The following is a 113125-nucleotide window of genomic DNA, read 5'->3' as shown; positions in this document are numbered from 1 at the left end:
ACCTGCACAGGCAACCGGGGCGAACTGGGCCACACCGTAGGTGGAGCCTTCGGCGCGGTGAGCAGTACCGAATGCATCCATTACAAAGACGTCACACAGGGCGGCGTATTTTTTGGCCAGCTCTTCGGTGTTCTTCTTCTCGCCTTTGTTGAAACGGCAGTTTTCCAGCACAACCAGCTCACCTGCGGCGACGTCTACGCCATCCAGGTAATCCTTGGCCAGGCGCACCGGGCAGGACAGAGCGTCTTTCAGATAGTTGACTACCGGGGCCAGGGAGAATTCTTCGTTGTATTCACCCTCGGTCGGACGACCCAGGTGGGAAGTGATCATCAGCTTGGCGCCCTTTTCCAGAGCCAGCTTGATGGTCGGCAGGGTAGCCACGATACGTGCGTCGGAGGTGACCTTGCCGTCTTTTACCGGCACGTTCAGGTCAGCACGGATCAGAACGCGTTTACCCGCCAGATCCAGGTCGGTCATCTTGATAACAGACATATTCAGTCCTCTATATATTTTCAGGTAATGTTAAAAAAACAGTAACCTTGCGCCCGGTGCAGGCTCTCAGCCTGCGGCCATCATGGCCCGGGTGGTATCCAGCATGCGGTTGGCGAAGCCCCATTCGTTATCACACCACATCAACATCTTGACGAGGTTGGCATCGCTCACCCGGGTCTGGGTACCATCAATGATGCAGGAGTGTGCATCATGATTAAAGTCTACGGAGACCAGCGGCTCTTCCGTGTAGTCCAGGATACCCTGTAATGTACCTCTGGATGCCCGTTGCAGGGCTTGATTTACGTCACTAACTGTCACTTTTTTACGAACAGTAATGCTCAGATCCATGGCGGTGACGTTGATGGTCGGCACCCGCACCGCGATCGCCTCGAACTTGCCGGCGAAGTGGGGGAGGATTCGCTCCAACCCCTTTGCCAGCTTGGTATCCACCGGAATGATGGACTGGCTGGCGGCCCGGGTTCGGCGCAAGTCGCTGTGGTAAGCGTCGATGACTTGCTGATCGTGCATGGCCGAATGAATTGTCGTAATAGTACCACAATTTATCTCGAATTCTCGATGCAATGTTTCGATGACGGGCACCACGCAGTTGGTGGTACAGGAGGCATTGGAGACGATCCGCTCCCGTCCCGTCAGCACCTGATGGTTCACCCCGTAGACTATGGTCGCATCCACATCCGCATCCGCCGGATGGGAGAAGAGCACCTTGCCCGCCCCCGCCCCAAGATGCAGTTCGGCATCGGCCCGGGAGCCGAATACCCCGGTGCAGTCCAGCACCACATCCACCCCCAGCGCCCGCCAGGGCAAGCGCGACGGATCCCGCTCGGCAAACAGGGAGATGAGATCCTCCCCCACCAGCATGCTGTTGCCGGCGAGCTGCACCGGATAGCCGAAGCGGCCGTGGCTGGTGTCGAAGCGGGTGAGGTGCACCATGGCTTCGGGGGCCGCCAGCTCGTTGATGGCGACTATCTTAAGCTGGTTATCGCGGCCGCTCTCGTAGAGGGCCCGCAACACGTTGCGACCGATGCGCCCGTATCCGTTGATGGCAATCTTGATCATGAAAAATCTGTGTCCTTACCTGCGACAAAGTGACGGGCCCCTGACTGCTTCACGACAGCAGGGCCTCCCGGAAGACGCCCCTGGCCAGCAGCGCGGCCCCGAACACACCGGCGCTGTCACCCAGGGCCGGGGCAATGATGGGGGTGGCGAAGCGGGGATTGAACAGAAATGGCAGCACAGTCTGCCGACCGACGCTGTAGAGACTCTGCACGTTGCCCACACCACCGCCGATGACGATGACGTCCGGATCCAGGATGTTGACCACGTTGGCCAGGGCCTGGCCGAACAGCAGGTGCAGCCTGTCCATGGTGAGTTTGGCCACATGATCGTGGGCCGTCGCCGCCACTATCTGGGCCAGTGACAGGTGGCGCCTGGCCTTGGCTTCATACCAAGCCTCCAGCGCCGGGCCGCTGATGAAGGTCTCGACACAGCCGCGCTTGCCGCAGTAGCACTCTGGACCGTCGGGGGAGAGCACGTTGTGGCCCCACTCACCGGCGATGCCGTGATGGCCGTTGAGGATCTGGCCGTTGATGACGATGCCGGAGCCAACCCCTGTGCCCATGATGATGCCGAACACCACTTTCGCTTCGGGATGGTGCTGGCGCACCGCCCCCAGATGGGTTTCCGCCAGGGCGAAGCAGTTGGCGTCGTTGGCGATCAGCACAGGAATGCCGAGCCGGCGCTCCAGATCTTCCTTGAACGGCTTGCCGTTGAGCTCTGTGGTGTTGCAGTTTTTCATCAGCCCGGTCTGGGGATCCCGCGCCCCCGGGGTGCCCATGCCGAGGATGGCGGGACGCTGGCCGAGCCGCTCGGCGCACTCGTCCACCAGCTTGGCGATCTGGCCTATCATGTGCTCGTAACCGCCACGGCGCTCGGTGGGGATGCGATGGCGCAGCAGCACCTCGTCACCCTCGAGCACCACGCACTCGCACTTGGTTCCACCAAGGTCGATTCCCCAGTCCCATGCACTCTTGCCCATCCTGCCTCCTGCCATGTTCAACGACGCCCTCACCCAGTCGTCAGGAGGCGTACTCGCCCATCCTGTCCTCGACCCTGTTCAGTGGTGGTGCAGTGTAACCCGAGCGGTGACCAGGATGCAGCCCCCGCGAGGCCGGGCAGCAAAACGGGGCCCGCAGGCCCCGTTCTCATTGTGCTGTCTGCCGCGCTCAGCGACCGTGGTACTGAGCCGACAGCTCGTGCACCGCGTTCACAAACACCCCGGCGTGCTCCGGATCAACATCCTGATGGATGCCGTGACCCAGGTTGAAGACGTGGCCGTTGCCGCTGCCAAAGCCCGCCAGTATGGTGGCGACCTCTTCGCGAATACGCGCAGGTGCGGCGTAGAGCATGGAAGGATCCATGTTGCCCTGCAGCGCCACCTTGTCGCCGACCCGGCGCTTGGCATCCGCTATGTCTGTGGTCCAGTCCAGCCCCAGGGCGTCGCAGCCGGTGGCGGCGATCTGCTCCAGCCACTGGCCGCCGTTCTTGGTGAACAGGGTGACCGGCACGCGGCGCCCCTCATTCTCACGGATCAGGCCATCGACGATCTTGTGCATGTACTGCAGGGAGAAGTCGCGGTAATCCCGCGGGGTCAGCACGCCGCCCCAGGTGTCGAACACCATGACCGACTGGGCACCGGCCTTGATCTGGGCATTGAGATAGGCAATCACGCTGTCCGCCAGCTTGTCCAGCAGCAGGTGCAGTGTCATGGGCTCTGCATACATCATCTGCTTGATCTTGGTGAAGGCCTTGGAGCTGCCCCCCTCCACCATGTAGGTGGCCAGGGTCCAGGGGCTGCCGGAGAAGCCGATCAGCGGCACTTCGCCCTTGAGCTCGCGGCGAATGGTGCGCACCGCGTTCATCACGTAACCCAGCTCGTCTTCCGGATCCGGGATGGGCAGCGCCTGCACGTCGGCCATGGACTTGATGGGGCGTTCGAAGCGCGGGCCTTCCCCGTGCTCGAAGTAGAGGCCCAGCCCCATGGCGTCGGGCACGGTCAGGATGTCGGAGAAGAGGATGGCGGCATCGAGGGGATAGCGGCGCAGGGGCTGCAAGGTGACTTCACAGGCCAGCTCGGCGTTGCGGCACAGGGACATGAAGTCCCCCGCGACGGCGCGGGTCGCCTTGTATTCCGGCAGGTAGCGGCCAGCCTGACGCATCATCCACACCGGGGTCATGTCCACATCCTGGCGCAGCAGGGCACGCAGGTATCGATCGTTCTTCAGCTCTTTCATCCCAGTTCCTGAGTTCATATCCAGCATAAAATGGCGGATATGATACCACTTTGTGCGAGGCTGAGGGCGGCACAAACGCGCCGCAGGGTCGCCGGAGTGCAAAGATGTGAGGGGGCGCAAACCAGGACCCCGCTTTTCAGGGCCTCGCCCTCACCGCTTCTCTGCGAGGCTCTGCTCGATCAACCGCCGCGCTATGGTGCCGTGGGGGGGCAGCCGTGGCAGTTGGTCCGCCTCGAAGAAACCGGCGGCCACCAGCTCGTCGTCCTGCACCTTGATCTCGCCGCTCTGGTAGTCGGCGGTGAAGCCCATCATCAGGCTGTGGGGGAAGGGCCAGGGCTGGCTCGCCACATAGCGCACGTTGCATACCCGGATGCCGCTCTCCTCGAACACCTCCCGCGCCACGCACTGCTCCAGGTTCTCCCCCGCCTCCACGAAGCCCGCCAGCACCGTATACATGGGATCGTCGGCCTGATAGTGACGGCGATGGGCCGCCAGCAGGATCGCCGGCCCCTTGCGCACCGCCACTATGATGCAGGGGGAGATGCGCGGATAGACGACATGACCATGCCGACACACCTGTGCCCACTCCCCGCTCTTGGGTACCATGGGGGCGCCACACTCGCCGCAGAAGCGATGGCTGCGGCGGAAGGTGGCCAGCTGCCAGGCGCGTCCGGCGAGGCGAAAGCCCTCTTCATCGCCAGCCACCATCAGCTGGCGCAGGCCCGTCATGGCCTGGGTATCGGCAGTTGTCCCCAGATCCAGCAGATAGCAAGGCTCGCCATCCCAGTCGTCGAAGCGCTCGAACGGGGCCTCTTGTAGCGGGGAGGGCAAGCAGGCGCGCGGGCCTCCTGGGATCTGCCCCTGGGCATCCAGCAGGACGAGGTGATCGCCCCCCAGCACGAACCAGCGGGCCTGTTCGGTTGATGACATATGTGAAGGCTCTTGTTGAGAAGGGTGCCCGGGGCACGGGATAATTCGGCTCATCTTACGGCCGCAGAGGCCCCCTGGCGACCCCCGACCTGGTCAAGATCCCGTCCCGGTGCGCACCCATGAAAAAAGGTCGCCGTGGCGACCTTTCTCGTTGCGACCGCCCGGGCGATCAATTCATCCAACGCTCGCTGCTCTTGCGACGACGGGGGAGCATGGGGAGCAAAATACCGAGCAGTATACCCCCCAGCACCATGGCACCACCGCGGATGAACCAATCCATCTGCATGTCGTGCTCCTGGTTGTCATAGCTCTGGGTCAGGGCGTCGTTCTGTTCCTTGAGGCTGCTCATCTCTGTGCTCTGGCTGGCGAGCTGGGCCTTCAGGCTGGCGATCTCCTTGCTCTGCTCGGTGATCTGGCCATCCTTCTCGGCGAAGCGTCGCTCGTTGTCGCCATTGAGGTTCAGCAGGCGGGCCTTGGCCTCATCCAGCTCCTTCTGAACCTGGGGCAGACGCTCGCGCAGGCTGATCTCCGCCTGCAGTTCGCTGTTCTTGATCCAGCCTTCACGACCACGGCCGTCCACCACCTGGGTGAAACCGGCGTCGTTGTTCACCGCCTTGACCTCCAGCGGTTCACCGGCCTTGACGCTGCCGAGGATCCGGTACTGGGTGCCAGGACCGTTGTGGATATAGGTAAAGATGTTGTCTGAGACATAACGGGTATCGGCCAGTACCTGTTGGGCACACAAGCAGATCAAGATCCCGAGAAGGGCGCGCATGGTCGATCGATTCTCTTCGTTGAATTAGGTTGCAGGCCGAATGTTAAGCCGCCAGCGGGTCAAAGGACAAGCAAAGAAAAACGGCGCCCCCCTGACTGAGAGGCGTCTCACGGCTTCTCCCGTTTGCCACGCGACCATTCCAGACGCCGCAGGCTACTTCTGTTGCAATGCCTTCACCTCGGCGCGCAGGGCCTTCAGCTCCTGCAGCAGTTGCGCCTGCTGCTCGCTCTGCTGGCGCCGCCACAGTGTGGTGTCGTCGTTGGTCTTGCCGGGATGCACGAACAGGCTGGCCATGAAACCGCTGAGGGCACCGAACAGACCCACACCAAACAGGATGAGCAGGCTGGCGACGAAGCGCCCCTCCTCCGTCCTGGGTACCAGATCCCCGTAGCCCACGGTAGACAGCGTCACGAGCGTCCACCAGAAGGCATCGTAAGGCGTCTGGATCAGGCTCCCTGGCTGGCCCGTCTCCAGCCAGTACATGACGCCCGAGCCCACCCCCAGCAGCAGGAAGAAGAGGAAGAGGATGCCGGACAAGGTGGTCTCGTTGCGCTCCCGGCGAAACATGACCAGCAGGTCCGGCCTGTCTCGCAGCAGCTGATAGACCCGCCACAGCTGGATCAGCCGTGCCCAGCGCAGCTGCTCCACCATGGGCAGGCTGCCCGGCAGATAGAACCAGTTGGCCTTGAAGAAGGCCATGCGATCGGGGGCCCTCACCCAGCCGTAGGCGAAGTGGGCGAGGAAGAAATAGCAGATCAGGCTGTCGACGTCATAGAAGAGTTGCAGGGTCTGCGGGCTCCACTCGCGGTGACCCCACCAGCGGGCGCAGACCAGACAAACGGAGATCACCGACAGAAACGCCATCAGCAGATCCATGGATCTCAGGCCAGAAGAGTGATGTCGCATACATTTTCCTACTTTAGGCACAGTGCGAATTAATAAAACGGAAGATAATGCCGATAGTCCTGAGGACAAAGGAAAAATGGCCATTAAGAAGGAGAAAGGTTATGCAGTTAAACTCGCTGGAGAGGCGAATGAGCAACATCCGACTGGTGCCCAAGGTGGTGCTGCTCATGGTGTTCAGCACGCTGCTCTTGCTGGCCAAGCTCTGGTTCGATGCCAGCAACCTGGAAGCCACCCTGCTCGGCGAGGGCATAGATGCCGCCAAGGCCAATGCCATCGCCGATCGCCTGCTCTGGACCGGCCTGATGGAGACGGCGCTGATGGGGATCGTCTTCGTGGTGCTGCTGCTGACCGGCTCCCGCCTCATGGTCAAGCAGGTGCATTACCTGGTGGGGCTGCTGGAGCGCTTCGCCCGCAAGGATCTCAGCCACAGCGTGCTGCTCAAGTCCCGGGACGAGTTCGGTGACATCGCCAAGGCGGTCGCCCACTCCCAGGAGAACCTCAAGGAGGTGTTCGGCACCCAGCGCGCCGCCTGCAAGGAGCTCAACGACATCGCCTCCCAGGTGACTCTGTGCATGGATGAGGCCAACGAGGCGATCAACGAAGAGTTCACCCAGATAGAACAGCTCGCCAGCGCCATGAGCCAGATGGTGGGTGCCATTCGCGAGGTGGCCAACCATGCGGAGCAAGCCTCCCACGCCACCGCCGACGCCAGCGCCCTGGCCGAGGAGGGGAGTCGCTGCGTGGCCGCCACCGTCAGCACCATAGACACCCTCTCCGGCAACATCCAGCGCTCCTCTGCCGTGGTCAACGAGGTGGAGCACGGGGTCGATCGCATCGGCTCCGTGGTGGACACCATCCGCAGCATCTCGGAGCAGACCAACCTGCTGGCCCTGAACGCCGCCATCGAGGCCGCCCGCGCGGGTGAGGCGGGACGCGGCTTCGCCGTGGTCGCCTCCGAGGTGCGCGAACTGGCGAACCGGGCCCAGGCCGCCACCGTCGAGATCCAGAAGATGATCGAGCTGCTGCAGGGCAATGCCCGCCAGGCCGTCGGCCTGATGGCCGAGAGCGTGCAGCAGGCGGACAAGGGGGTCGAACAGGTGACCCAGGCAGGCACCCAGCTCGCCACCATAGTGCAGCGGGTACAGGGGGTGGCCGACATGAACCGCCAGATCGCCGCCGCCTCCGAGCAGCAGAGCTCGGTGGCCGAAGAGATGAACGCCAACCTGGAGCAGGTCAAGCAGGTGGTGGAAGGATCCGTGGTGGTACTGCGGGAGCTGAAAGATGCCTCCGAACTGGTGGAGCACCACAGCCAGACCCTGGATACCCATATCCAGGCCTTCAAGCTGGCCTGAAGCCGTGATTTGAGTAAACTGGAGGGCCCCGCGAGGGGCCTTTTTTATTGATATCACAGCAAGGTGTCAGACACAGCCAGACCCTGGACATCCATGCTACCCAGGCCTTCAAGCTGGCCTGAGGTCGTGATTTGAGTAAACTGGAAGGCCCCGCGAGGGGCCTTTTTTCATCTCATCTCATGTCACGGCAAGGAGCCAGGATGCAGCACACCCAATCCCCACTGGAGATCAGCGACGACAAGGGACGGCTCGATGTCCCCCTCATTCACCGTTTCCTGTCCGAGGAGGCCTACTGGAGCCTAGGCATTCCCCTCTCCACGGTGCAGCGGGCCATCAATCATTCGCTCTGCTTCGGCGGCTATGTCGACGGCCAGCAGGTGGCCTTCGCCAGGGTCATCACAGACAAAGCCACCTTCGGCTATCTGTCCGATGTATTCGTGCTGCCCGCCCATCGCGGTCAGGGCCACAGCAAGGCCCTGATGGCCGCCATCCTGGCCCATCCCGCCTTGCAGGGGCTGCGCCGCCTCATGCTGGCCACCTCGGATGCCCAGGGGCTCTATGCCGGTTTTGGCTTCGCGCCGCCCCGCGCCCCTGGCAGCCTGATGGAAAAATACGACCCCGAGATCTATCAGCGCCCCTGAGCCTGCGCCGGCGGCCCATTTTCCCCGCCGGCTCATGCTTCTCTCTCCCGGGCTGTGACGCAGGCGCGGGACAATGCTAGATTGGCTGCCGGTGTTTTCATTCCCTCTGCAGACCCGTTAATCACAAGGACGGCAACCGTGGCCCAGCATTCCTCTTCTCTTCCCCCATCTCCGGCATCCCTCTCTGCTCTGTCACCCTTGCTGCAGGATCAGGCCGGGCGCCAGTGGCAGCGGCTGCTGGCGCTGGCGCCCGACTATGGCGATTTGCCCGCGCTGGAGCAGCAGACCCTGCTGACCCTGTTTGGCCTCTCGGATTTCGTCGCAGACTCCCTCATCAAGCAGCCCGAGCTGCTGGCACAGACCCTGGCCTCCGGGGATCTGGCGCTGTCCGAGCGCTGGCCTGCCTACCAGGGCGATCTGGCGGCCCTGCTCGCCGAAGTCCATGACGAGGAGGCGCTCAAGCGGGTGCTGCGCCAGTTCAGACGCAGCCGCATGCTGGTGATCGCCTGGCGCGAGCTGCTGGGTCAGGCCCAGGTCGAAGAGAGTTTCATCCATCTCACCAGGCTCGCGGACGCGCTGATCTGCGGCGCCAGGGACTGGCTCTACGCCAAACAGTGCGCCGAGCTCGGCACCCCCATGGACGGCAACGGCGACCCTCAACCCCTGCTCATCCTCGGCATGGGCAAGCTGGGTGGCGGCGAGCTGAACTTCTCCTCGGACATCGACCTCATCTTCACCTTCCCCGACAACGGCTACACGGTCGGCGGGCGGCGCGAACTCGCCAACCAGCAGTTTTTCATCAAGCTGGGCCAGCGCCTGATCAACGCCCTGCACCAGCCCACCCAGGATGGTCAGGTGTTTAGAGTCGACATGCGGCTGCGCCCCTTCGGCGAGGCGGGGCCGCTCGCCATCTCCTTCGCCGCCATGGAGGATTACTACCAGCACCATGGCCGCAACTGGGAGCGCTACGCCATGGTCAAGGCGCGGGTGCTGGGGCCCCAGTGCGAACACGCCCAGGCCCTCACCGAGCTGCTGCGCCCCTTCGTGTTTCGCCGCTACATCGACTTTGGCGTCATCGACGGCCTGCGCCAGATGAAGGCGATGATAGCCGCCGAGGTACGCCGCAAGGGGCTGGAGGGAAACATCAAGCTGGGGGCCGGCGGCATCCGCGAGGTGGAGTTCATCGCCCAGGCGTTGCAGCTCATCCGTGGCGGCCGTGAGCCCGCCCTGCGGGTGCGCCACCTGCCCGAGGCGCTGGCGGCCATAGCCCAAAGCGGCGCCCTCGATGAGGAGCGCTGCGCGCGCTTGCTCCAGGCTTATCGCTTCCTGCGCCGGGTCGAGAACATATTGCAGGAGATAGGGGATCAGCAGACCCAGACCCTGCCCACCGAGGAGCGGGATCGCCAGCGACTGATCGCTGCCACCGGCTTCGCCGACTGGGACGCCTTCATGACGCACCTCGACGAGGAGATGGCCATAGTCCATCAGGAGTTCGTCGCCGTGGTGGGGGAAGAGAAAGAGGCCCCCGCTCACCTGGAGCAGCTTTGGCTCGATCTCTGGCGCACCGAGCTCGACGCCGCCGAGCTGGAGCAACTGCTGACTGCACAAGGGGTGACCGAGCCTGCGCCGCTTTGCGCCGCCCTGCTGCGCTTCAAGGAGGAGTACAAACGCCGCCAGGTCGGGCCCCAGGGGCGCATCGCCCTGGACTGGCTGATGCCTGAGCTGCTGCGACTGGTGGTGGCGAGCCGTGAGCCCGCCCGCCTGTTCGAGCGGGTCTGCACCCTGCTGACCCGCATCTTCACCCGCAGCGCCTACCTGCAACTGCTGGCGGAGAACCCCGCCGCCCTGCGCCAGCTGGTGCGCCTGTGCGACGAGAGCAACCTGGTGAGCGAGCAGCTCGCCCGCTACCCCATCTTGCTGGACGAGCTGCTGGATCCCCAGCACCTCTACCACCCCACCCCGCTGGATCAGTACAAGCCCCAGCTGCGCCAGTTCCTGCTGCGCATCCCCGAAGAGGACGTGGAGCAGCAGATGGAGGCGCTGCGCCAGTTCAAGCAGGTACAGCTGCTGCGCATAGTCGCCGCCGACATCGCCGGCGCCCTGCCGCTGATGAAGGTGAGCGACCACCTCACCTGGCTGGCGGAGGCCATCACCGAAGAGGTGGTCAATCAGGCCTGGGCCCAGATGAGCGAGCGCTACGGGGTGCCCCCCGAGGTGGCACTGAGCGGCCAGCGCGGCTTCGCCGTGGTGGCCTACGGCAAGCTGGGCGGAATAGAGCTGGGTTACGGCTCGGATCTCGATCTCGTCTTCCTGCACGGCGGTGACCCCAACGGCTACACCGACGGGCGCAAGCCCATCGACAGCCGCCAGTTCTACCTGCGCCTGGCCCAGCGGATCCTGCACCTGTTCAGCACCCGCACTCCGTCCGGGATCCTCTACGAGATCGACATGCGGCTGCGCCCCTCCGGCGACTCCGGCCTGCTGGTCTCCTCTCTCGCCGCCTATGAGCAGTACCAGCAGCACGAGGCCTGGACCTGGGAGCATCAGGCCCTGGTGCGGGCCCGCCCCATCTATGGGGACGAGGGGGTCATCGCCGACTTTGCCCGCATCCGCCGCGCCGTGCTGGCCAAGGAGCGCGACCTCCCTACCCTGGCCCGCGAGGTGCGCGAGATGCGCCACAAGATGCGGGATCACCTGCTCAAGGCGGGCGAGGGGGAGTTCGATCTCAAGCAGTCCCCGGGCGGCATGGTGGACATAGAGTTCATCGCCCAGTACCTGGTGCTGGCCCACGCCTGTGGCGAGCCTGAGGCCCTGACCCGCTGGTCCGACAACGTGCGCATCTTCGACGAGTGCGTGATGGCGGGGGTATTGACCCTGGAGCAGGCGGAGGGGCTGAAACACGCTTATCTGGAGATCCGCAACCAGGGCCATCGCCTCAACCTCTCGGAGATCTCCCGCAAGGTGGGGGACGACCAGCTGCTGACCGAGCGGGGCCATGTGCTGGCGGTCTGGCAACAGCTGCTGGGGGAGTGAGACTCTCGCCGCATCAGCAACAAGGGGCGCCACGGCGCCCCTTGTTGTTGTCGGGAGACTGTGACCCCAGCCTAGCGTCCCCCGGCCAGATCGATAAAGGTGCCTGTGGCATAGGAGGCTTGGTCCGACAGCAGCCAGGCGATGGCGGCGGCCACCTCCACCGGCTGGCCGCCCCGTTGCAGCGGAATATTGCCCTTGATCCTGTCCACCCGACCGGGCTCACCGCCATCGGCGTGCATCTCGGTATAGATAAAGCCCGGGCGCACCCCGTTGACCCGGATCCCCTGGGCCGCCACCTCCAGGGACAAGCCTCTGGTCAGTACGTCTATGGCTCCCTTGGAGGCGGCGTAGTCCACGTACTCCCCCGCCGAGCCGAGGCGGGCGGCGGCCGAGGAGACGTTGACGATGGCGCCCCCGCTCGTCATGCGGCGTACCGCCTCCCGGCAGCAGAGGAAGTAGCCGGTCACATTGGTGGTCAGGGTCTTGTTGATGCGCTCGGCGCTCATCTCCAGCACCTTCATCTGGGGCTGCAAGATGCCTGCGTTGTTCACCAGATGGGTGATCACCCCGAGCCGCGCGTCCATCTCCTCGAACAGGCGCACCACCTCGGTCTCCACGCTGACATCCGCCTGCACCGCTATGCAGGAGACCGGATGGCGGGCCCGGATCTCGGCCACCAGCGCCTCGGCGGACGCCCTGTCATGGCGATAGTTGAGGCAGAGGTGATACCCCTGCCCCGCCAGATAGCGGGCCGTCGCCGCCCCTATCCCCCTGCTGCCACCTGTGATCAGCACCTGCTTGTTCATGGACGCTCCCTGTTCCTTGTCTCTCGTCTCTCGTCTCGACCCGGATATTACCCCATCCTCGGGGCCAACGCCTGGCCCCATAGCGCTATGTTCGGCAACAAAGAGCCCGCACTGGGCGGGCTCTTTGTTGCGATAAGACACGGGGCCGGAGTTATTTGAACAACCCCTTGAGCAGCTGATCCGCCACCCCCTTGATCTGCTCGTCGTCGGCCTTGTCCCCCAGCAATTTCTTGAGACCGCGCTCGGCCTCCTTGCGGGCCTTCTCCTCCAGCACCTTGTTGTTGCCGAGCAGTTCTTTCACGTCGAGCCGGTAGCTCGGGGCCTGCCAGTGGCCGCCGATGCGCACCGGTATGGTGACGTCCTTGAGCTCGTCCACGCTCTTGCCCCCCTGACCCTTGCTGCTCTCCACCACAGAGGTGAGGAACAGGAAGTCGAGGGTCTCAGGCACCAGGGCACTCTGGCCCTGGCCCTTCACCCGCAGGGCGGGCGCGAGCAGCTGGATGTCGTCGCTGCGAGCCACGCCATTGGCGATCTGGAAGTTGGCGGTCAGGGCGCTGAAGTCGGTCTTGCGTGCCTCCTTGACCTGATCCGCCCCCTTGCCGGTCAGGGTGGCCCGCGCCTCGCGGATCATCTCCGCCAGGTTGATGCCGTGCAGGGCGCCGTCGCTCAGCCTGAGGCTCAACTTGCCCTGCATCTGGCTGCGCAGGGCCTGCTCGGAGAGGCCTGTGCCCTGCACCTGCACCTCGAGATCCCCCTTGCCTTCCAGCCGATCGTTCTGGGCCAGGGTCTGCAACAGGGGCCGCACATCGACACCCTGCACCCGCTTGTGCACCTGATAGCGGGCGGGTTGCTGGCGGGCATCGAGCACGCCGCTCGCCGTCACCTGACCACCAGCCACCCCGGCGCTGAACTGCTTGAGGTTGAGCTGGCCACCGGCCAGGGCGAGCTGCAGATCCACGGCGCTCAGATCCAGCCCCTTCAGCCGCAGGCTGCCCAGTTGCAGCCGACCGGCCAGGTCCATTCGTTTGAGGGCGGCGAGATCGGGCTCCACCGCCGAGAGCGCCTTGGCGGCGGGGGCGGCCCCCTTGTCTCCCCCTTTCGCAGCGGCGGCGGCCTTGGCCGGGGCAGCTTGACCGAGCCAGGCGTCGAGATCGAGTTTTTCCCCCTTGAGGTCGAAGTCCACTTTGGGGACGGCCCCCAGGTGGACGGCACCGCTGCCGCTCAGCAGGGCATCATCGGCCCCCATCACCAGGTTGCTGAGGGTGATGGTCTGCTTGTCCAGCTCGGCACGGGCAAAGCCCGCGAGCTTGAGGTTCATCTGCGGACGCGGCAGGCTGTCGCCGCTCAGCCTGGCGGCCAGCACGGCGTCCGATACCTCCACCAGTTGCAGCCCCTGATCGAGCCGCGCCTTGAGGGTCCCCTCCAGGGTACCCGCCAGGGTCGGCTGGTCCGCCGCCCCCTGTGCGCCGCTCAGGCTCAGTTCGAGGCTGCTCCACAGCCCCAGCGCCAGCCGGTCGGCCTTGAGGGAGAAGGCATCGAGCCGCTGTGTCGGCTCGCTCAGGCTGCCGCCCAGGGTCAGATCCTTGAGCTCGCTGGCCTTGAGCTCCCGGGCCAGCTTGAGCTGGGCCTGCCCCTTGAGATCGAAGGCCCTCTCCCCCTGCGCCCCCTTGGCGGCCAGGGTCACCGGCACCCACTCACCCGGGGTCAGCTGACCCAGATCCAGATCCAGCCTGTCGAGACGGGAGACGGCGCCGCTGCGATCGTCCCGCACCAGGGCGCTGGCCTCGACAAGTGCCACCCCTTGCAGGCTGATCTGCCAGGGTTTTTCTTCACTGGCGGCAGGGGCGGCGGGCTGGCTCTCGCCAGCAGGGGATTGAGCGCCATCGCCCTTGTCGGCAGCAGAGGTCTTGACCAGACCGCTCAGGTTGGAGCTGCCATCGGCCCTGGTCTGGATGAAGAGATGGGCGCCACTGAGCGTCACCTTGCCAATCTCCAGCTTATGGGAGAGCAGCGGCAGCAGGGCGACAGAGGCGTCACCCTGCGCGAAGCGGAGCAGGTCAGGCTCGGCAAAGCCGGCCGGGTTGCGAAGTTGCACCTTCTCGAGGGAGAGGCCGAGACTCGGCCAGAAGCGCCAGCCGATGTCCCCTTCCATCACCAGCTCGCGGCCCGTGCTCTTGCGCACCTGCTCCGCCAGCTGGGGCTTGAACTGGTTGGGGTCAACCAGCGACACCAGGGCGGCGATGGCCACCACGGCCGCCAGCGCCAACCCCAGCAGTATGTAGATGATCTTTTTCACGACGAACTCCTCAATGCAGATCCTGTGGCTGACTATACCACCGGGGGCGCGGCGCAGGCGGTACAGGCCCCAAAACGGGCAAATGGCGAGACAGGGATGGTCGCGCCCGCCTGCCCCACCACAGAAAAGGGCCCCGCAGGGCCCTGGTCTCACTGGATAGTCGGCAGTTGCCGGTAGCCCATCTCGTACAAGGTGAAGGCATAGATGTCCGCGCTCTGCTCGATCAGCTTGGCCACAGGCGTGCCCGCCCCGTGCCCGGCATTGGTCTCGATGCGGATGAGCTGGGGATGGGGGCCGGCGTCGTCGGCCTGCAGGGTGGCGGCGAACTTGAAGGAGTGGGCCGGCACCACCCGATCGTCGTGATCCGCCGTGGTCACCAGGGTCGAGGGGTAGCTGACCCCGGGCCGGACGTTGTGCAGGGGCGAGTAGCCCTTCAGGTAGTCGAACATGGCCTCGTTGTCGGCGCTGGTGCCGTAGTCGTAGGCCCAGCCCGCCCCGGCGGTGAAGCTGTGGTAGCGCAGCATGTCGAGCACCCCCACCGCCGGCAAGGCGACCCGCACCAGATCAGGGCGCTGGGTCATCACCGCCCCCACCAGCAGGCCGCCGTTGGAGCCACCGCGGATCGCCAGCCGCTCGGTGCGGGTGTAGCCCTCGGCCTTCAGGTACTCGGCCGCGGCGATGAAGTCGTCGAACACGTTCTGTTTGTTCATCCTGGTGCCCGCCAGGTGCCAAGCCTGGCCGTACTCGCCGCCGCCCCGCAGGTTGGCCACCGCATAGACGCCCCCCAGATCCAGCCAGTTGGCCACCGATACGCTGAAGCTCGGGGTCAGGCTCACATCAAAACCGCCATAGCCGTAGAGAATGGTAGGGTTGCTGCCATCGAGCTTGAGCCCCTTGCGGTAGCTGATGATGAGCGGCACCCGGGTGCCGTCCTTGCTCCGGTAGAAGCGCTGCTCAGAGACGTAATCCGCAGGTGTGAACGGCGCCGCCGAGGCGCGATAGAGGCTGATGGCCCCGCTCTTTGGCTCGAACTTATAGAGGGTGGGCGGCTGGGCGTAATTCTCGAAGCCGAAGTAGAGGGCGGGATCATCCTGCTTGCCGCCAAAACCGCTGACGCTGCCGAGCCCCGGCAGCGCCACCTCGCGCACAAGCTTGCCCTCATGGTCGAACTGCTCGACCCGGGCGGTGGCATCCACCATGTACTCGGCGAACAGATAGCCGCTGCCGCTGTGCACCCTCAGCACCTGCTGGCGCTCGGGGATGAGGTCGCGCCAGTGCTCGGGGCCCGGGTTGTCGGCCTCCACCCTCACCAGACGGCGGTTGGGGGCGTCCCGGTTGGTCAGCAGGTAGAGCGTGCCGCCCTTGTTGTCCACCAGGCTCACGTCCGCCTCCAGATCCCCCTGCACCGTCAGCAGCGGCGCGTTCTCCTTGCCCAGATCCTTCACGTAGAGGCGGTTGCCCGAGGTGGAGTTCGCCGCCGAGATGAGCAGGAAGCGATCATCCTCGGTGACGGTTGCCCCCACGTAGCGGTGCTGCTGGGCCGGGATGGCGCCGAACACCAGGCGGTCCTCCTGCTGCGCCGTGCCGAGCCGGTGGAAGTAGAGCTTGTGCTGATCTGTCCTGGCCGACAGCTCGCTGCCATCCGGCTTGTCGTAGCTCGAGTAGAAGAAGCCCTCGTTGCCGAGCCAGCTGATGCCGCTGAATTTCACATCCTTGAGGGGGGCCTCCAGCGGCTCTTTGCTCTCCACGTCCATCAGGTGGATCTCGCGCCAGTCGCTGCCGGCCAGGGACAAGGAGTAGGCCAGGATGCGGCCGTCGCGGGAGAAGCTCAGCTGATCAAGCGCCGTGGTGCCATCGGGGCTCAAGCGGTTGGGATCGAGGAACACCTCCGCCGGCTTGCCCGGCAGCTGGCGCCACAGCACGTTCTGGTTCTGCAGGCCGTCGTTCTTGAAGAAGTAGTGGTAGCGCCCCTCGCGAAACGGCGCACCCTCCTTGGCGTAGTTCCAGGAAGAGGCCAGCTTCTCCTTGATGGCGGCGCGAAACGGAATGCGGGCGAGGTATTCCTGAGTCACAGCGTTCTGGGCCTTGACCCAGGCCTCGGTCTCGGGGCTGCGATCGTCCTCCAGCCAGCGATAGGGATCGGCCACGGCCTGGCCGAAGTAGTGATCCACCTGCTCGCTCTGGCGGGTGGCGGGGTAGTGAAGGCGCGCTTTCCCTGAAATGGCATCCTCTTTGGTTGGCTGGCCGCTGCAGCCACTCAGCAGTGACAGGGCCAGCAGGCTGACAATGGCTCGCATCGAGGCGGCTCCCTGCGGTTTGGGTGAAACGGGCAGGGTAACAAAGAGTGCCAGGTGGCCCAACCCCCCAGGGGGCCCCTCGCCTGTGCAGCCAAAGCCTGCGCCCGCTCTGTGAGCCAGCTCCCCCTGCTGGCGCACCGTCTGTGCCATCCTGACAGGGAGAGCAATGAGAGGAGAACCCCATGTGGATCGAGGCGGAGCCCGTCTACGGCGCCCTGGTATCACTGGCCATAGGGCTCATCATAGGACTGGAACGGGGCTGGCAGGTGCGCCAGCTGGGGGACAACCAGCGCATCGCCGGGATGCGGACCTATGGTCTCATCGGCCTGCTCGGCGGCGTCTGCGCCCTGCTGCTGCCGACCCTGGGATCCTGGTTGGCCCTGCTCGGCCTGCTGGCTGTGGTGGCTGGCTGCGGCCTCTCGGTCTGGCTGGCCCAGCGCTGGCAGGGGGAATTTGGCCTCACCAGTTCGGTGGCCATGGTGCTCACCTACCTGCTGGGGCTGATGTCTGTGCTGCAAAGCCCGAGCGAGGCGGTGGCCTGCGCCGTGCTGGCGGCGCTCTTGATGGGGCTCAAGGGCCAGATCCAGCAGGGCATGCTGTTTTTGAGCGAGACGGAATTTCACGCCACCCTGCGCTTCCTGCTCATCTCTCTGGTGCTGCTGCCCGTGCTCCCCGACGTCGAGATGGGCCCCCTCAACGCCTTCAACCCCTTCAAGATCTGGCTGATGGTGGTGGTGATCGCCGGCATCTCTTTCTCGGGCCACTTCGCGGTACGCCTGCTCGGCACCCGCGCCGGCCTGGTGCTCACCAGCATGCTGGCGGGGCTCGCCTCCTCCACCGCCCTCACCCTGCAGTTTGCCCGCCTCAACAAGGAGCAGCCCGGGCTGGAGCGGCTGCTGGCCACCGGCATACTGCTGGCGGGCGCCACCATGTGGTTGCGACTGCTGGTGCTGGTGCTGCTCATTCACAACGAACTGGCCATGCGTCTGGCCCTTCCCCTGCTGCTGCTGGCGGCCATCGTCTACGGCTTCGCCTTCTGGTTCTGGCGCCAGCGCGAGGAAATGACCGACAACCCGGTGCAGCCCGAAACCCGCAATCCGCTGGATCTCGCCACCGCCATCAAGTTCGGCCTGCTGCTGGCGCTGATCGGCTTCATGGCGACATTGCTGCAGAGCAAGGTGGGCAACTCCGGGGTCTATCTGCTGGCGCTGGTCTCCGGCATCACGGACGTGGACGCCATCACCCTCTCCCTCTCCCAGCTCTCCCACAAGGAGCTGGCCCTGGAGGTGGCGGCCCGGGCCATTCTGCTGGCCGGGCTGGTCAACTCCCTGGTGAAGGGGCTGCTGGCCCTGGTGATCGGCGGCCGCCGCCTGGGGCTGAGGGTCATGCTGCCCTACCTCCTCTCAGTGCTGCTGATCCTGCCCCTCCTCTGGCTGGGCTGACCTGGTCATCAGGGATCCCCTGACGCCGCCCTGCCCGTCACGTATACTGGCGCCTCTTGGCACATGAGAGGAGGCGAGCATGGCAAGCGACTGGGACAAGGTACTGGCGGGGGGCGCCCTGGACAGCCAGAGCGAGGAGATAGCGAACGACCGCATTCGCGGCCAGGCGCTGCTGGCGAGACTCAACGCCACACCTGCGGGGGATCACCAGGGGCGCCAGAGCCTGTGCGCCGAGCTGTTCGGCCACTGCCCCGACTCCTGCTGGATAAGCTCCCCCTTCATCTGCGAATTTGGCCGCAACATCCATCTGGGGGAGAAGACCTTCTTCAACTTCAACGTCACCATACTGGACGTGGGTGAGGTGCACATCGGCAGCCATGTGCTGCTGGCCCCCAACGTGCAGATCTACACCGCCACCCACAGCATGGACTATCTGGAGCGGCGCAACTGGACCGCCTACAACAAGCCGGTGCGCATCGGCGATGACTGCTGGATTGGCGGCGGCGCTATCATCTGTCCCGGCGTCACCATAGGGCCGCGCTCCATCATAGGCGCAGGCGCCGTGGTGACCCGGGACATACCGGCGGACTCACTGGCGGTGGGCAACCCGGCCCGGGTGATCCGCACCCTCAGCCCGGACGAACCCCGGGATCCGGCGCTGCTGTCATGATGGCCCTGGCCCTGCTGCCCCTGATCGGTACCGCCTGGCTCGGCATTGAGGGGGCCAACTGGTGGCCGCTGGCCCTGGTCACCACCATGAGCCTGCTCACCACGCTGGCCTACGCCCACGACAAGCGCCAGGCCATTCGCGGCGGCTGGCGCGTCCCTGAATCCCGCCTGCACCTGCTGGAGCTGCTCGGCGGCTGGCCCGGCGCCTTGGTGGCCCGCCACTGGCTGCGCCACAAGACCCAGAAGGGCAGCTACCGCCTGGTGTTCTGGTTTATCGTGCTGCTGCACCTCAGCCTGTGGGGACTCTGGGTCAGCCGGCCGCTCTGGCAGGGGATCTGAGCGGGCAGCCCCCTGGCAATGCCCGCGCGGGCATTGCCGCCAAGGGATCGCTATGAGACAACAAGGCCAGCGGGTTATCCCGCTCAGCGCAAGGAGGCACTTATGACCCTGTGGACAGGCATAGTCCTGATCGTCTTTATCAGTTTGCTGTTCGGCTATCTCGGCAAGCGCGCCCGCTACCAGCTGGGGGATGCCCGCATCACGGATCGCCTCGGCAAGCAGGATCTCGTCATCAAGCAGCTACAGGAGCGGGTCGCCAACCTGGAGGCCATCGTGTTGGAGCAGGAGAAGCTCAAGCCATTCAGGGAGCTTTGAGCCGGGCACCCAGTCTCCGTTATCCAGAGAGGAAACAATGAAAATCCGACGATTCAACATCGGGGATGAAGCCGCGTTATTTAAGGTTTTTTTATCGGCAGTGCATGAAGTTGCATCGGCAGACTACACAGCGGAGCAAATTCAGGCATGGGCACCCGAGGATATTTCCCCGACGCGGTGGGCTGACCATATCAGGACATTACGCCCCTTTGTCGCTGAAATTGATGGTGACATCGCCGGGTATGCTGACGTTCAGCCCAATGGCTATATCGACCACTTTTTCGTGTCTGGCTCTCATGCACGACAAGGGGTCGGCACCCGCTTGATGATGTGCCTTCATGAAGAGGCCAGGTTATTGGATATTGGCGAACTGACGGCTGATGTGAGCAAGACGGCGGAACCCTTCTTCGCACTGCATGGCTTTCATGTGGAGGAGAGAAGGTATCCAGTCCGCCGCAGCGTCGTGATCCCCAATGCATTGATGCGCAAGAAATTGTAGTCCAGGCAGCCAGCCCCATAGCTGGTCGCGGAATGGAAGCTATGGCGCCAGCCACCTGGCCAATGATGCTCTGAACGGACACACCATCAACAACGGCAACCCATGGGTTGCCGTTTTGCTATCTCTCCACATAGTGGAATTTATCGCTATCGCGGCGAGAGTGGTGACTGTTGCATCGCCGCTGCCAGCGCCGTCTGGCCCTTGGCCTGCAAAGCATCGACGGCCCCCAGCCGGTCCCCCTCCTCCTTGTTCTGACTCAGCTTGAACTTGCCGACCAACTGATGGATCTCGATCTCTATGCCCACCACAGCCTGCACCATGGCTTCGATATAATCTCTCGGTGCATCCGCCATCTTCCAGGGAGCGGGCTCGGCAGCCTCCTGGGTGCGAGTCAGGGTGGCCAACAGGCGGCGCACGAAGCGGGCGTCGTCCCGCACCCGGATGCGACCGTGGGCGTGCACCACGGCATAGTTCCAGGTGGGCACCTGCTGGTGGTGCGCCTGCTTGCTCGGATACCAGTTAGGGGAGATGTAGCCCTCGACGGCCCTGAAGATCACCAGCACCTCCTGCCCTTCCTTCACCTCCTGCCAGAGCGGGTTGTTGCGCGCCACATGGGCCCGCAGGATCCCATGCTCCCCCTCATCGGCATCGAACTCGAACGGCAGGTGGTTGGCATCCAGCCCCAGCTCCCCCTGGGTGACCAGGGCCCCCAGGGGATGAGCGCGCATCAGCCGATGCAAAGAGGCGGGATCTGTGGCGGCGAAATGGGGTGGCAGATACATGCAGGCTCCTTTATCCGTGGTGGTGTGTCCGTACTAAACCCGTCGAGATGCTCCCATGGGGGAAAGCATCATCTCGAGTTTGCCTGCCGGGCGCCACCGAAGAAAGCCTTGGCCGCCACCGGATAGCCGCTGTCACCCGTTCAGGGCAAAGGGCTCCCTTTGGCCAGATAGCCGATGTGATAGGCATCGGCCCCTGCCGGCATCACTTGTGGGAGCGATGGCAGGAGATCCACCTCCAGCCACTGCCAGCGGGAAAGGTCCCAGCCGCTCAGCATGGCCCCGGTGCGCAGCTCGGCCAGGCTGGAATGGGGGACAATGGGAGTGCGCCGCTCGGCCAGGCTGGAATGGGGGACAATGGGAGTGCGCCGCAAGATGGCCACCCTGGCCTGCTCGAGATCCTCCATCTGCGGGGCTGACAGCAGATGCCAGGTCTCGATATGGGGCCAGCCAAACTGCCTGGTGAGCGCCGCGAAGCCCTCGCTGACAATGAAGCTGCGCATCGCCTCGGCGCTTTGCCACACATAGAAGGGGGCATAGCGATTCTCCCGGCATGGCAGCGCGGCCTCGTCATGGCGGCCATAGAGATAGGCCTTGAACAGCAGACCGGGGAAGCCGTCGAGTCTGGCGCCATTGCTGGCGATCCGCTGCTCGATCAGCGCCATGTCGTAGTCCGCCGGCAGGGTGAATCTGTAGTGCATGGCGATCATAAGCTCACCTCCTGCCGAAACATCAGACCCCGTCCGAAGCTCCACTCCTCGCTGCCGTTCATCTGAATGACCACCATGAGGTTGTCGGGATGGATGCCCAAGTCCGCATGCAGGCGCTCGGCGAGCCGCTCATAGAGCCGCTGCTTGACCGCAGTGCTGCGGGGCTTTCCCGCCAGGATCTGGAACAGGATGAAGTCGCCGTCCCGGCGGCCGGTCTGATAGTGGGGATGATAAACAAGCGCCCTGGCCGGCAAGGCCTCCAGGATCTGGAACTTGTCCTCCGGCGGCACATCAAACACCTCCACCAGGGTCTGGTGATAGAGTGCGGAGAGCTGTTGCAGACGCGCGTCGCTCATCCCCTCGCGCACTGTGATGCGGGTCAGCGGCATGGGTTGGCCTCCTCGCGGGCGGGCAGCAGGCTCACGGCGGTGACAGCGGCGGGCAAGCCGGCGTAGAAGGCGAGATGGGTGAACAACTCCTCCAGCTGATCCCGTGTCAGGCCATTTTGCTGGGCGAACGCTATGTGCCAGGGCAGCTGTTGCACCCGGCCCAGCGACGCCAGTATGGCCAGGGTGATCAGACTGCGCTCGCGGGCTGACAGGGCGGGCCGCTGCCAGATATCGCCAAACAGCGTCTCTTCCGCTAGCTGGGACAGTCTCGGCGCTGTCAGCGCCAGGTCGTCACGATCAAGAACAGGGTGGGTCATGGCAATCTCCTTGGATGGTGAAGCCACTCTCTCCCACTGCTACAATTTATAAAATCGAAATATCAAAGACCAATAATCCCGATTATCAGGACAATTATGACGCCCCTTCCCCTGAACCTGGATCTCGATGCCCTGCGCAGCTATGTCGTCGGCATGGAGTGCGGCAACTTTGCGCTGGCGGCGCAGCGGCTGTGTCGTTCCACCTCGGCGGTCAGCGCCCAGTTGAAAAAACTCGAGCAGCAATGCGGCACGGCGCTGGTCGCTCGCAGCGGGCGCCACCTGATCCCGACAGCCCAGGGCGAGCTGCTGCTGGGGTATGGGAAACGGCTGCTGGATCTCAATGACGAGGCCATGCGCGCCCTCAAGGGGGAGTTGCTGCAAGGAGAGATCAGGCTGGGAGTACAGGAGGACTTTGGCGAGTCTTTGCTGCCGGCTGTGCTGGGGCCCTTCTGTCGCCTGCACCCTGGGCTTCGCATGACGACCCGCATCGATCGCAATGGGCCGCTGACGAAAGGGATCAGGGAGGGCAGCCTCGACATTGCCCTGACCTGGCAGCCACAAGATGAGGGGATGGATGCCAAGCTCATCGACCTGGTGCCACTGCAATGGATAGCGCACCCGGACTGGGAGCTCGCCCCTCTGCTGGCTCGGGGGGAGCCTCTGCCCCTGGTGGTCTTCGATGCCCCCTGCCTGATGCGATCACGGGCCACCCGGGCCCTCGATGAGGCCGGGATCCCCTGGCGCATCGCCTTCACCAGCCAGAGTCTGGCGGGCATCTGGGCGGCCTTGCAGGCAGGGCTCGGGCTCACGGTGCGCTCCACCCTAGGCATGCCGGCCACCCTATCCCCCTTGACCGATGTGCTGCCATCGCCGGGCACCCTGGGGATCGCCCTGCTGAGGGCGGGCAATGAACCCAATGAGGCCGAGCACCAGTTGCAGACCCTGCTCACCGATGCCGTGCATCAGGCCAGTGCCAGCAAGGGCTGAGGACCCTCGCTGACATAGCCGCAGACTAGCCCACACAATAGGGCACATAAAAAAACGGCAACCCCGAGGTTGCCGTTTTCTGCTCATGGGACCCTGGCCGCTGCCATTCAGCCAGCGCGCTTGGCCAACCACTGTTCGGCGGCGACCAGCGCCGCTTCTATCTGCTCGCGGGCGACGCCGCCCTTGGCGACCCGCTTGGCCAGGGTGGCTTCCAGCTCCAGGTTCGGGTAGACGTCCTCTCCCACGACCGGGCTGAAGCGCTGGAACTCAGACAAAGAGAGCTCCTCCAGCGGCTTCTTCACCTGGATCGCGTAGACCACAGTCTCACCGACGATATGGTGCGCCTCGCGGAAGGGGATCCCCTTGGCCACCAGATAATCCGCCAGTTCGGTGGCATTGGCATAGCCGCCCTGGGCCGCCGCCTTGGTGCGTTCGCCATTCACCTTGAGATCGATCAGCACCAGGGCCGCCATGTCGAGGCAGTCGTGCCAGGTGTCGAGGGCATCGAACAGCCCTTCCTTGTCTTCCTGCATGTCCTTGTTGTAGGCCAGCGGCAGCGCCTTCAGGCTCATCAGCATGCCCATCTGGGCGCCGACCACCCGGCCGGTCTTGCCGCGAATGAGCTCAAGGGCGTCCGGATTCTTCTTCTGGGGCATCAAGGAAGAGCCGGAGGTGACCGCATCGGAAAGCTCGACGAAGCCCGCCTCGCCGGTGTTGTAGAAGATAAGATCTTCCGCAAAACGAGAAAGGTGGGTCATGGAGAGGGACGCCACGTGCATCAGCTCCACCACGTGATCCCGATCCGAGACCGAATCCAGGCTGTTGCGGGTCGCGCCACTAAAGCCCATGTCGAGCGCCAGCGCTTCCCGATCGATGGCATACGCCGTACCCGCCAGGGCGCCGCAGCCGAGCGGGCTGGTGTCGAGGCGCTTGAGGGCATCCTGCAGACGGGAGTGATCCCGCTCCAGCATCTCCACATAGGCCAGCGCCCAGTGGGCGAAGGTGACCGGCTGGGCACGCTGCAGGTGGGTGTAACCCGGCAGCACCGCAGCCTGGTTGGCACGGGCGGAAGCGACCAGCCCCTGTTGCAGCGCCGTGATGGAGCCGAGCAGCAGCTCGCCCTGGGCCTTGCACCAGAGTTTCAAGTCGGTGGCGACCTGATCGTTGCGCGAGCGGCCGGTGTGCAGCTTCTTGCCCAGGGTGCCGACGGCATCGATGAGCTTGCCCTCGACCCAGGAGTGGATGTCTTCGGCATCCGAGCTAAGGATCTGCTGGGGATCCTGCTGCACCGAGGCGAGCAGCACCTCCATCGCCTGCTGCAACTGCGCCTGCTCGTCGGCGGTCAAGACGCCCACCTTCACCAGCGCCTTGGCCCAGGCCATGGAGCCCTGAATATCCTGCTCCGCCAGCCGGTAATCGAACCGCAGCGAATCGTTGAACTGCTTGAACCGGCTATCGGCTCCCTGACTGAAGCGTCCACCCCAAAGTGCCATACTGCTCTCCTTGAATCCGTTGTCGGTAGGCGCCTGCGCCTGCCCTACTCGCGCGGCCCCTTGGCCTGCGCGCTGAAATCTTGCCCTGTATTTTTCTGCATAACAGTGCGGTGGTGATCGATGCTGTTACCGTAACCGCCCCCTCATCCCCAACCCTTCTCCCGCAAGGGGAGAAGGGAGCAAGACGGTAATCTACGGGTAAATCGTGGTTAATCTGCCAACAAAAAATGAGCTGCCACCACACCTAACCTCGATCGGTGCCCTCTCCCTCTGGGAGAGGGCTAGGGTGAGGGCAATCCCTCATCCCCGCCCCTTCCCTCATTCTTTTTCAAGTAAGCGGGAGAAGGGCGAAAATGCTTCAGCACCATATTCACACTGCCCCTGTTATCTCACAGAAGCGGCCAGGGTGCTGCCGCTCTTGTCACAGCTCATCGGTTATCCTTCCCCCTCCTACAGACAAGGGAACCAGGTCGCCGCTTATAAGTGAGGGGGCCAAGCCCCCTCACCGGTACCAGCGGATTTAATCCTGCGGCTTAGCCGTGGGTGTGATCACCGCCGATGGCCTGATGCTGCTCCTTCATGGCGCGGATCCGGCTGGCCAGGGTGTAGAGACGGATGAAGCCTTCTGCGTGGCTCTGGTCGTACACCTCGTCGGCGCCGAAGGTGGCGAAGTCTTCGGAGTAGAGGCTGTTCGGCGACTTCTTCTGCACCGCAGTGACCTGGCCCTTGTACATCTTCAGCACCACTTCACCGTCGAGATCTTCGGCGATGGCGTTGGCGGAAGCGACAATGGCCTTGCACAGCGGGGTGAACCAGCGACCGTCATAGACCAGGTGGGAGAACTCGGCACCCAGCTTCTCGCGCCAGGCGCGGGTCGGTCTATCCAGTACCAGCTCTTCCACGGCGCGCAGCGCCGCCACCATGACGGTACCACCCGGGGTCTCGTAGCAGCCACGGGACTTCATGCCCACCATGCGGTTCTCGGTGATGTCGATGCGGCCCACGCCGTGCTTGCCGGCACGCTCGTTCAGGGTCATCAGGATCTGGTGCGGAGTCAGCGGCTGGTCGTCAACGGCCACCACTTCGCCCTGGGCCACGGTCAGCTTGACGTACTCCGGTTGGTCCGGTGCCTGCTCGGCGGAGACAGTCCACTGCCAGACAGCTTCGGACGGCTCGTTCCAGGTGCTCTCCAGCTCGCCACCCTCGGTAGAGATGTGCCAGGCGTTGGCGTCGCGGCTGTAGATCTTCTTCAGGGTCGCCTTGCAGGGGATGTCGCGGGCTTCCAGATAGGCCAGCAGATCTTCCCGGGAGCGCATGTCCCACAGACGCCAGGGGGCGATGACCTTCAGCTGGGGTGCCAGGGCGGCCACGGCGCCTTCGAAACGCACCTGATCGTTGCCCTTGCCGGTACAGCCGTGGGAGATGGCGTCTGCCCCTTCCGCCAAGGCCGCTTCCACCATCGCCTTGGCGATGATGGGACGGGCCATGGAGGTGCCCAGCAGGTAGGTGCCTTCATAGACGGCGCCTGTCTTCAGGGTCGGATAGACGTACTCTTTGACGAACTCTTCCCGCAGATCCTTGACGATGCACTTGGTGGCGCCGGAGGCGATGGCTTTTTGCTCGATCCCTTCCAGATCGTCACGCTCCTGACCGACGTCGGCGACGAAGGCGATGATCTCCGCATCGTAGTTCTCCTTCAGCCAGGGAATGATGGCCGAGGTATCCAGTCCGCCCGAGTAAGCCAGTACGATCTTGTTGATTCCGCTCATTTACTTCTCTCCGTGATGATTCGATAAGGTTGTGATTCAGGGTCGGTTGCCGGCTTATTTATGACCCAGCAGGGTCAGCAGCACGGCATTCTGGATATGCATCCGGTTTTCTGCCTCATCCATGATGAGGGAGGCTGGTCCGTCCATGACCTCCGAGGTGATCTCCAGCTCCCGGTGCGCCGGCTGGCAATGCAGCACATGCTGGATGCCGGTGCGATCGAGCAGGGCCTGGTTGATCTGATAAGGCATGAAGATATCTTTTACCTGCTCCATTGGTGTGTTGTCACCCATGGAGACCCAGGTGTCGGTATAAACCACGTCAAAGCCTTCGATGGCGCCCACGTCATCGCTGATGTTGATGTGGGCACCGGATTGCGCCGCCAGCGCCTGGGCCTGCAGGAAGAGCTGGGTATCCGGGCCATGGCCCTTGGGGCAGACCAGAGTCACATCGGTGCCGAGTGTCGCCCCCAGCAGCAGCAGGGAGTGGCTGACGTTGTTGCCATCGCCGAGGTAGGCCAGCTTCACCTTGGAGAGATCGCTGTAATGCTCGCTGATGGTCATGAAGTCCGCCAGCCCCTGACAGGGGTGGTAGAGGTTGCACAGGCTGTTCACCACGGGCACAGAGCCATGCTCCGCCAGCTCGACCAGGGTCTGGTGATCGAACACCCGCGCGACTATGGCGTCACACCAGCGGGACAGGTTGGCGGCGAAATCCTTCACCGATTCCCGCTTGCCGAGCGCGCCGTTCTGCTGATCCAGGTAGACGCTGTGACCGCCGAGCCGGGCGATGCCGATGTCGAAGGTGACCCGGGTGCGCAGGGAAGGCTTCTCGAACAGGGTGACCACGCTCTTGCCCGCCAGCGCCTGGCCGTACTTCTTGGGGTCGGCCTTGACCGATTTGCCCAGAGCTATCAGCGCCTCGATCTGGGCCTTGCTCAAGTCGCTGTCTTTCAGAAGATGTTGCATCGGATGTTCCTTTTTCCGGCCAGGGTTAGAGGGTGACTTGGGTGCCGACGGCACCGCCCGCCAGCAGCTTGAGCAGTTGATCCGGGTAGCGCCAGCTGGCGACACAGACAGGTTTGCCCAGGGTCTCTGCGGCGTGCAGCGCTGCCTTCACCTTGACCGCCATGCCGTCCGTAATAACCCCCTTCTCCATCAGGTCCAGCGCGCTCTGCTTGTCCAGCTTGGCAACCAGCTTGCCCTTGCCATCCAGGATGCCACTCACGTCCGACAGCATCACCAGATCGGCACCGAGCGCCTCGGCAATGGCGGTGGCCGCCTGATCCGCGTTGACGTTCATCAGCTGACCGTCAGCGGTGATGCCGATGGAGCTCACCACCGGCAGGAAGCCCTGCCCCAGGATGCCGGCCACCAGCGCCGGGTTGCCCGGCTGGCAGTCACCTACGGCGCCGAGATCCGGGTCGAGCTGGGTCACCTGGCAGAGGCCGCCGTCGGCGAGGCAGAGACCCACCGCAGGGATGCCGGTGGCGATGGCCTTGGCCATCATCATCTTGTTCGCCGTGCCCGCCAGGGCCCCGGCGATGAAGGGGATCTGCTCGAACGGGGTGACCCGCAGGCCGTTCTTCTTGGTGGAGGTCATCCCCAGTCCCTTGAGCAGGTCATCCACCAGGCAGCCACCACCGTGCACCAGCACCAGGGGACGGTGCTGATCGTCCAGGAAGGTTTTCAGGGTAGCGAACAGGGCGGTTAGCGCCTCGTCGTTCTCGATCAGGGCACCACCCAACTTGATTACCAGCGTCTGCTTGTCCATCTTCTCGATCCTTCCTTAAAGCGTTAAATCAGGCCGGTGGCCGGTTCAAAACCAAACTTGATATTTATGCACTGCATCGCCTGGGAGGCGGCACCCTTGAGCAGGTTGTCGATGGCGGAGACCACCACCAGCATGTTGCCCTGCTGCTGCCAGGCGAGGTCACAGTAAGGGGTATTGGCCACGCCACGGATGGAGGGCATCTGGCCGGTGAGGCGCACCAGGGGCTTGCCCTCATAGGCCTTGAGATAGGCTTGATCCACCTGGGTCTGCGTCACGCCATCCGCCAGTTGCACATAGATGGTGGCCAGTATGCCCCGCACATAGTTGCCGAGGTGGGGCTGGAACAGCACCCCCTTGCCCAGGTGGTGGCTGATCTCCGGCTGGTGTCTGTGATTGAAGGTGCCGTAGGGGCTCAGGCTCACTTCGCAGAAGCTGGTGTTGATGGCGGCCTTGCGACCAGCCCCGGAGACGCCGGAGACAGCGTTGATGATGGGCTGCCATCCCTCGGCAATCAGACCGGCCTGCTGCAGCGGCTTGAGGGCGCAGAGCGACGCGGTCGGGTAGCAGCCGGGCACCGCAATCAGCTGGGCGGCGGCAATGGCATCGGCATTCCACTCCGCCAGACCGTAGACGGCTTGTTCCAGCCACTGTTCGCTCTCATGGGTGAAGCCGTAGAAAGAGGAGTAGAACCCCTGATCCTTGACCCGGAAGGCACCGGAGAGATCGAACACCGGCAGTCCTTTGGCCAGGAACTTGGGGGCAAGCTCGGCGCTCACCTCGTGGGCGGTGGCCAGCAGCACCAGATCGGCCTGGGTCAGGATCCGGGTCATGCCGTCCTCGTCCAGCGGCAGCAGCGGCTGATCCAGCTCACCGACCCACTGGGGATGGAGGGAAGAGAAACGCTTGTGTGCGTCCTGGCTGCCGGCGGAGACATAGAGGCCGAACAGCTTGAGCTCTGGATGGTTCTGGACCAGTGCGGCCAGTTCGGCCCCCGCGTAGCCACTGGCACCGACGATAACGGTATTGAGCATGTTTGAGTATTCCAAGTCTGGGTTCGAAATTCACAGCGTGGTGCTGCGGTGCAAGGGGTCGGCTATCGCCCCTTAGATGCAACGAGTGCGGAGGGGCAATTCAGGCGGATATGCGTCGTCGGTTACAGATCAGGTGACAGAACATTAACTTTCCCTTACAACTAGAAGCCTTGTTGATGAGCGCTCGAACAGAATATTCATGCACTCACTTTGCATTTGTATTTTCTAACAGAAACACTCCGGGGACGCAAGGAGCAGCTGATGGCCAATCTGGATTTTTTTTCACTTTATAAGAATATTATTGCGATTCCCTCTGTCAGCAGCACGGATCCCCGCTGGGATCAGAGCAATGAGGCGGTGATCCGGCTGCTGGCCGACTGGTTCGGCCAGTTGGGTTTCCAGTGCGAGGTAACGGCGCTGCCCGACCTGCCGGGCAAGTTCAACCTGGTGGCGACCTATGGCCAGGGGGAAGGGGGCCTGCTGCTGGCGGGCCATACCGATACTGTGCCCTTCGACGAGGGGGGCTGGAGCAAGGATCCCTTCAAGGTGACCGAGGAGGGCAACCGCCTGTACGGGCTCGGCACCATCGACATGAAGGGCTTCTTCGCCTTCATCGTGGAGGCGCTCAAGGAGGTCGATCTCAAGACGCTCCGCAAGCCGCTGCGCATCCTGGCCACCGCAGACGAGGAGACCACAATGGCGGGCGCCCGTGCCATCGCCGCGGCCGCCGAGATCAAACCCGACTATGCGGTGATAGGTGAGCCCACCGGCCTGGTGCCCGTGGTGGCCCACAAGGGCCACATGTCGGAAGCCATTCGCATCACGGGCAAGAGCGGCCACAGCTCGGATCCCGCCAACGGGGTCAACGCCATGGAGATCATGCACAAAGCCATGGGCCAGGTGCTCAAGCTGCAGCGGGATCTCAAGGAGCGCTACGCCGACCACAGGTTCGCGGTGCCGCAACCCACCCTGAACCTCGGCTACATCCAGGGGGGCGACAGCCCGAACCGCATCTGCGGCTGCTGCGAGCTGCACATCGACATGCGCCCCACCCCGCAAGTTGGGCCGGATGAGCTGATGGGCATGCTCAAAGAAGCGCTCTCCCCCATCGAAATTCACCAGCCAGGTTGCCTGCACCTGCAGCACCTGCACGAACCCATCCCGGCCTATGCCTGCGAGGAGGGCTCAGATCTGGTACGGGAAGCCGAGAAGGCGAGCGGCCGCGCCGCCGAGTCCGTGAACTATTGCACCGAGGCCCCCTTTATCCAACAGTTGGGATGCCAGACAATAGTGATGGGCCCGGGCCATATCACCCAGGCCCATCAGCCGGACGAGTATCTGGATCTGTCGTTCGTCAAACCGACCACGGCGGTGCTGCAGCACCTGATCCGGCGTTTCTGCATCTAGCTCGACGGGAATGTAAGTAAGTTACATGACAAGCCGCCTCGGGACAGGTGAGGGAAATACATGTTCTGAATCGGCTTGTTATTTGACCTTGCGCAGACAATCTGGGTAGATTGTCCCCCTAAGATGACGGAGCATATGTTGTAATCGCACAACAATAAGTGAGGCTGCCTCTCCCCCCGGAAGGTCAAGGGGCACCAACAAAAATAAGGATGTGGAATGAACGAAAAGTACGCCGCACTACGGGCCAACGTAGGCATGTTGGGCCAACTGCTGGGTAAATCCATCAAGGATCATCAGGGTCAAGCCTTCCTCGACAAGATTGAGACCATTCGTCAACTGGCCAAGTCCTCCCGCAAGGGCAACGAGACAGACCGGGAACGCCTGCTCGAGACCCTGCGTACCCTCTCCGATGACGAGCTGCTGCCGGTGGCCCGCGCCTTCAGCCAGTTCCTCAATCTGGCCAACGTGGCGGAGCAGTTCCACACCATCTCCCGCCGCTGCGAAGAGCAGGAGTGCACGCCGGATCCCCTGGAGCAGATGTTCGCCAAGCTCAAGGCGTCCAACCTCTCCCAGGAGGCCATCATCCAGGCGGTGCGCGAGCTGGACATCGATCTGGTACTGACCGCCCACCCCACAGAGGTGACCCGTCGTACCCTGATCCACAAGCACGTCCAGCTCAACGACTGCCTGGAAGCGCTGGAGCTGTCCGATCTGCTGCCCCGCGAGCGGGACAAGATCCTCAATCGCATCGAACAGCTGGTCAATCAGGCCTGGCACACCAACGAGATCCGCGAACAGCGCCCGACCCCGGTGGACGAAGCCAAGTGGGGCTTCGCCGTGGTGGAGAACAGCCTGTGGCCGGCCATTCCCGAATTCATGCGCAATCTGGACGAGCGGCTGCAACACCACCTGGGTGTGCGCCTGCCGCTGGATGCCGCGCCGGTCAAGTTCACCTCCTGGATGGGCGGTGACCGCGATGGCAACCCCTTCGTCACCGCCAAGGTGACCGCCGAGGTGCTGGAGCTGGGCCGCTGGATGGCGGTCAACCTCTTCTACAAGGACATCAAGGAGCTCACCTCTGAGCTCTCCATGGCCGACTGTACCGAGGCCCTGCGCGCCCGGGTCGGTGACAACCCCGAGCCCTACCGCGCCCTGGTGCGCGAGCTGCGCGAAGCGCTGCGCGAGACCCAGGAGTTCCTCACCGCCAAGGTGCAGGGTCAGGCGAGCGAGAGCCGCGATCTCATCAAGACCACGGCCCAGCTGCGCGAGCCGCTGGAGCTCTGCTATCACTCCCTGCACGCCTGCGGCATGGGCAACATAGCCGACGGCATGCTGCTGGACGTGCTGCGCAAGCTGGCCTGCTTCGGCATCCATCTGGTCAAGCTGGACATCCGCCAGGACGGCGAGCGTCACGGTCAGGTCTTCTCCGAGCTGACCCGCTACCTCGGCATGGGCGACTACGCCGAGTGGAGCGAGGACGACAAGCAGGCCTTCCTGCTCAACGAACTGAACTCCCGCCGCCCGCTGATCCCCACCGACTGGGCGCCGAGCGACGAGACCCGCGAGACCATAGACACCTGCCGGGTGATCGCCGGTCACGACCCGGATGCGTTCGGCATCTACATCATCTCCATGGCCGGCGCCCCCTCGGACGTGCTGGCGGTACAGCTGTTGCTGAAGGAAGCAGGCTGCAAGTTCCGCATGCCGGTCGCACCGTTGTTCGAGACCCAGGAAGATCTGATGGCGGGCACCGCCGTGATGGATCGCCTGCTGTCGGTGGACTGGTATCGCGGCTACATCCAGGGTCGCCAGTACGTGATGATCGGCTACTCGGATTCCGCCAAGGATGCGGGCATGATGGCCGCCGGCTGGGCCCAGTACGCCGCCATGGAATCCCTGGTGGGGCTGGCTGAGGCCAACAACATCCGCCTCACCCTGTTCCATGGCCGTGGTGGCACCGTCGGTCGCGGCGGCGCCCCCGCCCATCAGGCGATCCTGTCCCAACCGCCGGGATCCCTGCGCGGTGGTCTGCGGGTCACCGAACAGGGGGAGATGATCCGCTTCAAGTTCGGTCTGCCCAAGGTCGCCATCCACAGCCTGAACCTCTACACCAGCGCCGTGCTGGAGGGGAACCTGCTACCGCCGCCCAAGCCCAAGGAGTGCTGGCGCGCCGTGATGGAGCAGCTGGCCACCGTCTCCTGCGATCACTACCGCAGCATAGTGCGCGGTCATCCTGATTTCGTGCCCTACTTCCGCGCCGCCACTCCGGAGATGGAACTCGGCAAGCTGCCCCTCGGTTCCCGTCCCGCCAAGCGCAAGCCCAACGGCGGCGTCGAGAGCCTGCGCGCCATTCCCTGGATCTTCGCCTGGACCCAGAACCGGCTGATGCTGCCAGCCTGGCTCGGTGCCCACAAGGGCCTGCAGCAGGCCATAGATGACGGCCAGAAGAGCGTGCTGGACGAGATGAGCCGCCAGTGGCCCTTCTTCCGCACCCGCCTCGAGATGCTGGAGATGGTGTTCCTCAAGGCCGACCTCTGGCTGGCGGAGTACTACGACACCCGTCTGGTGCCGCAAGAGCTGTGGGCCCTCGGCAAGCAGCTGCGTCAGGAGCTTGCCGACTCCATCCAGGTGGTGCTAGAGCTGCGCCCGCAGGGTGACCTGCTGGACGACCAGCCCTGGATCAAGGAGTCCATCAAGCTGCGCAACCCCTACACAGACCCGCTCAACGTGCTGCAGGTCGAGCTGCTTGGTCGCTCGCGCAAGAACCCTGAGACCCTGCACCCCGAGCTGGATCAGGCGCTGATGGTCACCATAGCCGGCATAGCAGCCGGCATGCGCAACACGGGTTGATGGCCGGGCTATCCAGCTTCACTTCCTGACATAAAAGGGCGCCTATATGGCGCCCTTTCTATTTTGGCTATCCAGCCCCTAGGCAATACGGTTGCGTCCCTGGCGCTTGGCCTCGTAGAGGCGCTGATCCACGCACAGCAGCCAGTCATCCATGCAGCGGTAGCCCATCTGATAGGGGGTGAGGCCCACGCTGATGGTGACGGCTATTGGCTGGTGCTGATGCAAGAAGGGGTGCAGCTCTATCTGCTGGCGGGTGCGATCCATGATGGCGCGGGCCTCCTCCTGAGTGGTGCCGCGCAGCAGCATGATGAACTCCTCCCCGCCGAACCTCGCCACCAGATCCTGGCTGCGCACCGCCTGCATCAGCAGACGGGCCAGCTCCTCGAGCACGGCATCCCCGGCAAGGTGGCCATGCTCATCGTTGATCTGCTTGAAGAAATCGATGTCGATCAGGGCCAGGCAACAGGCTTCCCCCTCGGCAGGATGGCGCTGGATGTGCTCGAGCAGCACATTGGCCTGACTGAAGAAGCTGCTGCGGTTGGGCAGCTTGGTGAGAAAGTCGTGTTCGGCGTTGAAGCGCAGCACCCGCTCCATGTGGCTGCGTTCGTCCTCCAGATTGCGGGCGTGGATCAGGGTGCCCAGGGCAGTGGTGAGCGGCTCCAGCAAGCTCACCAGGGTTTCGTCGAAGCCGCCCGGGCGGTTGGCCAGGGCTATCATGCCGATGGCTTCCCCCTTGTGGCGTATGGGGATGCCGAGAAAGCTGTCCAGATGGGGATGACCCCGGGGAGAGACGCCGCGACTCGCCGGATGACTCGGCAGATCGTTGCAGCACACCAGGGTGTTGTGAGTGACCACGTGGCCGAACAGGTTGTCGAGCTTGTTGAAGATGAGCCCCCCTCTGCTCTGGCGTTGCTGCTCGTACCAGGCGTGGGTGGCCTGATCCCAGGAGATGTTGGAGATGGAGGGGATGTAGAGGCTGGGACGCTCGTCTTCGTACTGGATGATGCCGATGAAGCCATAGGCGCTCTGGCTCACGCTCAGCAGCCGCTCGAAGACGGTGTCGCAGGCGGAGCCGAGATTGCGATCGAGCAGAAAGCTCTGGTGGGCGGCCACCACTATGTCGAACAACTGACTCTGCTGCTCGACGCGCTGCTCCGCCAGCACTTCGGGGGTGATGTCATGGGCCAGCTTGATCACCCCGAGCAGGGTCCCCGCCTCGTTGGTGATGGGCATGTAGGTGGCGTGGATCCAGACACTGCCGCCCCCGCGCATGATGCGGCGAAACGACCCAGAGCGGATCTCGCCGCTGAGCACCCCCTGCCAGAAGCTATCGTGCTCCTCCTGCTGCTCGGGGGGAAGCAGCAACAGGTGAGACTGACCTATCAGCTCCTCGGAGGCATAGCCGAGGAGGTCGCAGAACAACCCATTGACCGACACCATGCGGCCATCGAGATCGAACTCGGCTATGCCATAGGCTCGGTCCAGGGCGGTCAGCCGGGCAAGGGCGTCATAGCGCCCCAGGGTGCCCATGTCGATGAAGCTGTTTACCGGGGTATTCATGGCCAGGATTCCTTTCGATCGCCAACACCTGCTCACAGCCAGTATAGGCAGGGGGAGAGACAGCCCTAGATCATAGGTGTGAGGCGGCCGTTTCGCGAATATGGGTCACCCCCAAGATGAGCACCACCGAGGACGGCCACTTGCCATGCCCGCCGCCCGGGCGCAGACTGTCTGGCCTTGTTTCGGCCCGAGGAGACCCCATGACACCTGCCATCAACCTGCTGAAGAAGCTCAAGATCCCCCACAAGCTCTACCCCTACGAGTGCGAGGCCCACGACGATTTCGGCAAGCATGCCGCGACCCAGCTCGGCCTGCCCCAGGCTCAGGTGTTCAAGACCCTGCTGGCCCACCACGACAAGCAGGCGGTGGTCGCCATAGTCCCCTCCTCCGGCATGTGCAGCCTCAAGCAGCTCGCCAAGGCCACCGGGCTCAAGAAGGTGGAGATGATGAAACCGGCCGAGGCCGAGAAGCTGACCGGCTACAAGGTGGGGGGCATAAGCCCGCTGGCCCAGAAGAAGCTGCTGCCGACAGTGCTGGACGACTCCGCCATGGCGTTTGACGAGATACTGGTGAGCGGCGGCAAACGCGGCCTCTCGGTCGGGGTGGCGCCACAAGACATGCTGACCCTGCTGAAGTGGATCGCCGCGCCCATCGGTGAACACTAAGGGACGAGCACCATGAATAAGGCCACTCGTTAAGCAAGATCCAGCATGAGAGAGGCCCCGCAATCGGGGCCTCTCTCGTTTTGCCAGTCAGGCCCAAGGGAGCACAGGCTTATGGCGTCATCCGGCAGGCGGCGGTCAGCTCGGAGAGCCGCAGCCGCTGGCGCCCCTGTTCGTCGAAGTTGGCATCCGCCAGCCAGCGCTCGAAACAGCCCTTCAGGGCGGGCCACTCGCCGTTTATCACAGAGAACCAGGCGGTATCCCGGCTGTGCCCCTTGTCCACCCGGGCCTGGCGGAAAGTCCCCTCATAACAAAAGCCAAGGCGCAGCGCCGCCTGCCAGGAGGGCCGATTCAGGGCATTGCACTTCCACTCGTAGCGGCGATAGCCCAGGGCGAAGGCATTGGCCATCATCAGCGCCATGGCCGCCGTCGCCAGCCGCGACTGCTGCAGGGCTGGCGAAAAGTGCAGCCAGCCCACCTCCACGCTGCCCGCGGCAGGGTCGATGCGCAGGTAGCTGGCGAGCCCCAGCGCCCGGCCGCTCCCCTCATCGACAATGGCATAGAACTGGGGATCGACCCTGGCGGCGACTCCTCGCAGCCAGGCCAGCATGGCCGCCTCATCCGCGAAGGGGCCGCTGGTGAGATAGGTCCACATGGCCCCACTGTCGGCACTGAAGGCCTGCCACAGGCTGCCGCCGTGGTGCTCGGGATCGAGCGGTTCGAGACGACAGCCCCAGCCCCTCAGCACCCGATGAGGGGGAAACTCGGCGCCACGCCAGTCGGGCAGAGACTCGCCCAGGGGCTGGCCATGGTCGTTGAAGACGGGGTCAGCAGGCACAGGCGATCCCCCCTTCCAGCAACACACCGGCCTCGCTGCCGGTGGCGACGGCGAAGCCGTCCTGACGCCACCAGTGCAGACCGCCGATCAGCTCCTTGACCCTGAAGCCCAGGGCCGCCAGCTTGTAGGCCCCCTGGGTCGAGCCGTTGCAGCCGATGCCATCGCAGTAGCAGACATAGACCTTGTCCCGCGACAGCCCCTGCGTGGTCGCCGGGCTCATGATGCTATGGGGGAAGGAGATGGCACCGGGAATATGAGCCTCGGTGTAGTGCGCGGGTGAGCGGGTGTCGATGACCACTATGCTGCCCCCCTCAGCCGCCTCCCCGGCCAGCAGATCGGCGGCGAGATCCGCCGGATCGGTACGAAACTTCAACTGGGCCTCGAAGAAGGCGCTGGCCTCCAGCGGGCTCGCGACCCCGGTACTCGATACATGACTCATCCTGAACCTCCTTGTGATTAGAGCGTTATCTCTGTGGTGACGACTGTGTTGACCGAGTTGGCGATGAAGCACTCCTCGTGGGCCTGGTGGTGCAGCCGCTCCAGCGCGGCGAGGTCGGGCTGGCGCTCGCCGCCAAACCGCACCCTGGGGCGCAGGGTGACCCTGGTGATGGACTGGCGGCCCCGCTCGTTTCTCTCCATGAAGCCGACCGCCTCATCCCGGTAGCTCTCCACCAGATAACCCGCCCTGGCGACCAGCCAGAGGAAGGTCAGCATGTGACAGCTGGAGAGGGATGCGACGAAGGCCTCCTCCGGATCGACATTCTCCGCCACCGAAAAGGGCAAGGGCACCACCTGGGGGGAGGAGGAGGCGGGCACCCTGACTCCGCCGTCAAACGCCCACTCATGGGCCCGGCTGTAGCGCTGATCGACGAAGGGCTCGCTGGCCCCTCGCTGCCAGCTGATGGTGGCGCTGTATTCCGACATGCAGACTCCTTCTGTGACCAATGTGTGTTGCCAATGGGATTGCTTCACTGCCTTGTCCACCAATGTAGCGACAAAATGGCCTTGCCACGCCGACCAATTTTGCCAATATGGGCAGACCAATCTATCCGCAACGGGAAGTGCCATGACAGTACTGCCGACCCTCTTTGCCGACCAGCAACAAAACGATCTTCCCCTGCACGAACAGCTGGTGCGCACCCTGCGGGAGGCCATGTCCGGATGGGGGGGCCATCTGCCCCAGCCCAGCGGAGGCCAGTCATGACTGTCCTGCCGACCCTCTTTGCCGACCAGCAACAAAACGATCTTCCCCTGCACGAACAGCTGGTGCGCACCCTGCGGGAGGCCATGTCCGGATGGGGGGGCCACCTGCCCCCGCCCAGCGGAGGCCAATCATGACTGTCCTGCCGACCCTCTTTGCCAATCAACAACACGGCGAGCTGCCGCTCCATGAACAGCTGGTGCGCACCCTGCGGGAAGCCATACTGGCGGGCCATCTGCCGCTGCACGGCAGGCTGCCGGCCAGCCGCATGCTGGCCCGGGATCTCGGCGTCTCCCGCAGCACAGTGGAGCTGGCCTATGGCCGGCTGGAGGCGGAGGGGTATCTGGTGCGCAAGGTGGGGGCCGGCAGCTTCGTCGCCCTGGCGGCGGTGCGCCCTGCGCCTCGCCCTCCCCAGTCGGCGGCGGGGCTCTCTCGCCGTGGTCAGGAGATGGCGCAAGGGGGGGCCTGCCACGAGGTGCCCGAGGTGGGCTGCTCCTTTGCCTCCAGCCAGCCGGATCCCCGCCTCTTTCCCCAGGCACTCTGGGGTCGCCTGATGCAGCAGCAGTGGCGCCAGGGTGCCAACGACTGGATGAATTACGGGGATCCCCAGGGGTTGGGGGAGCTTCGCGCCGCCATCAGCAGCTACCTGGTGCAGTCGCGGGGCGTGGTGTGCGAGCCGGAGCAGATCCTGATCCTCACCAGCTCCCAGCAGGGCATATTGCTGGCGACCCAGCTGCTCATCGATGCCGGTGACACCGTCTGGGTGGAAGATCCGGGTTATCCCGGCGCCCGTACCGCCATGGAGAGCGCCGGCGCCCGCATCCATCCGGTGCCGGTGGACGAGGAGGGGCTCAACCCTGCCGGTGAACACCCCAGTCCCAGGCTCATCTACTGCACCCCGGCCCACCAGTACCCCCTGGGCGTGCCCATGAGCCTGCCGCGCCGCATGGCACTGCTGGCGGAGGCCGAGCGGCGCGGGGCCTGGATCCTGGAGGACGACTACGACGGGGAGTACCAGTACGATCAGCGGCCGCTCCCCGCCCTGCAGGGGCTGGATGGCCAGGGGCGCGTCCTCTATGTGGGGACCTTCAGCAAGGTGCTGTTTGGTTCCTTGCGTCTCGCCTACCTGGTCTTGCCACGCCCCCTGATGGAGGCCTTCAGCCGAGCCCGCGCCGCCGTCGATGGCCACAGCAACCAGTTGCAGCAGGCGGTCACCGCGGACTTCATCCGCGCCGGGCACTTCGCCACCCACCTGCGCCAGAGCCGCCTCGTCTACCAGAGCCGGCGGGATCTGCTGCTGGCCGAGCTGGCCGAGCACTGCCCCCAGCTCACCCCCATCCACAGCGGCGCCGGGCTGCAGTGCGCCGTGCTGCTTCCCGCCGGGGGCGAGGCCCGCTGGACCGAGGCGGCCAACGCCCGGGGGTTGGGGCTGCGCCCCCTGCACCAGTATCACCTCGCCCCTCCTACCCGGGAGGGCTGGCTGCTAGGCTTCGGCTGCCTCGACAACCAGACCCTGCGCCAGCTGTGTCGCCAGCTGGGCGCGCTGATGGAAACCGTCTGAGACCAGACCCAGAGGTCAGAGGAGCCGGGGGCCATTAGCGCTGTGTCGCCGGTGGGGCACCGAACTATAATGGGCACAATCCCGTTGTAGAACCCGGCCAAGATGTATCGACTCCTGCTCCTGCTCCTCACGCTCTCCCTCTCCTCCTCCCCGATGGCGGCCACCCGATTTACCCTGCTCAGCCCGGAAAACGAACAGGATGCCCGCATGGACTACTACCGGGAGGCGATGCGGCTGGCGCTGGAGAAGACCCGCCAGCAATATGGCGACTACGAGCTGCGTGACTCCCTCAAGATGAACAAGGCGCGGATGCGGCTCGAGGTGCAAAAACCGGGCAACAGTGCACTCTTCATCGTCGACAGCTGGCCCCAGAAGACGCCTCACCCCGAGGTCAGTCTGATCCCCTTCCCCATCGATCTCGGCATTCTCGGTTACCGGGTCTGCTTCGTCGGTGCCGACCGTGCGGATGACCTGGCCGGAGTCCGTACCCTGGCCCAGCTTCAGGCGTTCAGTCAGGGGAGTGGCAAGGGGTGGCAGGACGCCGACATCCTGCGCCACAACGGCTTCCAGGTGCAGGAGGTGGACAACTACGAGTCGCTGTTTCGCATGGTGGCCCGTGGCAGGGTCGATCTTTTCTGTCGCGGCGCCAACGAGATACTGGCGGAGTGGGAGACTCACCACCCCAGGCTGCCGACCCTCACCGTCGATCCCCATGTGGCCCTCTTCTACCCGCTGATCCACGCCTTCTACAGCCATGCCACCTACCACAAGGAGCGCGAGCGCATCCAGCTCGGCCTGCGGCTGGCCTGGCAGGACGGTTCCCTCAAGCGGCTCTGGCGCCAGCACTTCCAACCCTCCCTGGCGTTCACCCAACTGGCCTCGCGCCAGCTGTTCAGGCTGAGCAACCCCCAGCTGCCCGGCAAGGGGAGCGACTACAGCTCCTATCTCTATGATCCGGCCCGGGATGCCTTCGGCATGCCTCCCCACGACAAGGCGGACAGGGTCGGCAAGTAGCGTCTAGCCCCGCGCCCCCTGCTCGCGACACAGGGCGAGCCAGGCCTCGGCGGTGCGGGAGAGGTAGCGTTGGCTCGGCCAGATCACCCCGAGTCGCCAGCTCAATTCGGGCAGCAGGGGGCGCAGCACCAGGCCGTCCGGGGTCAGCCGCCGGCAGATGGGCTCGGGCAGGAAGGCGACCCCCATGCCGCTGCGCACCATGGCGGTGAGAAAATCCCACTGGCTGCTGCGCGCCGCCACCTGGGGCACGAAACCCGCCTGCTGGCAGGCCTGCTCCAGCCGCTCGCTCAGGGTGAAGGCCTGGGTGTAGAGCAGGAAGGGCTCCTCCTGCAGCTCCGCCAGCCGGATCTCGCTGCCCCCGCGCCAGCGCGGCAGGTCCGGCAGCACCACCTGAATGGGATAGCAGTCCAGCTCCAGGGCGCTCAGTACCCCCTCTTCCTTGGTCGGCAGCATGGTGATGGCGAGATCCAGCTCCCCCTCCAGCACCGCCTGCTCGATGCGGCGCCCGCCGTACTCCACTATGGAGAGCTCCACCTTGGGGTAGCGGCTGCGGTAGGCGCGGATGAGATCCGCATAGACGTGGCCCACCATGGGGGGGATGCCCAGCGCCAGGCGCCCGTGCTGCAGGCTCTGCAGATCCGCGAGCTCAGCCTCCAGCTGCTGCATCTGGGCCAGGATCAGCTGGCCACGGGCAAACAGCACCTGGCCGCTGTCGGTCAGGGTGAAGCTGTGCCCCTCCCGATTGAGCAGGGGCTGGCCCAACTCCTCCTCCATGCTGCGGATCATCTTGCTGATGGTGGGCTGGGTGACGAACAGCTTCTCGGAGGCGCGGGTAAAGCTCTTCTCCCGCACCAGTTCGACAAAGTAACGCAGGGCTCGGATATCCATGGGACGCTCGTCTGGGGTGATTGCCAAATAATGCCAATTTGGCATATTTTTCATAATTTAAATTCATTTTTTGCAGGTTTGGCCCCCGCTTATACTGTGACCAAGTTCACAGAAAGATGCCCATCATGAAAGCCTTCTGCCTTCGCTGGTTGCAAACCCCCTTCCAAATCGCCCTGCTGGCCGCCATCTGGCTGCTGGCCGACACAGCGGTACGCACCTTCCACCTGCCCCTGCCCGCCAACCTCACCGGCATGTTGCTGCTGCTCATCTGCATCCTGCTCGGGGTGGTCAAGGCCCAGTGGTTCAGCGCCGGGGCACGCTGGCTGTTGGCGGAGATGCTGCTGTTCTTCGTGCCCGCCGTGGTGGCCGTGGTCAACTATCAGGATCTGCTGCTGCAGGAGGGGTGGCGCATCATGGTGGTGCTGGTGACAAGCACTGTGCTGGTGCTCGGCACCACGGCCCTGGTGGTGGACAGGGTCTATCGCCTGGAGCTGAAGCTGGCCCGCCGGAGTCGCCGCCATGTCTGACACCCTGCTCGGCCTGCTCTGCTTCGCCCTCACCCTGCTGTTCTACTACGCCAGCAAGTGGCTCTATGGCAAGAAGCGCATACTGCCGCTGATGCCGCTGCTGCTGGCCCCCACCCTGCTGGTGGCGGTGGTGATGCTGTTCCACATCCCCTATCAGGACTACATGGCCGAATCCCACTGGCTGCTCTGGCTGCTGGGCCCGGCCACCGTCGCCTTCGCGGTGCCCGTCTACGAGAACCGCGCGCTGATGCGCCGCCACTGGCTCTCCCTGTCGGTGGGGGTATTTGCCTCAGTGCTCATGGCGGTGGGCAGCACTGTGCTGCTGGCGCGCTGGCTGAACCTCTCAGAGCTGCTGCAGCGCAGCATGGCCATGAGATCCATCACCACACCCTTCGCGGTGGAGGCGACCCGCTCTGTGGGTGGCAACGCCGATCTCACCGCCCTGTTCGTGGTGCTGACCGGGGTGATCGGCATGGCGGTTGGGGAGAGCGTGCTGACGGTACTCGCCATCCGCAGCCGCCTCGGCAAGGGGGCGGGTTTTGGCGCCTCGGCCCACGGGGCGGGCACGGCCCGAGCCTATCAGATGGGCAACGAGGAGGGGGTGGTCTCCAGCATGGTGATGATGATAGCCGGCATGGCCACAGTGCTGCTCGCCCCCCTGCTGGGCAAGCTGTTCTGGTAAGGCATTGTGACCACCAACGAGAAGAGGCGCCCAAGGGCGCCTCTTCTTTGTGTCATCCACCAGGCTCTTAGAGGCTGGCGCAGATCTGCCAGAGATCATACTGGATGGCGGCTGCGGTCACCTCGCGGCCAGCCCCCGGCCCCTGAATGACCAGGGGGTTGGTGCGATAGCTGTCGCTCTCGATGGCGAACACATTGTCACAGGGCAAGAGGTTTGCGAACGGATGGTGGGGCTCCAGGGTCTCCAGCCCGACCCGCGCCTTGCCGTCGTGCTCGAAGCGGGCGACGTAGCGCAGCACCTTGCCGACCCGACGTGCCCCCTCGAACGCGGTCTGGATGGGATCATCCAGATCTTTCAGCCTGTCCATGAACTGATCCGTGCTCACCTTGCGCAGGGAGACGGGCACCAGGTTCTCCAGCTCGATGTCGGCGGAGTCGAGCTCGAAGCCCGCCTCCCGCGCCAGAATGAGCAGCTTCCTGCGCACGTCCTGGCCGGAGAGATCCTCGCGAGGATCCGGCTCGGTCAGGCCGTGCTGCCAAGCCTCGTCCACCAGCTCGGAGAAGGGGCGCGTGCCGTCATACTGCTGGAACAGCCAGGAGAGGGTGCCGGAGAAGATGCCGGAGACCCCCTGGATGCGATCGCCGCTCTGGCGCAGCATCTGGATGCTGGACTGGATGGGCAGCCCGGCCCCCACTGTGGCGTTGTAGCGCCACTGCACCTGGTGATCGCGGCAGCTCTGCTTGATGCGTTGGTAGAACTCGCTGTCGGCGGCACCGGCAAACTTGTTGGCCGCTATGATGTGGATGCCGAGCTGGGCGAAGTCCGGGTAGTAGCGACTCACCGTCTCGCTGGCGGTCATGTCCAGCGCAATCAGCGCATCGAAGCCGTGCTGCTCCAGCTGACCCAGCAGCTCCGGCCAGATCAGCGGCCTGGGATTGAAGTTGTCGCGCACCTTGAGGGGATCCAGCCCCTCCTCGTCCAGCAGGCCCCCTTCCGAGCTGAACACCCCGTAGAGGGTGAGCGCCATATTGAGCTCGTGCTCGAGCCGGGCCTTCTCGCGGGCGTAGAGCGCCAGCCAGTGACCGCCGATATTGCCCTTGCCGAACACCACCAGACCGACCCGGGTCGGGCGGCTGAACAGGGCGCTGTGCAGGGCGATGAGCAGGGGCTCCAGCACCACCTGGCGCACCACGGCCACCAGACTCAGGCCGTCTCTGGCCACCTGGACGAACTCCAGGGGCTGATCCGCCAGCAGCTGATAGAAGCGGTGACACTGCTCGGCGTTGTCGGTCACGCCAGCCCCCACCAGGGCCACCAGGCTGAATCCCTCTTTCTGGATGAGACCGGTGAAGCTGCCCTGCAGCTGGAAGTCGCGCAGTATCTCGAACGCCCCTTCCGCCACTTCCAGGGTGTAGGCCAGGCGCAGCACCCGCCGATCCGGCTGACGCTGCAGGGTGAGCGGGTTGAGGCGATGACGGGCCAGATGGGCCTCGATGGCGGCCACCGTCTGCTCATAACCAGTCTGAGGCAGCACCTTGAGTTCGATGAGGGCTATCTGATCTACCGAGGAGACGATGCGCGCCCCGCCGGAGCGCGGTGCCCGGCGCAGTATGTGGGTGCAGCCCTCGTCCGGGTTGTAGCTGCAGCGCAGGGTGAGGCGCTGGCGGCTGTCGGCCACGGGTTGCAGGGTACGGGAATGGAGCACGGAGGAGCCGAGGCGGGCCAGCTCGTTGGCCTCCGCCAGACTCAGGCGCTCCAGCAGGCGCGCCTCCTTCACCCGGCGAGGATCGGCGCTGTAGACACCGGCCACGTCGCTCCAGATGGTGGTGGACTCCCCGTCCGCCAGGGCAGCCAAGAGGCTGGCGCTGTAGTCGGAGCCGTTGCGGCCGAGCAGCAGGGAGCGCCCCTCCATGTCGGCGGCGATGAAGCCGGTCACCACTATGCGGCCGGGGTGCTCCGCCAGACGCGCCTTGAGCAGCTCGCCGGAGATGGCGGCATCCACCTTGACCAGGGCGCCATCCTCGGCGCGCAGGAAGCTGCGGGCGTCGAGCCAGATGGCCTTGTCGCCACGGCTGGTGAGCAGGGCGGCCAGCAGGCGCGCCGACCACACCTCGCCAAAGGCCAGCAGGCCGTTGCGCTCGAAGCGATCAAACTGCCCTTCCAGGGTCTTGGCGATCTGCTGCATGTCGTCGGTCAGCTGCTGGCTCAAGTCGAGCAGCAACTCCCCCTCCAGCAGGCCGTCGATCAGGCTCTGCTGGTAGGCGTGCAGGGCAGTGATGGCTTCGCCTGCGGCCTCGTCACCCGCCTCGGCCAGCTCCACCAGCTGGATCAACCGGTTGGTGGTCTTGCCGGCGGCGGAGACCACCACCAGCTCTCTGCCCCCGCCCTGCTGCTCGGCCTGTTGTTCGAGAATGCTGGCGACCCGGCGATAGCAGACAGGATCCGCCAGACTGCTGCCGCCAAACTTGTGCACATGACGCCGCTTCAAGGCTCTCTCTGCCGCCACCGCACTCTCTCCTTGTTGTTGCTGTTCCATTACTTCACCTGTTCTGCCTGTTGTGCCAACTGCGCCTGTTCAAAGCCTTGAGCCAGATCGGCCACCAGGTCTTCACCGTGTTCTATGCCCACAGAGAGGCGTAGCAACTGGGCGCTGATGCCCGCCGCCTGCTGCGCCGCCGGAGTCATGGCTCTGTGGGTCATGCTGGCCGGATGGGCCACCAGACTCTCCACCCCGCCGAGGGACTCCGCCACCGAGAACAGCCGCAGCGCCGCGAGGAAGGCACGCAGCCCCGTCTCGTTGCAATCGAGTTCAAAACTTAGCATGGCGCCGAAGCCGGACTGTTGACGGCGCGCAATCTCGTGACCCGGGTGGCTTGGCAGGCTGGGGTGATAGATTTTTTTGACCAGCGGCTGCTGCTGCAGGAAGGCGAGGATCCTGTCCGTGTTCTCCTGATGGGCACGCAGGCGCGGCGCCAGGGTGCGCAGGCCACGCAGGGTGAGGTAGGAGTCGAAGGCGCCGGAGGTGAGCCCCAGACAGTTGGCCCACCACACCAGGGACTCGGCCAGTGCCTGGTCCTTGGCGATCGCGACCCCGCCCACCACGTCGGAGTGGCCGTTGATGTACTTGGTGGTGGAGTGCACCACCACGTCCGCACCCAGCGAGAGCGGCTGTTGCAGCAGCGGGGAGAGGAAGGTGTTGTCCACCACCACCTTGGCACCCACCTCATGGGAGGCGGCGGCGATGGCGGCCACGTCCACCACCCTCAGCAGGGGGTTGGAGGGGGTCTCTACCCACACCAGGGCCGGTTGCTGCGCCAGGGCCTCGGCGAGCGCGGCTTCATCCCCCTGATCGACGAACTGCACCCTGTAGTGGCCCTTGGCCGCCAGATACTCGAACAGCCGCCAGGTACCGCCGTAGCAGTCGTGGGGGGCGATCAGCAGATCCCCCGCCTTGAGCAGGGCCGTGGTCACCAGATGGACGGCTCCCATGCCGGTGCCGGTCACCACGGCGCCGGCGCCCCCTTCCAGGGCCGCCAGCGCGTCCGCCAGATTGGTGCGGGTCGGGTTGCCTGAGCGGGCATAATCGTATTGACGGGGCTCGCCAAAGTCGGCAAAGGTGTAGTTGCTGGAGAGGTAGATGGGGGGCACCACGGCACCGTGCTGTGTGTCTGTCTCAATCCCGGTGCGTACCGCCAGGGTGGCCTTATGACTCATGATGCTCTCCTTGGCGCTGTGACTGTGCAGTTGATCTGTCTCTATGTCCGATACAACGTACCGCCAGGGTGGCCTTGTGGGTCATTTCCGCTCTCCTTGAAGTGTATCTGGACGATGGCCGCTGTGCCTCTGCCACGGCTATCCTGCCATTGCTGGCCTATGGTGAACCACCTTACGCCACCTCAAAAAAGCCGTCAACACTTCTAGACGTCTAAATGGCTTTGCTGTTGGATTGCCATTGAATTCCTTAAGGGTTAAAATCCGCGCTCACGGCCAAACGAGAACAGGTGGAACATGGGTACAGAGTGGAACGGCGACTACGTCAGCCCCTATGCGGAGCACGGCAAGAAGAGCGAACAGGTCAAGAAGATTACCGTCTCGATCCCGCTCAAGGTGCTGAAGGTGTTGACCGATGAGCGCACCCGTCGCCAGGTGAACAACCTGCGTCATGCGACCAACAGCGAGCTGCTCTGTGAGGCCTTCCTGCACGCATTCACCGGTCAACCGCTGCCCTGTGACGACGATCTGCGCAAGGATCATCCGGACAGCGTCCCCGCCGAGGCGCGCGCCATCATGGAGGCGCTGGGCAAAGAGATCGAAGATTTCGACGCCGAGTAATACGGCGGCCCATGGCACATAATCCCCCCTCTTCGATGACGCGGCCCGGTGCCGCGTCATCCCTATCCGCCCCCTGCCCGTTCAGCCTGCGCCGCTACCAGAGCGACATCAGCAGCCACAGCCACGACTTCGCCCAGCTGGTGATCCCCCTGGACGGCCCCCTCGAGATCGAGGTGCAGGGCCAGGGGCGCCGCCTCGCCCCCGGCTTTGCCTGCGTCATAGCCCCGGGTGAACGTCACGACTACGCCGCCGATCCGGCGCTCTCCTTCCTGGTGCAGGAGAGCCACTGGCTACCCGCGGCGCTGGGCGAGCGCCCCTTCATCCCCCTGGACGAGCCCCAGCGCCACTATCTCGCCTTCCTACATCAGATGGTGCGCCAGGGTCGTCATGTGGTCGGCATGGAGCAGATCTGGCTCAACCTCCTGGCCCAGGGTCAGGGCATGGGCCCCGCCCTGGCTCCGCGCATGACAAGAGTGCAGCGCCACATCGAGACCCACCTCGCCGAGCCCCTTGGCAACGAGCGGCTCGCCGCTGTTGCCTGCCTCGGCCAGAGCCAGTTCAAGCACGCCTTTCGCCAGCAGTTCGGCATGAGCGCCTCCCACTACATCCGCGGGCGGCGCATGGCGCTGGCACGCACCCTGCTGGCCCACAGTGCCCTGCCCATCGGCGAAGTGGCCAGCCGCTGCGGCTATCAGGATCAGGGAGCCTTCGCCGAGCGCTTCCTGGCCGAGACGGGGTTGACCCCGTCGCGCTGGCGCCAGCAAAACGGCCCGCAGCCATAACAGTCCGGCCCCTTGCCGAAGACAGGGGCTGCCGTTTCGAGGCATGCTGGCGCCAATGCGAGGTGTGTGAAAGGAGGAGCCAAGATGCAGACCATAAGCTGGCAAGAGTTCGAGATGGTGGAGCTGAGAGTGGGCACCCTGGTGCGGGTCGAGCCCTTCCCCGAGGCGCGCAAGCCTGCCTACAAGGTGTGGGCGGATTTCGGTCCCGAGCTCGGGGTGCGCAAGAGCAGCGCCCAGATAACGGATCTCTATCAGCCGGAAGATCTGGTGGGGCGCCAAATCGTCGCCGTGGTGAACTTCCCGGCCAAGCAGATAGGCCCCATACAGTCGGAGTTTCTGCTGACCGGCTTCTACCGGGCCGATGGCGCCGTGGTGATGGCCATCCCGGAGCAGGCGGTGGAGAACGGCGCCAAGCTGGGCTGATGCCCTGGCCCCATGAAATGAGAAGAGGCGACCCCGGGGTCGCCTCTTCTTTTTCTGGCCGCAGCGCAGCTGTTACTTAAGCAGGCTGAAGACCAGGGCCGAGACAGCCAGCGACCCGGTCAGCAGGATAAAGCCGTTCACCCAGCCCTGACGGAAGCGGGCCAGCGCCTCCACCTTGTAGATCGCAATCACCGGCATGATGAAGAGGATCATGGCGATGACGGGGCCGGAGAGGGTCTCCATCAGACCCAGGATGCCGGGGTTGATGACAGCCGCCCCCCAGATGGCGAAGAACATCAGGGCGATGCCCAGCTTGTCCGACTTGGCCAGCGACAGCCCTGTGGGCTTGGCGATCAGGCTCTTGAGGCTCTCCCGGGCACCGAGGAAGTGGCCGAGGAAGGAGGAGCTGATGGCGATGAAGGCGATCAGCGGCCCCAGGGTCACTATCACAGGGTTGTCTGTGATGTTGGCGAGATAGGAGAGCACCGAGACGTTCTGGGCCTTGGCCTCGGCCAGCTGGGCCGGGGAGAGGCTCAGCACGCAGGAGAAGACGAAGAAGAGCACGAAGCCCACCAGCATGACTGTGGTGTTGCGCAGGATCAGGCCGCTCTTGGCCTCCGCCTGCTCGCCATATTCACGGCGCTGCACGTTGGCAAAGCCGGAGATGGCGGCCGCGTGGCTGAAGGCGAACACTGTCACCGGCAGCGCCAGCCAGACGGTGTTGAGGAAGCTGGTCCCCTCGAAGGCGGTCATTTGTGGCCACTGCCACTGGGGGATCAAATAGCAGGAGAGCGCCGCCAGAATGGCCGCCAACGGGTAGACCATAAAGGCAAAAGCCCGCAGCATCGCCTTCTCCCCCGCCATCATCACCGCAATCATGGCGAACACCAGCAGGCCGGAGAGCATCACCCGATTCGGGGCATCCATGCCGAGCTGGTTGATCATGAAGCTCTCCACAGTGTTGGTCAGCCCGACGCCGTAGATGAGCAGGATAGGGAAGATGGAGAGGAAGTAGAGCGCCGAGATGAGGCGACCGGCCATCTTGCCGAAATGCTCCTCCGCCACCTCGGTGAAGTCGGCGTGGGGGCGGGAGGAAGAGAGCACGAAGCGCGCCAGCCCGCGGTGGGCCAGGAAGGTCATGGGGCCGGCCAGCACGGCGACGATAACCAGGGGCCAGATGCCCCCCAGACCCAGGTTGATGGGCAGGAACAGGATGCCGGCGCCGACCGCGGTGCCAAACAGGCTGATGACCCAGTGGGTATCGTGACGACGCCAGCCGGTGCCGGCAGTGGTGGAGTGGGAACCGGATAACTCCCGGGAGACCTCTGCAGATGAACTCATTGATAAACCACTTATATATAGTATTAAAATCTAAGAATATTGTGCTCCTTTAGCATTTAATTCTCAAAAATCGGCATTGGCAGATCTCACTGGCAAAACTCGGTTCAGCCAGTGAGATTGGGCGGAATTTCCAGCCCACCTCGTTCTGATAAACCTTTAAATAGGCAATTTGACGAAATATAAAACCAAAATATCACTATTGGTCGATTTTTTATTTCGACCAATTCTAAGTTTTCAGAATTACATGAAAAGAGATGCCAGCGCTTTGGGTTTGGCTGTGATGATCCACTACAGCAATCCATTAAAGTAGCGAATACACCTGAATATGTCGTGACAAGCCAGCGGATCACACCAAGCAATCAGGCGGCCACGAGGCCGCCTGATTGGATGATTCGGCTACATTTCAACCGGCTCAGTGAGTCAGGATCTTGCCCCAGGCGAGATCCGGGTCCCCCATCACAATGAAGTCAGGGTTCTCCAACGACTCGGTTTCGTTGTAGCTGAGCGGCTGCAACGCCAGGCTGAGGATGCGCCCCCCCGCCGCCTCGACGATGCACTGGGCGGCGGCGGTGTCCCACTCGCCGGTGGGGCCGAGCCGCACATAGCAGTCTGCCGCCCCTTCCGCCACCAGGCAGGACTTGAGGGAGCTTGAGCCAAGCGGGATCAGCTCGTAGTTGATGGCCGGGTTGAGGCGGCGGGTCAGGTTCTCCAGCTTCTGGCGGCGGCTGATGGCCACCACCAGGGAGTCGGGCTGGTCGTGCTCGTGGTGCATGGCGCTGATGGGATGCACCTCGCCGTTCACCTCCTTGAAGGCGCCGTGACCGCGCACCGCCCAGTAGAGCACGTCGGCCTCGGGGGCATAGATGACCCCGAGCACGGGGACATTGTCCCGCACCAGGGCGATCAGGGTGGCGAAGTCACCGCTGCCGGCGATGAACTCGCCGGTGCCGTCCAGGGGGTCCACCAGCCAGTATTGCCGCCAGTTGGCACGCTGGCTGAAGGGCACATCGGCAGCCTCTTCGGTCAGCACGGGCACATGGGGGGTGAGCGCCGACAGCGCCTGCTTGAGGTAGGCATCGGCAGCAAGATCGGCACTGGTGACCGGGGTCGCATCCTCCTTCAGCTGACGCTCGAACTGACCGCCGTGATAGATTTCGTGAAGGATACGCCCCGCTTCGCGGGCTATCTCCTTGACCCCAGGTATCCAGGCCAACAACTCCTGCATCTTGTTATCCTCTGTTTTTATTACCTTTGCCCAGGCTTGGGCTAGCTTTCCTGCTCCGCCAGCCATTTGCTGGCCAGCAGCAGGGCACTGATGCTGCGCGACTCGGTGAAGTCGGGTCGCGCCAGCAATTCGTCGATGCGATTGAGGGGCCAGGGGATCACCTCGAGGGGCTCGGGCTCATCGCCGATCCGCTGCTCGGGGTAGAGATCCCGCGCCAGCAGTATGTCCATCCGGCTGGAAAAATAGCCGGGAGCCAGGGAGACCTGCTTGAGGGGAATGAGGTCACGGGCCCCGAAGCCCGCCTCCTCCATCAGCTCCCGGTTGCCCGCCTCGAAGGCATCTTCGCCGGGATCGATCAGCCCCTTGGGGAAGCCCAGCTCGTAGGAGTGAGTGCCTGCCGCGTATTCGCGCACCAGCAGCAGGGTGTGGGCATCGAACAGGGGCACCACCATGACGGCACCTCTGTTGCCGCCGCGCATCCGCTCGTAGACCCGCTCCTCCCCATTGCTGAATTTCAGATGCAGGGATTCCACCTTGAACAGCCGACTCTCGGCCACCAGCTCGGCCTTGATGATCTCCGGCTTGCGCTTGTCGTGGGCCATGGCCTCGACGCGGACGTGTTCGGGTTTGCACTTGTGGGGGTCACTCATCGGGGCTGACTGCTCGTTAAAAAAGAGTGCTTCAAGAGTAAACGACTCCCCGAGGGAACACCACGGGGCAAGGGCCGGAAAGGTGCCTGAAAAATCCGTTATAATGCGCCCCGTTTTCCCCACCCAGTCCGACACAAAGAGGCCCCATGCCCACCCAACTGCCCTGGCACCAGATAGACACAGTTCTGCTCGACATGGATGGCACCCTGATCGACCTTCATTTTGACAGCCACCTCTGGCAGCAGCTGGTGCCCGAGCGCTACGCCGCGCGCCTCGGCCTGCCGCTGGCCGACGCCAAGGCGCAGATCGAGGCCCACTATCAGGCCGTCAGCGGCACCCTAGACTGGTACTGCGTCGATTACTGGAGCCGGACGCTCGGGCTCGACATCAGCGCCCTCAAGCAGGAGATCCTGGAGAAGATCCAGTGGCGGCCCCATGTCATCCCCTTCCTGGCCGCCCTGCGGGCGGCGGGCAAGCAGCTGGTGCTCTTCACCAATGCCCACCCTGCCAGCCTGTCGGTGAAGGATGCGCGGCTCGGCCTCGCCGAGCATCTGGATCTTATGGTGAGCACCCATGAGCTGGGCTGGTCGAAGGAGAGCCAGCACTGCTGGCAGGCGCTGGCCGAGCGACTGGCGTTCGATCCGGCCCGCACCCTGTTTGTCGATGACAGCGAGCGGATCCTGCGCGCCGCCGCCGACTACGGCATCGGTTATCAGCTCGCCATCCAGAACCCGGACAGTCGCCAGCCGGAACAGCAGATTACCGCCTTCCCGGCGATCCGCGACTACGCCGAACTGCTGCCGCTGACCCTTTGATTCGGCATTTGGCGCAGCGCAGCGATGGGGAAACCACTGACCACCTTCCCCTGCATGTTCCGCGACTACGCCGAGTTGCTGCCGCTGACCCTTTGATCCTTAGGCAGGGCCTCCCCCCCTGCATGCCGGGCAGCTGAGGGGCCGAGACACACAATGAAAAGGGCTGCCTGGGCAGCCCTTTCTCATTGATGTCGGGCGAGCTAGTCCACCCACTCCACCAGCCGGTACTGTTTCTTGCCCCGGCGCAGCAGCAGGTAGCGCTCAAACAGCCGATCCTCTGCACTCAGCTGCTCATCCTGTTTTATCACGCCGTTGAGGCTGATGGCGCCCGCCCCTAGCAACTCGCGGGCCACCCGCTTCGAGCTTGCCAGACCGCTCTCGACCAGCAGGGTCACCAGATCTGTGGCTCCCTCGATGCGACTGCAAGGCAGGCCATCCTGGGCCAACTGGGCGAGATCGCTCTCGCCGAGGCGGGCCACGTCGCCGCAAAACAGCAGCTCGCCGATGCGCCGCGCCGCCGCCAGTGCCCCCTTGCCGTGCACCAGTTCGGTCAGCTCGTCCGCCAGCACCTGCTGAGCCTGCTTGCGTCCCTGCCGACCGGCGTCTTCCGCCTCCAGCGCGGCAATCTCGGCCAGCGGCATAAAGCTGTAGTAGCGCAGGAAGCGGTAGACATCCTCGTCTGCGGTACCGAGCCAGAACTGATGGAAGGCGTAGGGCGAGGTGAGCGCCGGATCCAGCCAGATGGCGCCCCCCTCGGTCTTGCCGAACTTGGTGCCGTCCGCCTTGGTGATGAGGGGAAGTGTCATGCCGTGAACCTGGGCCTGATGCAGCCGGCGGGTGAGATCCATGCCGCTGGTGATGTTGCCCCACTGATCGTTGCCGCCGATCTGCAGGGTGCAGCCGAGGCGCTGGTTGAGCACGGCGAAATCCTGGGATTGCAGCAGGGCATAGGAGAACTCGGTAAAGGAGATCCCCTGATCCGGGCGGGCCAGCCGCTGGCGCACCGATTCCCGCGCCAGCATGGCGTTGACCGAGAAGTGCTTGCCGATGTCCCGCAGAAAATCGAGGGCGGACATCTGCCCCATCCAGTCGGTGTTGTTGACCAGCACAGGGGCCGCCAGCCCCTCGCTCGCGGGCAGCAGTGCCTTGATCTGGGCCGACAGGCTGGCCACCCAGCCCTGCACGGTTTCGGCGCTGTTGAGGCTGCGCTCGGTCGCCTTGAAGCTGGGATCGCCAATGAGGCCGGTTGCTCCGCCTACCAGGGCCACAGGGGTGTGGCCCGCCAGCTGGAAGCGGCGCAACATCAGGAGCGGCACCAGGTGGCCTATGTGCAGGCTGCCGGCGGTGGGATCGAAGCCGCAGTAGAGGGTGCGCGCCGTGGCGAGGTGGGAGGCCAGGGCCGCCGGGTCGGACATCTGGGCCACCAGGCCACGCTCGGTCAGGTCGGTGAGCAAATGGGGGTCGATCATGGGGTCTCCAACAGCAGGGGAAAGTCGCCATACTCGCCGTTCTGGCCCGTGGCAGATATGTCCCCCAGGGGACAGTTTTACCACTCTCGTGCTAGCATCCCGCCCATATCGGGGAGCCTCTCCCCGCCACCCGGAGCCCGTCGCCATGAGCCAGCCCCTCGCCACAGATTCGCTGACCCAGAGCCTGACCGTCGTCGTCGATGCCCTGCACAGCCCGGCCTTTGCGGCGGCCCTGGTGCGCCTCATCCAGCAGCAGGTAGCGTTCGACTGCGCCCTGCTGCTCGGGGTGGGGCAGCGGCCCGTCTACCTCTACGACAACCTCAACCATCAGCGAGCCCTGCTGTTTGACAGCTACCTCACCAGCCACTTCAACCAGGATCCCTTTATGCAGGCGCTCAAGGACGGCCTCCCCGCCGGAGTCTGGACCCTGGCGCAGGTGTCAAAGGGGCGTCTGGATCCCGAATACCGCCACCACTTCTATCAGGCCACCGGCTGGCAGGAGGAGGTGGGGCTGATCCTGCCGGTACGCGGCGGTCTCACCCTGATGCTGTTTCTGGGCCGCCTCGACAAGCGCCAGAGCCTTCGCCAAGAGGAGCGCGCCAGGCTGGAAGCCTTGTTCCCCCTGGTGCATTCCCTGTGCCGCCAGCAGTGGCGGGAGGCAGTACCGCTGCTGGCCCAGAGCGCGGCGACGAGGGCCACGGATAGTACGGCGAAGAGTACGGCAAAGGATAGGGTGCTGGGAGCACCGGCAAGCCTGGACGGCGCCAGCCTCAAGGCTGCCGTGGAGCAGGCGATGACCAGCGTGGGTGGTGACAGGCTCACCCGCCGGGAGCGGCAGGTGGCGAGCCTGCTGCTGCAGGGGCTGGATACCGAGACAATCGCCGCCGAACTCGGCATCGGCAGCGGCACAGTGAAGAATCACCGCAAGCACCTCTACGGCAAGCTGCGCCTCGGCTCCCGGGCCGAGCTGTTCAGCCTCTTTCTCAACCACCTCATCACCAGGCCCCTGAGCGGCGCACCAGAGACGCCCGCCCCATAACGACCACACCCCGCCGAAGCGGGGTGTGGTCTGCCAAGAACAGCGCCCTCAGATCCGGCCCTGATAGCGCAGCGGGAAGCGGCCCTGGCCGTCGGGTTGACCGAGGAAGGGCAGCCCCTGCTTCATCTGATCCGGCAGCTCGGGCCCAGGCTTTAGGGTGCCCTGGAACAGATACTGGCGATTGGCCTGCAACTCCAGCTTGCCCTGCACCTGCACCGCCTCGGAGCTCTGCTTGAGCTCGGCCACCAGACGGGAATCGAGACAGGTCAGCTTGAGCTCGGGGTCCCCCAGCAGCAGCTTGCCCGCCGGGGTGTCGGCCTCGGCGCCGTACCAGTTGAGGTTGCCGTAGAGCTCCTCACACCAGGGCTTGCCCTGGGCGAACTGATCGACCTTGAGTTGCAGCTGACCCGCCGCCGTCAGGGGGAAGGGCAGGCGCGTGGGCACCCGCGCCAGCAGCCAGGGAGCGGGGGCGTTGAGGGTGATGTCACGACCGAAGGCGGCGCCATTCCAACCGATCACCCCCTGACCGTTGAGGCCGGCGCGGTCGCCGAAACGCACCGACACCTCGGGAGCCAGACGCAGCAGCGACCAGCCGTCGAGCTCCCAGCGCAGCTGGGTCAGGGACTCGCTGGCATATTGCAGCCGGGCAATCTGGCCGCTCCAGAGGGTACCGCTCACCCCTTCCAGCTGCACCAGGTTGGGGGGCAGCGGCAGATGGCGCACCACCAGGGTGGCGGGCAACGTCACCAGCAGGAAACCGAGATAGGCCACCAGAAACAGGGCGGCGATCAGGACTTTTTGTTTCATAGAACAGGACTCGACTGCAAGGATCCGGCCCGGGCCAAGCCAGGAGCCAACACGGAGCGCCATGCCAAAAACCGGACGGCGCTCGGTACGTTTGGTGTCATTGGGGACGGCTCAACTGCAAACGCCTGACCTTGACCAGGCCGGGCGCCAGCCCCTCCCGGGCCACCTCTATGATCTGCACCTGGACTCCATACTGATCGGAGAGGGTCGCCAGCCAGAGCAGCAGATCCTCGAACGGGACTGTGTCTATCCACACCTGCAGCTCCTGCCCCTGGGGTTGCAGCCGGGCTATCTTGATCTTCTGGTTGAAGGCAGTGCGGTTCACCACCCCGTCCAGGGTGCCGCTGGTGTCGATCTGGCGGCCTTGGCCCCCCTGCATCGCCAGCACCTCCTGCCCCTTCTCTTTCAACCAGGCGAGCGTCTGCTGCTGGTTGGCCACCTGCCGCTGCCGCTCGTCGATGCGATTGGCGACGGGCTGCCAGATGACCCAGTAGCAGAGCCCGATCAGCAGGGCGCAACCCCCCACCGCCACCAGCCGCTGTTCGCGGGGACTGATGCCACGCCACCAGCCTTGCAGTTTGTCCATCATGATGATTTCCCCTTCAGCACCAGCGCCCCTTCCACCTTGCCCTCATGACTTCGCACCTCACCCTGCTGCACCTCGAAGCGCTTGCCCGCCAGCTCGCGAAAACGCTCTATCTCGGTGAAACCGGGGGCCGTGACCTGCAACCTGAGCTCGCCCCTGGCCGCGTCGAAACGCATCACTTCGGGCTTGAGACCGGGCACCTCGGCAAACACAGGCGCCAGCTCGGTCAGCAGCAGCAGGACCCCACCCTGCGGGGCCTGCCCCAGGGACTTGAGGTGCTGGTTCATCTGGCTGCGAACGTTGACGATCCGGGTCTCCCCCGGGAAGATCCGGGTATAGACCTGCCGGATCTCGGCCTTGAGGGCCTTGTCCTGCTCCGCCAGTTGATAGAGCTGCACCCCGCGCTGGGCCAGGGCCACCAGCAGCAGTATCCCCGCCAGCACCGCCACCTTGCGCCACTGCAGCCAGTAACGGCCGTATTCGGTCTGGGGTCGATAGGGCCCCTGCAACAGGTTCGCCTGGCAAGCGATCGCCCCTTTCGCCAGCAGCAGCATGGGCAGTTCGGGATCCGCCGCCTGCCAGTTGGCGGCCGCGATGGCGGGAGCCGGGGTATGGCTATGGATGGTGACGGGTTCGGCCTGTGCCTCCAGCAGCATGGCCAGCAGCGGCTCGTCGGCGACTATCCCCTGGACAGGGCCCTGGCGGATCAGCCACTCGGCGCCGAGTTGCAGGGCAGACCACCCCTCGGCGGCGGGCGGCAGGGCCAGCACGTCCGGCAGCAGTTGCAGGGTCTTGAGCCCCGCCTGCTGCAGCCACGCCAGCCACTCCTGCATCTTCGCCTTGTCCACCGCCATCAGATCCACGTCCTGCCCCTGATGACCCAGCACCACCAGATGCAGCTCATCCACGTCGGAGGCGATCTGCTCCTCGAGCAGATAGGGCAACGCCGCCGCGGCCTGACGACTGTACTTGCCCGGCAGGCTGACCCGCCGGAAGATGAGATCGCTGCCGGGCACCAGGGTCACCACGGGGCGGCCACCGGCACGCTCCTGCAGCTCACCCAGGGCATGGGCCGAGGCCAGGGTGCCGGAGGCGATGATCTCCTGCTCCTGCGTCGACCACACCAGCCAGTGCACCGGCTGCTGCGCATTGGTCCCCAGACGGATGACCAGACTCTCGCTCACAAATAATTCTCCTGCCATGCCCGCCAGCATCCTCGTCGATGGGCGGGGCCGCAGCCGTCGGCTGCAGTCCAGATATAAGGGGCGGGACAGAGGGGGCCAGAGGCCTGCCATCTCCCTGTTATTCGGCACCGTCGTTCAGACGGCGCAGCATCACCAGCTTGTTGTCCTTGCCGCGCTGGAAGACAGTCTCCAGCCGGGCCCGCACATCACCCACCTCTGCCAGCAGACGGGCCTCGAAGAAGCTGCTCTTGATGTCCAGCGCGCCGTCCAGCCCAGTGATGCTGCCCGGTTGTATCGACAGCTCATCCGTCATCTCCTTCTTCTCCTTCCACCCCTTCTTGGGGCGGTTGGTCAGCACCCGCTTGGCGTCGTCCAGCCCTATCTTGCCCTGATAGAGCCCCACCAGCAGGGCCGCCTGCTCCGGCTTGATGGTGTTGATGTTCACCACCAGCTTGTCGTTTGGCAGGGTGCACACATAGGGGGCGAGCCGGGCGTAGAGCTCGCTGCTCACCCCGCGCACGGCCCGCAATTCGTCCGTGCCCAGCAGCCACTGGTTCGCCACCAGATAGGGGGGATTGAGCCCCTCGTAATAGGCATCCTCGGCCCCGTTACTCGAGACCAGCTGGGTATTCTTGTCGGTCCAGTCGCGGATGGCGTCGGTGAGCTGCACCGCCTCGTACTCATCCACCTCCAGCGCCTCGAGCAGCGCCCGGAACGCCTTGAATTGATAGGGTTGCGCATCGAGATCATCGCCGCTCTCACCCTCTTTCAGGGCCAGGCTCAGGCTGTTGAGGTTGAAGCAGGATTGCAGATCCCTCACCCGCCCGGACAGGGTGCCGTCGTCCACCGGGAAGACGGCATCTTGCCGTGCCCAGTTCTGGCCCAGGTTGACCACATCGGGGTCATCCTTGAAGTCCTGGTTGAGCACCTTGATCACCAGCGCCTCCGCCGACATGGCATACCACCAGGCCTGCTTGCCAGCCGTGAGGTTGCTGGTCCGGCGCAGCTCCAGCTGCAACCGGCCGCTCATGTTGCTGGCGATGATCACCATCACCGACAGAATAAGCAGCACCACCAGCAGGGCCATGCCCCCTTGCCGACCGGGGCGGGAGCGACGCCTAGCTGCCATTGTCAGCCCTCTGACCACCGGCCCCGATCAGGAACTGGCGGCGACCAAGGGTGCCGTTATCCCCCATGATGGCCGGAGAAAAATGACGCTTAATTGCCATTGTCCGCCCTCTGACCGCCGGCCCCGATCAGGAACTGGCGACGAATGGTGCCGTAATCCGCCAGATCCAGCTCCACCGCCAGCCCATAGGGCAGCAGGTCGCGCTGGGTCCACTCCTCCTTCCACATGCCCTTGTCGTAGAAATAGAGCCGCAGGGCCGTCACCCCGGTCAGCACCGGCTGAATGCGCGGGCCTGTGCCGATAGCGGGGTCCGGATAGAGGTAGCTGAGCCGCTCCAGGGTCTGCTCCTTGAGCCGCCAGCCCACCCGCTGCAAGCCGGAGCGCGGCAGCATGCCGTCCGGATTGAGCCAGCCGCCACGGATGAAGGCCATGCCCCAGTCATCGCTCTGCTGGCCGAAGCGGGAGGCCGCCAGCAGCACCTTGTTGTTCTCGCCTTCGATGCGGCCGCTGCGCGGCACCATCTGGGTGATGTCACGCTCCAGCAGGCTGAAGGCGAGCTGCAGCTCGGAGAGGCGAACCTCCTTGCGCTTGGCCACCTCGTCGCTGGTGAGCACCCCCTGCAGCACCTGATAGGCCCCCATGCTGAGGCTGGCGAAGATGGCAATGGCCACCAGCATCTCAAGCAGGGTAAAGCCGGCCTGGCGGACAGAGCGTCGGCCTGAGGTCACCGACATGGGCGATGGCCGCAGCAACCTCTCAAGCAGGGTAAAGCCACTGTGGCGGGAAAGGCGGGTGTTGCTCGGGATCATCGGCTGATATAGGTCCGCATCATGGCCACAGGGCTCTCTGCCTTGGGCGCGGTGCGCACCTCCACGTCCAGGGCCTTGAAGTTGTTGTCGCTGGTGGCGACGCCACGATAGCGCCAGTACCAGGTCTGCCCGGCCATCTCCTCGTCCCCTTCCACCCAGCTGTCTCCCGGCCACTTGCCCTCGAGCTTCTGCTGCACCAGCTGGTTCTCCACCACCCAGGTCGCCAGGGTCTTCTGCTCCAGGTAGTTGAGGCCGGAGAGGTGCTCGCTGGCGGTCTTCATCACCGCAAGGCCGGCGATGGCAAATACCGCCAGCGCCACCATGACCTCCAGCAGCGTCATGCCGCGCGCCCTGGCGGGCCCGCCCGCCGGGGCGATGCTGCGAACTCCCTCGCCGCCTGCGCTGGTGCCCGTCACTCTTCTTCCTCTTCGTCTTGCAGCAGATAGAGGCGACCGAACTCGTCCCCCTTGAGGGTGCGCAGGTAGCTCAGATCCTCGTCCTGCTGGCTCAGGGTCAGCACGAAGGGGGTGAGCTCCCCCCCCGGAAAGATGAAGATCTGGGGCGTGCGCTCCTTCTCGTCGCGGCCCTGCTCGCTCTTCTCGTCCGATTCGGTGCGCCAGCTGAACCCCTCCAGCTCGACGGCCAGAGTGATCCCCTCCGGCAGTTGCACCGGCCCCAGCAGCTTGTCGCCGGTCAGTGCCTGCCACTTGCGATCCTTGGGGTTGCGGGACATAAACTGCCAGCCGCTCTGCTCGACTCTCAATCCCAGCAACCGGCCATCCATCACCGAATACTCCTGCGCCTGTTGCAGGGTCGCCATGAGACGACGCGCCTGCTGGTCGAGCTCCCTGTCCCCCCGGGCGCCCCCCATGCTGAGGACGACGGCGGTGGCCACCAGCCCCATCAACATGGTGACCAGCAAGACCTCCAGCAGGGTGAAACCCGCCTGACGATGGCGCCTCATGGGCACAGGATCCGGTTCAGCGGGCGCTCAGACACTTATTGGAAATCCTTCAGGTTCCAGTTGCCTATGTCGTCATCCGTCCCGGCTTCGCCGTCCAGCCCCATGCTGAAGATGTCGAGCTTGCCGAACTGGCCCGGGCTCAGCAGCTGGTACTGGTTGCCCCAGGGATCCTGCGGCAGGCGCTTGATGTAGCCCCCTTCCCGGTAGCTGCGCGGCTCGGGCGACGCGGTCGGCTTGTTGACCAGGGCATCCAGCCCCTGCTCTGTGGTCGGGTAGCGGTTGTTGTCCAGCTTGTACATGTCGAGGGCGTTTTCCAGCGCCACTATGTCGGAGACGGCTTTCTGCTGATCCGCCTTCTCCTTGTTGCCCATCAGATTGGGCACCACCAGGCTGGCCAGGATCCCCAGGATCACGATGACCACCATGACTTCCAGCAGGGTGAAACCGGATTGACGACGCTTTTGCATGACTTACTCCCTAACGAAATGAGATGGCACAGGCCATCAGAGATTGACCATATTGTTGAGTTCGAGGATCGGCTGCAGGATCGACATCACGATAAAGAGCACCACCCCTGCCATGGAGACCACCAGCATGGGCTCGAACACGCCGAGGGCGATATTCACCTGGGTTTCGAACTCCCTGTCCTGGTTGTCCGCCGCCCGCTCCAGCATGCTGTCGAGCTCGCAGCTCTGCTCGCCGGAGGCGATCATGTGCAGCATCATGGGCGGGAAAATCTTGGTTTCATCCAGCGCCTTGCGCAGGCTGGTCCCCTCCCGCACCCGCTCGGTCGCCTCGCCGATGCGGTGGCGGGCAAAGTCGTTGGAGAGCACCTCCCCCGAGATCTTCATCCCCTCCAGCAGCGGCACCGCGCTGGCGTTGAGGATGCTTAAGGTGCGGGCGAAACGGGCGGTGTTGAGGCCGCGGCTGACCCGGCCGATGACCGGCAGGCGCAGCACCACCTGATGCCAGTGGCGGCGCCGTCCAGCGTCCGTGAGCCACCAGCGCCAGACCAGGCCACCGATGCCGAGCAGCACCAGGAACCAGAGGCCGTAGTGCTGCATCAACTCGCTGGTGCCGATGAGGAAACGGGTGGTGGCGGGCAGTTGCTGGCCCATGTGTTCGAACTGGGCCACCACCTTGGGCACCACTGCGGTGAGCAGTATGGAGATGACGCCCACGGCCACCAGGGTGAGGACTATGGGGTAGATCATCGCCTGCAGCAGCTTGGTGCGCATGTGCTGGCGCTGCTCCGTGTAGTCGGCGAGGCGGTTGAGCACCTTCTCCAGGTGACCGGACTTCTCACCGGCCGCCACCATGGAGCGAAACAGCTGATCGAACACATGGGGGAAGGCTCCCAGCGAATCGGCCAGCGAGTAACCTTCTACCACCTTGCTGCGCACCGTGGCCACCAGGCTGCGCAGGTGGGCCTTCTCGCACTGCTCGGCCACTGCCCGCAGCGCCTCTTCTATGGTCAACCCTGCGCCCACCAGGGTCGCCAGCTGACGGGTGATGAGGGCCAGCTCCGAGGTGGAGGCGCCACGGCGAAACAGCACGAAGCGATTGGCCTCCCGCTTCGCTTTCTCCGTGGTCTCGTTCACCTCGAGGGGGGTCAGCCCCTGCTCGCGCAGCAACTGGCGCACCTGACGGGCGGAGTCCCCCTCCATCACCCCGGACTTCTGTCTGCCTCTGGGGTCGAGGGCCTTGTATTCGAACGCAGCCATCTTAGTCTTCCCGGGTCACGCGCAGCACCTCTTCGAGGCTGGTCTGCCCCTGGAGCACCTTGTCGATGCCGTCGCGGCGTATGCTGGGGGTATGGCCCCGGATCAGGCGCTCTATGGCCAGCTCGCCGCTGGCACTGTGAATCGCCTCGCGCACCGCCTCGTCGATCACCACCAGCTCGTGGATGCCGGTCCGGCCGCGATAGCCGGTGTGGTTGCACTGCTCGCAGCCTACCGGGCGCCACATCTGCTGATCCGGCGCCAGCTCTATGCCCATGGCGATCCGCTCCTGCTCCGAGATGGGATGCGGGGCACGGCAATCCGGGCAGAGGGTGCGCACCAGCCGCTGGGCCAGCACCGCCAGCAAGGATGAGGAGAGCAGGAAGGGCTCGATGCCCATGTCCCGCATCCGGGTGATGGCACCGATGGCGGTGTTGGTGTGCAGGGTCGACATCACCAGGTGACCGGTGAGGGACGCCTGCACCGCGATCTGGGCGGTTTCGAGGTCACGAATTTCCCCCACCATCACCACGTCCGGATCCTGGCGCAGTATGGCGCGCAGGCCCCGGGCGAAGGTCATGTCGACCTTGGTGTTGACCTGGGTCTGGCCGACCCCTTCCAGGTCATATTCGATGGGATCTTCCACCGTGAGAATGTTGCGATCCCGGGAGTTGATCTCGGAGAGCGCCGCATAGAGGGTGGTGGACTTGCCCGAGCCGGTCGGGCCCGTCACCAGTATGATGCCGTGGGGCTTGCGGATGAGCTCGCTGATGATGTTGCGATTGGCCAGCGTCATGCCGAGCTGCTTGAGCTCGAGGCGCACGTTGTTCTTGTCGAGCAGACGCAGCACCACCCGCTCGCCGTAGCTGGACGGCATGGTGGAGACCCGCACGTCGACGGCGCGGCCGCCGATGCGCAGTGAGATGCGGCCATCCTGGGGCACCCGTTTCTCGGCTATGTCCATGCGGGACATGACCTTGATGCGCGACACCAGCAGGGAAGCGAGCTTGCGATGGGGGCGCAGAATCTCCCGCAGCACCCCATCGATGCGGAAGCGAATGACCAGGGCCCGTTCGAAGGTCTCGATGTGGATGTCGGACGCCTCCTCCTTGATCGCCTCGCTCAGCATGGCGTTGATGAGGCGGATGATGGGGGCGTCGTCGTCGGCGTCCAGCAGATCCTCGCTCTGGGGCAGCTCTTCGGCCAGGGCGAAGAAATCCATCTCGTTGCCGAGATCCTCCATCAGCTGGCGCGCCTCGGAGGAGTCGCGCTGATAGTGGGCCATCAAGAGCGTCTCGAACTCGTCATGACCCAGCTGCTCCACCGCGAAGGCGCAGCCCGCCACCCGGCGCACCTCCAGCAAGGTCTGCGGTGTCACCCCCTGACGACAGAGCAGCACGGGGGCGCCCTGGCGTTCGGTCAGGATCACCCCGAAGTTGCGGGCGAAGGCAAACGGCAGCTCGGGCAGTGCCGCCGGTTGCGCGACCCCGTCCAGTGAGTAGCTCGCCATCAGGGTTGACCCTGCACGAAGGGTTGCCCCTGCACCTGGGTTCTGGCCCCGGTGGCGGTGGACTGCTGCTGGGCCCTCATCAGGTCAATCTGCTTTTGCACCTCGGGGGAGAGCATCACATCCTGACCATAGGCCGGCAGCACCTGACGGGGGGGCGAGGTGGCATAGCCCTCCTCGGCCGCCAGGTTCAACTGTTCGGCCCTGAACAGGGTGTACTTGTTGCTGGAGACCCCGGAATAGACGTTGGCATCGCGCAATATGGTCGGCCGGATAAAGACCATCAGGTTGCGCTTGGCCGTGGTGTTGGAGGTGGAGCGGAACAGGTAGCCCAGCACCGGGATATCCCCCAATATTGGCACCTTGGAGATCTGCTCCTTGGTCTGCTCGTCCATCAGGCCGCCCAGCACCACTGTCTCGCCACTCTTCACCAGCACGGCGTTCTTGACGGTACGGGTATCGAAGGTGGGGCCGAGATTAGCGGTACCCGTCGCCTGGGTCTGCGCCACGCTGGAGACTTCCTGCTCTATGTTGAGCAGCACAGAATCCCCTTCGTTGATCTGGGGCGTCACCACCAGCTTGGTGCCCACCGTCTTGCGCTCTATGGTGTTGAACACCTGGTCGCTGGTGGTGGAGCTCTGGGAGCCGCTCTGCACCGGCACTTCCTGGCCGACGTTGAAGGAGGCTTCCTTGTTGTCCATGGTGACTATGCTCGGGGTCGAGAGGATGTCGTTCTTGGTGTTGGTGGAGAGCGCCGTCACCAGCATGGCCCAATCCCCCTTGTAGAAGCCCGCCGCCATGCCGCTAAAATCACCGAGCAGGTTTTCGAGCCCCTCTGTGTTGCCGTTGTCCTTGTAATCCTTGCCCGCGATGATGGCCGGCCCTATGGGCAGACCGGTATTGGTGAACTGGGTGCCGCCGCCGTTGGCATTGCCCCACTGCACCCCGAGGTTGAGGCCGTCGCCATCCTGGATCTCGACGATGATCGCCTCCACCAGCACCTGGGCGCGGCGGATGTCGAGTTTGGCGATGACCTGCTCCAGCTCGGCCATGACGTCAGGCTGGGCGGTGATCACCAGGGCATTGGTGGTCTCGTCGGCGGAGATGGCGAGCTGGCCGCCCCCTATGCTGGCGCCACCACCGGTGGCTGTGGTGGCCGCGCCGCCCTTCTTGTCGGCCGCTATGCTGGAGCTGACCCCCTTGAGCACGTCCACCAGATCCTTGGCCTTGCCATATTTGAGGTAGAAGACCCGGGTGTTGCCCTGGCTCTGCAGATCCCGGTCGAGCTGGCGCACCATCTGGATGATGCGGGCACGGGCCTGGGGTTCACCGCTGATCACCACTGAGTTGGTACGCTCGTCGGCCACCACCTTGGGGGAGAGCAGCAGGGAGGCGTTGGTCCCCTGATTGCTGCCATCCTTGTTGAGGTTGGTCACCAGTCGCACCATCTCGCCGGCGGAGGCGAACTTCAGCTTGATGACGTCCATATCCTGATCACCCGCCTTGTCGACTCGGCGCACCACCTCGACCAGACGATTCACCACGGCCGCGCGGCCTGTGATGAGCAGCACGTTGGAGGGCTCGTAATGCACCACGTTGCCGCCACCGGCGTTGTCGTTGAGCTGGCGCAGCAGGGGAGCAAGTTCCCGTACCGAGACGTTGCGCACCGGCACCACCCGGGTCACCATCTCGTCACCCACGCCGGGGTTGCTGTCATCCACCACAGGGATGGCCGAGGTCTTGGCATCCTTGGAGCGCACCACCTTGAGCACGCCGTTGTTCATGGGCACCACGGCAAAGCCATAGACGTCGAGCACGCTCAGGAAGAACTGGTAGTACTGATCCTCATTGAGCAGATCGTAACTGCGGACGTTGATCTTGCCGCGCACCGAGGGCTCTATGATGATGGTCTTGTTCAGGTTCTTGCCGACCGTGTTAATGAACTCTTCGATGTCGGCATTCTTGAAACTGGCGGAATACTCGGTGGCCCAGGCAGAGCCAGCCATCATCAAGGCTGCCGCCACAGTGGCCAGACGCCAGCCCTTCCCTTTATTTATCATTCTTGGTGCTACTCCAATTCATTATTCTGACAAGCCGACATAGACGTCGTAGAGCTGTCCTTGCCGCTCGACGGTGACGGTCATTTCCGTGGCGCCCGCCACTTGCTGCATCGCCTGCATGGCCTGTGCGTTGTCCCGCAGATCCAGACCATTGATGCTGACCGCCAGATCGTTGGCGACCAGTCCGAGTTGATTGAACACTTCAGGATTGCTGCCCGGATTGAGGCGATAGCCGACCATGCGACCATCCACCCGGACCGGAGAAATATTGAGATAATCGGTGATCTTGCCAGGATTGCTCATCAATTCGCTGCGAACGGAAGAGAGCTCGGCCCCCTGTCGCGTCACCTTGGGCAGCGGCTTGCCGTACTCTTCCCCATCCAGCATCAGGGTCTCGTCACGGCCGTCCCGGGCTATGATGACCCTGTCGGCAAACACCTGACGGATCCTGGCCTGGGTGCCGTCGATGTAATCCCCTATGCCATAGGAGTTCTGCAGGCCGTTGTGGGCGATGATGGCGATGGACTTGCTGGGTTCTGTACTGGCCAGCACCCCGTTGAGCTGGGCATTGAGCTGGGTCTTGGGGGCATCGATCAGGGCCGCCTGGGCCACCTTGTCGGCCTGCGGCTGCGGCGCCTTGCCAAACAGGGAGAGACGGCTGAGGTTGCCAAGATCGAGGCGGGCAGGTCCGGCGCCCTGGCCCGGAGTGACCGCTGGCTGCCAGGGCAGCGGCCGGGGGGATTGGGTGAGATCGAACAGACGCCAGGTGAGCACGGCGCACTGCTGGGCCAGCAACAGCAGCAGCAGCCAGAACAGAGGCTGGCTGAAACGGGAGAGTGGCACTGACTTGCAGCGAGCCAGAAGGGAGCTCAACAAGTCATCCCTGAACGGTAGCGTCATCTTTATCAAAATATTCTGGCATCCAAATCGGTTGGCTATTGTGTACGGCAATGGACCCAGAGACAACCGACCGGATGGGATGAAGCTGTGAAAATTCAGATTCCGTCACACCCCGCTTCCCCCTGTTTCTATCCCGGGCCCTGCCTCTGGTATAATCAGGCTCCCTTTTCAGCCATCCCGGAGCCGATCCATGTCGAATCCAGCACAAAGCAGCACTCAGGTCCGCCTCGACAAGTGGCTGTGGGCGGCACGCTTCTACAAGACCCGCAGCCTGGCGCGGGATCAGATCGACGGCGGCAAGGTGCACTACAACGGCCAGCGCAGCAAACCGGGCAAGGCCGTCGAGGTCGGCGCCCTCGTCCGTTTCTGGCAGGGCCAGGACGAACGGGAGGTGCGGGTGCTCGAGGTGAGCGAGCAGCGCAAGGCCGCCCCCCTGGCCCAGCTGCTCTATGAAGAGACCGAGGAAAGTCTGAAGAAGCGGGCCCAGAACAGCGAGGCGAGACGCTTCAACAGCCAGTTCGCCCCAAGCCCGGAGCGCCGCCCCGACAAGCAGGAGCGACGCCAGCTGATCAAGGTCAAGCAATACTGACTCGCCCTTGTGGCCCCTTTATGACGACAGGAGCGGGAATTAGTTCCTAACCACCTGTTTAACAATGTATTTATCTTTTCCCCCAGAAAACCCTAGGAAAGCATGATGAGTAACCAAGATCTCCTGTATCGCTATCTGTTCGAAGAGTACGAAGTCCGGGGGGAGCTGGTCCAGCTGGATAGTACCTATCGTCACATCGTCGATGCCCAGAACTACCCGGTCCAGGTACAGAAACTGCTGGGTGAACTGCTGGTCGCCACCAGCCTGCTGACCGCCACCCTCAAGTTCGAAGGCTCGATCACCGTGCAGCTGCAAGGGGACGGCCCGGTGCGTCTGGCGGTGATCAACGGCGATCACAACCAGCAACTGCGCGGCGTGGCCCGCTATGAAGGGGAGCTGCCGACCGACGACAAGCTGCAGAGCCTGGTAGGCAACGGCCAGCTGGTGATCACCATCACCCCTGAAGAGGGCGAGCGCTATCAGGGCATCATAGCCCTCGAGGCCGACACCCTGGCGACCTGCCTCGAGCAGTACTTCGCCCAGTCCGAGCAACTCGCCACCCGGCTCTGGATCCGCACCGGCCACCACCAGGGCCAGCCCCGCGCTGCCGGCATACTGCTGCAGGAGTTGCCCGCCCGGAGCGAGGATCACGGCGCCGACTTCGACCACCTGATCCAGCTCACCAGCACCATCAAGGATGAAGAGTTGTTCGGTCTGGAGGCCGAAGAGATCCTCTACCGCCTCTACCATCAAGACAAGGTACGGGTGTTCGATCCCCAGGCGATCGAGTTCCGCTGCACCTGCTCCCGCGCTCGCTGCGAAGGGGCTCTGCTGCAGATAGAGAAGGAGGAAGCGGTGGCCATGGTGCAGGAGCTCGGCAAGATCGACATGCACTGTGATTACTGCGGCGCTCACTATCAATTTGATGGAATAGACATCGAAACCCTGTTCAGCGGGGCTCCCGGTAATGATGCAAACAAGTTACACTAAATAAAGGCGGGCAAAACCCGCCTTTAACTTAAATAACAAAAAAATACCCTATTTTATAAAGTTTGATGGCGATCGCTAAAAACTACCACCTAGGTAGTAGTATGGACGCCAGATAGAACCCTACACACCTCTGAACCCAGGAGAACATAATGACTATCGTGGTAGAACCCGCCCTGGCACAACAACTGAAACTGGACCAGTACGGTATCAAAAACAGCCAGGAAATCGTTCGCAACCCCTCCTATGAGCAGCTTTTCGCAGAAGAGACCCGCCCAGACCTGGAAGGATTCGAACGTGGCGTCGTTACCGAACTCGGCGCCGTCAATGTCAACACCGGCATCTTCACCGGTCGTTCCCCGAAAGATAAATATATCGTCAAGGACGGCACCACCCAGGATACTGTGTGGTGGTCTGACCAGGGCAAGAACGATAACAAGGCAATCACCCCGGAAGTGTGGTCAGATCTGAAATCCCTGGTGACCAAACAGCTCTCCGGCAAGCGCCTGTTCGTGGTGGATGGCTACTGCGGCGCCAACCCGGACACCCGCCTGGCGGTGCGCATCATCACAGAGGTGGCCTGGCAGGCGCACTTCGTGAAGAACATGTTCATCCGCCCGAGCGAGGAAGAGCTCAAGACCTTCAAGCCGGACTTCGTGGTGATGAACGGTGCCAAGTGCACCAACCCGAACTGGAAGGAGCAGGGTCTCAACTCCGAGAACTTCGTCGCCTTCAACATGACAGAGAAGATGCAGCTCATCGGTGGCACCTGGTACGGTGGCGAGATGAAGAAGGGCATGTTCTCCATGATGAACTACTTCCTGCCCCTGCGCGGCATCGCCTCCATGCACTGCTCCGCCAACGTGGGCAAGGATGGGGACGTGGCCATCTTCTTCGGCCTCTCCGGTACCGGCAAGACTACCCTCTCCACCGATCCCAAGCGCCAGCTCATCGGTGACGACGAGCACGGCTGGGACGACCACGGCGTGTTCAACTTCGAAGGGGGCTGCTACGCCAAGACCATCAAGCTCTCCAAGGAAGCCGAGCCGGATATCTACAACGCCATCCGTCGCGACGCCCTGCTGGAGAACGTGACGGTCGCAGCCGACGGCACCATAGACTTCGATGATGGCTCCAAGACCGAGAACACCCGCGTCTCCTACCCCATCTATCACATCGAGAACATCGTCAAGCCGGTCTCCAAGGCGGGTCACGCCAACAAGGTGATCTTCCTGACCGCCGACGCCTTCGGGGTGCTGCCTCCGGTCGCCAAGCTGACCAAGGAGCAGACCAAGTACCACTTCCTGTCAGGCTTCACCGCCAAGCTGGCCGGTACCGAGCGCGGCATCACAGAGCCGACGCCGACCTTCTCCTCCTGCTTCGGCGCCGCCTTCCTCAGCCTGCACCCGACCAAGTACGGTCAGGAGCTGGTGAAGCGGATGGAAGCCTCAGGAGCCGAAGCCTATCTGGTCAACACCGGCTGGAACGGCACCGGCAAGCGCATCTCCATCAAGGACACCCGCGCCATCATAGATGCCATCCTGGATGGTTCCATCGAGCAGGCGCCGACCAAGGTGCTGCCTATCTTCAACCTGGAAGTGCCGACCGAGCTGCACGATGTGAACCCGGCCATCCTCGACCCGCGCGACACTTATGCCGACCAGGCGGAGTGGGACGCCAAGGCCCAGGATCTGGCCCAGCGCTTCATCAAGAACTTCGAGCGCTTCACCGACAACGACGAAGGCAAACGCCTGGTCGCTGCGGGCCCGCAGCTGTAAGCTGCGTCCCGTCCAGGTGACAACCCCATACCGGTCAGCCCAGCTGGCCGGTATTTTTTTGGCCAATACGCGGCATATGGATCCCGCCAAACCTTGCCTTGCAGGCGGTTGCGCGTTAGATTCAGCCAAACTTTATACAATATACAATTTTGCAACCTGCCCGTGACTCAAGCATGACCCTACCCTACAAGACCCGAACCCAGATGGTGATGGAGAACCTCCGCGGCCGGATATTGCGTGGGGAGTTTCCCGCCGGCGCCCCCTTGCGCCAGGACGCCATCGCCAAGGAGCTGGCGGTGAGCCGCATTCCGGTGCGGGAGGCGCTGATGCAGCTGGAGGCCCAGGGGCTGGTGAAGTTCGAGGCCCATCGCGGCGCCGTGGTCACCATGCTGGACGCCTCGGCCATCGAGGAGCTCTTTTATTTGCGGGCACTGCTGGAAGCCGATACCCTGTTCCACGCCGTCGACCTGATGACGGAGGAGACCTTCGCCAAGGCGCAAGCCATCCTGGCCCAGTTTGATCTGGCGCTGGAGTCCGGCACCCAGATCGAGCACTGGGCCGAGTTGAACCACAGTTTTCACGCCACCCTCTATCAGGCCGCCAATCGTCCCCAGGCACTGGATCTCATCGCCCAGATCAATCTGAGCTGCGATCGCTATGTGCGCTTCGAACTGCTGTTCGCCCAGGGCGGCGTGGACAAGGCCGAGCGCGAACACGCCCACCTGCTGGAGCTGTGCCGCGCCCGCCGCAAGCACGAGGCAGTGGTCCTGCTCAAGCAACATATCGAGGCGGCAGGCCAGTCGATCCGACAGATCCTGGCAAGCGGCCACAATCAGTGAACACTCACATCATCACAATCTGGCAATAACGACATGAATCATTTCGAGATTATTGAAACCCGCGTCGCCCAGGTCAGGGCCACTCTGGCCACGTTGGAACTGGACGCCTTCATCGTTCCCCACGACGACGAGCACCTGGGGGAGTACATTCCCGCCTATGCCGAACGTCTGGACTGGATCACGGGTTTCAACGGCTCCGCCGGCCTCGCCATCATACTGGCGCAGCGGGCGGCCCTGTTCGTCGACGGTCGTTATACGGTGCAGGCCCGCATGCAGGCACCGGCCGAGCTGTTTGAGTTTCTTCACTTGAACGAAGATCCCCACGTCCAGTGGCTGGCAGAACAACTGCCGTCCGGCGCCCGGGTCGGCTTCGATCCCCGCCTGCACAGCCTCGCCTGGTACCAGAGCGCCAAGCCAATCCTGGCCGAGCGCGGCATAGCGCTGGTTCGGGTCGATGAGAACCCCATCGATCTGCACTGGAGCGATCGCCCCGCCCCGACCAAGACTCCTGTCATCCTCTACAGCGAGGAGCTGGCGGGCCAGTCCAGCCAGGCCAAGCGCGAGCTGCTGGCGGCAGATCTGCGCAAGCGCGGGCTGGATGCCGTGCTGCTGACCCAGGCCGAGCCCATCAACTGGCTGCTCAACCTGCGTGGCCGCGACGTGGAGCGGCTGCCGGTGGTGCTGGGCTTTGCGGTGCTCTACGCCAACACCAGCATGGATTTCTTCGTCGACACCGACAAGATCGACTGCATCGCCTTCACCCGCCACGTGGGGCAGGATGTCTCCGTCTACCCCATCGACAAGCTGGGTGACGTGCTGCAGCGCATCGGCGAGGATCAGCAGAAGGTGCTGGCCGATCCCAACACTGCCAACGCCTGGACCCAGCTCACCATGGAAGAGGCGGGCGCCATCCTGGTGGCAGGGCAGGATCCGACCATGCTGCCCAAGGCGTGCAAGAACGCCGTGGAGCTGGCGGGCATGCAGCGCGCCCATCTGCGCGACGGCGTCGCCGTTACCCGCTTCCTCGCCTGGCTGGATCGCCTTATCGCCTCCGGTGACTATCAGGATATGGATGAGGGCACCCTGGCCGATCGCCTGGAAGCCTTCCGCCGCGAGCAGGATCACTACGTCGAGCCGAGCTTTGACACCATATCGGCGCTCGGCCCCAACGCCGCCATGTGCCACTACCGTCACACCAACGGCACCCCGCGTCCCTTCGGCCAGGACAGCATCTACCTGGTGGACTCCGGCGCTCAGTATCTGGACGGCACCACCGACATCACCCGTACCGTCAAGGTCGGTGAAGTCACCGACGAGCACAAGGCCATGTTCACCCGGGTGCTGCAGGGTCATATCGCCCTGGATCAGGCCCGCTTCCCCCGCGGCACCGCCGGCATCCAGCTCGACGTGCTGGCCCGCATGCCCCTGTGGCAGGCCGGTTACAACTACGACCATGGCACAGGCCACGGGGTCGGCCACTTCCTGAGCGTGCATGAAGGCCCGCAGCGCATCGCCCCCAAGGGCAGCCTGGTGGCCCTGCAACCGGGCATGGTGCTCTCCAACGAGCCGGGGTACTACCGGGAAAACGGCTTCGGCATCCGCTGCGAGAACCTGGTGGTGGTGACCGAGCTGGAGCAGGTGGGCGAGCTGGCAATGCTGGGCTTCGAACGGCTGACCTATGTGCCGTTCGATACCCGCCTCATCGATCGCAGCCTGCTGAGCCAGACCGAGTTCCGCTGGATCAACGACTACCATGCCGAGGTCTACCGCCGCCTGAGCCCGCTGCTGGACGGCGAGGATCTCGCCTGGCTGGAGCAGGCGACCCGCCTCATCTGATCGCAGACAACCGAGGTTGTCCGGTGAAACAGGGCCTGCGGGCCCTGTTTTTTTGCCTCCATAGCGGCATATCTCCCTGCCGGGCGCCGCGATCTGTTCATCTCCCCTGCCCGCCCTCCGAACCAGACCCGCTTGCATCGGCCTGACGGGACCACTACCCTGTGCCCTCTTTTGACTGCCCCCCGGCAGCCGCCATCACAGGAGCCCAGATGCAGCCGTCCCCCGTTTTGCGCATTGCCACCCACGCCGACATGCACGCCATCTGGCAGATCGACGCCGACGTCTTCGGGGAGGATGTCTACCCCGCCTTCTTCTTCCGTCAGGCCATGGATCTGTGGCCCGCCCTGCTGGTCGTGGCGGAACTGGAGGGCAGGCTGCTGGGCTATGCCCTGGGGGGCCTGGGTCAGGATCGGTCGCAGGGCTGGCTGCTCTCTCTGGCGGTGCGGCCCGAAGCCCGCGGCTTTGGCCTGGCCGAGCGCATGATGCTGCGAGTGGAGCAGGCACTGGCGGAGCTGCAGGTGGCGCGAGTCAGGCTGACCGTGGATCCGGCCAATCCGGCCCAGCGCCTCTACTTGCGCCTGGGCTACGCCCTGCTGGCCGAGGAGCCCGGCTATTTCGGCCCCGGGGAGGATCGCCTGCTGCTGGAAAAGGCCCTGACCTGACCCGTGTCGAAGGCTGACCATCGTTCAGGTCACATAATTGGTTACACTTTGCGGGTTTAATGCACAATCCGGTTGGCGTAGAGTGGAATGCATCAAACCGATTAACCCGATGCCCGCCCAGGAGGCCCATCATGTTGAAACGTATCGCTCTCGTTACCCTGCTGGCCGCCACCACCGCCATCACCGGCTGTGCCAACAGCGACGTCTACTCCGGCGATGTCTACACCAAGGATCGCGCCAAGCAGGTCCAGACCGTCAGCTACGGCACCATCATCTCCACCCGCCCGGTGAAGATCCAGGCCGATGAGAACTCCCTGATCGGCACCATAGGCGGCGCCGTGGTCGGTGGCCTGCTCGGCAGCACCATAGGGGGCGGTCGCGGCAGCGACATCGCCGCCGCCGGGGGTGCCATCGCGGGTGCCGCAGCAGGCAAGGCTGCCGGTGACAAGCTCAACCAGGTCGATGGCGTCGAGCTCGAGATCAAGAAAGAGACCGGCGAATCCATCGTCGTGGTGCAAAAGGCCAGCCCCACCTTCGTGCCCGGCGCCCGGGTCCGCATGACCCAGGGCAATGGCAGCATCAACGTGGCCGTGGTGAACTGAGCCCGTCGGGCGCTTTCCATCAGCAAACAAAAAGGTGAGCCTGGGCTCACCTTTTTTGCATTCAGTGCAAACCTGAACCCTCAAGAATCCAGGTGCAACCAGGCCGCTATGGCCAGTTGCAGGCCCACGAGATCGGCGCCGTGCAGCAGGGCCGAAAGCCGTTCTTCCTCAGCCTCTGCCAGCAAGTGCTGCTGCACCCTAAGTGCGGGCAACCAGGCAGGGGACTGCGCCAGGTTCTCGGCGGCCTCGGCCACCAGGTCACAACCCTGCAGCATCCCTTGCAGTGCCAGCGGCCGTTCCTCGTCCCCGCACTCCAGCCAGAGCTGCTCGTGATGCTGCCAGAGCTGCAGGCCGAGCGTGATGCAGGCCTTGCCATCGAGCCCGCCGACATCCGGCAAGGGTTGCGCCGCCAGCGGCTTGCCGAGCCCCGCCAGCCGATAGCCGCGCTGCGCCTTGGATTGGGCCCCCAACCTGACGCCCCCCAGCTCCGCCAGGCGCGCGGCCAGCCCGAACAGGGCGCGGGCGTCGCCTGACTTGAGCTCCAGCTCAAGCTCGTCGATCTCGGTGCGCCCCAGGACACCGACAATCTCCCCCCGATCCCAGGCCAGCTCTATCTGGGCCCCCTCGAAGGCGATGAGCCAGTGACGGCGCAGGAAGTCGGTGCTGAACTGGGCCACCAGACTGGACTGGATCTCGTCGCGCACGGCCAGACTCGGCCAGATGTCATCAGGAAAGGCGGACAGGGTCGGCAGATCCCCGCTCACCGGGGCATTGTATTCGGGTCTGGCGTGCAGCCCGCCGACCACCTGGCCACGGCATTTAATCGTCTGCTCGGAAAAATGGTCGCTGCGGCGGATCCGCAATCCCATGTCGAGCCGGCGCAAATCCAGCTTGGGCGTATCGAAATAGACATTGCCGAGCCTGACTTGCTCAGAGGAGATAATTTCAAGTGAATTCAGAGAGTTGGAGAGAGACTCTTGAATATTGCTGGTGACGAAAAACTTTATCTCGATCTCAGTTTGCATAGTCATTCCGGGCAGGCAGGCAACTTTGGGGGGCATGATCCGGGTCGCGAGGATATAATGCCAGCGATAGATAAGGATTAATTCACGGTTTTATTGATGGCACAGTTCGGTTATCCTGCGCCCCTCATAAAATCGTATCGAGTGTTTTTTCACCGACACAGGTTTGGCCATGCCAGTAAATACTATTTTGGGTCTTTTTGCCAAGTCCCCCATCAAGCCGCTGCAGAAGCATATCGTCAAGGTTCACCAGTGCTCCCAGCAATTGGTTCCCTTCTTTGATGCCGTTGCCGAAGACCGTTGGGAAGATGCCGAGAAAATCCGGCAACAGATAGCCCAGCTGGAAAAAGAAGCGGACATTCTCAAACGCGAAATTCGCCTCAAACTGCCTCGCGGTCTGTTTCTGCCGGTCGCCCGTACCGATCTGCTGGAACTGCTGACGCAACAGGACAAGATTGCCAACCGTGCCAAGGATATTTCCGGCCGCATGCTTGGCCGCAAAATGGAATTCCCCACCGAGATGCGTGCCGATTTCATGGCCTATCTCAAACGTTGTATCGATGCGACCGCCCAAGCCGAAAAAGCCATCGGAGAACTCGATGAGCTGCTCGAAACCGGCTTTAAAGGACGTGAAGTTGAAATGGTTGCCGAGATGATCCACCAGCTGGATCTTATCGAGGACGATACTGACACCATGCAGATCGGGCTGCGCCAACAGCTGCAAGCCGTTGAGCACAAGTACAATCCGATCGACGTTATGTTCCTCTACAAGATCCTCGAATGGGTAGGTGACCTGGCTGATCAGGCCGAGCGCGTTGGCGCCCGTCTGGAACTGATGCTGGCTCGTTCGTAATCGACTGACTGGGTAAACACTACTAATGGACATTATCGCAAATTACGGCACCACCCTGGTGCTCGTGGCGGCCTTGTTCGGCTTTTTGATGGCCTGGGGCATAGGTGCGAACGACGTCGCCAACGCCATGGGCACATCGGTCGGCACCAAGTCTCTGACCATACGTCAGGCGATCATCATCGCCATGATCTTCGAGTTCGCCGGTGCCTATCTGGCCGGTGGCGAAGTCACGGCGACCATCCGCAACGGCATCATAGATACCAATGCCTTCACCGATACCCCGGATCTGCTGGTGCTTGGCATGATAGCCTCCCTGCTGGCGGCCGGCCTCTGGCTGATCCTGGCCTCCTACTTCGGCTGGCCCGTCTCCACCACCCACTCCATCATCGGCGCCATCGTCGGCTTCGCCGTGGTGAGCGTCGGCCCGGAAGCGGTGCAGTGGAGCAAGTTTGGCGGCATAGTCGGCTCCTGGGTAGTCACACCGGCCATCTCGGGCATCATCGCCTACTTCATGTTCATCAGCGTGCAGAAGCTCATCTTCAACACCGATAACCCGCTGGCCAACGCCAAGCGCTATGTCCCCTTCTACATGTTCCTGACCGCGCTGGTCATCTGTCTCGTGACCATCAAGAAGGGGCTGACCCACGTAGGTCTGCACCTGAGCGACGGCGAGGGCATACTGCTCTCCATCGCCATCTCGGTAACCCTCTCCATCGGCGGCTGGTTCTACATTCGCGGTCAGCAGTACAACCCGCAGGATGACAACAAGATGCACTTCGCCAACGTGGAGAAGGTGTTCGGCATCCTGATGGTGATCACCGCCTGTGCCATGGCCTTCGCCCACGGCTCCAACGACGTGGCTAACGCCATTGGCCCGCTCTCCGCCGTGGTATCCACAGTCGAGAGTGCCGGCCAGATCACCGGCAATTCCCACATCGCCTGGTGGATACTGCCCCTTGGCGGCATAGGTATCGTCATAGGTCTGGCCACCATGGGTGAGAAGGTAATGGCCACCGTCGGCACCGGCATCACCCACCTGACCCCGAGCCGTGGCTTCGCCGCCCAGCTGGCTACCGCCGCCACAGTGGTGATCGCCTCGGGTACAGGTCTGCCCATCTCCACCACCCAGACTCTGGTCGGTGCAGTGATGGGGGTGGGTCTGGCCCGTGGCATAGCCGCCTTGAACCTGGGCGTGCTGCGCAACATAGTGGTCTCCTGGGTCATCACCCTGCCCGCCGGCGCCATCCTGGCCATCGCCATCTTCTATGTGCTGCAGGCCTGTTTCTCTTAAGCAGCCTCACAGCAAAAAGCCCGGGTCACTGACCCGGGCTTTTTTATGCCTCTGCGTTGCCTCAAACGGTCGCTGACGCTTAGCTCATCGACGCTTATTCGTCGATAAAGGTCCACTCGTCGCGCACCCGGCTGATGGCATCGAGCCGCCGCTTGGCGAGTTGCTCGCGGATCCCCTCCCCCTTGAAGCCCGCCGCTACTATCTCCTTGACCGGCACAGCCTGGGCCGCCGCCAGGGCCTGGGCCACATAGTCCGGCTGGCTGTAGACCTTCTCTTCGAAACCGGTACGACCGTGGAAGTCGGCGCGGCAGGCATCCAGCAGCTGGGCGAAGCGCTCCGGCCTGCGCCAGGCATCCGCCTTGTCGAACACCTTCAGCAGGGTCGGCGGCTTGAGATCGAAGGCGATGTGGATGTGGGTGTGCAGATCGCTCACCAGCAGGGCCAGGTCGCGGCAGTCGTTCGGCACCCTGAACCGCTCGCAGAAATCCCGGATGAGCGGCAACCCTTTCTGGCCGTGGCCGTGATGGCTTGGCCAGAACGCGGGCGGGGTCAGGCCCTTGCCAAAGTCGTGGCAGAGGGCGGCGAAGCGGACCGGCAGATCCGGGGAGCGCTGGCAGGCCTGATCCAGCACCATAAGGGTGTGGATGCCGGTGTCTATCTCAGGGTGCCACTTGGCGGGGGCCGGCACCCCGAACAGGGCGTCCAGCTCGGGGAAGAGCGCCTTGAGGGCGCCGCAGTCGCGCAATACCTCGAAGAAGACCCTGGGGGTCTGCCCCAGCAGTACCTTCTCCAGCTCCTTCCAGACCCGCTCCGGGGTCAGGTGGGCGAGCTCGCCGGCGTCGGTCATCTCCCGCATCAGGGCCAGGGTCTCGGGGGCCACCACGAAACCCTGCTCATGGAAACGGGCGGCGAAGCGCGCCACCCGCAGGATGCGCAGGGGATCCTCGGCAAAGGCCGGGGAGACGTGGCGCAGCAGCCGCGCCTCCAGATCCCGGAGGCCGCCATAGGGATCGTGCAGTTGCCCGCTCTCGTCTTCGGCGATGGCGTTGATGGTGAGATCCCGGCGCAGCAGATCTTGTTCGAGCGTCACCTCGGGGGCGGCGTGGCAGACGAAGCCGGTATAGCCCTGCCCCTGCTTGCGCTCGGTGCGCGCCAGGGCGTACTCCTGCTGGGTGCTGGGGTGGAGAAACACCGGAAAGTCGCGGCCGACCTGGGTGAACCCCAGGCTCAGCATCTGTTCCACTGTGGCACCGACCACCAGATGGTCCCTGTCCCCCTGGGGCAATCCCAACAGACGATCACGGACCGCCCCCCCAACCAGATAAATCTGCACGCGCACTCTCCCTCGATAAACCTGCCTCGATGATACCGCTTTTGGCCGTCATAGACGATGCGCCCGCAAGAGGCCCGCCCGCCAACCCGGGAGAAAGCACCGGAAGATGGCCGCTTATCGCCATAATCCGGGCGCGATCACCACCGGCATTTGAGGCACCGGCTATGATGCCCCTCTTATGGCGTCCGGGTCTTTGACATCCCTCTGGGGAGGCTTTAACCTGCCGCCCATAACAATGGAATGGATCCTTATGTACACACAGTTCTTCGGTCTGTCGGAGCCCCCGTTCTCCATCTCGCCCAACCCCAAATACCTCTATATGAGCGAACGTCACGGGGAGGCCCTCGCCCACCTCAACTACGGGTTGCAGGACGGTGGCGGCTTCGTGCTGCTGACGGGGGAAGTGGGGACGGGCAAGACCACAGTCTCCCGCTGCCTGCTCCAGCAGTTGCCCGCCGAGACCGAGATCGCCTACATCCTCAATCCTTCCCTGACTGAGCGGGATCTGCTGGCGGCCATCTGTGACGAGTTCCAGTTGCCCTATGCCCAGGAGGCCAGCCTCAAGCAGCTGTTCGATCTCATTCGCGACCACCTGCTGGCCAATCTGGCGGCGGGCAAGCGCAGCGTGGTGCTGGTGGATGAAGCCCAGCATCTGCTCCCCGGCGTGTTGGAGCAGTTACGACTGCTCACCAATCTGGAGACAGACGAGAAGAAGCTGCTGCAGGTGGTGCTCATCGGCCAGCCGGAGCTGCAACAGATGTTGCGCCAGCCCCTGCTGCGCCAGCTGGCCCAGCGCATCACGGCCCGCTATCACCTGCTGCCGCTCTCCCGCCAGGACGTGGATGCCTATGTGCGCTTCCGGCTGCAGGTGGCAGGCTGCGTCCAGCCCATCTTCACCCCCAAGGCGATCCAGACTCTGCATCGCCTCTCCGGCGGCATCCCGCGCCTCATCAACCTCATCTGCGATCGCGCCCTGATCGCCGCCTTCGCCCGCGGCAGCCACAAGATAGTGCACGGCGACATCAGCCAGTCGGCCTATGAGGTGAGCGGCATTCGCGACGAGGGCACCTGGCAATCCGGTCTGCTGGTCGCGCTGGCCGGCGCCCTGCTGGTCGCCACCGGCTGGTGGGGCTGGCAGTGGTTCGGGGTCTTCCCGACCCGCCCCCTGGTCAAGGTGGAAGTGCCGGTCAAGGTGGATGACACCCCTGAGCAGCAGGAGCAGCTGACCCGCGCCATCAATCAGGCACTGGACCCCGGTGTGGCCATGCAGAATCTCTACAGGGTGTGGGGCTACCAGACCGAGCTGGAGGAGTCGACCTGTGACGATGCCCCCCGCGCCGGGCTGCGCTGCCAGGAGGGGGAAGCCAGCCTGGCACAACTGCAGGCCCTGCAACACCCGGCCCTCATCAGCCTGACCGACGAGACCGGCGGCCTCTACTATGCCACCCTGGTGAGTCTCGGGCCGGACAAGGCCTCCTTGCTCATCGGCAATCAGAGCTGGCAGGTGGACAGGCAGTGGCTGTCCGACGCCTGGGGGGGCAGTTATACCCTGCTGTGGCGCATGCCCAAGGGCGGGGTGACCCTGATCGGCAGTAATGCCGGTGCAACCCAGGTGCAGTGGCTGGACAATGCGCTGAGCCGCGCCATGCAGCAACCGGATCGCAAGGTGAGCCGCTTCGATGCCACCCTCAAGAACAAGCTGCAGCAGTTCCAGCGCGAGCAGGGACTGACCCCGGACGGCATCGCCGGCAGCAATACCCTGCTGCGCCTGAATGCCGTGGCCGGTGAACCCATGCCGAGGCTGGAGGATGAATCCCTGCGTGCCAGCACCCCTGTCGATCTGGATGCCGTGGTGGATGACACCATGGATCCCCTGGTGGAGGAGGCCTCCTGATGTCTACCCTGCTCAAGGCCTTGCGCCGCGCCGATCAACCCCAGTTTACCCCCCACATGCCCCTCATGGGCCTGCCCGTGAGCCAGGAGGAGGAGCCTGACCGCCGCTGGATCTGGTGGCTGCTGGCGCCCCTTGCCCTGATCATGGGGGCGGCCGCCAACTATGGCTGGCACCTCTATCACCTCAAGCCCATCGAACAGCAGATCGAGGTGAAGGAGGTGGTGACGCCCCCCTTCGTGCGGGTCGAGCCCAGACCCATGATCACCCGCCCGCTGCCCCCGCCTTTGCCTGAGCCCGTGGTGCAGCCCAAAGCCGCTGCCGCGGCTCCCGCGACGGCAACCGCCGGCAACGGCACCCAAAGCCTGGCAGAGCGCATCATGATGGCCCTCAACAACACCCCCCTGGTGGAAGAGACGGCACCCCAGGCCCAGCCCCAGTCCGGCGCCATGCCGATCAGCGCCCTGGATCCTGCGCTGAAGCAGCAGGTACTTCCCCTGACCTATGGCGCCCACAACTTCTCCTCCGACCCGGCCAAACGCGCCGTGGTGCTCAACGGGCGGGAGTTGCACGAGGGCAGCGAGGTCGCCCCCGGGGTGCTGCTGGTCGCCATCGCCCAGGATTACATCATCCTGCAGGTCGGCGGTCAGCATGTCAGCCTCAAGGCGCTGCAGGACTGGCGCGGCTGAGCGAGCCACAATGGCAAGCCGGGCCTGCGGGCCTGGCCGGCATTTCAAGAGGGAGCCCGAGAGCTCCCCTTTTTAATCAAAACATGAGAACACCGTGAGCCATTCAGATAACAGCACTTTCGCCACCCGTGCGTTGTACTGGTATCAGCACAAAGACTGCTACACGTGGGTTAATTTTGTTTTAAATCAATAATATGAGAATAATGTGAGCAACTCAGATAACAGCACTTTCGCCACCCGGATCCTGGATTGGTACCAGATCCACGGCCGCAAGACCCTGCCCTGGCAGGAGGACAAGACCCCCTACCGGGTCTGGGTCTCCGAGATCATGCTGCAGCAGACCCAGGTCGCTACGGTGATCCCCTATTACGAACGCTTTATGGCCCGCTTCCCCGATGTGCTGGCGCTGGCCGACGCCCCCATCGACGAGGTGCTGCACCACTGGACCGGGCTCGGTTACTACGCCCGTGCCCGCAACCTGCACAAGGCGGCCCAGCAGATCCGCGATCTGCACGGCGGCCTGTTTCCGGAGCGGCTGGACGAGGTGATGGCCCTGCCCGGGATAGGCCGCTCCACCGCAGGTGCCGTGCTCTCCCTGTCCCTTGGGCAGCCCCACGCCATTCTGGACGGCAACGTGAAGCGAGTGCTCACCCGCTGGCTGGCGCTGCCGGGCTGGCCCGGCCAGAAACAGGTGGAGAACGATCTGTGGGAGCTGGCGACCCGCCTCACCCCGCGGCTCGGGGTGGCCCACTACAACCAGGCCATGATGGACATGGGCGCCACCGTCTGCACCCGCAGTAAGCCCGCCTGTGAACGCTGCCCGGTGCAGGCCGATTGCCAGGGGCTGTCGCAGGGCAACCCCACCGCCTACCCCAACAGCAAACCGAAGAAGAGCATTCCGGCCCGCAACGGCATCATGCTGATCATTCGCCACGGCGACCAGCTGTTGCTGGAGAAGCGGCCCCCCCAGGGGATCTGGGGCGGCCTCTACTGCTTCCCCCAAGTGGAGTCCCTGGCCGAGATCGAAGGACGCCTGCAGGGGCTGGGACTCGATGAGACCGACTACCGGGAGCTCGCTGGATTTCGCCACACTTTCAGTCACTTCCACCTCGATATTCGGCCCTTGCTGATCGAAATGGCTGCCCCGCCGCCTCCCTTGCTCATGGAAGCGGATTCCCGACTCTGGTATAACTTACGCCATCCTGCCGAGGTGGGATTGGCGGCCGCCACGGCCCGCCTGCTCGCCTACCCGGACTTACAACCACAGAGGTCAACATGAGCCGTACCGTATTTTGCCAGCGTCTGAAAAAAGAGGGTCCTGGCCTGGATTTCCAACTCTATCCCGGCGAACTCGGCAAGCGGATCTTCGACAACATCAGCAAGGAAGCCTGGACCGAATGGCAGAAGAAACAGGTGATGCTGATCAACGAGAAGAAGCTGAACATGATGAATCTCGAGCATCGCCAGCTGCTGGAAAAAGAGATGGTGAACTACCTGTTTGAAGCGGGTGAAGTGGCCATCGACGGTTACACCCCTCCCAGCCAGTAAACCGAGTCGGCGAGCAGGGCGCAGAGTGCCGAAGCCCGGCATCTGTGGCCATGGGGCTCCCGGCACTGTGCCAATGCGTTGTCCCCGTGATCCAGGTGAGTGCCCATCGACGGCTGGCCCTCTTCTGGTTCAAGGCAAATGAGTGACGGGCGGCCCCACCGCCCAGTTTGAGGATCTTATGGGTCGAATTTTTTGGCTGCTGTGCGCCCTGCTGTTTCTCTCTGCCTGCTCCTCTTCTCCCAAACCCGGGGCAGAAGACGAGGATCTGGTCAACGGCAAGGACATCCGCGGCTTCGAACACATGATCAGTGCGCTCTCCCATAACGTGAACGAGATATGGGGACGCGAGGCACTGTTTGCGGGCAAGTTTGACTACGTCAAATACACGGATCAATACAAGAGCCGGGCCCACGTCGACTTCTCCAGCGGCCACATCATGGTGGAGACTGTCTCGGGCATAGATCCCCGCGCCCACCTGCGCCGCGCCATCATAGAGACGCTGCTGACCCCGGACGATCCGGCGGAAGTGGATCTCTATTCGGATAGAGAGATCATGCCGGGTGGCGAGCCCTTCCTCTATGGCCAGGTGCTGGACACCCAGGGTCAGGCCATCCGTTCCGGCTGGCGCGCGGAGCGCTATGCCGACTACCTGCTGGCCAGCGCGATGAAGAAGCGCACCCTCGGCATTCGCACCATCTTCTTCGTCGACATCCCCATGGTGGCCAACCATGAGGACAAGCGCGGCTACAAGTACGCCAGCATCATCCGCGAGGCCTCCCGCAAATACGGGGTCGCCGAGAGCCTGATCTATGCGGTGATCAAGACAGAGAGCAGCTTCAACCCCTATGCGGTCAGCCATGCCAATGCCTATGGCCTGATGCAGGTGATCCCGGCCACCGCCGGACGGGACGTTTATGTGCGGGTCAAGGGCAAGAACGGCCAGCCGACCCGGGAGGATCTGTTCAATCCGGCCTACAACATAGACGTGGGGACTGCCTATCTGCACCTGCTGCAGACCGTCTATCTGGCGGATATCCAGGATCCCCAATCCCGTCGCTATGCGGTGATCTCCGCCTACAACGGCGGTGCGGGCGGGGTGCTCAACACCTTCTCCAGCAACCGCAAGGCAGCCCCTGACATGATTAACCGCCTCTCTCCCGAGGCTGTCTATCAGGTGCTGACCGAGCAGCACCCCAAGGCGGAGGCCCGTCGCTACCTCTACAAGGTCAATCAGGCCGAGAAGGGGTTCAAGCGTACCGTCGCCGTCCGGGCGGGCTGACGGCAGCCACAAAAACAGCAAGGGCGCTTATGTAGCGCCCTTGCTGCCTGCATGGTCTGCAAACTTACTTGGCGATGAAGCCGCCCTTGCTCTGGGGAGCGGCACCTACCTTCTCCAGGTGCTCGACCTCGACCTCTGTCTTGTTCCAGCTGTGGTCAACCTCGCCGCGGATACGGATCAGATCGTTCGGGCCCACTTCGACGCCGCGCCACACGTCCCCGTCCACTTCCACTTCCACTTCGCCGCTCTCATCGCGGAAAGTGTAGTTCTCGCCGCCAAGGTGCTTGACCAGCTTGCCTTCCAGGGTCACCCACTGATCATCTGCCACGTCTTTCAACTGCGCGACCGAGACCTTGTTCTGCTCCTGGGGACCGGTGTAGGCCGCCATGGCGAAAGAAGAGACGGACATCAGGGCCACCAGGCCGATTACCTTTGCTTTGTTCATTTTCACGCTCCTGTCATTGGGGTATGCAGGCATCTTGCCCGGGCTGGCGTGAAACAAACGTGAAGCCTCCCCCATCCAGGGGAGACCAGTGTGACCGCAATCGATTTAATGCCCATGGCTTGCTGCAAGATTGTATTCGAGTGGATACCGTGCAGCCTGGCAACAGGGGTCCCCAGCCCCTTGCCTTCGAGGAACAGCCCGCAGGCAGCGCCTGCATCCACTCCATGAGAACAGCAAGATGAACAAATGGCTTCTGTGTTTACTGGGGCTCTTCGCCCTGACGGCCCATGCCGCCGAGACGCGCCCCCCCTTCTCCCGCATAGTGATGTTCGGCGACAGCCTCTCCGACACCGGCAAGATGTACGGCAAGATGCGCGGTTATCTTCCCTCCAGCCCGCCCTACTACCAGGGCCGCTTCTCCAACGGCCCCGTCTGGCTGGAGCAGCTGACCCAGCCGTTCCCGGGGCTGAAAATAGTCAATGAAGCGGAAGGCGGTGCCACTGCCGTGGCTTACAACAAGATCTCCTGGAATCCCAAGTATCAGGTCATCAACAATCTGGACTATGAGATCACCCAATTCCTGGAGAAGGACAGCTTCAAGGAGGACGATCTGGTGATCCTCTGGGTCGGCGCCAACGACTATCTGGCCTATGGCTGGAATACCGAGCTGGACGCCAAGCGGGTGCGCGACGTCATCAGTGACTCGGCCAACCGCATGGTGCTTCATGGGGCAAAACAGATCCTGCTGTTCAACCTGCCGGATCTGGGCCAGAACCCCTCGGCTCGCAGCCAGAAGGTGGTGGAGGCGGCCAGCCATGTCTCCCGCTATCACAACGAGCTGCTGCTGAACCTGGCACGCCAGCTGGCCCCTACCGGCATGGTGAAGCTGTTCGAGATCGACAAGCAATTCGCCGAGATGCTGCGGGATCCGCAGAACTTCGGCCTGAGTGACACAGAGAACGCCTGCTACGGCGGGGGCTATGTGTGGAAGCCGTTCTCGTCCCGCAGTGCCACCACAGACAGCCAGCTTGCCCCCTTCAATGCGCAGGAGCGCCTCGCCATCGCCGGCAACCCCTTGCTGGCTCAGGCCGTTGCCAGTCCGATGACTCGCCGCAGCGCCAGCGAGCTCAACTGTGAAGGCAAGATGTTCTGGGATCAGGTCCACCCGACCACGGCCGTGCACGCCGCCCTGAGCGAGCGCGCCGCCACCTTCATCGAACGTGAGTACGAGTTCATCCCCCAGTGATGTGCAAGCAGATGCAAGAGGCCGACTTCACGTCGGCCTCTTCATTGGAGCCAGTTGTTTCCCACAGCGAACCAACAAAACTCGTATGACACTCATCACAGAATCGGGTCATGCCCCCACGGTCATCAGCCGACTCCACTATGATGCAGATGGTTATCACAATATGTTTCATATCAGTTGCTTGTGGATTTTAAAAAGCGAGCTACGTTTAAACATGTTGTGGCTAGACACAGGCCCAACCCATGAGGCGAGGCGACACAAATTCGATCTCTCCCACAGACAAATTGCAGAGGCTTCATATGAACAAAACACTGATTACCTTGCTGGTTTCAGGCTTGCTTGCGGCCAACGCTCAGGCAGCCGGACAAGACAATACCTGGTATGGCGGTGCCAAACTGGGTTGGTCCAACTTCTACGGCGTCGACGAGAGCAACAGCATCTCCACCGAAGACAAGGATGACGACGAAGTGGGGGCCGGTGTCTTCGCCGGTTACCAGATCAACCAGAACCTGGGGATCGAACTCGGTTACGACTACCTTGGCAAACTCAAATACAACGGCACCCGGAATGCAGCCGTCTTCAACGACGATGTCGAGGCGCAGCTGGCGCAGCTGACCCTGAAGCTCGGCTTCCCGGTAGCTGAAAACCTGGATCTCTATGGTCGCGTCGGCGGTGGTTACGGCTGGACCAGCAGTGACAAGCTGGACAACGACAACGACTTCACCTTCGTCGGTGCGCTTGGCGCCGAGTACGCCTTCAACCTGGACTGGGCAGCTCGTCTCGAGTACCAATACAGCACCCCTTACGGCAGTCGTGAAGACACAGGCCTGCGCATGGACAACGGCCTGCTCTCCCTGGCCGCCGTCTATCGCTTCGGCCAGGTCCCGCCGGCCATGCCGGTTGCAGCCCCGGCCCCGGCACCCGAGCCCGTGGTGGTCGACAAGCAGTTCACCCTGAGTTCGGATGTGCTGTTTGACTTCAACAAGGCCACCCTCAAGCCGGAAGCCGGCCAGGCACTGGATACCCTTTACACCCAGATTGAGGAAGCCAGACCCAAGGATGGCTCTGCCACCGTCATTGGCTATACCGACCGTCTCGGCTCCGATGCCTATAACCAGAAGCTGTCCGAGCAGCGCGCACAGACAGTCGCCGACTATCTGGTTGGCAAGGGGCTGCCTGCCGGCAAGGTCAACGTGGAAGGGCACGGCGAGAGCTCTCCTGTCACTGGCGAGAGCTGCACCAACCAGTCCAGGCGTGACCTGATCGTCTGCCTGGCCCCGGATCGCCGGGTAGAGGTCAAGGTACAAGGGGTATCGGAAGTTCAGCAATAACCCAGCGTCAGATAACAAAACGGGAGGCCCAGGCCTCCCGTTTTTCATTGTCCCGTTCAGCTGCGAGTGCGTACATCCGCCGCTATCTGATCGAGCAGTTGCTGCCAGCCCTGCCCCAGCTCGTCGACCAGGGCACCATACCCATCGGCCGGCAAGACCCGCTCCTGCTGGAAGGGCACGTCCCGCAGTACCACCCCCTCCTCCGTCAACAAGCGCCAGCGGCCGCTGAGCAGGGCGCGACCATCGTGCCGCCCCTGGAAGCGTTCAACCGAGATGGTCAGCACAGGTCCCTTGCGGGCCCCGTCCTGACGCACTACCCAGCCCGGCAACCGGCTGGAGAGGCCATTGAGGGTGAGCTGGTTCAGCTGAGCGTCGAGCGAACCCGCCCAGCGATGGTACTCGGCAAAGTGCAGCTCCTTGCCCTCCAGCTGATAGACCAGGCTCATCCGATCCAACTGGCCAGAGAGGGCGACGGGACGCAGCACCAGCTGGTGCTGGGGCTGCGCCGTGACGCCGTTCGACTGCGGGATCTCCGCATCCAGCGAGTAGTAGTGCAGTGTCGTCGGGGCAGCGCTGCATCCCGCCAGCAGGCCCAGCAAGGCCAGGGTCATCATCCGTTTTTTCATCATTTTCCTCGCTTAGGCTCAGGATCCTGGGGGAATGGATGCGGTCGAAGATCTACGAATTTGGCCTCTCGATTAAGGGTTGGCAAAGTCAGGGACATCATTATTTTCCTCGCTTGGGCTCAGGATCCTGGGGATGGGAGCGGTCGAAGATCAGCGAACTGGGCTGCTCGTTCAGTGAATGGACCAGGGGTTGCAACTCCCCCATCAGCTGATTGAGAGACTGCACCGACTGACGCAGCTCCTGGTTGGTCTGGGAGCCGGCATCATAGGCCTGCATTGTCTCCTGCAACTGCTTGAGGCTCTGGTTGAGCGACTCGGGCAACTGCTGGGTCGAACGCTGACCGGTGAACTGCTCCAGATTGGCACTCACGGCCTTGATGTGCTTGAGGGTCTTGTCCAGGGTCGCCAGGGTGGTATTCACCTGCGTCAGCGTGGTGGCCATGTCCATGTCGACGAACTTGTCGAGGATGAGGTTCACCTTGCGCTCTATCTGATCCAGCCCGGCCTGCACTGTCGGGAACACCTGATAGCCTGCCAGCTTGATGGGCTTATAGGCGGGGGCATCCGGATAGAAGTTGAGATCCACCACCTTGCCGCCGGTCAGCAGACTGGACGTCTTGAGACTGGCCCGCAATCCCTCCTTGAACTGCTTGCTGAACAGGGCACGCCACTGCTCCCGCTCCGCATTGGCGTAGCGATGGGAGAGGCGCTGCACCTCGATGCGAGCCAGCACGGGGATCTGCCGGCTCTGGAAGATCTGCACCCCCTTGTCGTCGATGAGGTAGGGGGCAGAGATGACGGTGCCGACCCGGATGCCGCGGTACTGCACCGCCGCCCCGGGGTGCAGGCCACCCACGTTGTCCTCGAACAGGAAGACGTAGTCGATGAACTGATCCAGGCTACCGGCCAGCACGCTCGCCTCGTCCTGGAACAGGGTGAAGCTGTCCATCTGCTTGACCGGCTCACCGGGTGTCCAGCCTGGCGGCAACCCCATGGTGATGCCGCCGTCAAGCAGGCTCTCCAGCGAGTCCATCTTCACCTTCATCCCCTCACTGCTCATGGAGACCTCGAAGCCCGGCGTCAGCCAGAAGCGGGAGTTGCTGCTCACCAGGATGTCGTAGGGGGCATTGATAAAGAGCTGGTACTGCATCTCGCTCTTCTCGGGCAGGAACTTGGCCTCTTCTATCTGGCCTATGGTGAAGCCCTGATAGCTGATGGGAGAGCCGACCCCCAGGGCACGCGCATCGCGGCTGCTGAGGGAGAGCCTCAGCCCCTTGGCGTCCACCGAGGCGAGCGGGGGCTTGTCCAGCATGGCGTATTCACCGCGCGCCTTGCCCTTCTTGCCCGGGGCGAGTTCGATGTAGGCCCCGGAGAGCAGGGTGCCAAGACCCGACACCCCTTCCCGTCCGACCCTGGGTTTGACCACCCAGAACTGGCTGTCCTTCTTTAGCATGCCGGCGGCGGCATTGGTCAGACGAGCCTTGAGCACCGCATGGCTGTAGTCGTCGCTGAGCTCCACCGCCTCGATGCGACCCACTTCCACCTCACGGGAGCGGATCACCGTCTTGCCCGCCACTATGCCCTCGGCGGTGGCGACCGTCAGGGTGAAGCTGGGGCCCTGTGAATACCAGTGCTGGAACAGCATCCAGGCTCCGATGAACAGCGCCAGCAGTGGCACCATCCAGATAGCGGCGGCCGAGCTCATAAAGTCAGAGCCCGGTTTCCACCTCGTCTTACGCTCACTCACGTTCGCGCTCTCCTTGTTGTAAATCCCAGATCAGGCGGGAATCGAAACTCATGGCGGCCACCATGGTGATTAAAACGACCCCGGCAAAAGCAATGGCCGCGGGGCCCGGGTAGATGGTCATCAGATTATCGAGCCGGATGAGGCCAGCCAATATGGCCACCACAAAGACGTCGATCATCGACCAACGTCCCACAAATTCGGTCATGCGATAGAGCTTGAGCTTGCCAAGGGGAGAACCGACCCGGCCACGCTGCACCATGTAGCAGAGCCACAGCAGTGCCAGTATCTTCACCAGGGGCACCACCACGCTGGCGAAGAAGATCACCGCGGCTATGGGGTAGGAGCCCATGGCCCAGAGCAACACCACACCACCCATGATGGTGGAGGGAGTGTCGTCCCCCAAAAAGACGGTGTCCATGATGGGATAAAGGTTGGCAGGGATATAGAGGATCACCGAGGTGATGAGCAGTGCCCAGGTGCGGTTCAGACCGCCTGGTTTGCGGTGATGGAGACGATCGCCGCAACGGGAACAGCTATGGGCATCGCCGTCATTGAGCGCGCCGCAGATGTGGCAACCCACCAGCCCGCACGCCAGGGCACTGGCCTCGGGATCCAGTTCCCTCACTTCGGTCGTGCCGAACAGCCGCTGCCACAGCCACATCCGGTCCAGGGACGAGATCATCTTGATCAGCAGCACCGTGTAGCCCACGAAGGCCCAGAACGAGAGCCCCATCTTGACGTCCGCCATGCCCATCAGCTTGACCAGGGAGATGAGCACCCCGATGAGGAAGACATCCACCATCAGCCAGGGTTTGATCCGGCACAGCAGTCGGCCGAGGGAGCGCAGGGCATTGCTGTGCAGATCCTTGTCGAGCCGCCACAGCACCAGCATGATGGAGCCGATATAGACCAGTGGCAGGCCGATCAGGGTCAGGCTCAGCACGGCCCCCAGAAACAGATAGCCCTGATCCACCAGGGTGGTGATGCACTGCAGGAAGGTCATCTCCTGCCCCACTCCCTTGGCCGAGAAGGACATGAAGGTGAAGGCATTGGAGAGCACGAACATGATGAGCGCCGCAAAGCCGTAGGCGATGGGCCTGCGCTCCTGCTGCGGCAGGTGTGCACTCAGGGTGTGACCGCAACGGGGACAGCTGCTCGTCTCCCCCACGGCCAGCGCGGTGGCCGGCACCAGCAGGTCACACTCTTCGCACGCGGTCGCGTCATGGGTATAGGTAATTGGGTGTTGGTGTGAAACCGGATGCAAGATAAGACCCCAGCATGAGGCCGCGAACGGCCAGAGGCGCCAATTATTGCAGCCACCGCCGCTAACCACCAGCCCTGTTCATGTACAGGGCCTTAAGGGACGCGAGATACATGGGCATAGGTGCGACCTGGAAAGGGGGTCTTGTCGCATCGATCGACTCTGCATCCAGGGAAGAGGGGCATATTTATCTGCAGATTTGCTCAAGCCCATGCACATCAGCCCCTGTTCACCGATGCTTTGGCGGCGGGGTGAGAATGACTTTGACAAGCCTGTGACCATTTAGCACAATCAAACGCCACTTTTTTTCCGCGGGACAATAATTTATGACAACTGAATCCCCAAGCTACTCCACCATCGAGCAGGCCTTCTCTCTTGGGAACGGGCAAGATTCTGCCCTCAACTGGTTGCGCAAGAACCGCAGTCAGGTCGCCATCTTCCTGGTGAGCGGCATCAAGCTGGAGGGGACCATCAGCGGCTTCGACCAGTACAGCGTGCTGTTGACCGATGCCCATGGCAATCAGCAACTGGTCTACAAGGCCAAGATCTCCACCATCGCCATGCACTCAGGTCGCCCGGCGGTCAGCATCCAGCGCGCCCGCAAGCCACGGGTCTCCATGGCCCCGCGCCCCCACGGCGGCCCGAGCCGTTATGACGACAATCAGGGCGGTAGCAGCGAGCAGTGATGCTCGCCTCCTCCTCGCTCTGAGCTCGCCGCAGCGTCAATCTGTGACGACGCGCATCCCCACTCTCATGTCATGCCTGTCCCGTATGAGAGTGGGTCTTCTCCCCCAGGCGGCCTCGATGACCAGCCCGTTTGCTCAGTAGGTCAATCCGACCGGCTTCCCTTCCTTGACCATGCATACCCGCATGCCCGCGGCCTCACCGGCCTGCGCCCCTATGCCCGTGTCCTCGAACACCAGACAGCCCTTTGGCTCGACTCCGAGTCGCTGTGCCACCAGCAGGAAGGTATCCGGGTGGGGTTTGTGCAGCTCCACATCGTCGGCGGTCACCACCACGGGGAAGTAGCGATCCAGCCCGGTATTGCGCAGCACGGCCTCGGCATTGATGCGGGGTGAACCTGTGCCTATGCCCATGGGGATGAGGCCGTGATAGCGCCTGACCAGATCCAGCATGGCCGGGAAGGGGGTCGCCTTGTGCAGGTTGGCCACGTAGTGCTCCGTCTTGCAACGCGTCACCACCAGCGGATCCAGCGCTATCTGCTGCACCTCGGCCACCAGCAAGGCTATCTTGCGACTGGGCATGCCACCCAGCTCATAAAACCAGTCGGCATCGAACTGAAAGCCAAACTCGCGGGCGGTATGCTCCCAGGCGGCCAGGTGCAGGGACATGGAGTCCACCAGGGTGCCGTCGAGGTCGAAGACCAGGCCTTGAAATCCGGAGAGGGTCATGGTGCAGGATCTGTCTGTGGAAAATGGGCCCCCATTCTAGCCAGACCCGTGGATCATCGCCACGCATCAAGGGGCGAGAAACGCTTGCGACCACATTTATGCCGAGGAAGAGGGCCGCCCCCTGATGCCGCGACAAAGGAGAGAGGGCGGGCCCGAGTCAGCGATAGGCCAGGGTACAGGCCCGCCCCTGGGACTTGGCGTGATAGAGCGCCTGATCCGCCTGCTCGGTCAGGGTCTGCCACCCCTTGTCCGAGGAGGGGATCAGATAGCTGAAGCCGATGCTGACGGTGAGCGTCGCCGCCACCCGGGAGGCCGGATGGGGGATCTGCAGGGCTTCCAGTCCCTGGTGGATCTGCTCCGCCAGTCGCTCCGCCTCCCCGGGTTGCGGGGCGCACAGCAGGATCACGAACTCCTCGCCGCCATAGCGGGCCACCAGATTGGTGCGCCGCCGCTCCGTCTCCTGCAGCAGGGCCGCGACCCGTTGCAGGCACTGATCCCCCTTGCCATGGCCGAAGTGGTCGTTGTAGGACTTGAACTCATCCACGTCTATCATCAGCACCGCCAATACCCCCTGATGGCGACGCGCCCGCTCCCACTCCCGCTCCATGGTGATGTCCCATTGACGGCGGTTGGCGATCCCGGTCAGGGGATCCTCCAGCGACAATAAGGAAAGACGCCGGTTGGCCTCCTCCAGCGCCCGGTTGGTGTCGGCCAGCTGCCGGGTCCGCTCCTGCACCCGCAGCTCCAGCTCACGGTTGAAACGCTCGAGCGCCGCCTGAGTGCGCTGGCGGATCAGCAACTGGGAGAGCACGGCGGCATACTGCTTGAAGATCTCGCTCTGATACGCCTTGAGCGGGCGACGCCAGAGCAGGTTGTCGGCGGCGATCCAGCCGATCGGGGTAGTGCCGTCCCAGAGCGACACCATGGCATTCCAGCCGCGCCCCACCTCCTGCTTCTCGTAATAGAGCGGGGTGTCTTCCAGCACCAGCACATAGTCCTTGCGGCGCAGCGCCTCCTGCACCGTGGGGTGCTCCGGAATGGGGCTGATGAAATGGCGCTCGTCGATGAGCTCACCCGCCTCGTTGGTGCCCCAGGTCCCGTGCATGGTCTTGAATTCACTGTCCGTCAGGAAGATGGCGATGCGATCGAACTGCAACTCCTGGCGTGCCAGCACCACGGCATCGTGCAGCAGGCGATCCTCGCTGTCACAGCGCGACAGCTTGACCCCCACCTGGTGCAGCGCCTGCAGCATGCTGAGGAAGGAGTCCTGCAGGGCCTGGCTGCGGACGAGGTCGGCCTGGGTATGGATCCGCTGATCCCGCTCCAAATCGACCTGACCGGCGAGCCGCCGACTCTCCAGCTCGGCGGCGAGGTAGTGCATCAGCAGTTGTATGCTCTGCTGCTGGCGCCTTGGCAGGCGATCGAGGCGGCGCCGGGTTTCCAGATAGACCACGGCCTCCAGCCCCTTGTGGCGTTTGAGCGGGAAGCAGGCACGCAGGCGCGGGGCCTCAGGCTCGACGCTCTCCCAGATGGCGCTGGACGGCGCAATGGGCTCTACCAGCAACTGGCCGAGATCGAGGGAGCGCTCTATGAAGAGGAGGGGCAGGTCGAGGGAGCTGAGCAGATCGGCGCTCAGGCAGAGCAAGCCCTGCTCGGGCCTGTAGTGATAGAGCTGGGGCGTCGGCGCCCGCAGCCACAGATAGATCTGCTCGGCCTCGGTCTTTTCTCTGACCGCGGCCAAGGTCACTTCACAGAGATGTTCAAAACTGGTGAAGTGCTCTGGATCCCATTCTTGCATGCCAATTCATCCTTGGTTGTATCCAAGCGAGTATATCGGCAAAGCCTGGCCATTAATTGACCTGGCAGTCAAAAGCGAGATCCAGAGCCCAGTTTTTACAACAGATTCAACGCCTGCATGGCGGCGCGGATCCGCTCGCGGGTGGCGTCAGACAGCGGCATCACCGGCAGACGGCACTCCTCGCTGCACAGGCCCAGCAGGGAGACCGCGTACTTGGCGCCCGCCGGGCTTGGCTCGGCGAACATGGCCTGATGCAGCGGGATCAGCTTGTCCTGCAGCTCGCGGGCAGCTTGCCACTCGCCGGCCAGGGTCAGGTTCTGGACCTCGGCCACCAGCTTGGGGGCCACGTTGGCCGTCACCGAGATGCAGCCCTGACCACCACCGATGTTGTAGGCGACGGCGGTGGCGTCTTCACCGGAGAGCCAGGCAAAGGGTTTCTTGATGAGCTGGCGTTCGGTCCAGGGGCGGGCCAGATCGCCGGTGGCGTCCTTCACGCCGGCGATGCGCGGCAGCTCGGCCAGCCGGGCCAGGGTCGCCGGCTGCACATCGACGATGGCGCGGGGCGGAATGTTGTAGACGATGATCGGCTTGGTGGTGGCGTCGTGGACCGCCTTGAAGTGGTGGAACAAGCCTTCCTGATTCGGGCGGTTGTAGTAACCGGCCACATGCAGGGTGGCATCCGCCCCCATCTGCTCGGCGAAACGGGTGTATTCAATGGCTTCGACCGGGTTGTTGGAGCCCGCACCGGCGATGACAGGGATCCGTCCCGCCACCTGCTTGACCACCAGCTCCACCACCCGGCAATGCTCGTCGTGGGTCAGGGTCGGGCTCTCCCCCGTGGTACCGACCGGCACTATGCCATGGGTCCCCTGCTCTATGTGCCACTCCACCAGGCGAGCCAGTGCGGCCTCGTCCAGCTGGCCCTGTCGAAATGGGGTGATCAGGGCAACTATCGAACCTTGAAACATGGGATTTCCTTCTCCTAAACAGATGGATTGGTCAATAAAAAGCCCCGGTACGGGGGTCGCTACCGGGGCTTGAATCGTCTCAGGGATGAGAGGTTACGCGCGCACGCCAGCAGGCCCGAATGTCAGGCTGTGTTTATGCTTTCGTTTCGATACGCATGACCGCATTGCATCATCTCTGGATAAATAAGGTGTCTGGGCATATTTCGGGAACACAGCATAAATGTCAAGGCGAAAGCGGCCATGTATAATGGCCGCCCAAAAAAGCGTGGAGAGTCCCAATGAGCCGTCCTGTCAGTGCCGTCAGCCAGATGCTGGAACGTAATCAAGCCCTCTTTGTCGGCAAACGGCTGTTGGTGTGTGGCGCCCTGGAAGATGATTACCCTCGTCAGCTGGCCGAGCTGGCCGACTCCCTGACGGTCTTCACCACAGACTACTGCTATTTCCTCAGCCAGCAGGCGGCCCTGGGTGAGCGCATCCTGTTCGATCACCAGCTCGGCGGTGCTCCTCGTTTCGATGCCCTGCTGCTGCTGATGCCCAAGGCCAAGGCCGAGGCGCAATATCTGCTGGCCATGATGGCGCCGCTGCTCGAAAGCGGTGCAGACCTGTTCCTCGCCGGCGAGAACCGGGGTGGCATCAACGGGGCAGACAAGCTGCTGGCCCCCTATGGCGAGAAGCCGATAAAACGCGACTCCGCGCGCCGCTGCTCCCTCTATCACGGCGAGCTCGGCAAGCCGGTCGCCCCCTTCGAGCTGGATGCCTGGTTCAGCCGCTATGAGTGCAAGGCCGGGGATACCGAGCTGACCGTCATGGCACTGCCGGGGGTCTTCAGCGCCGACGGCCTGGATCTCGGCAGCCAGATGCTGCTGGCGAGCCTCCCTCCCATGCAGGGCAAGCTGCTCGACTTTGGCTGTGGCGCCGGCGTCATCGGCTCCATCTTGGCCAAACGCAACCCGGCATTGACGGTGAACATGGTAGACATCAGCGCCCTGGCGCTCGAGTCCAGCCGCCGCACCCTGGCGGTCAACGGCTTGCAGGGGCGAGTCTATGCCTCTGATGTCTATTCCGATATTGCCGAAAGATTCCAACATATCGTCTCGAATCCCCCCTTCCATGCCGGGCTCAAGACCTTCTATGCCGCCACCGAAACCTTCCTGGCAAGGGCCCCCGAGTTTTTGACCGCCGATGGCGCCCTGACCATAGTCGCCAATGCCTTCCTGCGTTACCAACCTATACTGGATACGCACTTCAAACGGACCGAAGTGATAGCCAGCGATGGCAAATTCAAGGTGTATCTGGGCAAAGCCTAAATAAGTGCAACGGTTGTAATAAAACAAGTAGAGAGTGCCAGACGGGATCTGCTAAGGTACCGAGAAAACGTTTACCACCCCTTTAGGGGTGTTTTTTCGCGGCAACATGAAAACCTTTTCAAAGTATGAATTCAGGGAGAGAAATACGATGGCAGGCATACTCACCATGATATTGGCTGGCGGCGAAGGAACCCGACTCCAGCCACTGACCACCACCCGCAGCAAGCCCTCTGTCCCCTTTGGCGGCAGCTACCGTTTGATCGACTTCGTGCTCAACAACTTCGTCAACGCCGACTTCCTGCGCATCTATGTGCTCACCCAGTTCAAGTCCCAGTCCCTCTACCTGCATATGAAGAAGGGCTGGAACATAGTCGGCATCACGGATCGCTTCATCGATCCCATTCCGGCCCAGATGCGGATGGGCAAACGCTGGTATGACGGCACCGCCGACGCCATCTATCAGAACCTGCGCTTCATCGAGATCTCCGACCCCGAGCACGTCTGCATCTTCGGCTCCGACCATATCTACAAGATGGATGTGAGCCAGATGGTGACATTCCACAAGCAGAAGGCCGCCGCCCTCACCGTGGCGGCCCTGCGCATGCCCATAGAGGAGGCGAGCGCCTTCGGGGTGATCGAGGTGGATCAGGAGGGCCGCATGATAGGTTTTGAAGAGAAACCCAGGCATCCGAAGCCCATCCCCGGGGATCCCACCCAGGCCCTGGTCTCCATGGGCAACTACATCTTCGAGACCGAGGCGCTCTACCGCGAGCTCAAGCGCGATGCCGCCGAGGAAAACTCCAGCCACGATTTCGGCAAGGACATCATCCCCAGCCTGTTCCCCCGCGCCCCCGTCTATGTCTACGACTACAGCACCAACGTCATCCCCGGTGAGAAGCCCAACGTCTACTGGCGCGATGTGGGGACCCTGGATTCGTATTGGCAGGCGCACATGGATCTGGTGGCCGACGACACCCCCTTCTCCCTCTACAATCGCAAATGGCCGCTGCACACCCACTACCCGCCCCTGCCCCCCGCCACCTTCATCGACACCGATGAGTGCAAGGTCAAGATTGCCAACTCCTTGATCTCCGGCGGTTGCTTCATTCAGGGCAGCCAGATCCAGCGATCCATCCTGGGTTTTCGCTGCAACATAGGCCCCTGCAGCCACATCAGCGAATCCGTGCTGCTCGGGGATGTGAAGATAGGTGAAGGCTGCTCAATTCGACGCGCCATCATCGACAAAAACGTTGAAATTGCACCCGGCACCGTGATCGGTGAGAATCTGGACCATGACAGAGAGCGATTTACCGTATCCGAAGGCGGAATCGTCGTGGTACCTAAGGGAGCAAGAGTTGGCTATTAACCCACTGAAAGTCCTGTTTGTAGCCTCTGAGGTTGAGGGGTTGGTGAAGACCGGGGGCCTGGCGGATGTGGCCAAGGCCCTGCCGCAGCATCTCGCCCGGGGGGGTCACGACGTTCGCATCATCCTGCCCTTCTACAAGACGCTCAAGCGCCGGGACGAGGCCGTTCTTCTCGCCTCGCGCTGGTTGCCCACCCCTCAGGGGCGGGACGACATCAGCTATCGCATCTATCAGCTGGAACTGGACGGGATCTGCGTCTATCTGCTCGATTGCCCACCCTATTTCGAGCGGCCCCAGCTCTATGCCGAGAACAATCAGGCCTACCCCGACAACGGCGAGCGTTTCGCCTTCCTGGCGGCGGCGGCCCTGCACGCCTGCGAGCAGCTGAACTTCGCCCCTGACATAGTTCACTGCAACGACTGGCACACCGGCCTGCTGCCGCTGCTGCTCAAGACGCGCCACGCTCACAATCCCTTCTTCCAGCGCACCCGGTCGGTCATCAGCATCCACAATGCGGCCTTCCAGGGGGTGTTCGATCGCCAGCAGTTCTGGGCCGTGCCGGAGATCCAGGACTACGAGCAACGCATCAACTACGACTACGGTCACATCAACCTGCTCAAATGCGGTGTGCTCTATGCGGACAAGATCAATGCGGTCAGCCCCAACTACGCCAGCGAGCTGCTGACCCACCTGGGTGCTCACGGCATGGCCAGCGTGTTCCAGCAACGGGCGAGCGACTTGCGCGGCATCCTCAACGGCTGTGACTATCAGGATTGGGATCCCGCCTTCGATCCCCTGCTGCCCGCCACCTATGACGCCGACCACCTGGCCGGCAAGCACGCCTGCAAACGGGCCCTGCAACAGGAGACGGGGCTGCCCGTCGGCAACCTGCCCATCTATGGCATGGTGTGCCGACTGACCGAGCAGAAAGGGGTGCACCTGCTGATCCCGGCGCTGGACAAGTTTTTGCAGCATCAGGTGCAGGTGGTGATCGTCGGTTCCGGCGATCCCTCCCTCGCCGCCCAGTTGCAGACCATAGCCCAGCAACATCCCGACAGGTTCGCCTTCATCAACGCCTATGACGACCGTCTGGCCCACCTGGTGGAAGCGGGCGCCGATTTCTTCCTGATGCCCTCCCTGTTCGAGCCCTGCGGCCTCAACCAGATGTACAGCCTGGCCTATGGCACTCTGCCGCTGGTGAGAGCCGTCGGCGGACTCAAGGATACAGTGGTGGACTGGGACGCCGATCCGGAGCACGCGACCGGGTTCTGCTTCAACGATCCCACCGCCAGCACCTTGCTCGATGCCATGCGCCGCAGCCTGCTCCACTACCTGCAGGAACCGGAGCGGTTTGCCCGCGTGCAGCAAAATGCCATGCACACCCGCTTCGACTGGGCCGACTCCGTTCCCCTGTACGAGCAGATGTATCAGGACGCACTGGCCCCGGTGTGACCCAGATTGCTGAAGTTTTGTGCCCTTGATACGGCTTTATCCGTCAACAGCGAAAAAAGTCCCCTTTGGCTGTTGACGGCCCCCCAAAACTCTATAGAATCCCCCACCGCAGTGATGCGAAGGTGGCGGAATTGGTAGACGCGCTAGCTTCAGGTGTTAGTGTCCCACGGATGTGAGGGTTCGAGTCCCTCTCTTCGCACCATACTGCAACATGCTCCATCGATGGCATGTAAAACAAGATTGATGACAATGTGCGAAGGTGGCGGAATTGGTAGACGCGCTAGCTTCAGGTGTTAGTGCCCCCCGGGTGTGAGGGTTCGAGTCCCTCTCTTCGCACCATGATTCTGACATGTAAACACAGAGCAATGCGCTCCAACAGCATTTAAAACCAGCTGGAGAAAATCAGTGTGCGAAGGTGGCGGAATTGGTAGACGCGCTAGCTTCAGGTGTTAGTGTCCCACGGATGTGAGGGTTCGAGTCCCTCTCTTCGCACCATTCATTCTGCAAAAGGCCCATCACGAAAGTGACGGGCCTTTTGTTTTTGCCCCTGCCATGGCTATGCTGTTGAGGATGCCATGCCACCACAGGGGTTTTCCCATGATCCTGGATACCGACATTCACAACTTCTATGAACATCTGGTGCTCAAAGAGATAGAAAAACAGGGACTTAACCAGACGCTGACCCCCTACCAACTGGCCGATCTCTGCTGCCTTACCCTCAATCAGCTCCCCTCTCACTACATACGCCACAACGTCGACATGATCTACTTCACCACGGATGCCGAACGCACCGAGATGGAGCAGAAGGTCATGACCTCACTGCGCCTGGCCTATGACAAGATCCAGGCCGTTCCTTCCCGCTGAGCGCTTTCCTATAGCCAGCTTTGCTGCCAGAGCAGGGTGACGACCCCCGTCATGCCCGCGACCGGCAGCAGGATCAGCGCCGGCCTCAGCCTGGGTTCCAGCATGACCCAGGCTGCCAGCAAGAAGCCCAGACTCCACAGGCCGTACGCCTTGTCCTGACCCCAGCCCAACACCGCCAGCAAGGCTGCCAGCAAGAGACACCGCACTATCCAGATCATGATGATGCTACCCACAGAATCAAACGATAACAATTATCGTTTGTGATTATGAGGAGTGCAATCGGACTTCTCTATGAGTTTTGGCTATTTGCCCTGCATCCGCCTGATAATCAAAAAAAGCGCCGATGAGATCAACTAATGAGTAGATTTATCAAACATTAATGCATTTTTGCTAAATAAGTTGGGATTTTGCGCCCCGGGTTTGTGGTAGATTGCGGCCTCTTTTTGGGCGGCCCCTCGGGATACGTGTATCCACAGGACGAGAGGGACCGACCTTGGCGAGCAAGAGTTTAGGAAGTATCTATGCAAAACCAACAAAACCACATCCGATTACCTGGCATGGCGCAGGTGTTTGCCTGCCTGGCCATTTTTCTGGCCCTGGCCTTTTCGTTCACCAGCGTGCTCGATCTGCCGATCCAGCTGGCGCTGTTCATCGCCTGGTTCGTCATCATGGGGCTCGGTATCCGGCTAGGTCATGATTACAAATCCCTGGAGCAGGCCGCCGTCGACGGCGTCGCCAAGGGGATGGGAGCCATATTGATACTGGTCTCCGTCGGCGCCCTGGTCGGCACCTGGATCGCCGGCGGCATAGTCCCCAGCATCATCTACTTCGGCCTCAAGGTGATACACCCCTCCATCTTCCTGCTGGCGACCCTGATCATCTGCTCCCTCACCTCCCTGGCCACTGGCACCTCCTGGGGCTCTGCCGCCACCGCCGGTATCGCCATGATGGGGATCGGCCACAGCCTCGGCGTGCCTGCGCCCCTGGTGGCCGGTGCCGTGCTCTCCGGCGTCTACTTCGGTGACAAGCTCTCCCCCCTCTCCGACTCAGTGGTGCTGGCGTCGACCATGTCCAACGTCGACGTGGTGGAGCACATCAAGGGGATGCTGCCCATCAGCCTCTTCTCCTACGTCATCACGGCGGCCCTGTTCACCGTGGTCGGCATGCAGTACTCCGGCAACGTCAGCCTGGAGCAGGTCAATCTGGTGATGGAGGCCCTCGACAAGCAGTTCAACATCACGCCGCTGGCCATAGTGCCGGTGATCCTGGTGCTGGGCCTGCTGGCGAACCGCAAACCCGCCTTCCCGGTGATCAGCTTCGGCGCCCTGCTGGGTCTGGTGTGGGCCATCCTGTTCCAGGACATGGACCCGGTCAAGGCGATGCACTCCGCCTACAGCCCGTTCGCCATCACCTCAGGGGTCGACTTCATCGACAACATCCTGGGTCGCGGCGGCATGGAGTCCATGCTGGGCTCGGTGGCCGTCATCATCTTCGGTTTGGGCTTTGGCGGCCTGCTGGAAAAGGTCGGCATACTGGCGGTGATCGCCAGTGCCTTCGAGAAGCGCATCAACAGCGTCGGCAGCCTGACCAGCCACACCATAGGCACCGCCTTCCTGGCCAACGTGTTCGGCTCCGCCATGTATGTGTCGCTGATCCTGACCCCCAAGATCATGGCCAAGAACTACGACCGGCTGGGACTGGCGCGCAAGAACCTCTCCCGCAATGCCGAGTTCGGCGGCACCCTCACCTGCGGCATGGTGCCCTGGAGCGACAACGGCATCTTCATGGCCGGGGTGCTGGGGGTGGCCACCCTCGACTACCTGCCCTACATGTGGCTCAGCTTCACCTGCATCATAGTGACCATCACCCTCGCCTACCTGGGCAAGGCGGTGAACCGGGTGCCGGTGATCGAGGCAGCCAGCTCCCGCTAACAACAGGAAAAATAATGATAAAGGCGCCATCACGGCGCCTTTTGCTTGGAGGAAGTTCGGGGTTAAGCTGGCAGCCAACCTCGTCGCCCGTGGCAGGATGCCCAGATGAATTTTACCTTTCGCCAGATCCGTTACTTCGTGGCGGTGGCCGACAGCTTCTCCGTGAGCCGCGCCGCCGCCGAACTGCACATCTCCCAGTCGGCGGTCACCAGCGCCATCCGCGAGCTGGAGACCGAGCTCGGCGCCGCCCTGTTCGAGCGCAACCCGCGCGGCGTCACCCTGACGGCCCAGGGCCACCAGTTCCTGCTCCATGCCAGGCGCATTCTCGGCGCCATGACCGAAGCCGGCCAGTCCCTCAAGGCGGTTGCCCAGCAGGATCAGGGGCAGCTCACCATAGGGGTGACCACGCTGGTGGCCGGCTACTACCTGTCGGAGGCGATCGGCCGCTTTCGCCGTGCCTTTCCGGCGGTGCGCATCGAGGTGAAGGAGGATGAGCAGCCGTTTCTGGAGCATCAGATCGTCAACGGCGAGGTGGACGTGGGGATACTGATGACCAACCGCACCATACGCCAGGAGGCGTTCGATACCGAGCTGCTGACCCGTTCCCCCCTGCGGCTCTGGCTCGCCGCCAACCACCCCCTCTGCGCGGAATCGACCCTCTCCCTCAAGGCGTTGGGGGACGAGCCCATGATCTCGCTCACCGCCGATCAGCTGGATCAGATCATAGGGGCCGGCCTGCGCCGCTACGGCATATCCCCTCGCACTGTGCTACGCACCGCCTCGGTGGAAGCGGTGCGCAGCCTGGTGGCGAGCCAGCTCGGGGTCGCCCTGCTGCCGGACTTTGCCTATCGCCCCTGGTCTCTGGAGCAGGAGCGGGTGGAGGCCCGCCCCATCAAGGAGCCCATCCCCGCCATCGACATCGGTCTGGTGTGGCGCCGCGGCTCGCGGCTCGACTGGACCGCCCGCGAGTTCATCGACATAGCGCGGGATCAGAGCCGGCTGCGGGCCCGCCAGCCGGTCTCCCGCTAGCCGGCACCCTCAGGGTGATCGCCGTGCCGTCATCAAAAACAAGATTCATCTGCACTCGATATCGATTTGGCAGATACCTCTGGCGTTAAAAATTGAAATTCTCATTACCACTGCCTTCTCCTACGCTCATGACTGGTTAACAGGATGTTAATTGCCATTGCAGTATCGCATGGCTCCAGATCATGCAAGGAGAGCAAGATGAAACTGACCCCCCTGACCCTGGCCCTGATCCCCGCCCTGCTGGCAGGCCAGACCCAGGCCGCCCCGACCGAGCTCGGCAAGGGTGAAGGCCAGCTCAATATCGTGGCCTGGGCAGGCTACGTAGAGCGTGGCGAGACCGACAAGAACTACGACTGGGTGACCGGCTTCGAGAAGGAGACCGGCTGCAAGGTCAGCGTCAAGACGGCCGCGACCTCGGACGAGATGGTGGCCCTGATGAACGAGGGGGGCTTCGATCTGGTGACCGCCTCCGGCGACGCCAGCTTGCGCCTCATCGCGGGGGGCAAGGTGCAGCCGCTCAACCTGGCCCTCATCCCGAGTTACGGCAAGATAGATCCCCGCCTGCAGAATGCCCCCTGGCACACAGTGGAGGGCAAGCACTACGGCGTCCCCTACCAGTGGGGCGGCAACATCCTGATGTACAACACCAAGGTATTCCCCAAGGCGCCCGACTCCTGGTCCGTGGTGTTCGAGGAGCAGACCCTGCCGGACGGCAAGTCCAACAAGGGGCGGGTCCAGGCGTTCGACGGCCCCATCCACATCGCCGATGCCGCCCTCTATCTGATGACCCACCAGCCGGCACTCGGCATCAAGGATCCTTACGAGCTGAACGAGGAGCAGTACAAGGCCTCCCTCGATCTGCTGCGCAAGCAGCGCCAGCTGGTGGGGCGCTACTGGCACGACGCCTTCGTCCAGATAGATGACTTCAAGAACGAGGGGGTGGTGGCCTCCGGCTCCTGGCCCTTCCAGGCCAATGCCCTGATCGCCGACAAGCAGCCCATCGCCACCACAGTGCCCAAGGAAGGGGTAACCGGCTGGGCCGACACCAGCATGGTGCACAGCGAGGCCAAGCACCTGACCTGTGCCTACCAGTGGCTGGAGCACTCCCTGAACAACAAGCTGCAGGGGGATCTCGCCTCCTGGTTCGGCTCTGTGCCCGTGGTACCCGCCGCCTGCGAGGGCAATGCCCTGCTGGGCAAAGAGGGCTGCAAGACCAATGGCATAGAGAACTTCGACAAGGTGCACTTCTGGCGTACCCCTGTCTCCCAGTGCAAGAGCCAGGGGACTTGTGTGCCTTACTATCGCTGGGTTTCCGACTATATCGCCATCCTGGGTGGCCGCTGAGTCCAGGCAGCCCACACCAGCAAATCGCCCCACCACAGGCCGGGGGGAGACCCGGCCCTGTTCGATGACAAGGACGTACCATGACAGCCGTACAATTTGACCGGGTCAGCCGCCACTATGGCGAGGTGAAGGCGGTCGACGACATCTCCTTCCAGATCCCGTCCGGAGAATTCTTCACCCTGCTGGGCCCGAGCGGTTCCGGCAAGACCACCTGCCTGCGGATGATCGCGGGCTTCGAGTACCCGAGCGAGGGGGAGATCCGGCTGTTTGGCGAGCCCTGCTCCCGGGTGCCACCCTATGATCGCAACCTCAACACCGTGTTCCAGGACTACGCCCTCTTCCCCAACATGGATGTGCGGGACAACATCGGCTACGGCCTGATGATCAGGGGTGTGCCCAAGGCGGAGCGCCACCGCAAGGTGGACGAGATGCTGGAGCTGGTGCGCCTGCCCGGCGTCGGCAGCCGCAAGCCGGGGCAGCTCTCCGGCGGCCAGCGCCAGCGCATCGCCATCGCCCGGGCCCTCATCAACCAGCCGCGCATCCTGCTGCTGGACGAACCTCTGGGGGCGCTGGACCTCAAGCTGCGCGAGCAGATGCAGCTTGAGCTGAAAGCCTTACAGCGCCAGCTCGGCATCACCTTCATCTTCGTCACCCACGATCAGCAGGAGGCGCTCTCCATGAGCGACCGCATCTGCATCTTCAGTCAGGGCAAGATCGAGCAGATAGCCGCGCCCGATACCATCTACGACGCCCCGGCGACGCCGTTTGTGGCCCGTTTCGTTGGCACCGTCAATCTGTTCGAGGGGGAGCAGGCCCGGCGGCTGTGCGGTGACGAGCGCCAGATGATGGTGCGCCCGGAGCGGATCCGGCTCGGCGAGGCCGGCATGCCCGGCTGGTCCGGCGAGATCCGCGAGGTGGAGTATCTGGGCCCCTTCGTGCGCTACCGGGTCAGCCTGGGAGAGCAGCTCGAGATCATCGTCAACCACCCCAACGAGGGGCAGGCCCGTCTGGCCCGTGGCGCCCGGGTCAGCCTCAGCTGGCCTGAGCAGGCCATCCACCGCCTGAGTGCCTCAGGATCGGGGACTCAGCCATGAGCCTCCCCCACAGTGCGAGCCTTGCCATGAGCCACGCCACCGAACCTGCACGCTTGCGACCGCTGCGGCGCCTCTCCACCCTGCTCTACGGCCGTCCCGGCCTGCTGCTGGGAATACTGCTGGGGCCGCCCCTGCTCTGGCTCGGCATCATCTATGTGGGCTCATTGCTGATGCTGCTCTCCAACGCCTTCTTCGGGCTGGACGAGTTCAGCGGTCAGGTGCGTCACGAGCTGGGGCTGCAAAATTTCATCGCCCTGCTGCGGCCGGAAAACCTGGACGTCATCGGCCGTACCGTCGGCATGTCGCTGCTGGTGACCCTGGCCTGCGCCCTGCTCGGCTTCCCCATCGCCTACTACATGGCGCGCTACACCAGCGGCAAGACCCGGGCGCTGTTCTACGTGGGCATCATGCTGCCGCTCTGGTCCAGCTATCTGGTGCGGGTCTATGCCTGGAAGCTGATCCTGGCCAAGGAGGGGGTGATCAGCTGGCTGGCGGACAGCCTGTGGCTGGAGTGGCTGCTGGATGGCATCCTCTCCCTGCCGATGATTGGCGGCCCCTCCCTGTCGTTTTCGCGGCTCGGCACCTTCATCGTCTTCGTCTACGTCTGGCTGCCCTTCATGATCCTGCCCATTCAGGCGGCGGTGGAGCGTATTCCGCGCTCCCTGCTGGAGGCGAGCAGCGATCTGGGGGCGACCCCGGCCCAGACCTTCCGCACCCTGATACTGCCGCTGGCACTGCCCGGCGTGGTGGCGGGCTCCATCTTCACCTTTTCCCTGACGCTGGGGGACTACATCATCCCCGGCATCATAGGCAACTCGACCATGTATATAGGCCAGGTGGTCTACATGCAGCAGGGCACGGCGGGCAACCTGCCCTTCGCCGCCGCCTTCTCACTGGTGCCCATCCTTATCATCGCCATCTACCTGACCATTGCCAAACGTCTGGGGGCCTTCGATGCGCTCTAATCCACCCATGAACCAGGCCTCCGGCCTGCTCAAGTACGCGGCCATCGGCGGCCTCTTGTTCCTGCACTTCCCGATCCTGTTCATCTTCCTCTACGCCTTCACCAGCGAGAGCAAGAGCTACCAGTTCCCGCCCCCCGGGCTCACCCTCAAGTGGTTCGAGGTGACCCTGAATCGCCCCGACGTGTGGCGCGCCATCCAGCTGTCGCTGGAGGTGGCCGGGCTGGCGACCCTGGCGGCCATGGTGCTCGGCACCCTGGCGGCGGGAGCCATAGCCCGCAGCCGCTTCTTCGGCCAGGAGGTGGTGTCGCTCTTGCTGGTGCTGCCCATCGCCCTGCCCGGTATAGTCACAGGCATAGCGCTGCGCTCCGCCTACGGCCTGATGGAGATCCCGTTCAGCTTCTGGACCATAGTCATAGGCCACGCCACCTTCTGCGTGGTGGTGGTCTACAACAATGCCCTGGCCCGTTTTCGCCGCACCAACCAGTCGCTGATCGAGGCGTCCATGGATCTCGGGGCCGACGGCTTCCAGACCCTGCGCTACGTCATCCTGCCCAACCTCGCCACGGCGCTGCTGGCGGGAGGCATGCTGGCCTTTGCCCTGAGCTTTGACGAGGTGATAGTCACCACCTTCACCGCGGGCCAGCAGACCACGCTGCCCATCTGGATGTATCAGGAGCTGATCCGTCCCCGTGACAGACCCGTCACCAACGTGGTGGCCCTCATCATAGTGGCCGTGACCACCATTCCCATTCTGCTTGCCTACTACCTCACCCGCGACGGCCAGGACGTCGCCGGCAGTGGCAAATAATGACTCAACGCCTGCGCAAGGATGCAACCATGAAATTCTCTACCCAACTCTTGATCGACGGCCAGTTCGTGACCGGTGACGGCCAGGCTGAGCCCATCCTCAATCCCGCCACCGGGGAGCTGATCGCCTCTGTGCCCGAGGCGTCGTTCGAGCAGGTGAACCGGGCGGTGAACGGCGCCCAGCGCGCCTTCGCCCAGTGGAGCCGCACCACCCCGGCAAGCCGCAGTATCCTGCTGCTGCGCCTGGCGGATGCCATAGAGCGCCATGCCGAGGAGTTCGCGGCGCTCGAATCCCTCAACTGCGGCAAGCCCTATCTGGCGGTGCTCAATGACGAGCTGCCCGCAGTGGTGGACTGCTTCCGCTTCTTCGCCGGGGCGGCCCGCTGCCTGCAAGGGCCGCTGGCGGGGGAGTATATCGAGGGGCACACCAGCATGATCCGTCGCGATCCCATAGGGGTGGTGGGCAGCATAGCCCCCTGGAACTACCCCCTGATGATGGCGGCCTGGAAGATGGCACCAGTGCTGGCGGCAGGCAATACTGTGGTGCTCAAACCCTCGGAGCAGACCCCGCTCACCGCCCTGCGCCTCGCCGAGCTCGCCAGCGAGATCTTCCCGCGCGGCGTCATCAACATCGTCTGCGGCCGGGGCGAGAGCGTGGGGGCGCCGCTGGTGGAGCACCCGCTGGTGCGAATGGTATCGCTCACCGGTGACATCGCCACCGGCCAGAAGATACTGCAGAGCGCCGCCCGCACCATGAAGCGCACCCACCTTGAGCTGGGTGGCAAGGCGCCCGTCATCATCTTCGACGATGCGGATCTGGAGGCCGTAGTGGCAGGCATTCGCACCTTCGGCTTCTACAACGCCGGGCAAGACTGCACCGCCGCCTGCCGCATCTATGCCCAGGGCAAGATCTACGACAAGTTCGTCGCGGCCATGACGGAGGCGGTCGCCTCCATCAAGGTGGGGGGCCAGCGTGAAGAGGGGGTGGAGATGGGGCCGCTCATCTCCGACCGCCAGCGCAACCGGGTCGCCAGCTTCGTGGAGCGGGCCCAGAGCAGCGGCCACGTGGAGGTGACGACTGGCGGCAAGATCCGCCCCGGCAACGGCTTCTTCTTCGAGCCGACCCTGATAGCCCACGCCCGCCAGGAGGATGAAATCGTGCGCCGGGAGGTGTTCGGCCCCGTGGTGTCGGTGACCCGCTTTGGCGACGCCGAGCAGGTGGTGCAGTGGGCCAACGATTCGGACTACGGCCTCGCCAGCTCGGTGTGGACCCGGGATCTGAGTCTGGCCAGCAAGGTGGCCAGCCACCTGCAATATGGCTGCACCTGGATCAACACCCACTTCATGCTCACCTCGGAGATGCCCCACGGCGGCATGAAGATGTCCGGTTACGGCAAGGATCTCTCCCTCTACGCCCTGGAAGATTACACTGTGCCGCGCCACATCATGGTCAAGCTCTGAACATGATTCAGGCTGGCCCCGGGGCCAGCCTGAATGCGCAAACAACGATGCAAATCCCCTGCCAGATACCTTCCCCTACGACAGCCGCCACAGCCAGTGGTGATCCAGAATAAGCAGACCAAACAGCAGCATCAGGTGATAGATGGAGAAGCGGAAGGTGCGCATCGCCTGACCGGGGCGCTCCGAATACTTCAGCAACCAGCCATGCCAGCAGAACCCGAGGTTCAGCGCCAGGCTGCCGATCAGATAGAGCAGCCCGGACATGCCGATCAGGTAGGGCAGCAGGCAGACCAGGGTCAGGATCAGCAGATAGAGCAGGATCGCCGTCTTGGTGAATGCTATGCCGTGGGTGACGGGCAGCATGGGAATGTTCGCACCGGCATACTCATCGCGGCGATGGATGGCCAGGGACCAGAAGTGGGGCGGCGTCCAGGTGAAGATGATCATCACCAGCAGCCAGGGTTCGGCCGAGAGTCCTCCTGTGATGCTGGTCCAGCCCAGCAGCGGTGGCATGGCGCCCGCCAGCCCGCCGATGACTATGTTCTGTGGCGTGGCCCGCTTGAGCACCAGGGTATAGACGACCGCATAGCCAAACAGGCTGGCCAGGGTCAGCCAGGCGGTCAGGGGATTCACGCCCCAATAGAGCAGGACGAAGCCCATCAACGCCAGCCAGAGCGCAAACGCCATCGCAGACTTGGGCCCGATCCGCCCCATGGCGACCGGTCGCCAGCGCGTTCTGCGCATCTGGGCATCGATGCCGTGATCCAGAGAGTGGTTCATGGCCGCGGCCCCGGCCGCCAGCAGCCCTATCCCCGCCAGCCCCAGCACCATCTCGTCCAGGGAGGCCTGGGTCGGCTCGGCCAGCAGCATGCCGACCCAGGCGGTCAGCAACAGCAAGGCCACCACCTTGGGCTTGGTCAGCTGGTAATAATCCCGCAGCAGCCGGGGGTCGATGAAGTGAGCCAAGGGCTTGCTGTTCATGTCTGACTCCTGATCGCCTCGGGCGACAGCAAGGGGGAAGGCCGAGGACGAGAGAGCCGCCCACGGGCAAGCACAGAACACACCAGCAGGTGCGCCGCCACCAGGTTGTGCGCGAGTGCATTCGCCAACGGCAGGGCCAGGTGGACGTTCGCCAGCCCCAAGGCAATTTGCACCAGCAGCAGGGTCAGCAAGAGCCCCCCCAGGAAGCGCAACGGGGCTCCCTGGCGGATCAGGGCGAGGGCAAAGCCCCCCACCAGCAGAGCGGTGGCAAGGGCCCCCAGACGATGGGCGATATGGATGGTCTGGCGCGCCTCCTTGCTCAGCACCCCGAACTCATAGCTGGCGTGGCCGAGTGGCAGATGAAAGGCCTCCTCCCAGTTCAATTGCGCCTGCCAGCTCCCCTGGCAGAGAGGCAGCTCGACGCAGGCCATGGCCGCATAGTTCGCCGACGTCCAGCCACCCAGCGCTATCTGCAGCAGCAACACGCCACAGGCCGCATTGCCGAGCCAGGGCAAGCCCTGCCCGCAGCAGACAGGCACGTTCGCGGGGAAGCGCGCAAGCTCGGCCCGATAGAGCCAGAGCAGGGTCAAGATGGCGAACCCACCCAGCAGGTGGGTGGTCACCACCAGAGGGTGCAGCGCCAGCGTCACAGTCCACATGCCCAGCGCCGCCTGCCCAACCACCAGCACCAGCAAGGCCCCCGATAGGTGACGCAGACGACCGCCAGCGCGCCAGCTCAGCACGAACAGCAGCGCAATCACACCGCCCAGCACAGCGGCAAAGTAGCGGTGCACCATCTCGCTGCGCGCCTTGTGGGGCTCCAGCGGCGTATCCGGGTAGAGCTGGGCCGCCCGCTCCATATGCGCGGACTGGGGGACGGCCAGGGAACCGTAACAGCCGGGCCAATCGGGGCAGGCCAGCCCGGCATCCGTCAGTCGGGTATAGGCCCCAAGCACGATAACCAGTAGCGCCAGCACGATGGCGATCGATACCAACCGCTTCTGTATCTTCATACGGCACCTCGCTGACGCTTGTCTCCGGATGATGGCAACAGGACGCACGATACAGTCCTCAGGTGCGCTTTCATTGCACGCCTCGCTGATACTTGAGCAGTTGCTGCAGATCCGACAGCACTGCCTTGCCAAGCAACGGCCACGCCGCCGTGCTGGCCGGTACCTCGTAGCGCAGGATGGCCAGCCCTTGCGAGTCCACCAACATCATATCGCCCGCACGCACAGCTCCGTTCACCCCGCGCGGCGGCGTATCAGTCAGTTGCACCAGATCCAGCTTGTCCAGGTTGCGGCCTAGGGCGCTTTGGATCCGCGACATCAACTCGGGCACCTGTTGACATTGCGCCTCACAGCGCCGGGCGGCCAGATAGACCAGCCGCCATTTGCTCTGATGGGGCGGGAGCGGCTGCAACAGATAGACCTCATGATCCAACCAGGCCCCCTTGTTGCGGGTACCGGGTTCATACCAGCCCTGCCTCAGGGTCAGCGCAGCCAAAACCACAGGCAGCAGTATCACCAGCGCAAAGAGGACAGGTACCTTACATCTTGACCATGAATTCATGGGGATAACCTCCTTGTCAGCACCAGGCCCCCCACCAGCATCACCAGCGCCAGCCCAAGCCATTGAGCTGCATATGCCCTGTGCTTCTCGGGCGGCATGACATTCGGCTGGTAGTGATGGAGGAAGGGAGTGTGTTTTTGATAAAACACGGCATCGGCGAGGGGCGAGCCGATGATCTCGCTCAGGGCATCCACCCTGATGGACTGCAGCCGGTTAGGATAGGGGCCGGATTCGATGTTTTGACCCAGCAAGACGCCGCCGGGGGCCGTGCGCAGCAAGCCATCGAGTTTCAGAGTTGCCGGGATGACGGGCCTTGGCAGTTGCTGCCGGCTGGCTAGCGCAGGCACCCAGCCCAGATTGACCAGCAGCAAGGGACGGGCATCACCGGCGCGTACCGGTATGATGATGTCATAGCCGATCTCGCCCGCCACCGCCTGGTTGTCCAGCAGCCAGACATGAGGGGACACCCATTCGACCTCCCCTCCCAGTGACAGGCCGTCCAGTGACTCAAGGTTGCCCCAGTCGATCCGGGCAAGCGTCATTGGCGCCACCTGCTGCGCCACCGCCATCCGTCCCAGCCAGGCCTCTTTCTCCATCCCGCGCTGCCACTGCCAGAGCGACAGCTTGCACAAACCGGCCGTCACAACCAGAGTGAACATCAGTACGATCCAGCGCCTGTGATGCCATGGTCGCTGCTTATCCCATGTTGCCATGTCACGCATATAACGGAGGGCTCCAACATGTTGATCAAGATAGTGCTGGTACTGATGCTGCTGCTCATCATAGGACAGCTGTTTCATGCCCTCTGGTTGATGATGACCACGGGTCACCCCCAGAAGATGTCGGCACCCCTGGGGCGCCGGGTGTTCTTTTCACTGCTGGTGGTCGTCATCCTGCTGCTCTCCCTGATGATGGGCTGGCTGGAGCCCAACCCGCGCCCTTACTGATCCCGACCTCAGAGCAGGTAGACGAACACGAAGAGGCAGAGCCAGACCACATCGACGAAGTGCCAGTACCAGGCCGCGGCCTGGAAGGCGAAGTGGCGCTCGGCGGTGAAGTGATCCTTCAGCACTATCCGCAGCCAAATGATCAGCAGGAATACAGTCCCCAGGGTGACATGCAAGCCATGGAATCCGGTCAGGATGAAGAAGGTATTGCCGTAGATGCCGGAGTCCAGTCGCAGCCCCAGATCCTGGTACGCATGCAGGTATTCATAGCCTTGCAGCCAGAGGAACGCCAACCCGAGCACTACGGTCACAAGCAGCATTCCCTTGAGGCGACTGCGTTTTCCATTCTCCAGGCCGGTATGTGCAAACAGCAGGGTGACTGAGGATGCGAGCAGGATCAGGGTATTGATGAGGGGGATACCGTGCCAGGGCATGGCCTGGGTCGTGGTGCCTCCCGGAGTCTTGACCATGGGCCAGTGAGCCGAGAAATCCGGCCACAGCAACTGGGCCGTCATCGCCTTGTTGCCCGCGCCATCCAGCCAGGGCATGGCAAGCTGGCGGGCATAAAACAGCACCCCGAAGAAGGCCAGGAAGAACATCACCTCGGAGAAGATGAACCAGACCATGCCTTGCCGGAAGGAGCGATCCATCTGGGCGCTGTAGAGCCCGGTCATGGACTCCTGGATGATGTGGCGAAACCAGCCAAACAGCATGAAGACCAGCAAGGCAACGCCAGCCATCATCAAATACCGGCCGACCCCGGCCTGCTTGCTCGCCACTTCATTGACCAGATGCCCCGCCCCGAAAGCCAGGAAAAACAAGGCCACCGCCCCTATGATGGGCCAGCGGCTCTGGTCCGGGACATAATACGTCTGGTTCACTTTGGCCATGATTATTTCCTCTGCGCCAGCGTCGGGGCTGGGGTGGACTGAGTGATGTCATAGAGTGAATAGGAGAGCGTGATGGTGTTTATGTTGTCGGGCAAATCGGGGTCGACATAAAACTTGAGTGGCATCAGCTTGCTCTCCCCCGCCTGCAACTCCTGGCGGTTGAAGCAAAAGCACTCCACTTTCTTCAAGTAGGCGGCGGCGGGACCGGGCGAGACCGACGGCACCGCCTGACCAATCATGGTGCGATCGGTGGGATTGAACACCCGATAATTGACCAGCTTCATCTCACCCGGCCGCACCGACAACCGCGCTGTTTCGCCGCTGAACTGCCACGGCATCTGGGTGTCCGCATGGGCAAGAAACTCGATCTGGACGGTCCGTTTACTGTCGATCACCGCCCGCTCAGCCGTGGCCGGCTGCACTGCAGTCTTGCCGTTGAGGCCGGTGATCCTGCAGAAGACGTCATACAGCGGCACCAGTGCAAAGGCGAACCCGAACATGACAAGCACCACCAGGGCCAGCTTTCTGAGCAGGGGACCGTGATTGACCTGAGCCATATGATCTCCTTACCGCACGTCTGGCGGGGTCTTGAAGCTGTGGTAGGGAGGGGGGGATGAGAGCGTCCACTCCAGTCCCTCCGCCCCTTCCCACACCTGATTGCTCGCCTGCCGGCCTCCCCTGATGCACTTGATCACCCCCCAGACGAACAGCAACTGCGACAGCCCGAAGGCGAAACCGCCGAGACTGATCAGCATGTTGAAGTCGGCAAATTGCAGCGCGTAATCCGGAATGCGACGGGGCA

General features: G+C 63.4%; 111 protein-coding genes and 3 tRNA genes (2 of these 114 cut by a window edge). 55 read left to right on the top strand and 59 right to left on the bottom strand.

The window, feature by feature from the left end:
• The 7 genes from G4923_RS15820 to G4923_RS15790 all read right to left on the bottom strand — a co-directional run.
• On the bottom strand, positions 1-492 hold the 5' end (the start) of the coding sequence (locus tag G4923_RS15820) for a phosphoglycerate kinase (RefSeq protein WP_111910489.1). 672 nt of this gene lie to the left of the window's left edge; only the first 492 of its 1164 coding nucleotides appear in the window; it begins with the start codon at positions 490-492; its stop codon lies beyond the left edge, outside the window.
• Positions 493-558: 66 nt separating this feature from the next.
• Entirely contained in the window at positions 559-1569 is a 1011-nt protein-coding gene (epd, locus tag G4923_RS15815) for an erythrose-4-phosphate dehydrogenase (RefSeq protein WP_111910490.1), read from the bottom strand.
• 49 nt (positions 1570-1618) lie between these two features.
• On the bottom strand, positions 1619-2548 hold the full coding sequence (locus tag G4923_RS15810; protein ID WP_163137643.1) for an ROK family protein: 930 nt from the start codon (positions 2546-2548) through the stop codon (positions 1619-1621).
• A 187-nt stretch (positions 2549-2735) separates the two neighbouring features.
• The gene (hemE, locus tag G4923_RS15805; protein ID WP_111910492.1) at positions 2736-3803 is read right to left on the bottom strand and encodes a uroporphyrinogen decarboxylase; all 1068 of its coding nucleotides are present in this window, start codon (positions 3801-3803) and stop codon (positions 2736-2738) included.
• A gap of 150 nt (positions 3804-3953) precedes the next feature.
• A complete protein-coding gene (gene nudC / locus G4923_RS15800) occupies positions 3954-4733 on the bottom strand; it encodes an NAD(+) diphosphatase (protein ID WP_106885806.1) in 780 nt (259 codons plus the stop codon).
• 169 nt (positions 4734-4902) lie between these two features.
• Positions 4903-5508 carry a TIGR04211 family SH3 domain-containing protein gene (locus G4923_RS15795; RefSeq protein ID WP_025328281.1) on the bottom strand — a complete coding sequence of 202 codons (606 nt, stop codon included), beginning with the start codon at positions 5506-5508 and terminating at the stop codon, positions 4903-4905.
• Positions 5509-5661: 153 nt separating this feature from the next.
• Positions 5662-6483 (bottom strand): potassium channel family protein, encoded by an 822-nt coding sequence (locus tag G4923_RS15790; RefSeq protein WP_106885805.1) that lies wholly within the window; start codon positions 6481-6483, stop codon positions 5662-5664.
• Between the two features lie 32 nt (positions 6484-6515).
• Between G4923_RS15790 and G4923_RS15785 the strand changes: the two genes are divergently transcribed.
• From G4923_RS15785 to glnE, 3 genes are all read left to right on the top strand, one after another.
• The gene (locus tag G4923_RS15785) at positions 6516-7766 is read left to right on the top strand and encodes a methyl-accepting chemotaxis protein (RefSeq protein WP_139746196.1); all 1251 of its coding nucleotides are present in this window, start codon (positions 6516-6518) and stop codon (positions 7764-7766) included.
• A 200-nt stretch (positions 7767-7966) separates the two neighbouring features.
• Positions 7967-8407, top strand: coding sequence for a GNAT family N-acetyltransferase (locus G4923_RS15780; RefSeq protein WP_163137642.1), 441 nt, complete (start codon positions 7967-7969; stop codon positions 8405-8407).
• Between the two features lie 138 nt (positions 8408-8545).
• Positions 8546-11440, top strand: a complete 2895-nt coding sequence (gene glnE, locus G4923_RS15775) for a bifunctional [glutamate--ammonia ligase]-adenylyl-L-tyrosine phosphorylase/[glutamate--ammonia-ligase] adenylyltransferase (RefSeq protein WP_163137641.1) — start codon at positions 8546-8548, stop codon at positions 11438-11440.
• 71 nt (positions 11441-11511) lie between these two features.
• On the opposite strand, the gene G4923_RS15770 is transcribed toward glnE, so the two are convergent.
• The 3 genes from G4923_RS15770 to G4923_RS15760 form a co-directional block, all read right to left on the bottom strand.
• Positions 11512-12246 carry an SDR family oxidoreductase gene (locus G4923_RS15770; RefSeq protein ID WP_163137640.1) on the bottom strand — a complete coding sequence of 245 codons (735 nt, stop codon included), beginning with the start codon at positions 12244-12246 and terminating at the stop codon, positions 11512-11514.
• Positions 12247-12397: 151 nt separating this feature from the next.
• A complete protein-coding gene (locus G4923_RS15765) occupies positions 12398-14542 on the bottom strand; it encodes an AsmA family protein (protein WP_163137639.1) in 2145 nt (714 codons plus the stop codon).
• Between the two features lie 149 nt (positions 14543-14691).
• Complete coding sequence (locus G4923_RS15760) at positions 14692-16839, bottom strand: prolyl oligopeptidase family serine peptidase (RefSeq protein ID WP_163137638.1); 2148 nt, start codon at positions 16837-16839, stop codon at positions 14692-14694.
• A 182-nt stretch (positions 16840-17021) separates the two neighbouring features.
• Between G4923_RS15760 and G4923_RS15755 the strand changes: the two genes are divergently transcribed.
• From G4923_RS15755 to G4923_RS15735, 5 genes are all read left to right on the top strand, one after another.
• Positions 17022-18281, top strand: coding sequence for an MgtC/SapB family protein (locus G4923_RS15755; RefSeq protein ID WP_163137637.1), 1260 nt, complete (start codon positions 17022-17024; stop codon positions 18279-18281).
• A gap of 79 nt (positions 18282-18360) precedes the next feature.
• Positions 18361-18951, top strand: coding sequence for a sugar O-acetyltransferase (locus G4923_RS15750; protein WP_163137636.1), 591 nt, complete (start codon positions 18361-18363; stop codon positions 18949-18951).
• Positions 18948-19289 (top strand): DUF1294 domain-containing protein, encoded by a 342-nt coding sequence (locus G4923_RS15745; RefSeq protein ID WP_163137635.1) that lies wholly within the window; start codon positions 18948-18950, stop codon positions 19287-19289. Before G4923_RS15750 ends, G4923_RS15745 begins: the two co-directional genes overlap by 4 nt.
• Before the next feature lie 102 nt (positions 19290-19391).
• Positions 19392-19604, top strand: coding sequence for a hypothetical protein (locus G4923_RS15740; RefSeq protein WP_163137634.1), 213 nt, complete (start codon positions 19392-19394; stop codon positions 19602-19604).
• Between the two features lie 37 nt (positions 19605-19641).
• Complete coding sequence (locus G4923_RS15735; protein ID WP_163137633.1) at positions 19642-20103, top strand: GNAT family N-acetyltransferase; 462 nt, start codon at positions 19642-19644, stop codon at positions 20101-20103.
• Between the two features lie 146 nt (positions 20104-20249).
• On the opposite strand, the gene G4923_RS15730 is transcribed toward G4923_RS15735, so the two are convergent.
• The 4 genes from G4923_RS15730 to G4923_RS15715 form a co-directional block, all read right to left on the bottom strand.
• Positions 20250-20885, bottom strand: a complete 636-nt coding sequence (locus tag G4923_RS15730) for an FMN-binding negative transcriptional regulator (RefSeq protein WP_163137632.1) — start codon at positions 20883-20885, stop codon at positions 20250-20252.
• A gap of 140 nt (positions 20886-21025) precedes the next feature.
• Positions 21026-21592 carry a DUF4865 family protein gene (locus G4923_RS15725; RefSeq protein ID WP_163137631.1) on the bottom strand — a complete coding sequence of 189 codons (567 nt, stop codon included), beginning with the start codon at positions 21590-21592 and terminating at the stop codon, positions 21026-21028.
• On the bottom strand, positions 21589-21981 hold the full coding sequence (locus G4923_RS15720; protein WP_163137630.1) for a tautomerase family protein: 393 nt from the start codon (positions 21979-21981) through the stop codon (positions 21589-21591). The genes G4923_RS15725 and G4923_RS15720 overlap by 4 nt, the downstream gene beginning before the upstream one ends.
• Positions 21972-22298, bottom strand: coding sequence for a carboxymuconolactone decarboxylase family protein (locus G4923_RS15715; RefSeq protein ID WP_163137629.1), 327 nt, complete (start codon positions 22296-22298; stop codon positions 21972-21974). Before G4923_RS15715 ends, G4923_RS15720 begins: the two co-directional genes overlap by 10 nt.
• A 96-nt stretch (positions 22299-22394) precedes the next feature.
• Between G4923_RS15715 and G4923_RS15710 the strand changes: the two genes are divergently transcribed.
• Positions 22395-23285 carry a LysR substrate-binding domain-containing protein gene (locus tag G4923_RS15710; protein WP_163137628.1) on the top strand — a complete coding sequence of 297 codons (891 nt, stop codon included), beginning with the start codon at positions 22395-22397 and terminating at the stop codon, positions 23283-23285.
• Positions 23286-23392: 107 nt separating this feature from the next.
• Here the strand turns inward: G4923_RS15710 and argH are convergent, their stop codons facing one another.
• The 5 genes from argH to argC form a co-directional block, all read right to left on the bottom strand.
• Entirely contained in the window at positions 23393-24778 is a 1386-nt protein-coding gene (gene argH, locus G4923_RS15705) for an argininosuccinate lyase (RefSeq protein ID WP_163137627.1), read from the bottom strand.
• 533 nt (positions 24779-25311) lie between these two features.
• Positions 25312-26547 (bottom strand): argininosuccinate synthase, encoded by a 1236-nt coding sequence (locus tag G4923_RS15700; RefSeq protein ID WP_163137626.1) that lies wholly within the window; start codon positions 26545-26547, stop codon positions 25312-25314.
• A gap of 54 nt (positions 26548-26601) precedes the next feature.
• Positions 26602-27513, bottom strand: coding sequence for an ornithine carbamoyltransferase (locus G4923_RS15695; RefSeq protein ID WP_163137625.1), 912 nt, complete (start codon positions 27511-27513; stop codon positions 26602-26604).
• 25 nt (positions 27514-27538) lie between these two features.
• Complete coding sequence (gene argB / locus G4923_RS15690) at positions 27539-28318, bottom strand: acetylglutamate kinase (protein WP_106885778.1); 780 nt, start codon at positions 28316-28318, stop codon at positions 27539-27541.
• A gap of 23 nt (positions 28319-28341) precedes the next feature.
• The gene (gene argC, locus G4923_RS15685) at positions 28342-29349 is read right to left on the bottom strand and encodes an N-acetyl-gamma-glutamyl-phosphate reductase (protein WP_025328309.1); all 1008 of its coding nucleotides are present in this window, start codon (positions 29347-29349) and stop codon (positions 28342-28344) included.
• 261 nt (positions 29350-29610) lie between these two features.
• Here argC and argE point away from each other — a divergent pair, with 261 nt between their 5' ends.
• On the top strand, positions 29611-30756 hold the full coding sequence (gene argE / locus G4923_RS15680; RefSeq protein WP_163137624.1) for an acetylornithine deacetylase: 1146 nt from the start codon (positions 29611-29613) through the stop codon (positions 30754-30756).
• Positions 30757-30972: 216 nt separating this feature from the next.
• Positions 30973-33606 (top strand): phosphoenolpyruvate carboxylase, encoded by a 2634-nt coding sequence (gene ppc, locus G4923_RS15675; protein WP_111910512.1) that lies wholly within the window; start codon positions 30973-30975, stop codon positions 33604-33606.
• 78 nt (positions 33607-33684) lie between these two features.
• Here ppc and G4923_RS21375 read toward each other — a convergent pair whose 3' ends face one another.
• Positions 33685-35166, bottom strand: a complete 1482-nt coding sequence (locus tag G4923_RS21375) for a GGDEF domain-containing protein (protein ID WP_163137623.1) — start codon at positions 35164-35166, stop codon at positions 33685-33687.
• Between the two features lie 200 nt (positions 35167-35366).
• Here G4923_RS21375 and ybaK point away from each other — a divergent pair, with 200 nt between their 5' ends.
• The gene (gene ybaK, locus G4923_RS15665) at positions 35367-35831 is read left to right on the top strand and encodes a Cys-tRNA(Pro) deacylase (RefSeq protein ID WP_106885775.1); all 465 of its coding nucleotides are present in this window, start codon (positions 35367-35369) and stop codon (positions 35829-35831) included.
• A gap of 109 nt (positions 35832-35940) precedes the next feature.
• Here ybaK and G4923_RS15660 read toward each other — a convergent pair whose 3' ends face one another.
• Genes G4923_RS15660 through G4923_RS15650 form a run of 3 tightly spaced genes read right to left on the bottom strand, consistent with a single transcriptional unit; the run spans position 35941 to position 37590 of the window.
• Entirely contained in the window at positions 35941-36666 is a 726-nt protein-coding gene (locus G4923_RS15660; RefSeq protein WP_163137622.1) for a GNAT family N-acetyltransferase, read from the bottom strand.
• Positions 36656-37105 (bottom strand): rhodanese-like domain-containing protein, encoded by a 450-nt coding sequence (locus G4923_RS15655; protein ID WP_163137621.1) that lies wholly within the window; start codon positions 37103-37105, stop codon positions 36656-36658. Before G4923_RS15655 ends, G4923_RS15660 begins: the two co-directional genes overlap by 11 nt.
• 17 nt (positions 37106-37122) lie before the next feature.
• Positions 37123-37590, bottom strand: a complete 468-nt coding sequence (locus tag G4923_RS15650) for an OsmC family protein (RefSeq protein WP_163137620.1) — start codon at positions 37588-37590, stop codon at positions 37123-37125.
• Positions 37591-37732: 142 nt separating this feature from the next.
• On the opposite strand from G4923_RS15650, the gene G4923_RS15645 reads away from it, so the two are divergent.
• From G4923_RS15645 to G4923_RS15630, 4 genes are all read left to right on the top strand, one after another.
• A complete protein-coding gene (locus tag G4923_RS15645) occupies positions 37733-37870 on the top strand; it encodes a hypothetical protein (RefSeq protein ID WP_163137619.1) in 138 nt (45 codons plus the stop codon).
• Positions 37867-38004 carry a hypothetical protein gene (locus G4923_RS15640; protein WP_163137618.1) on the top strand — a complete coding sequence of 46 codons (138 nt, stop codon included), beginning with the start codon at positions 37867-37869 and terminating at the stop codon, positions 38002-38004. The genes G4923_RS15645 and G4923_RS15640 overlap by 4 nt, the downstream gene beginning before the upstream one ends.
• Positions 38001-39428, top strand: coding sequence for a MocR-like pyridoxine biosynthesis transcription factor PdxR (gene pdxR / locus G4923_RS15635; protein ID WP_163137617.1), 1428 nt, complete (start codon positions 38001-38003; stop codon positions 39426-39428). Before G4923_RS15640 ends, pdxR begins: the two co-directional genes overlap by 4 nt.
• 102 nt (positions 39429-39530) lie before the next feature.
• The gene (locus G4923_RS15630; RefSeq protein ID WP_240455355.1) at positions 39531-40442 is read left to right on the top strand and encodes a type 2 periplasmic-binding domain-containing protein; all 912 of its coding nucleotides are present in this window, start codon (positions 39531-39533) and stop codon (positions 40440-40442) included.
• A gap of 3 nt (positions 40443-40445) precedes the next feature.
• Here the strand turns inward: G4923_RS15630 and G4923_RS15625 are convergent, their stop codons facing one another.
• Positions 40446-41330 (bottom strand): LysR family transcriptional regulator, encoded by an 885-nt coding sequence (locus G4923_RS15625; RefSeq protein WP_163137616.1) that lies wholly within the window; start codon positions 41328-41330, stop codon positions 40446-40448.
• A gap of 125 nt (positions 41331-41455) precedes the next feature.
• Here G4923_RS15625 and G4923_RS15620 point away from each other — a divergent pair, with 125 nt between their 5' ends.
• Positions 41456-41857 carry a CidA/LrgA family protein gene (locus G4923_RS15620; protein WP_106885769.1) on the top strand — a complete coding sequence of 134 codons (402 nt, stop codon included), beginning with the start codon at positions 41456-41458 and terminating at the stop codon, positions 41855-41857.
• Positions 41850-42539 carry an LrgB family protein gene (locus G4923_RS15615; RefSeq protein ID WP_106885768.1) on the top strand — a complete coding sequence of 230 codons (690 nt, stop codon included), beginning with the start codon at positions 41850-41852 and terminating at the stop codon, positions 42537-42539. Before G4923_RS15620 ends, G4923_RS15615 begins: the two co-directional genes overlap by 8 nt.
• 67 nt (positions 42540-42606) lie before the next feature.
• On the opposite strand, the gene G4923_RS15610 is transcribed toward G4923_RS15615, so the two are convergent.
• Positions 42607-45075 carry a bifunctional aspartate kinase/homoserine dehydrogenase II gene (locus G4923_RS15610; RefSeq protein ID WP_163137615.1) on the bottom strand — a complete coding sequence of 823 codons (2469 nt, stop codon included), beginning with the start codon at positions 45073-45075 and terminating at the stop codon, positions 42607-42609.
• Positions 45075-46253, bottom strand: coding sequence for a cystathionine gamma-synthase (gene metB, locus G4923_RS15605; RefSeq protein WP_163137614.1), 1179 nt, complete (start codon positions 46251-46253; stop codon positions 45075-45077). The genes G4923_RS15610 and metB overlap by 1 nt, the downstream gene beginning before the upstream one ends.
• Positions 46254-46547: 294 nt before the next feature.
• On the opposite strand from metB, the gene metJ reads away from it, so the two are divergent.
• The 3 genes from metJ (at position 46548) to G4923_RS15590 (ending at position 48076) form a co-directional block, all read left to right on the top strand.
• Positions 46548-46871, top strand: a complete 324-nt coding sequence (gene metJ, locus G4923_RS15600) for a met regulon transcriptional regulator MetJ (protein WP_005327165.1) — start codon at positions 46548-46550, stop codon at positions 46869-46871.
• 35 nt (positions 46872-46906) lie between these two features.
• Entirely contained in the window at positions 46907-47653 is a 747-nt protein-coding gene (locus G4923_RS15595; RefSeq protein ID WP_163137684.1) for an AraC family transcriptional regulator, read from the top strand.
• A gap of 84 nt (positions 47654-47737) precedes the next feature.
• On the top strand, positions 47738-48076 hold the full coding sequence (locus tag G4923_RS15590; RefSeq protein WP_106885764.1) for a tRNA-binding protein: 339 nt from the start codon (positions 47738-47740) through the stop codon (positions 48074-48076).
• Between the two features lie 72 nt (positions 48077-48148).
• Here G4923_RS15590 and G4923_RS15585 read toward each other — a convergent pair whose 3' ends face one another.
• The 3 genes from G4923_RS15585 to nudE all read right to left on the bottom strand — a co-directional run bounded on the left by G4923_RS15585 (position 48149) and on the right by nudE (position 51292).
• The gene (locus G4923_RS15585; RefSeq protein ID WP_163137613.1) at positions 48149-49417 is read right to left on the bottom strand and encodes an aromatic amino acid transport family protein; all 1269 of its coding nucleotides are present in this window, start codon (positions 49415-49417) and stop codon (positions 48149-48151) included.
• Positions 49418-49829: 412 nt separating this feature from the next.
• A complete protein-coding gene (cysQ, locus tag G4923_RS15580; protein WP_106885762.1) occupies positions 49830-50642 on the bottom strand; it encodes a 3'(2'),5'-bisphosphate nucleotidase CysQ in 813 nt (270 codons plus the stop codon).
• A 41-nt stretch (positions 50643-50683) separates the two neighbouring features.
• Positions 50684-51292, bottom strand: coding sequence for an ADP compounds hydrolase NudE (nudE, locus tag G4923_RS15575; protein WP_162520147.1), 609 nt, complete (start codon positions 51290-51292; stop codon positions 50684-50686).
• Between the two features lie 146 nt (positions 51293-51438).
• On the opposite strand from nudE, the gene yrfG reads away from it, so the two are divergent.
• Positions 51439-52107: a GMP/IMP nucleotidase gene (gene yrfG, locus G4923_RS15570; RefSeq protein WP_163137612.1), complete on the top strand. Its 669-nt coding sequence runs from the start codon at positions 51439-51441 to the stop codon at positions 52105-52107.
• Positions 52108-52307: 200 nt separating this feature from the next.
• Here the strand turns inward: yrfG and tyrS are convergent, their stop codons facing one another.
• The gene (gene tyrS, locus G4923_RS15565; protein WP_163137611.1) at positions 52308-53576 is read right to left on the bottom strand and encodes a tyrosine--tRNA ligase; all 1269 of its coding nucleotides are present in this window, start codon (positions 53574-53576) and stop codon (positions 52308-52310) included.
• Between the two features lie 145 nt (positions 53577-53721).
• Between tyrS and G4923_RS15560 the strand changes: the two genes are divergently transcribed.
• Positions 53722-54615: a helix-turn-helix transcriptional regulator gene (locus G4923_RS15560; protein WP_163137610.1), complete on the top strand. Its 894-nt coding sequence runs from the start codon at positions 53722-53724 to the stop codon at positions 54613-54615.
• Positions 54616-54663: 48 nt separating this feature from the next.
• Here the strand turns inward: G4923_RS15560 and exeN are convergent, their stop codons facing one another.
• From exeN to exeC, 12 genes are all read right to left on the bottom strand, one after another.
• On the bottom strand, positions 54664-55422 hold the full coding sequence (gene exeN / locus G4923_RS15555; protein WP_163137609.1) for a GspN family type II secretion system protein ExeN: 759 nt from the start codon (positions 55420-55422) through the stop codon (positions 54664-54666).
• A gap of 97 nt (positions 55423-55519) precedes the next feature.
• On the bottom strand, positions 55520-56011 hold the full coding sequence (gene exeM / locus G4923_RS15550; RefSeq protein WP_106885752.1) for a GspM family type II secretion system protein ExeM: 492 nt from the start codon (positions 56009-56011) through the stop codon (positions 55520-55522).
• Positions 56008-57192, bottom strand: coding sequence for a GspL family type II secretion system protein ExeL (gene exeL / locus G4923_RS15545; protein ID WP_163137608.1), 1185 nt, complete (start codon positions 57190-57192; stop codon positions 56008-56010). Before exeL ends, exeM begins: the two co-directional genes overlap by 4 nt.
• 118 nt (positions 57193-57310) lie before the next feature.
• Positions 57311-58321 carry a GspK family T2SS minor pseudopilin variant ExeK gene (exeK, locus tag G4923_RS15540; RefSeq protein WP_106885750.1) on the bottom strand — a complete coding sequence of 337 codons (1011 nt, stop codon included), beginning with the start codon at positions 58319-58321 and terminating at the stop codon, positions 57311-57313.
• An 89-nt stretch (positions 58322-58410) separates the two neighbouring features.
• Entirely contained in the window at positions 58411-59055 is a 645-nt protein-coding gene (exeJ, locus tag G4923_RS15535; protein WP_163137683.1) for a GspJ family T2SS minor pseudopilin variant ExeJ, read from the bottom strand.
• Between the two features lie 71 nt (positions 59056-59126).
• A complete protein-coding gene (gene exeI / locus G4923_RS15530) occupies positions 59127-59507 on the bottom strand; it encodes a GspI family T2SS minor pseudopilin variant ExeI (protein WP_276309246.1) in 381 nt (126 codons plus the stop codon).
• A 35-nt stretch (positions 59508-59542) separates the two neighbouring features.
• Complete coding sequence (exeH, locus tag G4923_RS15525; RefSeq protein WP_163137607.1) at positions 59543-60094, bottom strand: GspH family T2SS minor pseudopilin variant ExeH; 552 nt, start codon at positions 60092-60094, stop codon at positions 59543-59545.
• Positions 60095-60129: 35 nt separating this feature from the next.
• Positions 60130-60561, bottom strand: coding sequence for a GspG family T2SS major pseudopilin variant ExeG (gene exeG / locus G4923_RS15520; RefSeq protein ID WP_106885747.1), 432 nt, complete (start codon positions 60559-60561; stop codon positions 60130-60132).
• Between the two features lie 36 nt (positions 60562-60597).
• A complete protein-coding gene (gene exeF / locus G4923_RS15515) occupies positions 60598-61818 on the bottom strand; it encodes a GspF family T2SS innner membrane protein variant ExeF (protein WP_163137606.1) in 1221 nt (406 codons plus the stop codon).
• A gap of 1 nt (position 61819) precedes the next feature.
• Positions 61820-63325 (bottom strand): GspE family T2SS ATPase variant ExeE, encoded by a 1506-nt coding sequence (gene exeE, locus G4923_RS15510; protein WP_025328344.1) that lies wholly within the window; start codon positions 63323-63325, stop codon positions 61820-61822.
• Entirely contained in the window at positions 63325-65382 is a 2058-nt protein-coding gene (gene exeD / locus G4923_RS15505) for a GspD family T2SS secretin variant ExeD (RefSeq protein ID WP_163137605.1), read from the bottom strand. Before exeD ends, exeE begins: the two co-directional genes overlap by 1 nt.
• Before the next feature lie 21 nt (positions 65383-65403).
• A complete protein-coding gene (gene exeC / locus G4923_RS15500; protein ID WP_276208955.1) occupies positions 65404-66255 on the bottom strand; it encodes a GspC family type II secretion system variant ExeC in 852 nt (283 codons plus the stop codon).
• 217 nt (positions 66256-66472) lie between these two features.
• Between exeC and hslR the strand changes: the two genes are divergently transcribed.
• The 7 genes from hslR (at position 66473) to G4923_RS15465 (ending at position 73575) form a co-directional block, all read left to right on the top strand.
• Positions 66473-66871, top strand: coding sequence for a ribosome-associated heat shock protein Hsp15 (gene hslR, locus G4923_RS15495; RefSeq protein WP_139745297.1), 399 nt, complete (start codon positions 66473-66475; stop codon positions 66869-66871).
• A gap of 105 nt (positions 66872-66976) precedes the next feature.
• A complete protein-coding gene (gene hslO / locus G4923_RS15490) occupies positions 66977-67861 on the top strand; it encodes an Hsp33 family molecular chaperone HslO (RefSeq protein WP_162520149.1) in 885 nt (294 codons plus the stop codon).
• Between the two features lie 149 nt (positions 67862-68010).
• Positions 68011-69636: a phosphoenolpyruvate carboxykinase (ATP) gene (pckA, locus tag G4923_RS15485; RefSeq protein WP_106885740.1), complete on the top strand. Its 1626-nt coding sequence runs from the start codon at positions 68011-68013 to the stop codon at positions 69634-69636.
• Between the two features lie 173 nt (positions 69637-69809).
• Positions 69810-70475 (top strand): GntR family transcriptional regulator, encoded by a 666-nt coding sequence (locus G4923_RS15480; RefSeq protein WP_106885739.1) that lies wholly within the window; start codon positions 69810-69812, stop codon positions 70473-70475.
• Between the two features lie 33 nt (positions 70476-70508).
• On the top strand, positions 70509-72311 hold the full coding sequence (locus G4923_RS15475; protein ID WP_163137603.1) for an aminopeptidase P family protein: 1803 nt from the start codon (positions 70509-70511) through the stop codon (positions 72309-72311).
• Positions 72312-72520: 209 nt separating this feature from the next.
• On the top strand, positions 72521-72973 hold the full coding sequence (locus G4923_RS15470) for a GNAT family N-acetyltransferase (RefSeq protein ID WP_111910540.1): 453 nt from the start codon (positions 72521-72523) through the stop codon (positions 72971-72973).
• Between the two features lie 131 nt (positions 72974-73104).
• Positions 73105-73575: an outer membrane lipoprotein gene (locus tag G4923_RS15465; RefSeq protein WP_111910541.1), complete on the top strand. Its 471-nt coding sequence runs from the start codon at positions 73105-73107 to the stop codon at positions 73573-73575.
• Between the two features lie 80 nt (positions 73576-73655).
• Here the strand turns inward: G4923_RS15465 and G4923_RS15460 are convergent, their stop codons facing one another.
• The gene (locus G4923_RS15460; protein ID WP_163137602.1) at positions 73656-74600 is read right to left on the bottom strand and encodes a CYTH domain-containing protein; all 945 of its coding nucleotides are present in this window, start codon (positions 74598-74600) and stop codon (positions 73656-73658) included.
• A gap of 169 nt (positions 74601-74769) precedes the next feature.
• On the opposite strand from G4923_RS15460, the gene G4923_RS15455 reads away from it, so the two are divergent.
• Complete coding sequence (locus G4923_RS15455) at positions 74770-75450, top strand: TIGR00153 family protein (protein ID WP_025328355.1); 681 nt, start codon at positions 74770-74772, stop codon at positions 75448-75450.
• 25 nt (positions 75451-75475) lie between these two features.
• Positions 75476-76741 carry an inorganic phosphate transporter gene (locus G4923_RS15450; RefSeq protein WP_106885734.1) on the top strand — a complete coding sequence of 422 codons (1266 nt, stop codon included), beginning with the start codon at positions 75476-75478 and terminating at the stop codon, positions 76739-76741.
• 94 nt (positions 76742-76835) lie between these two features.
• Here the strand turns inward: G4923_RS15450 and G4923_RS15445 are convergent, their stop codons facing one another.
• A complete protein-coding gene (locus tag G4923_RS15445; RefSeq protein WP_139745302.1) occupies positions 76836-78074 on the bottom strand; it encodes a multifunctional CCA addition/repair protein in 1239 nt (412 codons plus the stop codon).
• 250 nt (positions 78075-78324) lie between these two features.
• Between G4923_RS15445 and G4923_RS15440 the strand changes: the two genes are divergently transcribed.
• The 5 genes from G4923_RS15440 to mltC all read left to right on the top strand — a co-directional run bounded on the left by G4923_RS15440 (position 78325) and on the right by mltC (position 83481).
• Positions 78325-79968, top strand: coding sequence for an ExeA family protein (locus G4923_RS15440; protein ID WP_163137601.1), 1644 nt, complete (start codon positions 78325-78327; stop codon positions 79966-79968).
• A complete protein-coding gene (gene exeB, locus G4923_RS15435) occupies positions 79968-80654 on the top strand; it encodes a GspB family T2SS assembly factor variant ExeB (RefSeq protein WP_163137600.1) in 687 nt (228 codons plus the stop codon). Before G4923_RS15440 ends, exeB begins: the two co-directional genes overlap by 1 nt.
• 205 nt (positions 80655-80859) lie before the next feature.
• Complete coding sequence (gene mutY, locus G4923_RS15430; RefSeq protein ID WP_163137599.1) at positions 80860-81933, top strand: A/G-specific adenine glycosylase; 1074 nt, start codon at positions 80860-80862, stop codon at positions 81931-81933.
• Positions 81930-82202: an oxidative damage protection protein gene (locus G4923_RS15425; RefSeq protein ID WP_025328361.1), complete on the top strand. Its 273-nt coding sequence runs from the start codon at positions 81930-81932 to the stop codon at positions 82200-82202. The genes mutY and G4923_RS15425 overlap by 4 nt, the downstream gene beginning before the upstream one ends.
• Positions 82203-82380: 178 nt before the next feature.
• Positions 82381-83481, top strand: coding sequence for a membrane-bound lytic murein transglycosylase MltC (gene mltC / locus G4923_RS15420; protein WP_106885730.1), 1101 nt, complete (start codon positions 82381-82383; stop codon positions 83479-83481).
• Between the two features lie 64 nt (positions 83482-83545).
• Here the strand turns inward: mltC and G4923_RS15415 are convergent, their stop codons facing one another.
• Entirely contained in the window at positions 83546-83926 is a 381-nt protein-coding gene (locus tag G4923_RS15415) for a YgiW/YdeI family stress tolerance OB fold protein (RefSeq protein ID WP_106885729.1), read from the bottom strand.
• Positions 83927-84164: 238 nt separating this feature from the next.
• Between G4923_RS15415 and G4923_RS15410 the strand changes: the two genes are divergently transcribed.
• Both G4923_RS15410 and ompA read left to right on the top strand, forming a co-directional pair.
• Positions 84165-85172 carry an SGNH/GDSL hydrolase family protein gene (locus tag G4923_RS15410; protein ID WP_163137598.1) on the top strand — a complete coding sequence of 336 codons (1008 nt, stop codon included), beginning with the start codon at positions 84165-84167 and terminating at the stop codon, positions 85170-85172.
• Positions 85173-85471: 299 nt separating this feature from the next.
• Positions 85472-86503: a porin OmpA gene (ompA, locus tag G4923_RS15405; protein ID WP_163137597.1), complete on the top strand. Its 1032-nt coding sequence runs from the start codon at positions 85472-85474 to the stop codon at positions 86501-86503.
• A 56-nt stretch (positions 86504-86559) separates the two neighbouring features.
• Here the strand turns inward: ompA and G4923_RS15400 are convergent, their stop codons facing one another.
• From G4923_RS15400 to G4923_RS15390, 3 genes are all read right to left on the bottom strand, one after another.
• Positions 86560-87129: a PqiC family protein gene (locus G4923_RS15400; RefSeq protein ID WP_163137596.1), complete on the bottom strand. Its 570-nt coding sequence runs from the start codon at positions 87127-87129 to the stop codon at positions 86560-86562.
• Between the two features lie 100 nt (positions 87130-87229).
• Entirely contained in the window at positions 87230-88876 is a 1647-nt protein-coding gene (pqiB, locus tag G4923_RS15395; RefSeq protein WP_163137595.1) for an intermembrane transport protein PqiB, read from the bottom strand.
• The gene (locus G4923_RS15390; protein ID WP_163137594.1) at positions 88869-90140 is read right to left on the bottom strand and encodes a paraquat-inducible protein A; all 1272 of its coding nucleotides are present in this window, start codon (positions 90138-90140) and stop codon (positions 88869-88871) included. The genes pqiB and G4923_RS15390 overlap by 8 nt, the downstream gene beginning before the upstream one ends.
• A 323-nt stretch (positions 90141-90463) precedes the next feature.
• Here G4923_RS15390 and hfq point away from each other — a divergent pair, with 323 nt between their 5' ends.
• Positions 90464-90823 (top strand): RNA chaperone Hfq, encoded by a 360-nt coding sequence (gene hfq, locus G4923_RS15385; protein ID WP_106885723.1) that lies wholly within the window; start codon positions 90464-90466, stop codon positions 90821-90823.
• Positions 90824-90958: 135 nt separating this feature from the next.
• On the opposite strand, the gene G4923_RS15380 is transcribed toward hfq, so the two are convergent.
• The 3 genes from G4923_RS15380 to dapA form a co-directional block, all read right to left on the bottom strand.
• The gene (locus G4923_RS15380; protein WP_163137593.1) at positions 90959-91549 is read right to left on the bottom strand and encodes an HAD family hydrolase; all 591 of its coding nucleotides are present in this window, start codon (positions 91547-91549) and stop codon (positions 90959-90961) included.
• 157 nt (positions 91550-91706) lie between these two features.
• Positions 91707-93347 (bottom strand): GGDEF domain-containing protein, encoded by a 1641-nt coding sequence (locus G4923_RS15375; protein ID WP_163137592.1) that lies wholly within the window; start codon positions 93345-93347, stop codon positions 91707-91709.
• 95 nt (positions 93348-93442) lie between these two features.
• Positions 93443-94315 carry a 4-hydroxy-tetrahydrodipicolinate synthase gene (gene dapA / locus G4923_RS15370; protein ID WP_042648184.1) on the bottom strand — a complete coding sequence of 291 codons (873 nt, stop codon included), beginning with the start codon at positions 94313-94315 and terminating at the stop codon, positions 93443-93445.
• 278 nt (positions 94316-94593) lie between these two features.
• Here dapA and rsmC point away from each other — a divergent pair, with 278 nt between their 5' ends.
• The 7 genes from rsmC (at position 94594) to G4923_RS15335 (ending at position 99302) form a co-directional block, all read left to right on the top strand.
• Positions 94594-95622, top strand: a complete 1029-nt coding sequence (gene rsmC / locus G4923_RS15365) for a 16S rRNA (guanine(1207)-N(2))-methyltransferase RsmC (protein WP_163137591.1) — start codon at positions 94594-94596, stop codon at positions 95620-95622.
• A 106-nt stretch (positions 95623-95728) separates the two neighbouring features.
• Positions 95729-96988: a glucose-1-phosphate adenylyltransferase gene (glgC, locus tag G4923_RS15360; protein ID WP_276208954.1), complete on the top strand. Its 1260-nt coding sequence runs from the start codon at positions 95729-95731 to the stop codon at positions 96986-96988.
• The gene (glgA, locus tag G4923_RS15355; RefSeq protein ID WP_163137589.1) at positions 96978-98438 is read left to right on the top strand and encodes a glycogen synthase GlgA; all 1461 of its coding nucleotides are present in this window, start codon (positions 96978-96980) and stop codon (positions 98436-98438) included. Before glgC ends, glgA begins: the two co-directional genes overlap by 11 nt.
• Before the next feature lie 116 nt (positions 98439-98554).
• Positions 98555-98640, top strand: a tRNA-Leu gene (locus G4923_RS15350).
• Positions 98641-98691: 51 nt separating this feature from the next.
• A tRNA-Leu gene (locus tag G4923_RS15345) sits at positions 98692-98777 on the top strand.
• A 70-nt stretch (positions 98778-98847) separates the two neighbouring features.
• Positions 98848-98933 (top strand) — tRNA-Leu (locus G4923_RS15340).
• A 102-nt stretch (positions 98934-99035) separates the two neighbouring features.
• A complete protein-coding gene (locus tag G4923_RS15335) occupies positions 99036-99302 on the top strand; it encodes a late competence development ComFB family protein (protein WP_163137588.1) in 267 nt (88 codons plus the stop codon).
• A gap of 8 nt (positions 99303-99310) precedes the next feature.
• On the opposite strand, the gene G4923_RS15330 is transcribed toward G4923_RS15335, so the two are convergent.
• On the bottom strand, positions 99311-99520 hold the full coding sequence (locus tag G4923_RS15330) for a hypothetical protein (RefSeq protein WP_041206801.1): 210 nt from the start codon (positions 99518-99520) through the stop codon (positions 99311-99313).
• A gap of 303 nt (positions 99521-99823) precedes the next feature.
• Between G4923_RS15330 and nhaC the strand changes: the two genes are divergently transcribed.
• From nhaC to G4923_RS15295, 7 genes are all read left to right on the top strand, one after another.
• Entirely contained in the window at positions 99824-101233 is a 1410-nt protein-coding gene (gene nhaC, locus G4923_RS15325; protein ID WP_163137587.1) for a Na+/H+ antiporter NhaC, read from the top strand.
• A gap of 105 nt (positions 101234-101338) precedes the next feature.
• Positions 101339-102262, top strand: a complete 924-nt coding sequence (locus G4923_RS15320) for a LysR family transcriptional regulator (protein WP_106885714.1) — start codon at positions 101339-101341, stop codon at positions 102260-102262.
• 198 nt (positions 102263-102460) lie between these two features.
• Positions 102461-103606: an ABC transporter substrate-binding protein gene (locus G4923_RS15315; RefSeq protein ID WP_111911028.1), complete on the top strand. Its 1146-nt coding sequence runs from the start codon at positions 102461-102463 to the stop codon at positions 103604-103606.
• An 80-nt stretch (positions 103607-103686) separates the two neighbouring features.
• Positions 103687-104700 carry an ABC transporter ATP-binding protein gene (locus G4923_RS15310; protein ID WP_163137586.1) on the top strand — a complete coding sequence of 338 codons (1014 nt, stop codon included), beginning with the start codon at positions 103687-103689 and terminating at the stop codon, positions 104698-104700.
• Positions 104697-105665: an ABC transporter permease gene (locus G4923_RS15305; protein ID WP_163137585.1), complete on the top strand. Its 969-nt coding sequence runs from the start codon at positions 104697-104699 to the stop codon at positions 105663-105665. Before G4923_RS15310 ends, G4923_RS15305 begins: the two co-directional genes overlap by 4 nt.
• Positions 105655-106473: an ABC transporter permease gene (locus G4923_RS15300; protein ID WP_106885710.1), complete on the top strand. Its 819-nt coding sequence runs from the start codon at positions 105655-105657 to the stop codon at positions 106471-106473. Before G4923_RS15305 ends, G4923_RS15300 begins: the two co-directional genes overlap by 11 nt.
• 29 nt (positions 106474-106502) lie before the next feature.
• Positions 106503-107933, top strand: a complete 1431-nt coding sequence (locus tag G4923_RS15295) for a gamma-aminobutyraldehyde dehydrogenase (protein WP_163137584.1) — start codon at positions 106503-106505, stop codon at positions 107931-107933.
• A gap of 75 nt (positions 107934-108008) precedes the next feature.
• Here the strand turns inward: G4923_RS15295 and cyoE are convergent, their stop codons facing one another.
• From cyoE to G4923_RS15275, 4 genes are all read right to left on the bottom strand, one after another.
• Entirely contained in the window at positions 108009-108914 is a 906-nt protein-coding gene (gene cyoE, locus G4923_RS15290; protein ID WP_163137583.1) for a heme o synthase, read from the bottom strand.
• The gene (locus G4923_RS15285; protein ID WP_163137582.1) at positions 108911-109927 is read right to left on the bottom strand and encodes a COX15/CtaA family protein; all 1017 of its coding nucleotides are present in this window, start codon (positions 109925-109927) and stop codon (positions 108911-108913) included. Before G4923_RS15285 ends, cyoE begins: the two co-directional genes overlap by 4 nt.
• A gap of 70 nt (positions 109928-109997) precedes the next feature.
• A complete protein-coding gene (locus G4923_RS15280) occupies positions 109998-110486 on the bottom strand; it encodes a hypothetical protein (RefSeq protein WP_163137581.1) in 489 nt (162 codons plus the stop codon).
• On the bottom strand, positions 110483-111145 hold the full coding sequence (locus G4923_RS15275) for an SURF1 family protein (RefSeq protein WP_163137580.1): 663 nt from the start codon (positions 111143-111145) through the stop codon (positions 110483-110485). The genes G4923_RS15280 and G4923_RS15275 overlap by 4 nt, the downstream gene beginning before the upstream one ends.
• An 81-nt stretch (positions 111146-111226) precedes the next feature.
• Between G4923_RS15275 and G4923_RS15270 the strand changes: the two genes are divergently transcribed.
• The gene (locus G4923_RS15270) at positions 111227-111433 is read left to right on the top strand and encodes a DUF2909 family protein (RefSeq protein ID WP_005330432.1); all 207 of its coding nucleotides are present in this window, start codon (positions 111227-111229) and stop codon (positions 111431-111433) included.
• An 8-nt stretch (positions 111434-111441) separates the two neighbouring features.
• Here G4923_RS15270 and G4923_RS15265 read toward each other — a convergent pair whose 3' ends face one another.
• The 3 genes in view from G4923_RS15265 to ctaD are tightly spaced (at most 9 nt apart) and all read right to left on the bottom strand, a layout consistent with a single transcriptional unit that may run on beyond the window.
• Positions 111442-112323: a cytochrome c oxidase subunit 3 gene (locus G4923_RS15265; protein ID WP_163137579.1), complete on the bottom strand. Its 882-nt coding sequence runs from the start codon at positions 112321-112323 to the stop codon at positions 111442-111444.
• A gap of 2 nt (positions 112324-112325) precedes the next feature.
• Complete coding sequence (locus G4923_RS15260) at positions 112326-112880, bottom strand: cytochrome c oxidase assembly protein (RefSeq protein WP_163137578.1); 555 nt, start codon at positions 112878-112880, stop codon at positions 112326-112328.
• A gap of 9 nt (positions 112881-112889) precedes the next feature.
• On the bottom strand, positions 112890-113125 hold the final stretch of the coding sequence (ctaD, locus tag G4923_RS15255; RefSeq protein ID WP_163137577.1) for a cytochrome c oxidase subunit I. Its footprint extends 1351 nt past the window's final position; 236 of the gene's 1587 nt are visible here — the last part of the coding sequence; the start codon falls outside the window, past its right edge — the gene reads right to left on this strand; its stop codon occupies positions 112890-112892.

This window comes from Aeromonas rivipollensis, assembly GCF_010974825.1.
In the GTDB taxonomy this organism is placed as follows: Bacteria; Pseudomonadota; Gammaproteobacteria; order Enterobacterales; family Aeromonadaceae; genus Aeromonas; species Aeromonas rivipollensis.
The sequence above is the reverse complement of the archived record's forward strand: the minus strand, read 5'-3'. Positions and strand labels throughout refer to the sequence as shown.

Coding starts and splice junctions, on each gene's coding strand:
- epd (WP_111910490.1), bottom strand. CDS start 1,569: ATGATCAAGATTGCCATCAACGGATACGGGCGCATCGGTCGCAACGTG.
- G4923_RS15810 (WP_163137643.1), bottom strand. CDS start 2,548: ATGGGCAAGAGTGCATGGGACTGGGGAATCGACCTTGGTGGAACCAAG.
- hemE (WP_111910492.1), bottom strand. CDS start 3,803: ATGAAAGAGCTGAAGAACGATCGATACCTGCGTGCCCTGCTGCGCCAG.
- nudC (WP_106885806.1), bottom strand. CDS start 4,733: ATGTCATCAACCGAACAGGCCCGCTGGTTCGTGCTGGGGGGCGATCAC.
- G4923_RS15795 (WP_025328281.1), bottom strand. CDS start 5,508: ATGCGCGCCCTTCTCGGGATCTTGATCTGCTTGTGTGCCCAACAGGTA.
- G4923_RS15785 (WP_139746196.1), top strand. CDS start 6,516: ATGCAGTTAAACTCGCTGGAGAGGCGAATGAGCAACATCCGACTGGTG.
- G4923_RS15780 (WP_163137642.1), top strand. CDS start 7,967: ATGCAGCACACCCAATCCCCACTGGAGATCAGCGACGACAAGGGACGG.
- G4923_RS15770 (WP_163137640.1), bottom strand. CDS start 12,246: ATGAACAAGCAGGTGCTGATCACAGGTGGCAGCAGGGGGATAGGGGCG.
- G4923_RS15760 (WP_163137638.1), bottom strand. CDS start 16,839: ATGCGAGCCATTGTCAGCCTGCTGGCCCTGTCACTGCTGAGTGGCTGC.
- G4923_RS15755 (WP_163137637.1), top strand. CDS start 17,022: ATGTGGATCGAGGCGGAGCCCGTCTACGGCGCCCTGGTATCACTGGCC.
- G4923_RS15750 (WP_163137636.1), top strand. CDS start 18,361: ATGGCAAGCGACTGGGACAAGGTACTGGCGGGGGGCGCCCTGGACAGC.
- G4923_RS15745 (WP_163137635.1), top strand. CDS start 18,948: ATGATGGCCCTGGCCCTGCTGCCCCTGATCGGTACCGCCTGGCTCGGC.
- G4923_RS15740 (WP_163137634.1), top strand. CDS start 19,392: ATGACCCTGTGGACAGGCATAGTCCTGATCGTCTTTATCAGTTTGCTG.
- G4923_RS15735 (WP_163137633.1), top strand. CDS start 19,642: ATGAAAATCCGACGATTCAACATCGGGGATGAAGCCGCGTTATTTAAG.
- G4923_RS15730 (WP_163137632.1), bottom strand. CDS start 20,885: ATGTATCTGCCACCCCATTTCGCCGCCACAGATCCCGCCTCTTTGCAT.
- G4923_RS15725 (WP_163137631.1), bottom strand. CDS start 21,592: ATGATCGCCATGCACTACAGATTCACCCTGCCGGCGGACTACGACATG.
- G4923_RS15720 (WP_163137630.1), bottom strand. CDS start 21,981: ATGCCGCTGACCCGCATCACAGTGCGCGAGGGGATGAGCGACGCGCGT.
- G4923_RS15715 (WP_163137629.1), bottom strand. CDS start 22,298: ATGACCCACCCTGTTCTTGATCGTGACGACCTGGCGCTGACAGCGCCG.
- G4923_RS15710 (WP_163137628.1), top strand. CDS start 22,395: ATGACGCCCCTTCCCCTGAACCTGGATCTCGATGCCCTGCGCAGCTAT.
- argH (WP_163137627.1), bottom strand. CDS start 24,778: ATGGCACTTTGGGGTGGACGCTTCAGTCAGGGAGCCGATAGCCGGTTC.
- G4923_RS15700 (WP_163137626.1), bottom strand. CDS start 26,547: ATGAGCGGAATCAACAAGATCGTACTGGCTTACTCGGGCGGACTGGAT.
- G4923_RS15695 (WP_163137625.1), bottom strand. CDS start 27,513: ATGCAACATCTTCTGAAAGACAGCGACTTGAGCAAGGCCCAGATCGAG.
- argB (WP_106885778.1), bottom strand. CDS start 28,318: ATGGACAAGCAGACGCTGGTAATCAAGTTGGGTGGTGCCCTGATCGAG.
- argC (WP_025328309.1), bottom strand. CDS start 29,349: ATGCTCAATACCGTTATCGTCGGTGCCAGTGGCTACGCGGGGGCCGAA.
- argE (WP_163137624.1), top strand. CDS start 29,611: ATGGCCAATCTGGATTTTTTTTCACTTTATAAGAATATTATTGCGATT.
- ppc (WP_111910512.1), top strand. CDS start 30,973: ATGAACGAAAAGTACGCCGCACTACGGGCCAACGTAGGCATGTTGGGC.
- G4923_RS21375 (WP_163137623.1), bottom strand. CDS start 35,166: ATGAATACCCCGGTAAACAGCTTCATCGACATGGGCACCCTGGGGCGC.
- ybaK (WP_106885775.1), top strand. CDS start 35,367: ATGACACCTGCCATCAACCTGCTGAAGAAGCTCAAGATCCCCCACAAG.
- G4923_RS15655 (WP_163137621.1), bottom strand. CDS start 37,105: ATGAGTCATGTATCGAGTACCGGGGTCGCGAGCCCGCTGGAGGCCAGC.
- G4923_RS15650 (WP_163137620.1), bottom strand. CDS start 37,590: ATGTCGGAATACAGCGCCACCATCAGCTGGCAGCGAGGGGCCAGCGAG.
- G4923_RS15645 (WP_163137619.1), top strand. CDS start 37,733: ATGACAGTACTGCCGACCCTCTTTGCCGACCAGCAACAAAACGATCTT.
- G4923_RS15640 (WP_163137618.1), top strand. CDS start 37,867: ATGACTGTCCTGCCGACCCTCTTTGCCGACCAGCAACAAAACGATCTT.
- pdxR (WP_163137617.1), top strand. CDS start 38,001: ATGACTGTCCTGCCGACCCTCTTTGCCAATCAACAACACGGCGAGCTG.
- G4923_RS15630 (WP_240455355.1), top strand. CDS start 39,531: ATGTATCGACTCCTGCTCCTGCTCCTCACGCTCTCCCTCTCCTCCTCC.
- G4923_RS15625 (WP_163137616.1), bottom strand. CDS start 41,330: ATGGATATCCGAGCCCTGCGTTACTTTGTCGAACTGGTGCGGGAGAAG.
- G4923_RS15620 (WP_106885769.1), top strand. CDS start 41,456: ATGAAAGCCTTCTGCCTTCGCTGGTTGCAAACCCCCTTCCAAATCGCC.
- G4923_RS15615 (WP_106885768.1), top strand. CDS start 41,850: ATGTCTGACACCCTGCTCGGCCTGCTCTGCTTCGCCCTCACCCTGCTG.
- G4923_RS15610 (WP_163137615.1), bottom strand. CDS start 45,075: ATGGAACAGCAACAACAAGGAGAGAGTGCGGTGGCGGCAGAGAGAGCC.
- metB (WP_163137614.1), bottom strand. CDS start 46,253: ATGAGTCATAAGGCCACCCTGGCGGTACGCACCGGGATTGAGACAGAC.
- metJ (WP_005327165.1), top strand. CDS start 46,548: ATGGGTACAGAGTGGAACGGCGACTACGTCAGCCCCTATGCGGAGCAC.
- G4923_RS15595 (WP_163137684.1), top strand. CDS start 46,907: ATGACGCGGCCCGGTGCCGCGTCATCCCTATCCGCCCCCTGCCCGTTC.
- G4923_RS15590 (WP_106885764.1), top strand. CDS start 47,738: ATGCAGACCATAAGCTGGCAAGAGTTCGAGATGGTGGAGCTGAGAGTG.
- G4923_RS15585 (WP_163137613.1), bottom strand. CDS start 49,417: ATGAGTTCATCTGCAGAGGTCTCCCGGGAGTTATCCGGTTCCCACTCC.
- cysQ (WP_106885762.1), bottom strand. CDS start 50,642: ATGCAGGAGTTGTTGGCCTGGATACCTGGGGTCAAGGAGATAGCCCGC.
- nudE (WP_162520147.1), bottom strand. CDS start 51,292: ATGAGTGACCCCCACAAGTGCAAACCCGAACACGTCCGCGTCGAGGCC.
- yrfG (WP_163137612.1), top strand. CDS start 51,439: ATGCCCACCCAACTGCCCTGGCACCAGATAGACACAGTTCTGCTCGAC.
- tyrS (WP_163137611.1), bottom strand. CDS start 53,576: ATGATCGACCCCCATTTGCTCACCGACCTGACCGAGCGTGGCCTGGTG.
- G4923_RS15560 (WP_163137610.1), top strand. CDS start 53,722: ATGAGCCAGCCCCTCGCCACAGATTCGCTGACCCAGAGCCTGACCGTC.
- exeN (WP_163137609.1), bottom strand. CDS start 55,422: ATGAAACAAAAAGTCCTGATCGCCGCCCTGTTTCTGGTGGCCTATCTC.
- exeM (WP_106885752.1), bottom strand. CDS start 56,011: ATGATGGACAAACTGCAAGGCTGGTGGCGTGGCATCAGTCCCCGCGAA.
- exeK (WP_106885750.1), bottom strand. CDS start 58,321: ATGGCAGCTAGGCGTCGCTCCCGCCCCGGTCGGCAAGGGGGCATGGCC.
- exeJ (WP_163137683.1), bottom strand. CDS start 59,055: ATGTCGGTGACCTCAGGCCGACGCTCTGTCCGCCAGGCCGGCTTTACC.
- exeH (WP_163137607.1), bottom strand. CDS start 60,094: ATGAGGCGCCATCGTCAGGCGGGTTTCACCCTGCTGGAGGTCTTGCTG.
- exeG (WP_106885747.1), bottom strand. CDS start 60,561: ATGCAAAAGCGTCGTCAATCCGGTTTCACCCTGCTGGAAGTCATGGTG.
- exeF (WP_163137606.1), bottom strand. CDS start 61,818: ATGGCTGCGTTCGAATACAAGGCCCTCGACCCCAGAGGCAGACAGAAG.
- exeE (WP_025328344.1), bottom strand. CDS start 63,325: ATGGCGAGCTACTCACTGGACGGGGTCGCGCAACCGGCGGCACTGCCC.
- exeD (WP_163137605.1), bottom strand. CDS start 65,382: ATGATAAATAAAGGGAAGGGCTGGCGTCTGGCCACTGTGGCGGCAGCC.
- hslR (WP_139745297.1), top strand. CDS start 66,473: ATGTCGAATCCAGCACAAAGCAGCACTCAGGTCCGCCTCGACAAGTGG.
- hslO (WP_162520149.1), top strand. CDS start 66,977: ATGAGTAACCAAGATCTCCTGTATCGCTATCTGTTCGAAGAGTACGAA.
- pckA (WP_106885740.1), top strand. CDS start 68,011: ATGACTATCGTGGTAGAACCCGCCCTGGCACAACAACTGAAACTGGAC.
- G4923_RS15480 (WP_106885739.1), top strand. CDS start 69,810: ATGACCCTACCCTACAAGACCCGAACCCAGATGGTGATGGAGAACCTC.
- G4923_RS15475 (WP_163137603.1), top strand. CDS start 70,509: ATGAATCATTTCGAGATTATTGAAACCCGCGTCGCCCAGGTCAGGGCC.
- G4923_RS15470 (WP_111910540.1), top strand. CDS start 72,521: ATGCAGCCGTCCCCCGTTTTGCGCATTGCCACCCACGCCGACATGCAC.
- G4923_RS15465 (WP_111910541.1), top strand. CDS start 73,105: ATGTTGAAACGTATCGCTCTCGTTACCCTGCTGGCCGCCACCACCGCC.
- G4923_RS15460 (WP_163137602.1), bottom strand. CDS start 74,600: ATGCAAACTGAGATCGAGATAAAGTTTTTCGTCACCAGCAATATTCAA.
- G4923_RS15455 (WP_025328355.1), top strand. CDS start 74,770: ATGCCAGTAAATACTATTTTGGGTCTTTTTGCCAAGTCCCCCATCAAG.
- G4923_RS15450 (WP_106885734.1), top strand. CDS start 75,476: ATGGACATTATCGCAAATTACGGCACCACCCTGGTGCTCGTGGCGGCC.
- G4923_RS15440 (WP_163137601.1), top strand. CDS start 78,325: ATGTACACACAGTTCTTCGGTCTGTCGGAGCCCCCGTTCTCCATCTCG.
- exeB (WP_163137600.1), top strand. CDS start 79,968: ATGTCTACCCTGCTCAAGGCCTTGCGCCGCGCCGATCAACCCCAGTTT.
- G4923_RS15425 (WP_025328361.1), top strand. CDS start 81,930: ATGAGCCGTACCGTATTTTGCCAGCGTCTGAAAAAAGAGGGTCCTGGC.
- mltC (WP_106885730.1), top strand. CDS start 82,381: ATGGGTCGAATTTTTTGGCTGCTGTGCGCCCTGCTGTTTCTCTCTGCC.
- G4923_RS15415 (WP_106885729.1), bottom strand. CDS start 83,926: ATGAACAAAGCAAAGGTAATCGGCCTGGTGGCCCTGATGTCCGTCTCT.
- G4923_RS15410 (WP_163137598.1), top strand. CDS start 84,165: ATGAACAAATGGCTTCTGTGTTTACTGGGGCTCTTCGCCCTGACGGCC.
- ompA (WP_163137597.1), top strand. CDS start 85,472: ATGAACAAAACACTGATTACCTTGCTGGTTTCAGGCTTGCTTGCGGCC.
- G4923_RS15400 (WP_163137596.1), bottom strand. CDS start 87,129: ATGAAAAAACGGATGATGACCCTGGCCTTGCTGGGCCTGCTGGCGGGA.
- hfq (WP_106885723.1), top strand. CDS start 90,464: ATGACAACTGAATCCCCAAGCTACTCCACCATCGAGCAGGCCTTCTCT.
- G4923_RS15380 (WP_163137593.1), bottom strand. CDS start 91,549: ATGACCCTCTCCGGATTTCAAGGCCTGGTCTTCGACCTCGACGGCACC.
- G4923_RS15375 (WP_163137592.1), bottom strand. CDS start 93,347: ATGCAAGAATGGGATCCAGAGCACTTCACCAGTTTTGAACATCTCTGT.
- dapA (WP_042648184.1), bottom strand. CDS start 94,315: ATGTTTCAAGGTTCGATAGTTGCCCTGATCACCCCATTTCGACAGGGC.
- rsmC (WP_163137591.1), top strand. CDS start 94,594: ATGAGCCGTCCTGTCAGTGCCGTCAGCCAGATGCTGGAACGTAATCAA.
- glgC (WP_276208954.1), top strand. CDS start 95,729: ATGAAAACCTTTTCAAAGTATGAATTCAGGGAGAGAAATACGATGGCA.
- G4923_RS15335 (WP_163137588.1), top strand. CDS start 99,036: ATGATCCTGGATACCGACATTCACAACTTCTATGAACATCTGGTGCTC.
- G4923_RS15330 (WP_041206801.1), bottom strand. CDS start 99,520: ATGATCTGGATAGTGCGGTGTCTCTTGCTGGCAGCCTTGCTGGCGGTG.
- nhaC (WP_163137587.1), top strand. CDS start 99,824: ATGCAAAACCAACAAAACCACATCCGATTACCTGGCATGGCGCAGGTG.
- G4923_RS15320 (WP_106885714.1), top strand. CDS start 101,339: ATGAATTTTACCTTTCGCCAGATCCGTTACTTCGTGGCGGTGGCCGAC.
- G4923_RS15315 (WP_111911028.1), top strand. CDS start 102,461: ATGAAACTGACCCCCCTGACCCTGGCCCTGATCCCCGCCCTGCTGGCA.
- G4923_RS15310 (WP_163137586.1), top strand. CDS start 103,687: ATGACAGCCGTACAATTTGACCGGGTCAGCCGCCACTATGGCGAGGTG.
- G4923_RS15305 (WP_163137585.1), top strand. CDS start 104,697: ATGAGCCTCCCCCACAGTGCGAGCCTTGCCATGAGCCACGCCACCGAA.
- G4923_RS15300 (WP_106885710.1), top strand. CDS start 105,655: ATGCGCTCTAATCCACCCATGAACCAGGCCTCCGGCCTGCTCAAGTAC.
- G4923_RS15295 (WP_163137584.1), top strand. CDS start 106,503: ATGAAATTCTCTACCCAACTCTTGATCGACGGCCAGTTCGTGACCGGT.
- cyoE (WP_163137583.1), bottom strand. CDS start 108,914: ATGAACAGCAAGCCCTTGGCTCACTTCATCGACCCCCGGCTGCTGCGG.
- G4923_RS15285 (WP_163137582.1), bottom strand. CDS start 109,927: ATGAAGATACAGAAGCGGTTGGTATCGATCGCCATCGTGCTGGCGCTA.
- G4923_RS15280 (WP_163137581.1), bottom strand. CDS start 110,486: ATGAATTCATGGTCAAGATGTAAGGTACCTGTCCTCTTTGCGCTGGTG.
- G4923_RS15275 (WP_163137580.1), bottom strand. CDS start 111,145: ATGTTCACTCTGGTTGTGACGGCCGGTTTGTGCAAGCTGTCGCTCTGG.
- G4923_RS15270 (WP_005330432.1), top strand. CDS start 111,227: ATGTTGATCAAGATAGTGCTGGTACTGATGCTGCTGCTCATCATAGGA.
- G4923_RS15265 (WP_163137579.1), bottom strand. CDS start 112,323: ATGGCCAAAGTGAACCAGACGTATTATGTCCCGGACCAGAGCCGCTGG.
- G4923_RS15260 (WP_163137578.1), bottom strand. CDS start 112,880: ATGGCTCAGGTCAATCACGGTCCCCTGCTCAGAAAGCTGGCCCTGGTG.